The organism is Bradyrhizobium sp. Kon37, assembly GCF_055807535.1.
The window spans coordinates 1-108666 of sequence record NZ_JBVVOY010000007.1 but is presented as its reverse complement, the minus strand read 5'-3'; the positions used below and the strand labels follow the sequence as shown (position 1 = coordinate 108666).

Annotated in this window: 116 protein-coding genes and 1 riboswitch (1 of these 117 only partly in view); of the genes, 55 read left to right on the top strand and 61 right to left on the bottom strand. The window is 64.3% G+C overall.

The genetic code is table 11. The features are described from left to right. Both AC0L3J_RS16715 and grxD read right to left on the bottom strand, forming a co-directional pair. A protein-coding gene (locus AC0L3J_RS16715) for an O-acetyl-ADP-ribose deacetylase (RefSeq protein WP_473347731.1) crosses the window boundary here: on the bottom strand, positions 1-368 show its 5' portion. It extends 184 nt beyond the left edge of the window; only the first 368 of its 552 coding nucleotides appear in the window; its start codon is at positions 366-368; its stop codon lies off the left edge, out of view. Between the two features lie 3 nt (positions 369-371). Next, entirely contained in the window at positions 372-698 is a 327-nt protein-coding gene (gene grxD / locus AC0L3J_RS16710) for a Grx4 family monothiol glutaredoxin (protein WP_063995769.1), read from the bottom strand. A 241-nt stretch (positions 699-939) separates the two neighbouring features. On the opposite strand from grxD, the gene egtB reads away from it, so the two are divergent. Next, positions 940-2238: an ergothioneine biosynthesis protein EgtB gene (gene egtB / locus AC0L3J_RS16705; RefSeq protein WP_473347730.1), complete on the top strand. Its 1299-nt coding sequence runs from the start codon at positions 940-942 to the stop codon at positions 2236-2238. A gap of 52 nt (positions 2239-2290) precedes the next feature. Then, a complete protein-coding gene (egtD, locus tag AC0L3J_RS16700) occupies positions 2291-3262 on the top strand; it encodes an L-histidine N(alpha)-methyltransferase (RefSeq protein ID WP_473347729.1) in 972 nt (323 codons plus the stop codon). A gap of 25 nt (positions 3263-3287) precedes the next feature. On the opposite strand, the gene AC0L3J_RS16695 is transcribed toward egtD, so the two are convergent. Continuing rightward, complete coding sequence (locus tag AC0L3J_RS16695) at positions 3288-4481, bottom strand: low temperature requirement protein A (protein WP_473347851.1); 1194 nt, start codon at positions 4479-4481, stop codon at positions 3288-3290. 24 nt (positions 4482-4505) lie between these two features. Continuing rightward, the gene (locus AC0L3J_RS16690; protein ID WP_007602284.1) at positions 4506-4742 is read right to left on the bottom strand and encodes a BolA/IbaG family iron-sulfur metabolism protein; all 237 of its coding nucleotides are present in this window, start codon (positions 4740-4742) and stop codon (positions 4506-4508) included. Positions 4743-4953: 211 nt separating this feature from the next. Here AC0L3J_RS16690 and AC0L3J_RS16685 point away from each other — a divergent pair, with 211 nt between their 5' ends. Further along, positions 4954-5313, top strand: coding sequence for a DUF427 domain-containing protein (locus tag AC0L3J_RS16685; protein WP_473347728.1), 360 nt, complete (start codon positions 4954-4956; stop codon positions 5311-5313). Between the two features lie 123 nt (positions 5314-5436). Here the strand turns inward: AC0L3J_RS16685 and AC0L3J_RS16680 are convergent, their stop codons facing one another. Then, positions 5437-5610 carry a DUF1328 domain-containing protein gene (locus AC0L3J_RS16680; protein ID WP_007602280.1) on the bottom strand — a complete coding sequence of 58 codons (174 nt, stop codon included), beginning with the start codon at positions 5608-5610 and terminating at the stop codon, positions 5437-5439. Between the two features lie 190 nt (positions 5611-5800). On the opposite strand from AC0L3J_RS16680, the gene AC0L3J_RS16675 reads away from it, so the two are divergent. Then, positions 5801-6979, top strand: coding sequence for an acyltransferase family protein (locus AC0L3J_RS16675; protein WP_473347850.1), 1179 nt, complete (start codon positions 5801-5803; stop codon positions 6977-6979). 101 nt (positions 6980-7080) lie between these two features. On the opposite strand, the gene purL is transcribed toward AC0L3J_RS16675, so the two are convergent. Beyond that, positions 7081-9291: a phosphoribosylformylglycinamidine synthase subunit PurL gene (gene purL, locus AC0L3J_RS16670; protein WP_473347727.1), complete on the bottom strand. Its 2211-nt coding sequence runs from the start codon at positions 9289-9291 to the stop codon at positions 7081-7083. Between the two features lie 183 nt (positions 9292-9474). Here purL and AC0L3J_RS16665 point away from each other — a divergent pair, with 183 nt between their 5' ends. Together AC0L3J_RS16665 and AC0L3J_RS16660 are read left to right on the top strand one after the other, a co-directional pair. Next, a complete protein-coding gene (locus AC0L3J_RS16665; RefSeq protein ID WP_247339141.1) occupies positions 9475-9954 on the top strand; it encodes a PaaI family thioesterase in 480 nt (159 codons plus the stop codon). Between the two features lie 75 nt (positions 9955-10029). Then, positions 10030-10986, top strand: a complete 957-nt coding sequence (locus tag AC0L3J_RS16660) for a DMT family transporter (protein WP_473347726.1) — start codon at positions 10030-10032, stop codon at positions 10984-10986. 3 nt (positions 10987-10989) lie between these two features. Here AC0L3J_RS16660 and AC0L3J_RS16655 read toward each other — a convergent pair whose 3' ends face one another. After that, positions 10990-11961 (bottom strand): tripartite tricarboxylate transporter substrate binding protein BugD, encoded by a 972-nt coding sequence (locus tag AC0L3J_RS16655; protein ID WP_473347724.1) that lies wholly within the window; start codon positions 11959-11961, stop codon positions 10990-10992. Then, positions 11958-12659, bottom strand: coding sequence for a phosphoribosylformylglycinamidine synthase subunit PurQ (gene purQ / locus AC0L3J_RS16650; protein WP_473347723.1), 702 nt, complete (start codon positions 12657-12659; stop codon positions 11958-11960). Before purQ ends, AC0L3J_RS16655 begins: the two co-directional genes overlap by 4 nt. 163 nt (positions 12660-12822) lie before the next feature. Between purQ and AC0L3J_RS16645 the strand changes: the two genes are divergently transcribed. Further along, positions 12823-13839, top strand: coding sequence for a magnesium and cobalt transport protein CorA (locus AC0L3J_RS16645; protein ID WP_354208491.1), 1017 nt, complete (start codon positions 12823-12825; stop codon positions 13837-13839). A 10-nt stretch (positions 13840-13849) separates the two neighbouring features. On the opposite strand, the gene purS is transcribed toward AC0L3J_RS16645, so the two are convergent. After that, positions 13850-14092, bottom strand: a complete 243-nt coding sequence (purS, locus tag AC0L3J_RS16640; protein ID WP_007602264.1) for a phosphoribosylformylglycinamidine synthase subunit PurS — start codon at positions 14090-14092, stop codon at positions 13850-13852. Between the two features lie 12 nt (positions 14093-14104). Beyond that, a complete protein-coding gene (purC, locus tag AC0L3J_RS16635; protein WP_171944915.1) occupies positions 14105-14872 on the bottom strand; it encodes a phosphoribosylaminoimidazolesuccinocarboxamide synthase in 768 nt (255 codons plus the stop codon). A 309-nt stretch (positions 14873-15181) separates the two neighbouring features. Here purC and AC0L3J_RS16630 point away from each other — a divergent pair, with 309 nt between their 5' ends. After that, positions 15182-15505 carry a DUF1476 domain-containing protein gene (locus tag AC0L3J_RS16630; RefSeq protein ID WP_007602260.1) on the top strand — a complete coding sequence of 108 codons (324 nt, stop codon included), beginning with the start codon at positions 15182-15184 and terminating at the stop codon, positions 15503-15505. A gap of 54 nt (positions 15506-15559) precedes the next feature. Here the strand turns inward: AC0L3J_RS16630 and cynS are convergent, their stop codons facing one another. The 4 genes from cynS to AC0L3J_RS16610 all read right to left on the bottom strand — a co-directional run bounded on the left by cynS (position 15560) and on the right by AC0L3J_RS16610 (position 19376). Next, positions 15560-16042 carry a cyanase gene (gene cynS / locus AC0L3J_RS16625; protein WP_473347722.1) on the bottom strand — a complete coding sequence of 161 codons (483 nt, stop codon included), beginning with the start codon at positions 16040-16042 and terminating at the stop codon, positions 15560-15562. 16 nt (positions 16043-16058) lie between these two features. Next, positions 16059-16982 (bottom strand): ABC transporter ATP-binding protein, encoded by a 924-nt coding sequence (locus AC0L3J_RS16620; protein ID WP_473347721.1) that lies wholly within the window; start codon positions 16980-16982, stop codon positions 16059-16061. Between the two features lie 5 nt (positions 16983-16987). After that, a complete protein-coding gene (gene ntrB / locus AC0L3J_RS16615; RefSeq protein WP_473347720.1) occupies positions 16988-17830 on the bottom strand; it encodes a nitrate ABC transporter permease in 843 nt (280 codons plus the stop codon). Between the two features lie 166 nt (positions 17831-17996). Beyond that, on the bottom strand, positions 17997-19376 hold the full coding sequence (locus AC0L3J_RS16610; RefSeq protein ID WP_473347719.1) for a CmpA/NrtA family ABC transporter substrate-binding protein: 1380 nt from the start codon (positions 19374-19376) through the stop codon (positions 17997-17999). Between the two features lie 160 nt (positions 19377-19536). Here AC0L3J_RS16610 and AC0L3J_RS16605 point away from each other — a divergent pair, with 160 nt between their 5' ends. Further along, positions 19537-21465 (top strand): sigma-54 interaction domain-containing protein, encoded by a 1929-nt coding sequence (locus AC0L3J_RS16605; RefSeq protein WP_473347718.1) that lies wholly within the window; start codon positions 19537-19539, stop codon positions 21463-21465. Between the two features lie 6 nt (positions 21466-21471). On the opposite strand, the gene AC0L3J_RS16600 is transcribed toward AC0L3J_RS16605, so the two are convergent. From AC0L3J_RS16600 to AC0L3J_RS16590, 3 genes are read right to left on the bottom strand one after another with little or no spacing between them, the layout of a single operon-like run. Then, positions 21472-22350 carry a sulfurtransferase gene (locus tag AC0L3J_RS16600; RefSeq protein WP_473347717.1) on the bottom strand — a complete coding sequence of 293 codons (879 nt, stop codon included), beginning with the start codon at positions 22348-22350 and terminating at the stop codon, positions 21472-21474. Positions 22351-22396: 46 nt separating this feature from the next. Continuing rightward, the gene (locus tag AC0L3J_RS16595) at positions 22397-23509 is read right to left on the bottom strand and encodes an acyl-CoA dehydrogenase family protein (protein WP_473347716.1); all 1113 of its coding nucleotides are present in this window, start codon (positions 23507-23509) and stop codon (positions 22397-22399) included. 31 nt (positions 23510-23540) lie between these two features. After that, positions 23541-24086 (bottom strand): OsmC family protein, encoded by a 546-nt coding sequence (locus AC0L3J_RS16590; RefSeq protein WP_473347715.1) that lies wholly within the window; start codon positions 24084-24086, stop codon positions 23541-23543. Between the two features lie 245 nt (positions 24087-24331). Between AC0L3J_RS16590 and AC0L3J_RS16585 the strand changes: the two genes are divergently transcribed. Next, entirely contained in the window at positions 24332-24997 is a 666-nt protein-coding gene (locus AC0L3J_RS16585; RefSeq protein ID WP_473347714.1) for a TetR/AcrR family transcriptional regulator, read from the top strand. Positions 24998-25074: 77 nt separating this feature from the next. Here AC0L3J_RS16585 and AC0L3J_RS16580 read toward each other — a convergent pair whose 3' ends face one another. Next, entirely contained in the window at positions 25075-26634 is a 1560-nt protein-coding gene (locus tag AC0L3J_RS16580) for a bifunctional AfsR/SARP family transcriptional regulator/alpha/beta hydrolase (protein WP_473347713.1), read from the bottom strand. A 149-nt stretch (positions 26635-26783) separates the two neighbouring features. Between AC0L3J_RS16580 and mddA the strand changes: the two genes are divergently transcribed. Genes mddA through AC0L3J_RS16560 form a run of 4 tightly spaced genes read left to right on the top strand, consistent with a single transcriptional unit; the run spans position 26784 to position 29998 of the window. Further along, the gene (gene mddA, locus AC0L3J_RS16575; RefSeq protein WP_473347712.1) at positions 26784-27572 is read left to right on the top strand and encodes a methanethiol S-methyltransferase; all 789 of its coding nucleotides are present in this window, start codon (positions 26784-26786) and stop codon (positions 27570-27572) included. A gap of 23 nt (positions 27573-27595) precedes the next feature. Continuing rightward, a complete protein-coding gene (locus tag AC0L3J_RS16570; RefSeq protein WP_473347711.1) occupies positions 27596-28246 on the top strand; it encodes a helix-turn-helix transcriptional regulator in 651 nt (216 codons plus the stop codon). Beyond that, entirely contained in the window at positions 28243-29220 is a 978-nt protein-coding gene (locus AC0L3J_RS16565; RefSeq protein WP_473347710.1) for an NADPH:quinone oxidoreductase family protein, read from the top strand. The genes AC0L3J_RS16570 and AC0L3J_RS16565 overlap by 4 nt, the downstream gene beginning before the upstream one ends. Before the next feature lie 28 nt (positions 29221-29248). Continuing rightward, a complete protein-coding gene (locus tag AC0L3J_RS16560; protein ID WP_473347708.1) occupies positions 29249-29998 on the top strand; it encodes a hotdog family protein in 750 nt (249 codons plus the stop codon). 84 nt (positions 29999-30082) lie between these two features. On the opposite strand, the gene AC0L3J_RS16555 is transcribed toward AC0L3J_RS16560, so the two are convergent. Continuing rightward, on the bottom strand, positions 30083-31282 hold the full coding sequence (locus AC0L3J_RS16555; RefSeq protein ID WP_473347707.1) for a TrmJ/YjtD family RNA methyltransferase: 1200 nt from the start codon (positions 31280-31282) through the stop codon (positions 30083-30085). Between the two features lie 384 nt (positions 31283-31666). Between AC0L3J_RS16555 and AC0L3J_RS16550 the strand changes: the two genes are divergently transcribed. Then, positions 31667-32881 (top strand): NADP-dependent isocitrate dehydrogenase, encoded by a 1215-nt coding sequence (locus AC0L3J_RS16550; protein ID WP_018456365.1) that lies wholly within the window; start codon positions 31667-31669, stop codon positions 32879-32881. A gap of 96 nt (positions 32882-32977) precedes the next feature. Beyond that, positions 32978-33472 (top strand): DUF3455 domain-containing protein, encoded by a 495-nt coding sequence (locus tag AC0L3J_RS16545; RefSeq protein WP_473347706.1) that lies wholly within the window; start codon positions 32978-32980, stop codon positions 33470-33472. Positions 33473-33476: 4 nt separating this feature from the next. On the opposite strand, the gene AC0L3J_RS16540 is transcribed toward AC0L3J_RS16545, so the two are convergent. Continuing rightward, positions 33477-34703 (bottom strand): cyclic nucleotide-gated ion channel, encoded by a 1227-nt coding sequence (locus tag AC0L3J_RS16540; protein WP_473347705.1) that lies wholly within the window; start codon positions 34701-34703, stop codon positions 33477-33479. A gap of 4 nt (positions 34704-34707) precedes the next feature. Next, positions 34708-37401, bottom strand: coding sequence for an alanine--tRNA ligase (gene alaS, locus AC0L3J_RS16535; protein ID WP_473347704.1), 2694 nt, complete (start codon positions 37399-37401; stop codon positions 34708-34710). Between the two features lie 221 nt (positions 37402-37622). After that, positions 37623-37712, top strand: a riboswitch (glycine riboswitch). A gap of 143 nt (positions 37713-37855) precedes the next feature. Here alaS and gcvT point away from each other — a divergent pair. The 3 genes from gcvT (at position 37856) to gcvP (ending at position 42522) form a co-directional block, all read left to right on the top strand. Beyond that, positions 37856-39004 carry a glycine cleavage system aminomethyltransferase GcvT gene (gene gcvT / locus AC0L3J_RS16530; protein WP_473347703.1) on the top strand — a complete coding sequence of 383 codons (1149 nt, stop codon included), beginning with the start codon at positions 37856-37858 and terminating at the stop codon, positions 39002-39004. 11 nt (positions 39005-39015) lie between these two features. After that, positions 39016-39384: a glycine cleavage system protein GcvH gene (gcvH, locus tag AC0L3J_RS16525; protein WP_473347702.1), complete on the top strand. Its 369-nt coding sequence runs from the start codon at positions 39016-39018 to the stop codon at positions 39382-39384. A 273-nt stretch (positions 39385-39657) separates the two neighbouring features. Continuing rightward, positions 39658-42522: an aminomethyl-transferring glycine dehydrogenase gene (gcvP, locus tag AC0L3J_RS16520; protein WP_473347849.1), complete on the top strand. Its 2865-nt coding sequence runs from the start codon at positions 39658-39660 to the stop codon at positions 42520-42522. Positions 42523-42648: 126 nt separating this feature from the next. Here the strand turns inward: gcvP and AC0L3J_RS16515 are convergent, their stop codons facing one another. From AC0L3J_RS16515 to recA, 3 genes are all read right to left on the bottom strand, one after another. After that, entirely contained in the window at positions 42649-43623 is a 975-nt protein-coding gene (locus AC0L3J_RS16515) for a hypothetical protein (protein ID WP_473347701.1), read from the bottom strand. A gap of 115 nt (positions 43624-43738) precedes the next feature. Further along, entirely contained in the window at positions 43739-44701 is a 963-nt protein-coding gene (locus tag AC0L3J_RS16510) for a hypothetical protein (protein WP_473347700.1), read from the bottom strand. A 103-nt stretch (positions 44702-44804) separates the two neighbouring features. Continuing rightward, a complete protein-coding gene (gene recA / locus AC0L3J_RS16505; protein WP_007602214.1) occupies positions 44805-45893 on the bottom strand; it encodes a recombinase RecA in 1089 nt (362 codons plus the stop codon). Between the two features lie 277 nt (positions 45894-46170). Here recA and AC0L3J_RS16500 point away from each other — a divergent pair, with 277 nt between their 5' ends. Beyond that, positions 46171-46338: a hypothetical protein gene (locus AC0L3J_RS16500; RefSeq protein WP_456769188.1), complete on the top strand. Its 168-nt coding sequence runs from the start codon at positions 46171-46173 to the stop codon at positions 46336-46338. A 728-nt stretch (positions 46339-47066) separates the two neighbouring features. On the opposite strand, the gene AC0L3J_RS16495 is transcribed toward AC0L3J_RS16500, so the two are convergent. Beyond that, on the bottom strand, positions 47067-47324 hold the full coding sequence (locus AC0L3J_RS16495; RefSeq protein ID WP_473347699.1) for a DUF2798 domain-containing protein: 258 nt from the start codon (positions 47322-47324) through the stop codon (positions 47067-47069). A 260-nt stretch (positions 47325-47584) separates the two neighbouring features. On the opposite strand from AC0L3J_RS16495, the gene AC0L3J_RS16490 reads away from it, so the two are divergent. Then, positions 47585-47773, top strand: coding sequence for a hypothetical protein (locus tag AC0L3J_RS16490; protein WP_456769186.1), 189 nt, complete (start codon positions 47585-47587; stop codon positions 47771-47773). Between the two features lie 189 nt (positions 47774-47962). Then, positions 47963-48196 (top strand): DUF6894 family protein, encoded by a 234-nt coding sequence (locus tag AC0L3J_RS16485; RefSeq protein ID WP_473347698.1) that lies wholly within the window; start codon positions 47963-47965, stop codon positions 48194-48196. A gap of 8 nt (positions 48197-48204) precedes the next feature. Here AC0L3J_RS16485 and AC0L3J_RS16480 read toward each other — a convergent pair whose 3' ends face one another. Both AC0L3J_RS16480 and AC0L3J_RS16475 read right to left on the bottom strand, forming a co-directional pair. Further along, positions 48205-48459, bottom strand: coding sequence for a hypothetical protein (locus AC0L3J_RS16480; protein WP_473347696.1), 255 nt, complete (start codon positions 48457-48459; stop codon positions 48205-48207). 103 nt (positions 48460-48562) lie between these two features. Further along, positions 48563-48874 (bottom strand): hypothetical protein, encoded by a 312-nt coding sequence (locus AC0L3J_RS16475; protein ID WP_473347848.1) that lies wholly within the window; start codon positions 48872-48874, stop codon positions 48563-48565. A gap of 360 nt (positions 48875-49234) precedes the next feature. Between AC0L3J_RS16475 and AC0L3J_RS16470 the strand changes: the two genes are divergently transcribed. Beyond that, on the top strand, positions 49235-49699 hold the full coding sequence (locus tag AC0L3J_RS16470) for a PaaI family thioesterase (RefSeq protein ID WP_007612196.1): 465 nt from the start codon (positions 49235-49237) through the stop codon (positions 49697-49699). Between the two features lie 106 nt (positions 49700-49805). Here the strand turns inward: AC0L3J_RS16470 and AC0L3J_RS16465 are convergent, their stop codons facing one another. Then, positions 49806-50099: an HdeA/HdeB family chaperone gene (locus AC0L3J_RS16465; protein ID WP_007602202.1), complete on the bottom strand. Its 294-nt coding sequence runs from the start codon at positions 50097-50099 to the stop codon at positions 49806-49808. Between the two features lie 180 nt (positions 50100-50279). Here AC0L3J_RS16465 and AC0L3J_RS16460 point away from each other — a divergent pair, with 180 nt between their 5' ends. Then, complete coding sequence (locus tag AC0L3J_RS16460; protein ID WP_473347695.1) at positions 50280-50522, top strand: PilZ domain-containing protein; 243 nt, start codon at positions 50280-50282, stop codon at positions 50520-50522. A 46-nt stretch (positions 50523-50568) separates the two neighbouring features. Here the strand turns inward: AC0L3J_RS16460 and AC0L3J_RS16455 are convergent, their stop codons facing one another. Together AC0L3J_RS16455 and AC0L3J_RS16450 are read right to left on the bottom strand one after the other, a co-directional pair. Next, positions 50569-52584, bottom strand: coding sequence for a pyrroloquinoline quinone-dependent dehydrogenase (locus AC0L3J_RS16455; protein WP_473347694.1), 2016 nt, complete (start codon positions 52582-52584; stop codon positions 50569-50571). A 33-nt stretch (positions 52585-52617) separates the two neighbouring features. After that, positions 52618-52851: a hypothetical protein gene (locus tag AC0L3J_RS16450; RefSeq protein WP_007602200.1), complete on the bottom strand. Its 234-nt coding sequence runs from the start codon at positions 52849-52851 to the stop codon at positions 52618-52620. Positions 52852-53033: 182 nt separating this feature from the next. On the opposite strand from AC0L3J_RS16450, the gene AC0L3J_RS16445 reads away from it, so the two are divergent. Together AC0L3J_RS16445 and AC0L3J_RS16440 are read left to right on the top strand one after the other, a co-directional pair. Beyond that, on the top strand, positions 53034-53438 hold the full coding sequence (locus tag AC0L3J_RS16445; protein ID WP_473347693.1) for a hypothetical protein: 405 nt from the start codon (positions 53034-53036) through the stop codon (positions 53436-53438). Positions 53439-53547: 109 nt separating this feature from the next. Next, positions 53548-53877 carry a hypothetical protein gene (locus AC0L3J_RS16440; protein WP_018456387.1) on the top strand — a complete coding sequence of 110 codons (330 nt, stop codon included), beginning with the start codon at positions 53548-53550 and terminating at the stop codon, positions 53875-53877. A 57-nt stretch (positions 53878-53934) separates the two neighbouring features. Here the strand turns inward: AC0L3J_RS16440 and AC0L3J_RS16435 are convergent, their stop codons facing one another. Next, positions 53935-54402 (bottom strand): DUF6691 family protein, encoded by a 468-nt coding sequence (locus AC0L3J_RS16435; RefSeq protein ID WP_473347692.1) that lies wholly within the window; start codon positions 54400-54402, stop codon positions 53935-53937. Between the two features lie 5 nt (positions 54403-54407). Then, a complete protein-coding gene (locus AC0L3J_RS16430; RefSeq protein WP_473347691.1) occupies positions 54408-54836 on the bottom strand; it encodes a YeeE/YedE family protein in 429 nt (142 codons plus the stop codon). Positions 54837-55008: 172 nt separating this feature from the next. On the opposite strand from AC0L3J_RS16430, the gene AC0L3J_RS16425 reads away from it, so the two are divergent. Continuing rightward, on the top strand, positions 55009-56172 hold the full coding sequence (locus AC0L3J_RS16425) for a GNAT family N-acetyltransferase (protein ID WP_473347690.1): 1164 nt from the start codon (positions 55009-55011) through the stop codon (positions 56170-56172). Positions 56173-56180: 8 nt separating this feature from the next. On the opposite strand, the gene AC0L3J_RS16420 is transcribed toward AC0L3J_RS16425, so the two are convergent. Continuing rightward, positions 56181-56846, bottom strand: coding sequence for a DsbA family oxidoreductase (locus tag AC0L3J_RS16420; protein ID WP_473347688.1), 666 nt, complete (start codon positions 56844-56846; stop codon positions 56181-56183). 68 nt (positions 56847-56914) lie between these two features. Next, positions 56915-57736, bottom strand: a complete 822-nt coding sequence (locus AC0L3J_RS16415; RefSeq protein ID WP_473347687.1) for a helix-turn-helix domain-containing protein — start codon at positions 57734-57736, stop codon at positions 56915-56917. Between the two features lie 101 nt (positions 57737-57837). On the opposite strand from AC0L3J_RS16415, the gene AC0L3J_RS16410 reads away from it, so the two are divergent. Then, positions 57838-58068: a hypothetical protein gene (locus AC0L3J_RS16410; RefSeq protein ID WP_026233166.1), complete on the top strand. Its 231-nt coding sequence runs from the start codon at positions 57838-57840 to the stop codon at positions 58066-58068. Between the two features lie 38 nt (positions 58069-58106). Next, positions 58107-58505 carry a hypothetical protein gene (locus AC0L3J_RS16405; protein ID WP_473347686.1) on the top strand — a complete coding sequence of 133 codons (399 nt, stop codon included), beginning with the start codon at positions 58107-58109 and terminating at the stop codon, positions 58503-58505. A gap of 44 nt (positions 58506-58549) precedes the next feature. Here AC0L3J_RS16405 and AC0L3J_RS16400 read toward each other — a convergent pair whose 3' ends face one another. Next, entirely contained in the window at positions 58550-59110 is a 561-nt protein-coding gene (locus tag AC0L3J_RS16400; protein ID WP_473347685.1) for an SET domain-containing protein, read from the bottom strand. Between the two features lie 165 nt (positions 59111-59275). Between AC0L3J_RS16400 and AC0L3J_RS16395 the strand changes: the two genes are divergently transcribed. Further along, positions 59276-59896, top strand: a complete 621-nt coding sequence (locus tag AC0L3J_RS16395) for a hypothetical protein (protein ID WP_473347684.1) — start codon at positions 59276-59278, stop codon at positions 59894-59896. Between the two features lie 18 nt (positions 59897-59914). On the opposite strand, the gene AC0L3J_RS16390 is transcribed toward AC0L3J_RS16395, so the two are convergent. Beyond that, entirely contained in the window at positions 59915-60640 is a 726-nt protein-coding gene (locus AC0L3J_RS16390) for a TetR/AcrR family transcriptional regulator (RefSeq protein WP_473347847.1), read from the bottom strand. Between the two features lie 105 nt (positions 60641-60745). Here AC0L3J_RS16390 and AC0L3J_RS16385 point away from each other — a divergent pair, with 105 nt between their 5' ends. The 6 genes from AC0L3J_RS16385 to AC0L3J_RS16360 all read left to right on the top strand — a co-directional run bounded on the left by AC0L3J_RS16385 (position 60746) and on the right by AC0L3J_RS16360 (position 65011). Beyond that, positions 60746-62143 carry a carotenoid oxygenase family protein gene (locus AC0L3J_RS16385; protein ID WP_473347683.1) on the top strand — a complete coding sequence of 466 codons (1398 nt, stop codon included), beginning with the start codon at positions 60746-60748 and terminating at the stop codon, positions 62141-62143. Between the two features lie 38 nt (positions 62144-62181). Continuing rightward, positions 62182-62451 (top strand): hypothetical protein, encoded by a 270-nt coding sequence (locus AC0L3J_RS16380; protein ID WP_473347681.1) that lies wholly within the window; start codon positions 62182-62184, stop codon positions 62449-62451. 78 nt (positions 62452-62529) lie between these two features. After that, positions 62530-63105, top strand: a complete 576-nt coding sequence (locus AC0L3J_RS16375) for a hypothetical protein (RefSeq protein ID WP_473347680.1) — start codon at positions 62530-62532, stop codon at positions 63103-63105. Positions 63106-63117: 12 nt separating this feature from the next. After that, positions 63118-63672 carry an inner membrane-spanning protein YciB gene (locus AC0L3J_RS16370; RefSeq protein WP_456769170.1) on the top strand — a complete coding sequence of 185 codons (555 nt, stop codon included), beginning with the start codon at positions 63118-63120 and terminating at the stop codon, positions 63670-63672. 107 nt (positions 63673-63779) lie between these two features. Continuing rightward, positions 63780-64076, top strand: a complete 297-nt coding sequence (locus tag AC0L3J_RS16365) for a hypothetical protein (protein WP_473347679.1) — start codon at positions 63780-63782, stop codon at positions 64074-64076. Positions 64077-64090: 14 nt separating this feature from the next. After that, positions 64091-65011 carry an SH3 domain-containing protein gene (locus AC0L3J_RS16360; RefSeq protein ID WP_473347678.1) on the top strand — a complete coding sequence of 307 codons (921 nt, stop codon included), beginning with the start codon at positions 64091-64093 and terminating at the stop codon, positions 65009-65011. Between the two features lie 133 nt (positions 65012-65144). Here AC0L3J_RS16360 and AC0L3J_RS16355 read toward each other — a convergent pair whose 3' ends face one another. Then, on the bottom strand, positions 65145-66800 hold the full coding sequence (locus AC0L3J_RS16355; protein ID WP_027518905.1) for a fumarate hydratase: 1656 nt from the start codon (positions 66798-66800) through the stop codon (positions 65145-65147). Positions 66801-67046: 246 nt separating this feature from the next. Here AC0L3J_RS16355 and AC0L3J_RS16350 point away from each other — a divergent pair, with 246 nt between their 5' ends. The 3 genes from AC0L3J_RS16350 to AC0L3J_RS16340 all read left to right on the top strand — a co-directional run bounded on the left by AC0L3J_RS16350 (position 67047) and on the right by AC0L3J_RS16340 (position 68784). Next, the gene (locus AC0L3J_RS16350) at positions 67047-67520 is read left to right on the top strand and encodes a hypothetical protein (protein WP_473259223.1); all 474 of its coding nucleotides are present in this window, start codon (positions 67047-67049) and stop codon (positions 67518-67520) included. A 299-nt stretch (positions 67521-67819) separates the two neighbouring features. Then, on the top strand, positions 67820-67993 hold the full coding sequence (locus AC0L3J_RS16345) for a hypothetical protein (RefSeq protein ID WP_473347677.1): 174 nt from the start codon (positions 67820-67822) through the stop codon (positions 67991-67993). A gap of 116 nt (positions 67994-68109) precedes the next feature. Beyond that, positions 68110-68784 (top strand): methyltransferase family protein, encoded by a 675-nt coding sequence (locus AC0L3J_RS16340; protein ID WP_473347676.1) that lies wholly within the window; start codon positions 68110-68112, stop codon positions 68782-68784. A 40-nt stretch (positions 68785-68824) separates the two neighbouring features. On the opposite strand, the gene AC0L3J_RS16335 is transcribed toward AC0L3J_RS16340, so the two are convergent. Further along, positions 68825-69532 (bottom strand): glutathione S-transferase, encoded by a 708-nt coding sequence (locus AC0L3J_RS16335; protein ID WP_473347675.1) that lies wholly within the window; start codon positions 69530-69532, stop codon positions 68825-68827. Positions 69533-69610: 78 nt separating this feature from the next. Further along, complete coding sequence (locus tag AC0L3J_RS16330; protein WP_473347673.1) at positions 69611-70291, bottom strand: lectin; 681 nt, start codon at positions 70289-70291, stop codon at positions 69611-69613. A gap of 364 nt (positions 70292-70655) precedes the next feature. On the opposite strand from AC0L3J_RS16330, the gene AC0L3J_RS16325 reads away from it, so the two are divergent. The 4 genes from AC0L3J_RS16325 (at position 70656) to AC0L3J_RS16310 (ending at position 74182) form a co-directional block, all read left to right on the top strand. Continuing rightward, the gene (locus AC0L3J_RS16325) at positions 70656-71669 is read left to right on the top strand and encodes an NrtA/SsuA/CpmA family ABC transporter substrate-binding protein (RefSeq protein ID WP_473347672.1); all 1014 of its coding nucleotides are present in this window, start codon (positions 70656-70658) and stop codon (positions 71667-71669) included. Between the two features lie 14 nt (positions 71670-71683). Continuing rightward, positions 71684-72508, top strand: a complete 825-nt coding sequence (locus tag AC0L3J_RS16320; RefSeq protein ID WP_473347846.1) for an ABC transporter permease — start codon at positions 71684-71686, stop codon at positions 72506-72508. 20 nt (positions 72509-72528) lie between these two features. Continuing rightward, positions 72529-73368 carry an ABC transporter ATP-binding protein gene (locus AC0L3J_RS16315; protein ID WP_473347845.1) on the top strand — a complete coding sequence of 280 codons (840 nt, stop codon included), beginning with the start codon at positions 72529-72531 and terminating at the stop codon, positions 73366-73368. An 88-nt stretch (positions 73369-73456) separates the two neighbouring features. Beyond that, complete coding sequence (locus tag AC0L3J_RS16310) at positions 73457-74182, top strand: Crp/Fnr family transcriptional regulator (protein WP_473347671.1); 726 nt, start codon at positions 73457-73459, stop codon at positions 74180-74182. A gap of 10 nt (positions 74183-74192) precedes the next feature. Here AC0L3J_RS16310 and atzF read toward each other — a convergent pair whose 3' ends face one another. The 9 genes from atzF to flgB all read right to left on the bottom strand — a co-directional run bounded on the left by atzF (position 74193) and on the right by flgB (position 83263). Then, positions 74193-75689, bottom strand: a complete 1497-nt coding sequence (gene atzF / locus AC0L3J_RS16305; protein ID WP_473347670.1) for an allophanate hydrolase — start codon at positions 75687-75689, stop codon at positions 74193-74195. 60 nt (positions 75690-75749) lie between these two features. Then, the gene (locus tag AC0L3J_RS16300) at positions 75750-76754 is read right to left on the bottom strand and encodes a Tim44 domain-containing protein (RefSeq protein WP_456769158.1); all 1005 of its coding nucleotides are present in this window, start codon (positions 76752-76754) and stop codon (positions 75750-75752) included. A 282-nt stretch (positions 76755-77036) separates the two neighbouring features. After that, entirely contained in the window at positions 77037-79619 is a 2583-nt protein-coding gene (gene cckA, locus AC0L3J_RS16295) for a cell cycle histidine kinase CckA (RefSeq protein ID WP_473347669.1), read from the bottom strand. Positions 79620-79773: 154 nt separating this feature from the next. Then, a complete protein-coding gene (flhB, locus tag AC0L3J_RS16290; protein WP_027518912.1) occupies positions 79774-80853 on the bottom strand; it encodes a flagellar biosynthesis protein FlhB in 1080 nt (359 codons plus the stop codon). A gap of 11 nt (positions 80854-80864) precedes the next feature. Continuing rightward, positions 80865-81635: a flagellar biosynthetic protein FliR gene (fliR, locus tag AC0L3J_RS16285; protein WP_456769155.1), complete on the bottom strand. Its 771-nt coding sequence runs from the start codon at positions 81633-81635 to the stop codon at positions 80865-80867. Positions 81636-81652: 17 nt separating this feature from the next. Further along, positions 81653-81916, bottom strand: coding sequence for a flagellar biosynthesis protein FliQ (gene fliQ / locus AC0L3J_RS16280; RefSeq protein ID WP_007612284.1), 264 nt, complete (start codon positions 81914-81916; stop codon positions 81653-81655). 173 nt (positions 81917-82089) lie between these two features. Beyond that, the gene (gene fliE / locus AC0L3J_RS16275) at positions 82090-82398 is read right to left on the bottom strand and encodes a flagellar hook-basal body complex protein FliE (RefSeq protein ID WP_473347668.1); all 309 of its coding nucleotides are present in this window, start codon (positions 82396-82398) and stop codon (positions 82090-82092) included. A gap of 16 nt (positions 82399-82414) precedes the next feature. Beyond that, positions 82415-82840 (bottom strand): flagellar basal body rod protein FlgC, encoded by a 426-nt coding sequence (flgC, locus tag AC0L3J_RS16270; protein ID WP_027567607.1) that lies wholly within the window; start codon positions 82838-82840, stop codon positions 82415-82417. Between the two features lie 18 nt (positions 82841-82858). Continuing rightward, a complete protein-coding gene (gene flgB, locus AC0L3J_RS16265) occupies positions 82859-83263 on the bottom strand; it encodes a flagellar basal body rod protein FlgB (RefSeq protein WP_247361815.1) in 405 nt (134 codons plus the stop codon). 350 nt (positions 83264-83613) lie between these two features. Here flgB and AC0L3J_RS16260 point away from each other — a divergent pair, with 350 nt between their 5' ends. The 3 genes from AC0L3J_RS16260 to AC0L3J_RS16250 all read left to right on the top strand — a co-directional run bounded on the left by AC0L3J_RS16260 (position 83614) and on the right by AC0L3J_RS16250 (position 86737). Further along, positions 83614-84585 (top strand): flagellar biosynthetic protein FliO, encoded by a 972-nt coding sequence (locus tag AC0L3J_RS16260; protein ID WP_473347667.1) that lies wholly within the window; start codon positions 83614-83616, stop codon positions 84583-84585. Beyond that, the gene (gene fliP, locus AC0L3J_RS16255; protein WP_027567605.1) at positions 84582-85343 is read left to right on the top strand and encodes a flagellar type III secretion system pore protein FliP; all 762 of its coding nucleotides are present in this window, start codon (positions 84582-84584) and stop codon (positions 85341-85343) included. Before AC0L3J_RS16260 ends, fliP begins: the two co-directional genes overlap by 4 nt. Before the next feature lie 188 nt (positions 85344-85531). Next, the gene (locus tag AC0L3J_RS16250) at positions 85532-86737 is read left to right on the top strand and encodes a multidrug effflux MFS transporter (RefSeq protein WP_473347666.1); all 1206 of its coding nucleotides are present in this window, start codon (positions 85532-85534) and stop codon (positions 86735-86737) included. Positions 86738-86902: 165 nt separating this feature from the next. On the opposite strand, the gene AC0L3J_RS16245 is transcribed toward AC0L3J_RS16250, so the two are convergent. The 5 genes from AC0L3J_RS16245 to fliL all read right to left on the bottom strand — a co-directional run bounded on the left by AC0L3J_RS16245 (position 86903) and on the right by fliL (position 93721). Continuing rightward, on the bottom strand, positions 86903-90685 hold the full coding sequence (locus AC0L3J_RS16245) for a tetratricopeptide repeat protein (protein ID WP_473347665.1): 3783 nt from the start codon (positions 90683-90685) through the stop codon (positions 86903-86905). A 102-nt stretch (positions 90686-90787) separates the two neighbouring features. Beyond that, a complete protein-coding gene (locus AC0L3J_RS16240; RefSeq protein WP_247362564.1) occupies positions 90788-91546 on the bottom strand; it encodes a MotE family protein in 759 nt (252 codons plus the stop codon). Positions 91547-91555: 9 nt separating this feature from the next. Beyond that, a complete protein-coding gene (locus AC0L3J_RS16235) occupies positions 91556-92002 on the bottom strand; it encodes a DUF6468 domain-containing protein (protein WP_473347664.1) in 447 nt (148 codons plus the stop codon). Beyond that, complete coding sequence (gene fliM, locus AC0L3J_RS16230) at positions 91999-93201, bottom strand: flagellar motor switch protein FliM (RefSeq protein WP_027567600.1); 1203 nt, start codon at positions 93199-93201, stop codon at positions 91999-92001. Before fliM ends, AC0L3J_RS16235 begins: the two co-directional genes overlap by 4 nt. A gap of 19 nt (positions 93202-93220) precedes the next feature. Beyond that, entirely contained in the window at positions 93221-93721 is a 501-nt protein-coding gene (fliL, locus tag AC0L3J_RS16225; protein ID WP_247287339.1) for a flagellar basal body-associated protein FliL, read from the bottom strand. 379 nt (positions 93722-94100) lie between these two features. On the opposite strand from fliL, the gene flgF reads away from it, so the two are divergent. The 4 genes from flgF to flgH are packed head-to-tail and all read left to right on the top strand — an operon-like array spanning position 94101 to position 97588. Continuing rightward, positions 94101-94862 (top strand): flagellar basal-body rod protein FlgF, encoded by a 762-nt coding sequence (gene flgF, locus AC0L3J_RS16220; RefSeq protein WP_456769149.1) that lies wholly within the window; start codon positions 94101-94103, stop codon positions 94860-94862. Between the two features lie 16 nt (positions 94863-94878). Next, entirely contained in the window at positions 94879-95667 is a 789-nt protein-coding gene (gene flgG / locus AC0L3J_RS16215) for a flagellar basal-body rod protein FlgG (protein ID WP_007602131.1), read from the top strand. 10 nt (positions 95668-95677) lie between these two features. Next, entirely contained in the window at positions 95678-96817 is a 1140-nt protein-coding gene (flgA, locus tag AC0L3J_RS16210; protein ID WP_473347663.1) for a flagellar basal body P-ring formation chaperone FlgA, read from the top strand. A 3-nt stretch (positions 96818-96820) separates the two neighbouring features. Further along, a complete protein-coding gene (gene flgH / locus AC0L3J_RS16205) occupies positions 96821-97588 on the top strand; it encodes a flagellar basal body L-ring protein FlgH (protein WP_027567596.1) in 768 nt (255 codons plus the stop codon). Between the two features lie 255 nt (positions 97589-97843). Here the strand turns inward: flgH and AC0L3J_RS16200 are convergent, their stop codons facing one another. The 3 genes from AC0L3J_RS16200 to AC0L3J_RS16190 all read right to left on the bottom strand — a co-directional run bounded on the left by AC0L3J_RS16200 (position 97844) and on the right by AC0L3J_RS16190 (position 100335). Next, positions 97844-98623, bottom strand: a complete 780-nt coding sequence (locus tag AC0L3J_RS16200; protein ID WP_473347662.1) for a 2-keto-4-pentenoate hydratase — start codon at positions 98621-98623, stop codon at positions 97844-97846. A gap of 518 nt (positions 98624-99141) precedes the next feature. Next, complete coding sequence (gene dksA / locus AC0L3J_RS16195; RefSeq protein WP_008554760.1) at positions 99142-99507, bottom strand: RNA polymerase-binding protein DksA; 366 nt, start codon at positions 99505-99507, stop codon at positions 99142-99144. 216 nt (positions 99508-99723) lie between these two features. Further along, entirely contained in the window at positions 99724-100335 is a 612-nt protein-coding gene (locus tag AC0L3J_RS16190) for an NAD(P)-dependent oxidoreductase (protein ID WP_473347661.1), read from the bottom strand. Positions 100336-100484: 149 nt separating this feature from the next. On the opposite strand from AC0L3J_RS16190, the gene AC0L3J_RS16185 reads away from it, so the two are divergent. Continuing rightward, positions 100485-100856: a winged helix-turn-helix transcriptional regulator gene (locus AC0L3J_RS16185; RefSeq protein ID WP_275169997.1), complete on the top strand. Its 372-nt coding sequence runs from the start codon at positions 100485-100487 to the stop codon at positions 100854-100856. Between the two features lie 4 nt (positions 100857-100860). Here the strand turns inward: AC0L3J_RS16185 and AC0L3J_RS16180 are convergent, their stop codons facing one another. Beyond that, positions 100861-101274: a flagellar assembly protein FliX gene (locus AC0L3J_RS16180; protein ID WP_473347660.1), complete on the bottom strand. Its 414-nt coding sequence runs from the start codon at positions 101272-101274 to the stop codon at positions 100861-100863. A 270-nt stretch (positions 101275-101544) separates the two neighbouring features. Between AC0L3J_RS16180 and AC0L3J_RS16175 the strand changes: the two genes are divergently transcribed. From AC0L3J_RS16175 to AC0L3J_RS16160, 4 genes are all read left to right on the top strand, one after another. Beyond that, positions 101545-102669, top strand: coding sequence for a flagellar basal body P-ring protein FlgI (locus AC0L3J_RS16175; RefSeq protein WP_007602120.1), 1125 nt, complete (start codon positions 101545-101547; stop codon positions 102667-102669). Continuing rightward, positions 102669-103034, top strand: a complete 366-nt coding sequence (gene flgJ, locus AC0L3J_RS16170; RefSeq protein ID WP_063995718.1) for a flagellar assembly peptidoglycan hydrolase FlgJ — start codon at positions 102669-102671, stop codon at positions 103032-103034. The genes AC0L3J_RS16175 and flgJ overlap by 1 nt, the downstream gene beginning before the upstream one ends. An 11-nt stretch (positions 103035-103045) precedes the next feature. After that, positions 103046-103543, top strand: a complete 498-nt coding sequence (locus AC0L3J_RS16165; RefSeq protein WP_027518929.1) for a hypothetical protein — start codon at positions 103046-103048, stop codon at positions 103541-103543. A gap of 159 nt (positions 103544-103702) precedes the next feature. Continuing rightward, positions 103703-104062 carry a hypothetical protein gene (locus AC0L3J_RS16160; protein WP_247406883.1) on the top strand — a complete coding sequence of 120 codons (360 nt, stop codon included), beginning with the start codon at positions 103703-103705 and terminating at the stop codon, positions 104060-104062. A 3-nt stretch (positions 104063-104065) separates the two neighbouring features. On the opposite strand, the gene AC0L3J_RS16155 is transcribed toward AC0L3J_RS16160, so the two are convergent. The 4 genes from AC0L3J_RS16155 to AC0L3J_RS16140 form a co-directional block, all read right to left on the bottom strand. Next, positions 104066-104209: a hypothetical protein gene (locus tag AC0L3J_RS16155; protein WP_473347659.1), complete on the bottom strand. Its 144-nt coding sequence runs from the start codon at positions 104207-104209 to the stop codon at positions 104066-104068. Further along, positions 104206-104574: a flagellar biosynthesis regulator FlaF gene (flaF, locus tag AC0L3J_RS16150; protein ID WP_007612319.1), complete on the bottom strand. Its 369-nt coding sequence runs from the start codon at positions 104572-104574 to the stop codon at positions 104206-104208. Before flaF ends, AC0L3J_RS16155 begins: the two co-directional genes overlap by 4 nt. 290 nt (positions 104575-104864) lie before the next feature. Beyond that, entirely contained in the window at positions 104865-107153 is a 2289-nt protein-coding gene (locus AC0L3J_RS16145) for a DUF1522 domain-containing protein (RefSeq protein WP_473347658.1), read from the bottom strand. Between the two features lie 215 nt (positions 107154-107368). Beyond that, positions 107369-108666, bottom strand: a 1298-nt coding sequence (locus AC0L3J_RS16140; protein ID WP_473347657.1) for a DUF1522 domain-containing protein, incomplete at its 5' end; no start/stop codon positions are given.

Sequence of the window (108666 nt, the reverse complement as noted above, 5' to 3'; positions counted from 1 at the left end):
GAGAATGCCACGGAGGTCAGCTGATTGGCCCCGCAGAGCTCAAGCGCACGGCGGTAGCAGGAGCCCAGCGCCTCTGCCTCACCGCGAGTACCGCCGTGCCAGACCGGGCCGACTGCATGGATCACATGACGCGCAGGGAGAAGGTAGCCTTTCGTGATCTTGGCATCGCCGGTCGCGCATCCTCCGAGCTTCCGGCACTCGGCTAGAAGCTCGGGCCCGGCCGCCCGATGGATCGCGCCATCGACGCCGCCCCCACCCAGGAGCGACGTGTTGGCCGCGTTGACGATGGCGTCAACGCTCAGCGTGGTGATGTCAACAACGACGACCTTGAGCTCCGCGCCGCCGATCCGGCGCGTCAGCTGGGTCACGTATCAGGCCGCGACAGCGACGCCCTTTTCGGAGAAGAGCTGCTGCAATTCACCGGCCTGGAACATCTCGCGGACAATGTCGCAGCCGCCGACGAACTCGCCCTTGACATAGAGCTGCGGGATGGTCGGCCAGTTCGAAAAGTCCTTGATGCCGTTGCGCAGTTCGGCGGATTCGAGAACGTTGAGGCCCTTATAGCCGACGCCGATGTGGTCGAGAATCTGGACGACCTGGCCGGAGAACCCGCACTGCGGAAATTGCGGTGTGCCCTTCATGAACAGAACCACGTCGTTCGACTTCACTTCGTTGGCGATGAATTCCTCGATGCTCATATCCGTGTCCTTCTGGGGCGGAGCCCACTCCAATCGCTTCGGGCTGGCTCAGCCGATTTAACCCGATCCTTGCCTATATATGTAGCCCAAACCGTTGTGCATCCAAAGTAAAATGGCGGCGAGCGGCCGCTGGGCGGACCACTCTCGGCACCGCCGGGCCATTGCATGATGGCACGAATATCATCGCCGGGGAGGACTTTCATACCGTCACGGAGCCCCTATCTAGGACGAACCCGGCGTTTTGGAACCCGACAACGCCAACAACGTTCTCTTGTCCTGTCTGGAGAAAAACGTGACGAAACCAGCCTCCGCTACGGCCAGTCCGCCGCTTTCGTCACCGTCGGTCGACCCGAGCAACCTCGCCCGGCGGCTTGAGGATGCCTTTCTCACCGTCCGCAACGAGACCGAGCGCCGTGCCGCGCCGCTGTCGCCGGAGGACCAGCAGATCCAGTCCATGCCGGATGCGAGCCCGACGAAATGGCACCGCGCGCACACCACCTGGTTCTGGGAGCAGTTCGTGCTCGGCGAGCACTGTGCGGACTACCGGCCCTTTCACCCTGACTTCGCCTTCCTGTTCAATTCCTATTACGTGAGCGCGGGCCCGCGCCATTCCCGCAACCACCGCGGTGATATCACCCGTCCGAGCGCCGATCAGGTCAGCGCCTATCGAAAGCATGTCGACGCTGCCGTCGTGAAATTCTTCCGCGACGCCGGTGAGGACAAGCTGCGCGCGATCGCGCCGCTGGTCGAGGTCGGCCTCAACCACGAGCAGCAGCATCAGGAATTGATGTTCACCGACATCCTGCACGCCTTCGCGCAGAACCCGATCCCGCCGGCCTATGATCCGGACTGGCACTTCCCGGCGGCAACGCCGGCCAGCGAGGATTGGCTGACGCTGAACGAAGGCATCCACACCGTCGGTCATGTCGATGACAGTTTTCATTTCGACAACGAGAAGCCGGCGCATCGCGCCCTCGTCGGCCCGGTCAAGCTCGCACGCAATCTCGTCACCAATGGCGAATGGCTCGCCTTCATGCGCGATGGTGGCTACCGGACCGCAACGCTGTGGCTGATGGACGGTTTTGCGGCCGTGAACAACGAGGGCTGGGACGCCCCCGGCCATTGGCGCGAGATCGACGGCCAGTGGCATGTGATGACGCTGGCCGGCCTCAAGCCGGTCGATCCCGACGCGCCCGTCTGCCACGTCAGCTATTACGAGGCTGACGCCTTTGCGCGCTGGGCCGGAAAACATCTGCCCACCGAGATGGAATGGGAGGTCGCGGCCCGCGCGGGCCAGCTCAACGATGCGTTCGGCATCGTCTGGCAGTGGACGCGATCGTCCTACTCGCCCTACCCCGGCTATCGCGCCATCGAAGGCGCGCTCGGCGAATACAACGGCAAGTTCATGGTCAACCAGCTGGTGCTGCGCGGCTCTTCGCTTGCAACCCCGGAGGGGCACAGCCGTATCACCTATCGTAACTTCTTTTATCCGCACCACCGCTGGCAATTCACGGGACTGCGGCTCGCCGACTACGAGTAAAATTCTCATCCGACGACAAATGCGCGCCGGACAGCGCGTTCAGGAGAGTATCATGAATGTGCACGCCAGCGCTTTGGCCGAAGCCCATCTTCCCGACGAACAGACCACCGCCTTTGCCCGCGAGGCCATCGAGGACCTCTCGCAGCAGCCTAAAAAGCTGTCGCCGAAATATTTCTACGATGCGGCCGGATCTGAACTGTTCGAGGCGATCACGCGGCTGCCGGAATATTATCCGACACGCACGGAGCTTGCGATCCTGAAGGAGCGCGGCAGCGAGATCGCAAAGATCATTCCGGAGCACGCGGCCCTCGTGGAATTCGGCGCCGGCGCCACCACAAAGGTTCGCCTGCTGCTCAACCACTGCAAGTTCGCGGCCTATGTGCCCGTCGACATCTCCGGCGACTTCCTGACGGCGCAGGCAAACGGCCTGAAGCGGGATTTTCCGTCACTCGGCATCTACCCGGTGGCGGCCGACTTCACCACGCCGTTCGAGCTGCCCAAGGCGGTGGCGGCCATGCCCAAGGTCGGGTTCTTCCCGGGCTCGACCATCGGCAATTTCGAGCCGCATGAAGCGCAGGCCTTCCTGAAGAGCGCGCGCGCCATCCTGGGCCGGGGCGCGCAGATGATCATTGGCGCCGACCTTGAGAAGGAGGAGCGCCTGCTCCACGACGCCTATAACGATGCCGCCGGCGTCACCGCGCGCTTCAACCTCAATGTGCTGGTGCGGATCAACCGCGAGCTCGGCGGCAACTTCGACCTCTCCGCCTTCACCCACCGCGCGATCTACAATCGCGAGCGGCACCGCATCGAGATGCACCTGATCAGCAAGAAGAGCCAGACCGTGCGCCTGCTCGGCACCAGCTTCTCGTTCCGCGCGGGCGAAAGCATCCACACCGAGAACAGCTACAAATACAGCATCGATCGGTTCGCGGCGCTGGCGCAAGGCGCGGGCTGGAAAGTGCGCGAGAGCTGGACGGATGCGGCGAAGATGTTCTCGGTGCATGCGCTGGAGGCGGCAGAGTAAGCGCTCCGGCGCCAATGGCGCCGGCTCAATGCTCCTCGGCTTCTTCCGGCGTCGATCCCAGCGAGACCGACTCCCACACCGCAACGACGATCATGATCACCGTCGCGGCGACCGACAGCCATAGCGGGGACAGTTCGGCGGCGAACCACGACAGCGCCAGAAGCAGAATGATGCCGATCCCGTGCGAGAGCTGGAGAAAGCCGCGGATCGCATGCTTGAACAGGATGGTGCCGACCAGGAACAGCAAGGGACCGCCGATCGTGCTCACGATGATCCTGATATCGGAATGCCCGACCGGATGCTTCAGCACCAGCTCGTCGGAGACCGCGGTCAGGATGATTCCGGCGACGATCGGCATGTGCAGATAGGTGTAGGCGAGCCGCGCCAACCGGCCGGATTCGGCGGATTTCGAGATGCGCTCGGCGCCGGCCTCGGCACCCCTGTGGAAATAGACCCACCACATCGCGATGCTGCCGACCAGCGCGGAGACAAAGGCCAAAATGTTGTCCGCGGTCCAGTCCAGCTCGGCAAAGGTGGCGCCGTTGACGACGACGGCCTCGCCGAGCGCGATGATGACGAAGAGCGAGCAGCGCTCGGCCATGTGTCCGCCCTCGACGGCCCAGGCCTCGACCGACGAGAAGCCAAGCTTCGGGACCCAGAAGCGAACCGCCGGCGAGATGTATTCGATCGTCAGTGCCACGATCCAGAACCACAGCCGCGCCTCGTCATGGGCGAGGCCGCCGAGGATCCAGAAGATCGCGGACACCGAGAGCCACGTCAGGATCCGGATCGCATTGTGCCGGACCGCAGTTCGATGCCGCGGCGTTGCAAACATCCAGAAGGCGGTGCGCCCGACCTGCATCGTTGCGTAGGCGATCGCGAACCACAGGCCCCGTCCCTCGAAGGCGGTCGGGATCGTCGTCGACAGCACGAGGCCGCCCAGCATCATCAGGAAGATCAGGATCCGAACCGGCGTCAGTTCCGGATCGAGCCAGTTGGTAACCCAGGCGGTGTAGACCCACACCCACCATACCGCGAGAAACAGCACTGCGACGTGCACCGCACCGAGCGGCGTGAAATGGTGCAGCAGTGTGTGCGAGACCTGCGTGATCGCGAAGACGAAGACCAGGTCGAAGAACAGCTCAGCATTGGTGACGCGGCTGTGCTGGTTCGGCAGGATGACGCGAAACATCGCGCCGCGAGGATTGTCCGCAGCCATCGTCATGCCCCCGTCACGATCGGATCAGGCGCCCGGCACCCCGGTTTGCAGCGCCAGCGCATGCAGCACGCCGCCCATCTGGCCGCGCAGGGACTGATAGACGATCTGGTGCTGCTGGACGCGGGACTTGCCGCGGAAGGTCTCCGAGATCACGGTCGCGGCATAGTGATCGCCGTCCCCGGCGAGGTCACGGATGGTCACCTCGGCATCGGGGATCGCCGCCTTGATCATCGCCTCGATATCGTGGGCGTCCATAGGCATTCGGGTCGTGCTCCTGTATCGGCTGCAATCAGTCTTGTCGTCGAATCGCTGCCGGGGTCCGGATCTGCAAAGCCAAACTTGCCGGCGGGGCCAAACTTAGCGTGAACGGCCTTCTACGTCACGCCTTCCGGCACTATATCGGTGATCCGATCTGGATAAAGCCACGACAAAGTGCCGCGCGCGGCAGAGTGATCGAAAAAGGCGTGAAATCATGAAGCTTCCAGGGCCCGACCACCCCATCACCATCACCCCAAATCCCCGGCGCATCCGCGTCACGGCCGGCGACATCGTGATCGCCGAGAGCACCAAGGCGCTGACGCTGAAAGAGGCGAAATATCCGGCGGTTCAATATGTGCCGCGGCAGGACGCCAACATGGCGCTGCTGGAGCGCACCGACCGCGTCACCCATTGCCCCTACAAGGGCGATGCGAGCTATTACAGCGTCAAGGCCGACGGCAAGACGCTGGATAACGCGATCTGGACCTATGAGGCGCCCTTCCCCGCGATGACCGAGATTTCGGGCCATCTCGCCTTCTATCCGGACAAGGTGAAGATCGAGGAAGTGGGGTAGCTGCTGAGAGTTCGTCATGCCCGGGCTTGTCCCGGGCATCCACGTTCTTGGTTATGCGGGGCGAGGCGTGGATGGCCGGGACAAGCCCGGCCATGACGGCAGCGATGGCTGACGCGAGCCCCGCTACGCCCTGAATATCGTGAGCCCCAGGATCAGCAACACCAGGAAGATCGCGACGAACACGTAGAACAGGAAGCGGGCGATGTCGGCGGAGGCGGCCGAGATGCCAGTGAAGCCGAGCACGCCGGCCACGATCGAGACAAGTAAGAAGATCAGCGCCCATTTCAGGATCGTCATCGCCAGCTCCGAAATTGTACCGCCTGTCGCGGCCCTCAAGCCCTTTTGGCGAACGCTAACTTCGTCGCAGGGAACTGGTTCCTAGCGGCAGCGGGACCTGCGGGCGTCCCAAACGACCCTTGCTGAATCCGGTTCCCGGCGGCAAAGTCCGGCCGGGACGGAAAGCGCGACCGGGGCGGCCACGATGACGATGTCACATTCAGCGACGATCGGAGCAGAGGCGCATGCGGCGCCGAAGGCAAGGGCGCGCAATCTGTCGCTCGATCGCGCCCGCACCTTCCTCACGCTGGTGGTGCTGCTGCACCACGCCGTCATTCCCTACACCTATTTCGGGCACACCGATCCGACGTCCTGGGGCGGTTTCGACGTGGTCGTGCTGGCCACCGACAGCTTCTTCATGGCGATGTTCTTCTTCCTGTCAGGACTGTTCACCTGGCCCGGCATCGCGCGCAAGGCGCCGTCAGTTTTTCTCCGCGACCGCCTGTTGCGGCTCGGGTTGCCGTTCGCGATCGCGGCGTTCACCGTCATCCCGCTCGCCTATTACGCGATCGCGCTGCGGCACGATCCCGGGCTGAGCTTCACGGCGTTCTGGTGGAAGACGATCACGGTTGGCCCGTGGCCGAGCGGCCCGATCTGGTTCGTGTGGGTGCTGCTGGCGTTCGACCTGACCGCGAGCCTGCTCTACCGGGTCTCCGCGCATCTGGTCGATCCGGGCAACCGCGTGTCGCTGCGCGGATTCGACCAGCCGGCCGCATTCTGGCTGCTGCTCGTCGCCGTCACGACAATCGCCTACGTGCCGGCGCTGCTCTATTTCGGCGGCAGCAAATGGTTCGAGCTCGGGCCGTTCTCCGTGCAGGCGAGCCGCATCCTGCTCTACTTCGCGTATTTCTTCATCGGCGTCAGTGTTGGAGCTGCGAATTTCGATCGCGGTATCCTCAGCGCCGGCGGTCAGTTGCCGAAACAGCGCTGGCTGTGGGTGATCGCCACGCTGATCCCCTACTGCCTGATGTGGGGCATGATCTACATCAAGCGCGAAGTTCTGGGCAATCCAGACCCGCAGCCGCACTGGTACCAGGCCATCTACGGCACGTTCTTTGTGCTGTTCTCAGGCTCGATCCTGCTCGCGATCCTCGCGTTCTTCCTGCACCAGAAGTCGCCGGGACCGAACCTGCTCGACCGCATGCAGGCGGACGCCTACGGCATCTTCCTGGTGCACTACCCGATCGCGTTGTGGATCCAGTACGCGCTATTCGATTACAGCTGGCCTGCGATCGTGAAGGCCACGATCGGCTTCGTGCTCACGGTGATCCTGAGCTGGGGATTGACGGCGGGCTTGCGGAAGATTCCGGGGGCCTCGCACTTGTTGTGAGGCACGACGCTCGTAGCCCGGATGAGCGCAGCGACATCCGGGAAACCTCTCGACAAAGACCCGGATGTCGCTGCGCTCATCCGGGCTACGGGTTCAGCCCCTTACGCCGCCTTGCCGCCCATATACTCCGGCAGCCAGCGCTCGAACGAGGTCCGCAGCGCCTCGATCGTTACAGGCGCCTCGCCCGCGATCGCGACGGCGTCGCCGCCGGTGGTGCCGATCCGCACGCAGGGCACCTCGCAGCCGCGCATCTTGGCGAGCACGCGGCCGGCCTCGGTTTCAGGCACGGTGACGAGATAGCGCGCCTGGTCCTCGCCGAACCAATAGGCCTGCGGCACCAGCGCGGTCGGCGCCGCGAGCAGCTTTGCGCCGATGCCGCTCGCCATCGCCATCTCGGCGAGCGCGATCAGAAGGCCGCCGTCGGAGAGATCGTGCACGGCGGTCGCGGTGCCCGCATGGATCATGCCGCGCACGCAGTCGCCGTTGCGCTTCTCGGCCGCGAGATCGACCGGCGGCGGCGCGCCCTCCTCGCGACCGCAGATGTCGCGCAGGTAAACGGACTGGCCGAGCCAGCCATGGGTCTCGCCGATCAGGAGGATCGCCTCGCCTTCGGCCTTGAAGGCGAGTGACGCCGATTTGGTGAAGTCGTCGAGCAGGCCGACGCCGCCGATCGAGGGCGTCGGCAGGATCGCGCGGCCGTTGGTCTCGTTGTAGAGCGAGACATTGCCTGAGACGACCGGGAAGTCGAGCGTGCGGCAGGCTTCCGAGATGCCCTTCAGGCAGCCGACGAACTGGCCCATGATCTCGGGGCGTTCAGGATTGCCGAAATTGAGATTGTCGGTGATCGCGAGCGGCTTGCCGCCGACGGCGGTGATGTTGCGCCAGGCTTCCGCCACGGCCTGCATGCCGCCTTGATAGGGATCGGCCTCGCAATAGCGCGGCGTCACGTCGACCGTCAGCGCCAGGCCCTTCGGGCCGTCCTGCACGCGCACCACGGCGGCATCGCCACCCGGACGCTGCATGGTGTTGCCGAGAATGACGTGGTCGTACTGCTCCCAGACCCAGCGCTTGCTGCACATATCGGGCGTGCCGATCAGCTTTTCGAGCGCGGCACCGAGCCCCATCGGAGCCGCCACTTCGCGCGCATGCACGACCGGCAGCGCGGCCGAGGGGACATGCGGGCGATCATAGAGCGGCGCCTCGTCGCCGAGCTCCTTGATCGGCAAATCGGCCATGACATCACCGCCATGCTTGACCACGAAGCGCTTGCTCGGCGTGGTGTAGCCGACCACCGCGAAATCGAGGCCCCATTTCTTGAAGATCGCCTCGGCCTCTTTCTCCTTCTCGGGCTTGAGCACCATGAGCATGCGCTCCTGGCTCTCCGAGAGCATCATCTCGTAGGCGCTCATGCCGATCTCGCGCGTCGGCACCGCATCGAGATCGAGATCAACGCCGAGGTCGCCCTTGGCGCCCATCTCGACCGCCGAACACGTCAGCCCCGCAGCGCCCATATCCTGGATCGCGATGACGCAGCCCTTCTCCATGATCTCGAGACAGGCCTCTAACAGCAGCTTCTCGGCGAAGGGATCGCCGACCTGCACGGTCGGACGCTTCTCTTCGGACTTGTCGTCGAACTCGGCCGAGGCCATCGAGGCGCCGTGGATGCCGTCGCGGCCGGTCTTGGAGCCGAGATAGACGATCGGCATGTTCACGCCGGAGGCGGCCGCATAGAAGATCTTGTCGGTATCGGCGAGGCCGACCGCCATCGCGTTGACGAGGATGTTGCCATCATAGCGGGTGTGGAAGCGGACCTGGCCGCCGACCGTCGGCACGCCGAAGGAATTGCCATAGCCCCCGACGCCGGCGACGACGCCGGAGACGAGATGCCGGGTCCTGGCATGCTCCGGTGCGCCAAAACTCAGCGCGTTGAGGCAGGCGATCGGACGCGCGCCCATGGTGAAGACGTCGCGCAAGATGCCGCCGACGCCGGTGGTGGCGCCCTGGTACGGCTCGATGTAGCTCGGGTGGTTATGGCTCTCCATCTTGAAGACCACGGCCTGGCCGTCGCCAATGTCGATCACGCCGGCGTTCTCGCCAGGACCCTGGATCACCCAGGGCGCCTTGGTCGGCAGCCCCTTCAGATGGAGGCGCGAGGATTTGTACGAGCAGTGCTCGTTCCACATCGCCGAGAAGATGCCGAGCTCGGTGAAGGTCGGCTCCCGCCCGATCAGCTTCAGGATGCGCTCATACTCGTCGGGCTTGAGCCCGTGGGCGGCAATCAGCTCGGGGGTGATCTTGGGTTCGTTCTTCATGGATTCGAGGCTTTCGACGGCGGTGGGCCGTTCTTAGGAACATCAGACGGCTTGGAAAAGCCCTTTGTGGCGCATTTTCCCGCTGTCCCACGTTTTGCGGCCGGGGGCTGCGGGAACAGGAATTGCACAGCGCGGACAGATCGGATTTAAGGGCAAACGACCCGCAATTGAAGGCCCATTTCCTTGCACGAATTGACCAAAGCGCCCCCGCCTCGCCGCCCCGACCTCCACATCGCCACCGATGGGGAATTCCAGGGCTGGCGAACCTGGATTCGCGACAGTTTTGAGAGCCATATCGGCCCGTTCTGGCACAAGATCGAGGACGACGGCAGCGTCCGCTCGGCGTTCCGGGTCGAGAAAAAGCACCTCAACGGCTCCGGAAACGTCCATGGCGGCTGCTTCATGGCGTTTTCCGACTACTGCCTGTTCGCGATCGCCACCCACGAACTGGATGGGCCGGCGGTGACCACCAATTTCGCCTGCGACTTTCTCGACGCGGCACGCGAAGGCGAGCTGATCGAATGCGTCGGCGAGGTCTCCCGCGCCGGCGGCTCGCTGATCTTCCTGCGCGGCAAGCTGACATCGGGCGGGCGGCCGCTGTTCACCTTCTCCGGCACGATCAAGCGGGTGAAGCGGAAGCCGGCACCGCAGCCAAACGCATAGCTCGCCGCCTTCCCTTTTGGCGCCCCCTCGCCCAGACTTGTGTCGAGCGCTGTCGCGCCGGGGAGCAATATCAAGGTGCCGCAGAGCACACCGCCGACGGCTCGCGCCACGGCCTCGCAATTGCCGTCCATGACTGCCACAAGCGTGCGGAGCTGGCGCGACTATGCGGTGCTGGTCGCGCTCGCCTGCTGCTGGAGTTCAACCTATCCGCTGGCCAAGCTCGCGCTGGATACAATCCCGCCCGTGACCTTCATCTCGGCTCGCTCGCTGATCGCGGCTGCCTTCCTGTTCGCGATCCTGTGGATGCGCGGCGTCAGAATCCCGACCGATGCGAAGGCCTGGAAGCTGTTCGCGACCCAGCAATTGATCAACTCGACCTTTCCGTTCCTGATCATCACCTGGTCTCAGCAATATGTGCCGGCGTCGAACACGGTGGTGCTGGCCTCCACCACGCCGATCTTCGCCTTCCTGATCACCTCGTTGATCACGCGCCACGAGCCGGCAACGCTGCTGAAGCTGTTGGGCGCGCTCCTCGGCCTTGCCGGCACCATCGTCATCGTGGGCCTGGATGCGTTGCGCGGCTTCGGGAGCGAGATCGTGGCGGAGATCGCCATCCTGCTCGCCACCATCTCCTTTGCCTGTGCCACGATCTTCGGCCTGCGGCTGTCCGAATACGACCCGATGGTGGTGGCGGCCGGTTCGCTGCTGTTCGGCGGCCTCGTGCTGCTGCCGCCTTCGCTGATCATCGACCAGCCCTGGACGCTGCACCCGACGCCGACGGCGATCATAGCCACCATCGTCATGGGCATCGTCTCCAGCGCCTTAGGGCTAATGCTGTTCTACATGTGCCTGGGACGGCTCGGCACGCTGACGACGAACGCGCAAGGCTATTTGCGCATCCCGATCGGCGTCGGCCTCTCCGTGCTGCTGCTCGGCGAGAGCGTGCCGTCGAACCTGGCGCTGGGCCTGGTGCTGGTCATGGCGGGCGTCGCCGCGATGACGGTGCCGACGGAGCGGCTGAAACGACGCTAGCTACTACTTGGCGTCGTCCGCCAGCATCTTGCGATACTTCTCGACGTCGCGCGTCACGAGCTTCTGCAGCACCTCGGGCGTGTGCTCGTCGGCATCGGGTGCCACGGTCGAGAGATCGGCGAACCGTTTCTTCACCGCGTCGGTTTCGACCGCCGTGCGTGCAGCGGCATTCAGCTTGGCGATGACCGCCGACGGGGTGCCTTTCGGCGCGAACAGGCCGTTCCAGCCCTGCGCTTCGAATTCAGGCAGGCCGGCTTCGGCCGACGTCGGCAGGTCGGGCACTGTGGCGAGCCGGACGGTCGAGCCGACCACGAGCCCGCGCGCCAGCTTCTCGTTGATCGACTGCGAAACGGAGGCTGCCGCATCGCAGACGCCGTCGATCTGGCCGCCGATCGCATCGGTGAGCGCGGGCGCGGCGCCGCGATAGCCGACCAGCGTCGCGTCGATCCCGGCAGCTGTGACGAAGCTCTTGCAGATCAGGTAATTCGAGGAGCCGACGCCGGCATGGCCGAGATTGATCTTGCCGGGGTTCGCCTTGGCGTAGGCGATGAACTCCTTCAGATCCTTCGCCGGAAAATCCTTGCGCACGGCGATGATGCCGAACGTTTTCGCCACCATGGCGATCGGCACGAAGGAGTCCGGCGTGAACGGCAGTTTGGGATAAATCGTATAGGTCGCAGCGTTGGTGCCGGCATTGCCGATCGCAATGGTGTAGCCGTCGGGCTCGGCGCGGGAGGCGCGCGCCAGCGCGGTCGAGCCGCCGGCGCCGGCCACGTTCTCGATCACGATGGTCTGGCCGAGCGCGATGCCCATCTGCTCGGCAACGGTGCGCGCGATCACGTCCGACGTGCCGCCGGCCGCGAACGGCACGATCATGGTGACGGGACGCTTGGGGAAATCTTGCGCGAACGCGGCCGTCGCGAACGCAACGACGGCGACAGCGACAGGCAGCCGCTTCAGCACGAACGCAATCACGCGGCTTTTTCCAGATGCGCGGTGAGGCCGGCGAACAGGCCGCGACCGTCGGTGCAGCCCATGATGTCTTCGACGTGATTTTCCGGATGCGGCATCATGCCGAGCACGTTGCCCTTGTCGTTAACGATGCCGGCGATGGATTGCGCGGCGCCATTGATGTTGCTGACATCGTCGATCGCGCCGTCGGCCGAGCAATAGCGGTACAGCACGCGACCGTCGCCTTCGAGCCGCTTGATGGTCTCTGCGTCCGCCGCATAATTGCCCTCGCCATGCGCGATGGGCACGCGGATCACCTGCCCGGCATTGTAGCCGCGGGTGAACGGCGTGTCGGAGCGCTCGACGCGGAGATGCACGTCGTGGCAGATGAATTTCAGCCGCGCATTGCGCATCAGGACGCCGGGCAAGAGCCCGGATTCACAGAGGATCTGAAAGCCGTTGCAGACGCCGAGCACGAGGCCGCCCTTGTCTGCATAGTCGCGCACCGCGTCCATCACCGGCGCCCGCGCCGCAATCGCGCCGCAGCGCAGATAATCGCCGTAGGAGAACCCGCCGGGCACCACCACGAGATCGGTCCCCGCAGGTAGTGACGTCTCGGCATGCCAGACCATCGCGGGCTCGTTACCCGAGATCAGCCTCAAGGCACGCGCCATGTCGCGCTCGCGATTGATTCCGGGAAAGACGAGGATGGCGGCTTTCATGGCAGAGTTCCGAACGACGATTGAATGGGGTTGGCACGGCTGCCAAATCGGCAGCAGACATAACCATTTGACGGGGATTTTACCAGTGCTAGCCTCGGCAGCGAGCGTTGTGCACAGGCCATAGCCCGCCATTCGGCCGATCGATTCGCCCGGGATTAAAGCCATGAATGTCCCGTCGCTGCCCACATTCCCCTCCGAGCCGGTGTCCACCGAGGGCGTCATCGCTGCCGGTGCCTATGTCGATGGCCGGCGCGTCGCCAATATCGCCATCAGCGAGGCTTCGAGCTGGCGGGCGAAACCCGGCCACGTGGTCTGGATCGGGCTGCACGAGCCCGACATGGCGCTGCTCAGCGCGGTGCAGAAGCAGTTCGACCTGCACGAGCTCGCCATCGAGGACGCCAACCACGCCCATCAGCGACCGAAGATCGAGCAATATGGCGAGGCCCTGTTCATCGTGGCGCGGACCGCGCAACTGATCGAGGGCCGGATCGCCTTCGGCGAGACGCACATCTTCGTCGGCGAAGGCTATCTGGTCTCGGTGCGCCACGGCGCGTCGACGTCCTACACGCCGGTGCGCGAACGCTGCGAAAGCTGCCCGCGCGCGCTCGCGCGCGGCGAGGACTACATCCTCTACGCCATCCTCGATTTCATCGTCGACAACTACTCGCCCGTGCTCGAGAGCATTCACGAAGAGGTCGAGAGCATCGAGGACGACGTGCTCTCCAAGGCAATCAGCAAGGCGCAGATCGAGCGGCTCTACATGCTGCGCCGCGACCTCTTGCGGCTCAGGACTGCAATCGGGCCGCTGGTGGAGGTCTGCCGGCGGCTTGAGCATGACGAGCTGGCGATGGTGCGCGCGACGATGCAGCCGCTGTTCCGCGACGTCACTGACCACGTCAGGAATATCCAGGAGCGGATCGATTCGATGCGCGAGGTGCTGGCCTTCGCCTTCGAAGCGAGCCTGCTGGTCGGCCAGGCCCAGGAGACGGCGGTCTCCAAGAAACTCGCCTCCTGGCTCGCGATCATCGCGATCCCGACCGCGCTTGCCGGCATCTACGGCATGAACTTCAAGCACATGCCGGAGCTGGACTGGGAGTACGGCTATTACACGCTGCTCGGCGTGATGCTGACGGCGTGCGGCGCGCTGTACTGGCGTTTTCGTCGGGTTGGATGGCTGTGAGCCATCCTGTTCACCCGATCAGCTCAACCCGATAATTCTCGATCACGGTATTCGCCAGCAGCTTGTCGGCGGCGTCCTTCAACGCCGCCTCTGCCTTGGCCTTGTCCGCGCCGGCGAGCTCGATGTCGAACACCTTGCCTTGGCGAACGCTGGCGACGCCGTCGACGCCGAGCGACTTCAACGCACCCTCGATCGCCTTGCCCTGCGGATCGAGGATGCCCGTTTTCAACGTCACGGTAACACGTGCCTTCACGTCAGATCCCTCTTAGCTCTTCACCAGCACCGGGCCGGAACCGGCCGGACGCTCGTTCTCCATGAGAATGCCGAGACGCTTGGCGACTTCGGTATAGGCCTCGAGCAGCCCACCGAGATCCCTGCGGAAACGGTCCTTGTCGAGCTTCTCGTTCGACTTGATGTCCCACAGACGGCAGCTATCCGGCGAGATCTCGTCGGCGACGATGATCCGCATCATGTCGTTCTCGAACAGTCGGCCGCACTCCATCTTGAAGTCGACGAGGCGGATGCCGATGCCGAGGAAGAGACCGGTGAGGAAGTCGTTGACACGGATGGCAAGCGCCATGATGTCGTCGATCTCCTGCGGTGTCGCCCACCCGAAAGCGGTGATGTGCTCTTCCGACACCATGGGGTCGTTGAGCTGGTCGTTCTTGTAATAGAACTCGATGATCGAGCGGGGCAGCTGCGTACCCTCCTCGATGCCGAGGCGCTGCGACAGCGAGCCGGCGGCAACGTTCCGCACCACCACTTCCAGCGGCACGATCTCGACTTCGCGAATCAATTGCTCGCGCATGTTGAGGCGGCGGATGAAATGGGTCGGCACCCCGATGTCGTTGAGGTGCTGAAACAGGTACTCCGAGATCCGGTTGTTGAGGACACCCTTGCCCTCGATCACCTGATGCTTTTTCGCATTGAACGCGGTGGCGTCATCCTTGAAGTGCTGGATCAGGGTACCGGGCTCCGGGCCTTCGTAAAGAACCTTTGCCTTGCCTTCATAAATGCGACGCCGACGGCTCATGGGGATGTACCGTGTTTTGTTGAAATCCATGTATTTGGTGTGCTCCGGTTGACGAGACTACGACCCACAGCGGAGCTGCCGTGAACGGCCCGGAACCCCTGGAAACAGAACGGGAACCCAGCCTTAGGCAACCTATCCGATTGGCCGTCCCAGCACAATCGATCCGGCCGTCCGGCATCAAACTTATACCGTCTTGCCTGCGGCTTAACGGCTCGTTGTTTTGCCGATTCGTGCCCCCTATCTAGGCATGCACCGGGGCTCTCGCAACGAGGGCCAGCCGGGTCCAGTCAGCAGGGAATTGGAAAAGGCATGAGCACGTTGGACAAGCGCGAGGAAGGCTTCGAGAAGAAGTTCGCCCTCGACGAGGAGCAGAAATTCAAGGCGGAAGCCCGCCGCAACCGGCTGCTCGGTCTGTGGGCGGCCGAAAAGCTCGGCATCACCGGCGATGCCGCCACGGCCTATGCCAAGGAGGTGGTCGCGGCCGATTTCGAGGAAGCCGGCGACGCCGACGTCCTGCGCAAGGTCATGGCCGATTTCGCCGCCAAGAACGTCGCCATCACCGAACAGGCGATTCGCGCCAAGATGAACGAGCTGATCGCGGTGGCGGCGGCTGAGGTGAAGGCCGGGAAATAAGGCGAAGCGTCATTCCGGGGCACGTCCAAGACGCGCCCCCGGAATGCCAACCAGCTATCCCTCTTTGAACCCATATTCCGGCACGTTGCCGCTGGCGCCGTAATATTTGTACGGCAGGAATTTGCCGCTCATGGTGATCTTGACGCGGTCGCCCTTCGGATTGGGCAGGCGCTCCATCACCATGTCGAAATCGATCGCCGACATGATGCCGTCGCCGTACTCCTCCTCGATCAGCGCCTTCCAGGCCGGACCGTTGACCATGACCAGCTCGTAGAACCGATAGATCAAGGGATCGGTCGGCGGCATCGGCATGCCGCGCATCGGCGTCTCGTTCAGCATCGTGGTCTCGGCCTTCGTCAGGCCGAACAGTTCAGCGGCGTTTGCGGCCTGCGGCTTGGTCAATTTCATCTGGCCGAGGATCGCGCCTGTTATCAGCACCTCGGAATAGCCGCCGATCTGCTCGCAGATATATTTCCAGCTCCAGCCCTTCTCGCGCCTGATGTCGAGCAGCTTCTCGGTGAGGTCTTCGCGTTTCATGTCAGGGTCTCCTTTTTCAAGCAGTCAGCCCGGGACTGGTCCCAGGTATCCAGGTCTGTCGTTGCTCGTCGCCACCGGACGCGACGGTCAGTCCGGGCTTGCCGATACGCACCACCGGCACATTGCGCGGATCGTGACCGGGCGTCTCGGCCGTGAAAGTCTTGCTGCGCGTTACCAGGAAATCGACGATGTGGTTGCGCAACGCGTAGTACAGCGGGTGGCGGTGCAAATCGGTGCGGCCGCGGTCCCTCGGCAGCGGGTTCTCGACGACCTCGGCCAGCACGGCGCCGGGACCGTTGGTCATCAGGAAGATCTTGTCGGCAAGGTAGATCGCCTCGTCGACGTCATGAGTGATCATGAACGCGGTCTGCCCGGTCTCCAGACAGATGCGCCGCACCTCGTCCTGCAGCGTGCCGCGCGTCAGCGCATCGAGTGCCGAGAACGGCTCGTCCATCAGCATCATCTTTGGCGTGATCGACAGTGCACGCGCGATGCCGACGCGCTGCTTCATGCCGCCGGAAAGCTCGGAAGGTCGCTTGTGCTCCGAACCCGTCAGGCCGACGAGGTCGATAAATTTCTGCGCATGCGCCTTCACCTTGGCGCGATTCCAGCTCCGCCATTTCGAGCTCACGGCGTAGGCAACGTTGCCGAGCACGGTGCGCCAGGGCAGCAGCGCATGGCTCTGGAAGATCACGGCGCGGTCGAGGCTCGTCCCTGAAATGGCTTGCCCATCGACGATCACCGCGCCGTCGCTCGGCGCATCGAGGCCGGCAAGGATGTTGAGCACCGTGGTCTTGCCGCAGCCGGAATGGCCGATCACGCAGCAGAACTCGCCGCGCGCCATCGACAGCCAGAGATTCTCGAAGACCGCCGTTGTCGCTCCGCCAGCGCCGGGATAGCGCTTTGCGATGGCTTCGATGGAGATGAATTTTTCGGTCACAGCCCCTACTCCGGAAACGTGACCATGCGCGTGAAACGCGCGAGGACCTGGTCGAGCAGCATGCCGACAACCCCGATCAGCAGGATCGCGATGATCACGTTGGTGATCGAGAGATTGTTCCACTCGTTCCAGACGAAGTAGCCGATGCCGGTGCCGCCGACGAGCATTTCGGCGGCGACGATCACGAGCCAGGCGATGCCGATCGAGATGCGCATGCCGGTCAGGATCGTCGGCGCCGCCGCCGGCAGGATCACGGTGAAGGCGCGCCTGATGGTTCCGACCTCGAGCGTTCGCGCGACGTTGATCCATTCCTTCCGTACGCTCGCGACCCCGAACACGGTGTTGAGCAGCATCGGCCAGATCGAGCAGATGAAGATGACGAAGATCGCGGAGATCGAGGAATCCTTGATGGTGTAGAGCGCGAGCGGCATCCACGCCAGCGGCGAGATCGGCTTCAGCACCTGGATGAAGGGATCGAGCGCCTGGCTTAGCAGCGGCGACATGCCGATCAGGAAGCCGAGCGGGATGGCGACCAGCACGGCGAGCAGATAGCCGGTGCCGACGCGCGCGATCGAGTAGCCGAGCTGGATGCCGAGCCCCTTGTCGTTAGGTCCGTTGTCGTAGAACGGCCTCCTCACATGCTCCCAGAGCTTTGCGCCGACGTCGAGCGGCCCGGGCATTGCGGATTTGCCCTGCGTCGCGGTCAGGCCCATCAGCTTGGCGTATTCCGGGCTCATCGTGGCCACCGGTGCCGTCGAGCGCACGGCGAGATGCCAGACGCCGAGGAACGCGACGAGCAAGACGATCGAGACCAGACCGGCGCGGAGACGGAGGGAGGCGGTGGTCATCTCCCTCTCCCCGTTCTTACGGGGAGAGGATCGGGGTGAGGGGCATGCTTCCGCATATTCGGTGAGAGACGAACTCGCGGAGAGTCCCCCTCACCCGGATTGCATCTAACGATGCAATCCGACCTCTCCCCGCAAGCGGGGCGAGGTGAAAAGAGAGCACGGCCGCTCACGACGCCTTCCTGATCTTGAAGCCCGCCAGATAATCCTCCGGCTTGGCCGGATCGAAAGTCTTGCCCATCACCGCGAACGATTTGTAGCTGCCGGCTGGCGGCGCCAGGCCCATTTCGGTCATCAGCTTCCTGGTGTCGGTGGCGAGATACACCTGCTCGGCGACCGCCTTGTAGTCGACGTCGCCCTTGATCTGGCCCCAGCGCTTCATCTGCGTCAGCATCCACACCGCAAAGGACTGCCAGGGGAACGGGTCGAAATCGACGCGCTTTTCATCCGTCTTCACGCCGCCGAGGCCGTCGGCATAGGTGCCGGTCAGGACCTGTTCCAGCACCGTGACCGGCGCGTTGATGTAGTTCGCCGGCGCGATCGCCTCGGCGATCTGCTTGCGATTCTCCGCCTTCGACGCATAGGCGGTGGCATCGACGATCGCGCGCGTCAGCGCGGCAAAGCTGTTGGGCGCCGTGGTGATGAACTCGCGGCTGGCGGCGAAGCTGCAGCAGGGATGGCCGTCCCAGATTTCCTTGGACAAGAGATGCATGAAGCCGACGCCGTCATAGATCGCACGCTGGCAGATATTGTCGGGCGCGAGGAAGCCGTCGATGTTATCGGCGCGCAGGTTTGCCACCATTTCCGGCGGCGGCACCGAACGCAGCTGCACGTCGGTGTCGGGGTCGATGCCGTGTTCGGCGAGATAGTAGCGCAGCAGATAATTGTGCATGGAATAGTCGAACGGAATGGCGAATTTCATGCCCTTCCAGTCCTTCGGGTCGCGCTTGTCCTTGTGCTTGCTCGCCAGCACGATGCCCTGCCCGTTGATGTTCTCGATCGCGGGCACGGCGAACGGAATGGCGTTGGCACCCAAGCCAAGCGAAATCGCGAGCGGCATCGGCGCCAGCATGTGCGCGGCGTCGTATTCCTTGTTGATGGTCTTGTCGCGGATCACGGCCCAGCCGGCGGTCTTGACCACGTCGACGTTGAGGCCGTGCTTGGCATAGAAGCCCAGCGGCGCGGCCATGATGATCGGCGTGGCACAGGTGATCGGGATGAAGCCGACCTTGAGGTCCTTCTTTTCCGGCGTGCCGGCCTGCGCAAAGACTTCGGTGGCGGTCTGAAGCGGGAAGAACTGCGACAGCGCGGCCAGCGCGGTGGAGGCACCGACCGACTTCAGGAATGCGCGCCGCGCAACGTCCTGCGGAAACATCGCGCGCATCACGGCAGAGGCGACCACGCCCTCGTAGCGCTTCTCTTCGCTCTCGACGGGATCACAGCGCAACGCGGTGGCCTGCTCGTGCTCAGCCGCGGATTGATGCTGACCACAGGCACAGCCGGCTCGCAGGTTGCGATCGGGATCAAACGGATTGTCGAAAATGGACATCGGACCTCCTGCGCGTCATTTGCGAGGAGAATGACGCAAGGAGCATGCCACCACCTTCAGGCCGGCCAGTGCCTTGATGACGCAGCACTTTCGCTCGCACTTGGTCATTACGAAAATTCGTGATAAACGACATTTCGTAGTTTAATAACGAGATTTCGTAATGGCAACGACGCCAATACTCGCCCACGACGATGTGGCCCCGACCATCGATCCACGCGTTGCGGCCTTCGAATCCTCGGTCGAGGCGACGCTGCTGGTCGACCCCTTCGGCGACCAGATCGTCGATGCCAATCCCGCCGCCTGCGCCCTGCTCGGCTACGACCGCGCTCTGCTCCGCCAGACCAGGCCGAGCACGCTGCATGCCGGCGAGATTCCGGCGCTGACCGTGTTCACCCAGGCCGTGCTGCACAAGGGCGCCTACTGGACCACCGCGCTCAAACCACGCCATGCCACCGGGCAAAATCTCCGGCTCGAATATGCAGGAAGCGTGCTGCCCCATGACGGCCGCACGCTGGTCCAGCTCACCCTGACCGATCTCGAAGCGCGCCGCCGCCGCAATGTCGATGCCGCCGCCGAAGACCACATGCGCAGCGGCATTTCGACCTGGCAGCGGGTCGAGCGCGTGTTCCAGGACATCGAGCGCGAGAACCAGCTGATCCTGCGCGCCGCCGGCGAAGGCATTTACGGCGTCAACGCGGAAGGAAAGACCACCTTCGTGAACCCCGCCGCCGAGCGGATGCTGGGCTGGACTGCCGAGGAGCTGGTCGGCAAGGAAATCCATCCCATCATGCACCACACCCACCATGACGGGCGGCACTATCACAACCATGACTGCCCGATCTACGCTGCGTTCCGCGACGGCGCCGTGCACCAGGTCGACGGTGAGGTGTTCTGGCGCAAGGACGGCTCGCCGGCCTGGGTCGAATACACCTCCACGCCGATTCGCGACCGCGGCGTGGTGGTCGGTGCCGTCGTGGTGTTTCGCGACGTCAGCCAGCGGCGCGAGGCCGACGAGAAGCTGCACGCCGCGCTGGCCGAGGTCGATCGCCTGCGCGAACGTCTCGAGCTCGAAAACGCCTACCTGCAGGAAGAAATCCGCATCGAGACCAATCCGCGCGGCATCATCGGTGGCAGCGAGGCGATCCAGACGACGCTGCGCCAGGTCAAGCTGGTGGCGCCGACCAGCGCGGCGGTGATGATCACTGGCGAGTCCGGCACCGGCAAGGAGCTGATCGCGCGCGCCATCCACGAGGATTCCACCCGCAGCGACCGGCCGCTGATCCGGGTCAACTGCGCCGCGATCCCGCGCGAACTGTTCGAGAGCGAGTTCTTCGGCCACGTCCGCGGCGCCTTCACCGGCGCGACGCGCGACCGCATCGGCCGGTTCGAGCTCGCCGATGGCGGCACGCTGTTCCTCGACGAAGTCGGCGAGATCCCGCTCGAATTGCAAGGCAAGCTGCTGCGCGTATTGCAGGAGGGCAATTTCGAGCGCGTCGGCCAGGAGCGCACCCGCGCGGTCGACGTCCGCGTCATCGCCGCCACCAACCGCGACCTCAAGCAGGAGGTGCAGCGCGGTCGTTTTCGCGAGGACCTCTATTTCCGCCTCAACGTGTTTCCGATCGAGACGGTGCCCCTGCGCGAACGGCGCGAGGACATTGCGCTGCTCGCGCAGCATTTCCTCACGCGCGAGAGCAAGGCGCTGAAATCGAATCTGCGCTTGTCGGAGGGCGACGCGCGTCGGCTGACGCGCTATGACTGGCCGGGCAATGTCCGCGAACTACAGAACGTGATCGAGCGCGCCGCGATCCTGTCGCAGAACGGCCGTTTGCGGATCGATCTGCCCGATCCCTCCGGCACGCAGGCCCCAGCCGGCGCCGCGCGGCAGAAGGCTGACGCACGGCCCGCTGTGATGACGTCATCCGAAATGCGCGACCACGAGCGCGCCAACATCCTGGCCGCGCTCGAGGGCTGCGCCGGAAAAGTGTTCGGCCCCGGTGGCGCGGCCGAGATGCTGGATATCAAGCCGACCACGCTGGCCTCGCGGATCAAGGCGCTGGGAATCGCGCCCCGTCCGCGGGCCCTCGGTTAGCGGCGATCACGCCGCCTTGGTCGTCACCTCCGATGCGATCGGCAATCCCTGCTCGATTGGCAGCGACGGATCGCGCGACCATTCGTTCCAGGACCCGAAATACATCCGCACGTCCTTCACGCCGGCGTTCTTGAGCGCCAGGAAGGTATTCGAGGCGCGCGCGCCCTTGAAGCAATAGAGATAGACCGGCGTGGACGGCGAGATGCCGACAGTGGCGCATTCCGCCAAAATCTCGTCCTTGGACTTGAAGCGCGGGCCTTCGGCGGTCGGCTTCATCATGCGATACCATTCCAGCCACACCGCACCGGGGATGCGACCCTTGCGCGGGCAGAAATCCTTGCCATAGGGCGACGAGCTGTCGCCGATCCATTCGTCGACGTCGCGCACGTCGAGAATGGCGACGCCCGGCTTGCCGACGGCCGCCAGCATGGTCTTGGCGTCGATCAGGATATCGCCCGCTTCGGGCACGATTCCGAACGACGCCTTCGCCGGCGCCGGCACATCCTTCGTCACGGGAAGACCTGCGGCCGCCCAGGCATCAATGCCGCCATGCAGCACCTTGATCTTGGGATAGCCGAGCATGGTGAGCAGGTAGTAGCCGCGGCAGGATTGGCCGAAGCCAGAATTCATCGACTGCTCGTAGATCACAGCCGTCTCCTTGCCGGACAGGCCCGCGCCGCCGAACGCGTCGGCGAACTTGGTCTTCAGCTCGCTCATGCCCTCCGGCGTCGAGGTCGCAAGAAACGTGAATATCTCATGCACGTTCACGGCGTTGGGAAGGTGCCCGGCGCCGTAGGCGTCGGGGTTGCGGGTGTCGATCACGACACAGGGCTCGGTTTTCAAGAGATCGGCAAGTTCGCTGGCAGAGATCAGAACGTCCGTCATTGGCAGCCTCTCCGTTGAGGTTCGATGGTGGGTGGGCTCGTAAAACTCAGGAATCGGCGAGCATCTTGCGCAGCTGCTTGGTGGCAGGCGTGACGATCGCGACGAAATAGGCCTCGCGCAGGCGGCGCTGCGCGCGGTGGGACTTGAGGTAGCCGCGCGCGCCACAATGCAGCATCGCCGCATGCGCCGCCGCGACGCTGGCTTCGCCGGCGCGAAGCCTGAGCGCGATCACCTTGCGCCAGTAGGTCTCCTCTTCGTTGTAGGGATCGCGCGCCAGCGCCATGGTCTCGGCCTCGAGTTCGGCGGCGAGATCGCGAAAGTGCACCGGCTGTTGCGGCAAATAGCGGTTGATGTGGCCGAGGGGATTATCGACCTCGTCCATGATGTTGATGCAGTCCTTAATGAGCCCGAGCGCCATGCCGGCCTGCAGCAGGATGAATCCGGCGCGGATCTTCTTCACGAAGGGGCCGGCGGGATCGGCCAGGATCAGCTCGTCCGGCACGAAGGCGTCGCGAAACTGCACGCCATAGGTCCCGGTGCCGTCCATGGCGAGGAACGGCTTGCATGGCGTCAGCGTGATCGCGGGGTCCGAGCAGTCGGCCAGGAACATGACAGTGCCCGGCTCGTCCTCGCGCTCGAAGATGGTGCCGAAATAATGGTCGGGGCCGAGATTGGACACCCAGGGCAGCGCGCCGCGCACGATGTAGCCGCCTTCGACCTTGCGCCCCTTCAACTTGAGCTTCTCGATGCCGAAAAAGCTCTTCATCGGATTGGAGAGCCCGGTGCCGCCGAGCACGCGGCCGGTCGAGAACGCATCGCCGAAGCGCTTTGCCAGCTTCATGTTGGTCGAGTTGGCGGCGTACCAGACCAGCGTGTTCTGGCACCACGCCATGAAGGCGGTGCTGCCGCAGACCTCGCCGATCGCCGACATCGCCTGAATGGCACAGCGCAAATCGGCAGGCCCTTCGTGCGGCACGTGACTGCCCCATGCGCCGACCTCGCCGAATTGGCGCAGCACCTCGGCCGGATAGATGGTGCCGGCATCGATGCCGGCGGCGAGCGGCGCGAGCTGCTCCCGCGCGATCCGCGCCACCTCGCCTGCAATGGACGGTGCGGGCTGATCCAAAACTTCGGCCCGTGATAAAGCCAGTGAACCCATGATCGTCTCCCGCACCTTGTCCTGTTGCCGTCTACGAGATGCCGACCTCGAGATTCACCGGGCGGGTGAAGGTGTTGGCGACCGGCGACCATTGCTTCACATGGACGACCAGCGCATTGATCTCCTCCGGCGAGATCCCCTCACATTCCATGTCGACCTTGACGCGCACGTCGGTGAAACCAACCGGCTTGTCCGAGACGTCGCCGGTGCCCCAGACCGCGGTGATGTTGAGGTCGCCCTCGAGCTCGAGCTCAAGCTTGTTGACGATCCAGCCGCGATGTACGGCGTTGGCGTGCAGGCCGACGGCGAGGCAGGAGCCGAGCGCGGCGAGCGAGGCTTCGGACGGATTGGGCGCGGTATCGTCGCCCAGAAGCCCCGGCGGCTCGTCGACGATGTAGGGCTGCAGATTGCGGATGTAGTTGGCGTGGCGGAATTTGCCTTCCGCGACCGTCTTGCACTTCAAGGTCTTGATGACCTTCGGATTGGCCTTGCCGTTGGCGATCAGTTGCTCGAGGCCATTCTTGTCGATGGGCGCGAGGCAACCCGTCAGCACTGTCTTTTGAACGACGGCAGTCATCATCTTCTCCCTGGCAGAAGTGGAAATCGGCAGGATACCGAACGGTCTGTTTCCTTGCATGGAGCGTGCCAGAGCCGGCCAAAATCAAAAGGCGAAACATTGGAGCCGCTTAGCGAACACTGCCTGCGGATTGATCAGCCGCCGTTTGCTCAAAGGCGATGCAGACGAGCTTTCCCGTGCGAATCTTTTCAGCGCGGACAGATGCGGCTTGCTGATGCGGCGCGGCTGCGGGTAAGTTTGGACTCATGGCCAAGCTCTCACCGAACAAGACGTCAAAGAAGAAGTCTCATTCGCCGCATGCCGGTGCGGGTGACGACGAGTCCGCGCGCGGACGCCTGCTCAATGCCGCGACGCATCTGTTCTGCAAGAACGGGATCAACGCCACCGGCATCGACGCGATCATCGCGGAAGCCGGCACCGCGAAGACCACGCTCTATAAATTGTTCGGCTCCAAGACCAATCTCGTCAACGCGGTGCTGGAGAGCGAAGGCAAGCAGTGGCGCGAATGGTTCATCGGCGCCATGGAAGAAGGCGGCGGCGACGCGCAAGCCAAACTCACGCGCATCTTCCCGGCCCTGAAGAGCTGGTTCGCCGAAGAGCGCTTCTACGGCTGCCCCTTCATCAACGCGGTCGGCGAGCACGACAAGGACGCCAAGCAGTTCCGCAACATCGCGCTGAAGCACAAGAAGATCGTGCTCGGCCACATCGAGAAGCTCGCCGGCGAGCTTGGATCGAACGAGCCCCTCGTGCTCGCGCATCAGCTCGGGCTGTTGATCGACGGCGCGATCGTCGCGGCGATGGTGTCGCGCGATCCGGGCGTGGCCGATACGGCGGCGCTGACGGCAGGCCCCCTGCTCAGCCAGTCGAAGGCGAAGAAGAAGCGCGCGGCGGATCAGTTAGAGGCGGTGTGATCGCTCCCCTCCCGTAGCCCGCATGAGCGCAGCGACATGCGGGACGACCGACCCGGATGTCGCTTCGCTCATCCGGGCTACAGCACTCGCAGCCGCTCCCTCGGTAACGCAGCAATGAAGCGCCGGATCGCCTCCAGCACCGGTCCCTGATCACCCGCAAAGAACCAGTGATCGTTGCCATCGAGCTCGACGAATTGCGCACCTTTGATCCGGCTCGCCACATCGCGGCCGGCCGCGATCCGTACGGCCTTGTCGTCACGACGATGCAGCACCAATGTCGGCATGGCAATCTGCGGCAAAAGCTGCCGCACGTCGGCGTCGCGAAACGCCTCGAGCACCGCCGAGATGCCGCCGGGACTGGAAGCCGCGCGCAATAGCCCCGCCCACCAGGCGCGTGCCTGGGGATCGCTCGCAAGGCTGGGCGCGAACGTCTCAATCTCCACCGGACCTCCCCATTGCGCAATGAGGCGCTTGCTCCAGGCGTCGTACTGGCTGGCGCGCAAGGCGTGCGGATAATCCTGCGACCAGCAGCCCTTGGCCAAGGCACCGAACAGGATGAGTCCGGCCACGAGACGCGGTTCATCGACCGCAAATTTGATGCAGGCCGGCCCGCACTCGGATGCGCCGAACAGCACGACGCGGCGCGAGCCGGTCGCGCGGAGCACCGTGCCGATATCCTCCGCGGTGCCGTCGATATCAGGCGCCGATCCGACCCGGTCGGACAACCCGATGCCGCGACGATCGAACACGATCAGGCGCCCAAGCTTCATCAGTGAGGCCAGAAACGCCCGGCTCGCCGGGTGCTCCCAGGCGCGTTCCACATGCGACACGAAGCCGGGCATGACGAGGATATCGAGCGGACCGCTGCCATAGGTCTGATACGCCAGATGCACACCGGCGCCCTTGACGTAGCGCGTCGCTGGAACGGCGTATGCCGCCGCAGGACTCATCAACGACTCGGTCTCGGCCTCGGGCGCAACGCCAAGCTCGTCCTTGAGCCGCTGCGTCAGCGCCGCGTGGTGCCGCTCTGCCGCACTGCGGTCACCCGCCAGCAGCAGGCTGCGGATCAGATGCCGGCCGTAGACCTCGCTCAAAGGATCGAGCTCGACCAGACGGGTCGCATGCGTGGCCGCGGCAAAGTAGTCGCCGGCGGCGGTCTTGTCCTGCACCAGGCGCTCCAGCGCGTGCATCAGCCGTCCGCGCAGCGCCTCGCGGCGAAAGAACGCCCAGTCGTCGAATTCCGGACAATCCTCCGGCGAGAAGCCTGCCAGGAAATCTCCCCGATAGAGCTGGCAGGCTTCGTCAAAGTCACCGCGATCGCAGGCGCTCTCGAACAGATGTGCATCGACCTGCAACGCGACTGCCGGAGACCATCGCAGACTGGTCCGGTCGGTCTCGAACACCTGCTGACCGAGTGTCAGCTCGATGCGGTGAAGCAGGCGCCGCAATCGCGCAAGCCCGGTCTCGCGGTCAGTTTCAGGCCACAGCAGCGTGGCCACAATTTCGCGGGCCACGGCGCCCTTGGCCTCCGCGAGATAGACCAGCAGCGCGAGGCCCTTGCGCAAGGCCAACTTGATCGGGCGGCCGTCGGCGTGGACCTCCGGGAACCCAAACGTCCCCAGCGAGAAAACCGTCATGAAAGTCCTCCCTCCCTTCGCGGCGCCCCCCGGGGGACGCACAGGGGACGGTCCAGCAATAGCAGTCGGGGCAGATCGAGCCTGCTCGCGGGCGAGCAATTCAGGCTCCTCCATGCGGCACGGCTGCATCAGGCACAATAGGAAAAAACATGATCTCGCGCCTCCTGATCCTGCTCTACGCCATCGTGAGCTACGTGATCTTCACGGTCTCGTTTCTCTATGCGCTCGGTTTCGTCGGCAATTATGTCGTGCCCAAGTCGATAGATATGCCGATCGACGTCGGCAACCCGATGGACCTAAGCGTGGCCGTCGTCGTCAACCTGCTGCTGATGAGCCTGTTTGCGATCCAGCACAGCGTGATGGCGCGGCCGGCTCTCAAGCGATGGTCGGCCAAATTCCTTCCCCTCGCCTGCCAGCGCAGCACTTATGTGCTGCTCTCCAGCCTGATCCTGCTGCTGCTGTTCTGGCAGTGGCGTCCGATCCCGGCACCGATCTGGCAGACCACCGGCATTGCGGCCTGGTTGCTGATCGGCGTGCATTGGCTTGGCTGGCTCATCGCGTTCGCCTCGACCCACATGATCGATCATTTCGATCTGTTCGGGCTCCGCCAGGCCTTCGTCGCGTTCCGCGGGAGCGAGATACCAGGTCAATCGTTCAGAACACCGCTGCTCTACAAGATCGTGCGCCATCCCATCATGCTCGGCTTTCTGCTCGCGTTCTGGGCCACGCCCGAGATGACCGTTGGCCACCTTCTGTTTGCGCTCGCAAACACCGCCTACATCCTGGCCGCGCTTCAGTTCGAGGAGCGCGACCTGATCGCCGAATTCGGCGCGACCTACCAGGACTATCGCCGGCGCGTTCCCATGCTGCTGCCGCGTCTTTTCGGTCGTCGGACGGAAGATCGCCAGCCGCCTCGGCCTGCTGGAGCATCGCAATGAATGCAATATCAGCTATTCCCCGGATGTCGGCGGAGGCCGCCACGTTTGCCGATACGCTGGATGGGCTTGACGTCGGTCTTTGTCTCGTTGACGCGGAGGCGCGTCTCATTCACGCGAATACTGCCGGGCGGGACATGATCGAAGCGCGCGACATCCTGTTTGAGATCCGCGGGCATCTCGCGGCTTGCGATCCGACGGTCAACCGGACCCTGCAGCATTTTTTCGCAGCCGCCGGGCAGGAAAACGCGTTCCTCGGCGCCGACGGGATCGCGGTGCCGATGATCGGGCGGGATGGGAAGCGTCACGTCGCCCATGCTCTGCCGTTGACTTCCGGCGCACGCCGACGTGGGGGTGTCGCCTACAGCGCCGTCGCAGCGCTGTCCGTCCGCAGGGCGGCGCTGATGCTACCGTCTCGTTCCGAAGTGATCGGCAGGGCATTCAAACTGACGCCGACCGAGTTGCGTGTGATGCTCGCGATCGTCGAACTCGGCGGCGTCCCCGAAGTGGCGGCGGCACTCGGCGTCGCCAATACGACAATCAAGACGCATGTCCGGCGCCTGTTTGAAAAAACAGGCGCCGCGCGACAGGCCGATTTCGTCAAACTCGTCGCGGGATATGCGACGCCGTTAAGAGAACCTGCCAAATATGGACAATCCGCTGGAGTGACGCGATGAGAGCAGTTCTATGCAGCACGTTCACCGGACCCGGCGATTTGCGCCTCAGTGAAATCGACGAGCCGAAACCCTCCGGCGACGAGATCCTGATCGACGTTTATGCGGCCTCGGTCAGTTTCATGGACCAGTTGGTGGTCTCGGGGCTCTACCAGATGCGGCCGCCGACGCCCTTCGTGCCCGGCACGGAAGCATCCGGTGTGGTCGTCGCGGTCGGCGACGAGGTCACAGCATTCGCGCCCGGCGACCGCGTGGCGTGCAGCGCCTGGACCGGCGGCTACGCCGAACGGATGATAGCGAAGGACTCAAAGTGCGTGCTTCTGCCGGAAGGTGTCGCGTTCGAGGCCGCGGCGACGGTCCTGCACAATTACGGCACGGCCTATTATGCGCTGGTCGAGCGGGCCCGGGTGCAGCGCGGCGAAACGCTGTTCGTCACCGGCGCTGCCGGCGGAGTTGGCCTTGCCGCCGTCGATCTCGGCCGCCATTTGGGCCTGCGCGTCGTCGCCGGTATCGGCTCCGATGACAAGGCCGCCCTGGTGCGGAGTTATGGCGCCAGCGAAATCGTCAACTATCGCAGCGAGGATCTGCGCGACCGGATCAGGGCGATCACCGGCGGCGAAGGCATCGATATCGGCTTCGACAATCTCGGCGGCGCGATATTCCAGCAGATGGCCCGGTCGATGAAATGGGGCGGACGGCTGATGCCGATCGGCTTCACCAGCGGCGAAATTCCACAGCTCCCGATGAACCTCCCGCTGCTGAAAAATTATTCCATCCTCGGTGTCTTCGTCGGCGCCTGGGCGGAGAAATTCTCAGCTGATGCCGCGCGCATGAACGCCACGCTGATGCAATTGCTGGCCGGCGGAAAAATCCGCCCGCACATCGATCGCGTCCTCCCTTTGGAGGAGGCCGGCGAAGCCATGCGTGCCGTGGCCAGCCGAACGGTTCAGGGGCGAATTGTCCTCAAGGTCAGGTAAGATGAACCGGGAAGAGAGAACAAGACCGATGACACAGATCACCATCGACAAACGCTTTTGCGGTCCTCCGAACTCCGGCAACGGCGGCTATGTCTGCGGCCGGCTGGCCCGCCACATTCCCGGCGCCGCGGAGATAACGCTGCGCGCACCACCGCCGCTTGACACGCCGCTCGATGCGGTCGCAATCGACGACGGCACATGGGAGCTTCGCGACGGCGACAAGATCGTCGCGACCGGGCGGCCGGCAAGCGTCGAGCTTGCGCGCGTGGAAACAGCCAGCTTCGAGGAGGCCTGCGCCGCCGAATTGTTGACGCCGGTCAAGCCGCACGAGCATCCGCTGCCGACATGTTTCGTCTGCGGTCCCGCAAGGGCCAAGGGAGATGGCTTGCGCATTTTTGCCGGCTCGCTCCGTGGTCACAACGCCGTTCTCGCAGCAAGCTGGACACCGGATAAGAATCTCGCCGCCGACGACGGCCTGGTCGCACCCGAATTCCTCTGGTCCGCGCTCGATTGCCCCACCGGCTTTGCCTGCAATTGCGATCAGCAGACCGGCAGCTTCGACAAGGCACCGTTGCTGCTGGGGCGGATGTCGGCGCGGATCGAAGCCCGCCCGCGCCCCGGCGACCGCTGCATCATCACCGCCCGGCCCACGGGCCGCGACGGCCGTAAACGCACAGCCGAGGCTGCGGTACATGATGAGGACGGGAGGCTGCTGGCGGTCGCCCGAACGACTTGGATTGCGGTCGACCGCGACGTACAGCTCGGGCGCACTTCGTAGGGTGGATTAGCGAAGCGTAATCCACCACTTTGGCCACGGCACGAGAAGAGGTGGATTACGCTTCGCTAATCCACCCTACGAGACCTACACGCCCTGCGCGATCATTCCCTGCAGCCGCTCCAGCTCCGCCTCGATATCGCGCTCGACGTCCGCAGCCCGCATCTCGATCACCCGATAATCGCGCGCCTCTAGCCACGTCCGCCGCGACGCCCGATCCGCGACGATCGCCTCGTTCTCACCCGCGTTCACCAGCTCGATCGCGATCCGGTGCGGGAACGAGACGAAGTCCGGGATGTGGCGACCGACCGGAGTCTGGCGCTTGAACCCGCCTGCGAAGCGGCGATCACGTGTGAGCGCCTGCCAAAGCAGCCGCTCGGCGTCGGTCGGGTTGCGGCGGAGCAGGCGGGCGAGGCCACGCACCGTGGAGCCGCTGTCGGGCACCCCGCCACCCTGCCCGTGCTCGGCCAAAAGCGCGCGCAGCCGCGTTGCCTGCTCGCCGTCCAGCACGCCGCCCTTGGCCGGGCCCTTGCGCCCTTCCGCGATCGCCATCACCACCCCATGGAGGGTGTGCATGTCCTGCTTGGTCGGCTCCATCCGGGTGAAGATGTTGCGCAGGTTCACCAGCATGGTGTCGCGCTTCTCGGCCGGGCGCAGAAATTCGACCCGGTCGAGCTCGCGGATCAAATTGTCGAAGAACGCCTGCATCTGGTGCTGCGAGGCGCGCTCGGAGCGCTCCGGCATCGCGTGCGGCAGCTCGCCGGAGGTCGCCCGCTTGAACCATTCGTAGCCGACCAGCAGCACCGCCTGGGCAAGGTTGAGCGAGGCAAAGCCTGGATTGACCGGGAAGGTGATGATGCGGTTGGCGAGCCCGACCTCCTCGTTGGTCAGCCCCCAGCGCTCGCGGCCGAACAGGATACCGGCCTTGCCGCCCGCCGCGACGTGCCCAGAAATCTCGCTAGCTGCGGCCTCCGGCCCCACCACCGGCTTGGCCTGGTCGTGGGGGCGCGCGGTGGTGGCGAACAGCAGGTCGAGGTCAGCGACGGCCTCACCGACCGTGTCGAACAATTCGACCTTGTCCAGAATATAGTCGGCCCCGGCCGCGGCGCGCTGGGCGGCGATGTTGGGCCAGCCGTCGCGAGGATTGACGATGCGCAATCGGCTCAGCGCAAAATTGCCCATGGCGCGCGCGGCCATGCCGATGTTTTCGCCAAGCTGCGGCTCGACCAGGATGACGATGGGACCGTCGAGGGAAAGGCCCGCCTTGCTTTTGTCAGTCCCGGACATCTCGCTTCGCTTTCACACTGGTTCTCAAGGTCTTGGGTTCTCAAGGTCTTGGACAGGCGCTCTGATGAATTGATTCAAGGCCGGTCCTGACCTGGTCTCGACCCGGTCTTGACCTGCTCTCGCGCCGGCTGACCGTCCGCCTGTCGTTTGCCTGTCCTGACGGAATTCTCAAGGGAAATAATGGGTTGGATTCGACTTTTGAATCTCACCTGAAACCTCAGCCCCGTCCCCGCGGCAGGGCTGCTCCCGCCCCCCATCTGCGGAGGCTGGATGAGCTAAAAGTGCATAATCCCTTGGCTTTCGCCCGCTGCTATCAGGTGCTAAGAGGCGGCGGATATTCCCGTGGCGCGCCACAAGCGCCGTTCCCAAGAGGCTTCCCCGATCATGGCAAAAATCAAGGTGTCCAACCCCGTCGTCGAACTCGATGGCGACGAGATGACCCGGATCATCTGGCAGTACATCAAGGACAAGCTGATCAACCCGTTCCTGGATGTCGAGCTGCAGTATTTCGACCTGGGAATGGAGTACCGCGACCACACCAACGATCAGGTCACCATCGACGCCGCCGAGGCCATCAAGAAGGTCGGCGTCGGCGTCAAGTGCGCCACCATCACTCCGGACGAAGCGCGGGTGAAGGAGTTCAACCTCAAGCAGATGTGGAAGTCGCCGAACGGCACCATCCGCAACATCCTCGGCGGCGTGATCTTCCGCGAGCCGATCATCTGCAAGAACGTGCCGCGCCTGGTTCCCGGCTGGACCAAGCCGATCATCATCGGCCGCCACGCCTATGGCGACCAGTACCGCGCCACCGACATCAAGTTCCCGGGCAAGGGCACGCTGACGATGAAGTTCGTCGGCGAGGACGGCACCGTCATCGAGAAGGAAGTGTTCAAGACCCCGGGCGCCGGCGTCGCGATGCAGATGTACAATCTCGACGATTCCATCATCGACTTCGCCCGCGCTTCGCTCAACTACGGCCTGCTGCGCAACTACCCGGTCTATCTCTCGACCAAGAACACGATCATGAAGGTCTATGACGGCCGCTTCAAGGACATCTTCCAGGACATCTACGAGCGCGAGTTCAAGAAGGAATTCGACGCCAAGGGCCTGACCTACGAGCACCGCCTGATCGACGACATGGTCGCCTCGGCGCTGAAATGGTCCGGCGGCTATGTCTGGGCCTGCAAGAACTACGACGGCGACGTGCAGTCCGACACGGTGGCACAGGGCTACGGCTCGCTCGGCCTGATGACCTCGGTTCTCCTCACCCCCGACGGCAAGACGGTGGAAGCCGAAGCCGCCCACGGCACGGTGACCCGCCACTATCGCGAGCACCAGAAGGGCAAGGAGACCTCGACCAACTCGATCGCGTCGATCTTCGCCTGGACCCGCGGCCTGTCGCACCGCGCCAAGCTCGACAACAATGCCGAGCTCGCCAAGTTCGCCAACACCCTGGAGAAGGTCTGCGTCGACACCGTCGAGGAAGGCTACATGACCAAGGACCTCGCGCTCCTGGTCGGCGCCGACCAGCGCTGGCTCTCGACCACCGGCTTCCTCGACAAGGTCGCCGAGAACCTCGGGAAGGCGCTGGCGGCGTAAGCCGACCGCAATTTCGCCGGACTGGGCCGGACATCATCACGGGCCGCGCCGCAAGCGCGGCCCGTTCTCTTTGGGACCTTTCGCGGAGATGCGACCATGTTCATCAAGCTTGCCGTCCCCTGCCTGTTGCTGCTCGCTGGACCGGCTGCGGCCGCCGACCCGCTTCCCGACGCCATCGCCGCGCCCGGCGAGAGCATCGTGCTCAGCGTCCACGCCGAGGGCGCGCAGGTCTATGAGTGCAAGGCCGGGACCGACGGCAAGCTCGCCTGGGCTTTTCGCGAGCCGATCGCGACGCTGCTGTCCGAGGGCAAGACCATTGGCCGTCACTATGCCGGGCCGAACTGGGAGCATGTCGACGGCAGCGCCGTGGCCGCCAAGGTCGCCGGCAACGCGCCGGGCGCGACCGCGGCCGATATTCCCTGGCTGAAACTGGAAGTGACGACTCGCCGCGGCACCGGCGTCCTCACGCCCGTCACCACGGTTCAGCGCATCAACACCCATGGCGGCAAGCTCGAGGGTTCTTGCGACAGGGCCGGCGATTTCAAGAGCGCGCCCTATTCGGCCGAGTATGTTTTCCTGAAGAAGGGCTGATCCCTCAGCGGTCGGTGCCTTCGCGCTCCGCCTGCGCCAGCTCCGCCACCGCAAGATCGCCGCTGCCCTCCAGCCGCGCCTTCGCGGTCTTGTGGACGTGCGCGGCGAGCGTCGGCATGCGTTCGATCAGGGCGTGAAAGTCCTGGGCGTCGAGCACGAGCAGCCGGGTCTTGCGTGTCGCCGTCACCGTGCCGCTGCGTTTTGTCTTATGCAGCAGCGCGATCTCCCCGAAGAAGGTGCCATCCGCGAGCCGCACCTGCTGGTTCGGCAGCGCGATCTCGACCTCGCCGGCGGTGATGAAATACATCGACGAAGCCGCATCGCCCCGCCGCACCAGGATCTCGCCCTGCTCGATCGTGCGAGCCCGCAGCAGCCGCATGATGTCGGCGATCTCGGATGCGCTCAGATGCGAGAACAGCGGCACCCGCGCCAGCATGCCCCAGGTGACCACGAAGTCGCGCCGCTTCACCTCTTCCGCAAAGGCCGTCGAGATGATCGCGACCGGCAGCGCGATCATGGCAAATCCGCTGATGATCGTGAAGACGGAGATGAACTTTCCGAGCGCCGTCACCGGCACGACGTCGCCGTAGCCGACGGTGCCGAGCGTCACGATCGCCCACCACATCGCCTGCGGGATGGTGCCGAGCTTGTCCGGCTGCACGTCGCGCTCGATGGCATAGAGCAGCGAGGCAAACGTCAGAACCGCGCCGATCAGGATGACGATGCAGCCGATCAGCGCCCGCCGCTCGGCATGGACGGCGGCGAGCAGCGAGCGCATCGCCGGCGAGTAGCGCACCAGCTTGAAGAACGGCAGCACGCCGAGCGCCGCCAGCGTCGCGTGCCGGCCCGTGGCCAGCACGACCGCGGCAGGCAGGAACGCGAGCAGATCGATGATGCCGAGTGCGGAGAAGACATAGCCGAGCCGGTCGGACAGCGCGGACGCCGTGCGCTGGGTATGGCCCGCCACGGTCCACAGCCGCGCGGCATATTCCAGCGCGAACACGATCACGGACAGGATGGAGATGCCTGCGAACATCGCGCCGAATTGCGCGTCGAGCTCCGGCACCGAGGCAAGGATCATGGCGGCGACGTCGAGCACGATGACGCCGATGATCAGCTGGATGAAGCGCGACCCGACCGAGTAGGCCAGCGGATCGTGCTCCAGCAATTCGTAGAGGCGATCCCTCAGATTGGGATCGCGAAGCCCACGTCCTCGCGGAACGGGGCGCACCTGCTTACGCGCCGGCCGATTTTTGTTCAGTCATGGCTTTTTCGATCGCCGTGAGCGCCGCGGCCGCATTGGCACCATCGGGGCCGCCGGCCTGCGCCATGTCGGGCCGCCCGCCGCCGCCCTTGCCGCCGAGCGCCTCGGAGGCGACCTTCACCAGATTGACCGCATTGAAGCGCGAGGTGAGGTCAGCGGTGACGCCGACCACGACGCCGGCCTTGCCGTCCTCGGTGACGCCGACGATGGCGACCACGCCGGAGCCGATCTGCTTCTTGCCGTCGTCGGCGAGGCTCTTGAGATCCTTCATCTCGATGCCCTCGACCGCGCGCGCCATCAGCTTGACGTCGCCAACCTCGCGCACGCCGGAGGCCGCGCCGTTGCTCGAAGCTGCGCCGCCGCCCATCGCCAGCTTCTTGCGGGCGTCGGAGAGTTCGCGCTCGAGCTTCTTGCGGTCCTCCATCAGCGCGGCAATGCGCGCCGGGACGTCGTCGATCGAGGTGCGCAGCTCGTGGGCCGCGGTCTTCGCCAGCGCCATGGTATCGTTGGCGTGTTTTCGCGCGTAGTTGCCGGTCAGCGCCTCGATGCGGCGCACGCCGGAGGCGACCGCGCTCTCGCCGGTCAGCGTGATCAGCCCGATGTCGCCGGTGCGCTTGACATGCGTGCCGCCGCACAGCTCGACCGACCAGCCGAGCGTGTTGGCGCCGCGCTCGCGCGCGGTCCGGCCCATCGAGACGACGCGAACCTCGTCGCCATATTTTTCGCCGAACAGCGCACGCGCCCCGGCCTCGCGAGCCTCGTCCACGCCCATGACGCGGGTCGAGACTTCGTCGTTCTCCAGCACCACGTCGTTGGCGATGTCCTCGACGCGCGCGAGCTCTTCGGCCGTGATCGGCTTCGGATGCACGAAGTCGAAACGCAAACGATCCGGCGCAACCATCGAGCCGCGCTGGGCGATGTGGTCGCCGAGCACCTGGCGCAGCGCCTCGTGGATGAGATGCGTGGCCGAGTGATGCGCGCGGATCGAAAAGCGCCTGCCGTGATCCACTTCGAGCTGCAGCGCGGTGCCGAGCTTCAGCTCGCCGCTCTCGACCGTGCCGACGTGAACGAAGAAATCGCCGAGCTTCTTCTGGGTGTCGGTGACGCGGAATTTGATGCCGCCCTCGCCCGTCAATAGTCCGGTGTCGCCGACCTGGCCGCCGGACTCCGCGTAGAACGGCGTCTGGTTCAGCACAATCGCGCCGGTGTCGCCGGCCTTGAGGCCGGTGGCTTCCTTGCCGTCCTTGACCAACGCGGTCACCACGCCTTCGGCGCTCTCGGTCTCGTAACCCAGGAATTCGGTTGCCCCCAGCTTCTCACGTAGCGGGAACCAGATCGCCTCGGAAGCAGCTTCGCCAGACCCCTTCCAGGATTCGCGCGCCTTGGCCTTCTGACGCTCCATCGCATCGGTGAAGGAGGCCTGGTCGACGCTGATGCCGCGCGACTTCAGCGCGTCCTGCGTCAAATCGAGCGGGAAGCCGTAGGTGTCGTACAGCGTGAAGGCGACGTCGCCGTCGAACATGTCGCCCTTCTTCAAGGACGCGCTCTTCTCGTCGAGAATGGCGAGGCCGCGCGTCAGCGTCTTGCGGAAGCGGGTCTCTTCCAGCCGCAGCGTTTCCTCGATCAAATTTTCCGCGCGCATCAAATCCGGATAGGCCTGGCCCATCTCGCGCACCAGCGCCCAGACCAGCCGATGCATCAGCGGCTCTTGCGCACCGAGCAGCTGCGCATGGCGCATTGCGCGGCGCATGATCCGGCGCAGCACATAGCCGCGGCCCTCGTTCGAGGGCAGCACGCCGTCGGCGACCAGGAAGGCGGACGAACGCAGATGGTCGGCGATGACGCGGAACGAGGCCACGGTCTTTTCGTCCGGTCCGCTTCCCAGAGCGGACGCCGTCGCATCGATCAAATGACGGAACAGGTCGGTCTCGAACACGCTGTCGACGCCCTGCATGATGCAGGCCATGCGCTCCAGTCCCATGCCGGTGTCGATCGAGGGACGCGGCAGCGCCACGCGCTCCTCCTTCGTCACCTGCTCGTACTGCATGAACACCAGGTTCCAGAATTCGAGGAAGCGATCGCCGTCCTCCTCCGGGGAGCCCGGAGGCCCGCCCCAGATGTGCTCGCCGCGATCGATGAAGATCTCCGAGCAGGGGCCGCAAGGGCCGGTGTCGCCCATCGCCCAGAAATTGTCCGAGGTCGGAATGCGGATGATGCGATCATCCGAGAAGCCCGCGATCTTCTTCCAGAGGTCCGCCGCCTCGTCGTCGGTGTGGTAGACGGTGACGAGCAGCTTGTCCTTCTTGAGCCCGTATTCCTTGGTGATCAGCTTCCACGCCAGCTCGATCGCGCGCTCCTTGAAATAGTCGCCGAAGGAGAAGTTGCCGAGCATCTCGAAGAAGGTGAGATGGCGCGCGGTGTAGCCGACATTGTCGAGGTCGTTGTGCTTGCCGCCGGCCCGCACGCATTTCTGCGACGTGGTGGCGCGCTGATAGGGCCGCTTCTCGACGCCGGTGAAGACGTTCTTGAACTGCACCATGCCGGCATTGGTAAACATCAACGTCGGGTCGTTGCGTGGCACCAATGGCGAGGACGACACGATCTCGTGGCCGTTCTCGGCAAAGAAGTTCAGAAAGGTCGACCTGATCTCGTTGACGCCGCTCATGTTCATCCAATCGGGTGTGCTTGCACCCGCCTTCCAGCCATCCAAACCGCAAGTTTGGGCTGATATCTGCGGGTCAAAGCGCTTTTAGACAAGGCCAGCTTCGCTGTCCAGAAACTGTGCAGACGGATCAAGGCGTTGCCGCAGTCGCGTAATCCGTTGGAAAGCCGCCGATGCCGCGTTGACAGGCTTGGCCGGCCTGTGGTCTTTACCCACTGTATCGTACGGCCACGTCGGGAGAGACCGGCACTGGTAGCCGGCGCCGAAGGAGCAACCGCCCCGGAAACTCTCAGGCAAAAGGACCGCGTGGCTTTGACAGCATCTGGAAAGAGGCGCCGACGGGTTTAGGTCCGGACAGCGTCCGCCGACGGGATAATACTCTCAGGCACAGCGACAGATGGGGCTTCGACTGGTGTCCACGGGAAATCGTTCCCGGGGAACCGCCGAGGGCCCCCCGATGCTTGCGCGTGACGACAAAGACTCCCTGAAACGCACCCCCCTTTACGACCTGCATGTCTCGCTCGGCGGCAAGATGGTGCCGTTCGCCGGCTATGACATGCCGGTGCAATATCCGGCCGGAGTCCTGAAGGAGCACCTTCATACCCGAAACGCAGCCGGCCTGTTCGACGTCTCCCACATGGGCCAGATCGCGCTCCGGCCGAAATCCGGCAAGGTCGAGGACGCCGCCCGCGCGCTGGAACGGCTGGTGCCGCAGGATATTTTGGCGATTGCGCCGGGCCGGCAGCGCTACGCCCAGTTCACCAATGGCGAGGGCGGGATTCTGGACGATCTGATGGTCGCCAATTTCGGCGATCACCTCTTCCTGGTCGTCAACGCCGCCTGCAAGGCCGAGGACGAGGCGCATCTGCGCGCGAATCTGTCCGACACCTGCATCATCGAGCAGCTCTCCGACCGCGCGCTGATCGCGCTGCAAGGGCCGAAGGCGGAATCCGCGCTGGCGAAATTATGTGCAGAGGTATCAGCCATGAAGTTCATGGATTCCGGCCCGCACAAGGTCGCCGGCCTCGACTGCTTCGTCTCGCGCTCCGGCTATACCGGCGAGGACGGCTTCGAGATTTCGGTTCCTGCAGGCGATGCCGAACGGCTCGCCAGGGCCCTGCTGGACAATCCCGACGTGATGCCGATCGGGCTCGGCGCCCGTGACAGCCTGCGGCTCGAAGGCGGGCTTTGTCTTTACGGCCACGACATCGATACCGCGACCACGCCGGTCGAGGCCGCACTGGAATGGTCGGTGCAGAAGAGCCGCCGCACAGGCGGCGCGCGTGCCGGCGGCTTCCCCGGTGCGGACAAGATTCTGGCCCATTTCGACCACGGCGCATCCCGCCGCCGCGTCGGCCTGCGCACCGAGGGCCGCGCGCCAGTGCGCGAGGGCGCGCTGCTGTTTGCGGACGCGACCTCCGGCGAGCCGATCGGAAAGGTCACCTCGGGCGGTTTCGGCCCGAGCCTGAATGCGCCGGTCGCGATGGGCTATGTGCCGACAGCATCGAGCGCGCTCGACACGAAACTCTTCGCCGAGGTGCGCGGCCAACGCCTGGCCGTGCAAATCGCCGCCATGCCCTTCGTGAAAAACACCTACAAACGCTGAGGACCGAGAAAATGACCACGACGCTGTACACCTCCGACCACGAATGGCTCGCGATCGACGGCGATGTCGCCACCGTCGGGATCACCGACTACGCGCAATCGCAGCTCGGCGACGTCGTGTTCGTCGAATTGCCCAAGCTCGGCCGCACGCTGAAGAAGGCGGAAGCCGCCGCCGTCGTGGAATCGGTCAAGGCCGCATCGGACGTCTACGCGCCTGTTACGGGCGAAGTGCTCGAGACCAACCCCGAGCTCGCGAGCGAGCCGGCGCTGGTAAACTCGGACGCGCAAGGCAAGGCCTGGTTCTTCAAGATCAAGATGGCCGACAAGAGCGAGCTCGGCGGCCTCATGGATGAAGCGGCGTACAAGGCCCACACGGCGTGAGATGATGCAGACCCAACCGATCGTCATGCCCCGCGAAGGCTCAGGACTATCGCATGAGAGTGTACGCGATGTTCCCACAACGTCATGGCCGGGCTTGTCCCGGCCATCCACGGCCTTCGCGCGGCACCAAGAACGTGGATGCCCGGGACAAGCCCGGGCATGACGAGTTTGTGGCACGGACGTGCAGAAGCAATGTGATCTGATCCCCTTATGCGATTGCCCCTGCGCCTGCGGGCATGACGGCGACAAGAACATCTAAAGCGAGGACCCATGATGACCGCGCACCGCAAATCCAATGGCGACACTACCAGCTTCGTTCGCCGCCACATCGGCCCCTCCACGCGCGACGTCACCGCGATGCTCGAGGCCGTCGGCGCAAATAGCGTCGATACGCTGATGGCGCAGACGCTACCCGCTTCGATCCGGCAGACGACTCCACTCGATCTCGGCAAGCCGTTGAGCGAGACCGAGGCCATCGCGCATATGGCCGAACTCGCCGCCCAGAACCAAGTCTTCACCTCGTTGATCGGCCAGGGCTATTCCGGCACGATCTTGCCGGCGGTGATCCAGCGCAACATCTTGGAGAGCCCGGCCTGGTACACGGCGTACACGCCCTACCAGCCCGAGATCAGCCAGGGCCGGCTCGAGGCGCTGCTCAACTTCCAGACCATGATCTGCGATCTCACCGGGCTCGACGTCGCCAACGCCTCGCTGCTCGACGAGGCAACCGCGGCGGCGGAAGCGATGGCGCTCGCGGAGCGGCACTCGAAAGTCGAAGCAAAGGCCTTCTTCGTCGACAAGGACGTGCATCCGCAGACGCTCGCCGTGATGCGCACCCGTGCGGAGCCGTTGGGCTGGACCCTGGTCGTCGGCGATCCCCTCACCGATCTCGACAAGACCGACGTGCTTGGTGCGCTACTGCAATATCCGGGCAGTTCAGGCGCTGTGCGCGACCTCAGGCCCGCGATCGCCAGCCTGAAGGACAAGGGCGCGCTTGCGATCATCGCCGCCGATCTGCTGGCGCTGACACTGCTCGCCTCGCCCGGCGAGCTCGGCGCCGACATCGCGATTGGCTCTGCCCAGCGCTTCGGCGTGCCGATGGGCTATGGCGGACCGCACGCGGCCTACATGGCGGTGCGCGATGCGCTCAAGCGCTCGCTGCCCGGCCGCATCGTCGGCCTCTCCGTGGATTCGCGCGGAATGCCGGCCTATCGCCTCGCGCTGCAGACCCGCGAGCAGCACATCCGTCGCGAGAAGGCGACCTCCAACATCTGCACCGCGCAGGTGCTGCTCGCCGTGATCGCCTCGATGTATGCGGTCTATCACGGCCCCGAAGGCCTTTCGCAGATCGCACGCAACGTGCATCGCCGCGCAGCCGTGCTCGCCGCGGGCCTGCGCAAGCTCGGCTTTGCTCTACAATCCGACAGCTTCTTCGACACGCTCAGCGTGGTTACAGGCGCGAAGCGTGCCGAGATCGTCGCGCGCGCAACCGCAGAGAAGATCAATCTCGGCGTTGGCGACGACAGCTTGCGCATCGCGCTCGACGAGACCACCACGCCCGCGACGGTGGAAGCGGTCTGGCGCGCTTTCGGCGGCCAGCTTGCTTATTCCGAGATCGACGCGACCACACGCGAGGCGCTGCCGGAGGCGCTCAAGCGCGCGACCTCCTTCCTCACTCATCCCGTGTTCCACGCCCATCGCTCGGAGACCGAGATGCTGCGCTACATGCGCAAGCTCAGCGACCGCGACCTCGCGCTCGACCGCGCGATGATCCCGCTCGGCTCGTGCACCATGAAGCTGAACGCGACCACCGAGATGATGCCGCTGACCTGGCCGGAATTCGGCTCGTTGCATCCCTTCGCCCCGCGCGAGCAGGCCCGCGGCTATCACGCGCTGTTCGCGCGCCTGGAGAAGTGGCTGTGCGACATCACCGGTTATGACGCGATCTCGTTGCAGCCGAATTCGGGCGCGCAAGGCGAATATGCCGGGCTTTTGGCCATCCGCGGCTATCACGCGGCGCGTGGCGAGACCCACCGCAAGATCTGCCTGATCCCCTCCTCCGCCCACGGCACCAACCCGGCTTCGGCCGCGATGGTCGGCATGGACGTGGTGGTGGTCGCCTGCGAGAAGAACGGCGACGTCGACGTCAACGATCTCCGCGCCAAGGCAAAGAAGCATTCGAACGACCTCGCCGCCGTCATGATCACCTATCCTTCGACCCATGGCGTGTTCGAGGAGCATATCCGCGAGATCTGCGACATCGTGCATGGCCATGGCGGCCAGGTCTATCTCGACGGCGCCAACCTCAACGCGCAGGTCGGCCTGAGCAGGCCCGGCGATTACGGCGCCGATGTCAGCCATCTCAACCTGCACAAGACCTTCTGCATCCCGCATGGCGGCGGCGGCCCGGGCATGGGCCCGATCGGCGTCAAGGCGCATCTCAAGCCGTTCCTCCCCGGTCATCCCGCGACGGATGGGAAAGCGCAAGTCGGCCCGGTCTCGGCCGCGCCGTTCGGCTCGGCCTCGATCCTGACCATCTCCTACATCTACATCCTGATGATGGGCGGCGAAGGTCTCAAGCGCGCCACCGAGATCGCGATCCTCAACGCCAACTACGTCGCAGCAAGGCTCGATGTGCACTTCCCGGTTCTCTATAAGAACGAGAAGGGCCGTGTCGCGCATGAGTGCATCGTCGATCCCCGCGCGCTGAAGACGACCTCAGGCGTCACCGTCGACGACATCGCAAAGCGCCTGATCGATTACGGCTTCCACGCGCCGACCATGAGCTTCCCGGTGCCGGGCACGCTGATGATCGAGCCGACCGAATCGGAATCCAAGGCGGAGCTCGATCGCTTCTGCGATGCCATGATCGCGATCCGGAAGGAAATCGCCGAGGTCGAGGCCGGCCGGTTCAAGATCGAGGCGTCGCCGCTGCGCCACGCCCCGCACACCGTGCACGACATCGCGGACGACGATTGGAAGCGCGCCTACACCCGCGCCGAGGGCTGCTTCCCCGCAGGCACCTCGCGCACCGACAAGTACTGGAGCCCGGTCGGGCGCGTCGACAACGTCTATGGCGACCGCAATCTGGTGTGCTCGTGCCCGCCCGTGAGCGATTACGCGGAGGCGGCGGAGTAACACGATGCGTAGGATGGGTAGAGCGTAGCGAAACCCATCACTGCATTCCGTTCTAAGGATGGAAAGTGCGATGGGTTTCGCTTCGCTCTACCCATCCTACAGCCTACGGCAGACGATTTTATTTATCTAAGGCCCAACCAGCAATCGGCTTTCGCGATCCCATCGCCAAAGCCGTTCGTTGGTCAGCTCCGTGCCACCCCACCAGCGATAGATCCGGTTGTGGCGCCACATGTCGTCTTCGCGGGCAAAAATTGAACGCCCGAGTTCGGTCAGCGTGACCTTCCACTCGCTCCTGCCGAAGTAGCGATCCTCATTGTCGAACGCCGGATCGCCCAAGAGGACCGCCGGCGCCGAATGTGCCCCCAATTCGAGCAAAGCATCGCGCGCGTCGTTTTCGTCGAACACATCGCGCATCCACCACGCTTCGGTGACACGCCTCGGGTCCGTGTGCCCGTCGTTCACAAAGTCCAGAATATCCATTTCGCTGGCCCCCAGGCCCGTGACGCTGTCCGGAAGCTCTTCAAGCAACGCAATGAGCGCCGGTCGAAGTCTCGGCAGCATCGTCAGATCCGTCATCAGAAGATCGAAACAGGGCTTTGGCGTTTCAGCCCGATAGGCCTGCCAGGCGAGGCTGGCCGTCACCAAATGGTTGTCGGTCACCTTGAAGGCCGGCAGCTTCCATTTTGCGACAGACTCTGGAGCATAGTTGGCGACCTCGTCATCCGTATGCACCAGGCTGAGCTTCGTCGTGATCTCCTTGTAAGGGCGAAGCAGGTCGAGCAGCCAGACGAGTACGAGCTGATCGTTTGCTCGAGGATCAACCCACAATTCGATCGAGTCAAACTTCGTGCAGAGTTCGAAGAAACCGATATCGCGCGTGCCGAAACCTTCCAGCCAGTCTCGACAAACGTCGTCGAGCCAATGATCGCCTGGATTGCAGTGCTTTGCCGACCGCCGCTCCAGCCCCATTAAAAGCTGCTCTGCGGAAGGCAATTTCCTCCAGACGAAGCACGTGTAGAAGCCGAGCGCGATATTCGCCAGTTTGGACTGGCGAAGCGTGTCTGCCGCAAGATGGTTCGTGGTCAAAATCAGATGTGACACGATCAGCTCTCAAAGGAGTCCGGCGCGCTGTGTGGCGCCGGCAACGGTCAAATCTGTCGTCGAAACAAGGTGTGTCATGCCAATGACTTCACGATGGCGTCGTCAAAACAGACCCTTAACGCCACAGCCGATCATTGGTCAGATGCGTGCCACCCCACCAGCGGTCGATCGGATTGTGGCGACTGAAATCCTCCTGGTGAGCCAGAACAGCCTCCCCGAACTCGGTCAGTGACAGTCGGCTGCGGAGATATGCGGCATGCCGATCCCTGTGATTCTCGCGGTCGATCGTGCGCAGTTCGTCGTCCAATCCGGCCACTGCGGGCTTGGGGCCAAGCGCGAGCCCGTCGAGCAACCGACCCAACTCAGTCTCTCCAAACACGAACGTGCGCCGATGCGAGCGCAGGTGAAACAACGCACCCGTGTTCGCAAACCCTCTGGCAAGCATCTCCAAGAACCGCATCTCGGTCGCACCGAGTCCGGTCGCAGGCGACGGCAGTTCTGCCAAAAGATCGAGCAAGGCCGGGCGCAGCATCAGCAATGCACTGAGATCCTGGTGAAGGAGATCGACGCACGCCTCAGGGCTCATCGCACGGTAGGCCGACCACGCCAACCGGGCAGTCTCGAACTCCTGGGCCCTAACAGGCACGACATGGATGTGCGGCTCGGACGCAGCGAGATCCTCACCGTGTGCTGTCGTCAGCTCGGATGAGACAAGTCGAAGTCGAAGTTTTGGCACCAGTGAGGAGCAGGAGCTGAGGTGGTCCAGCAGGCAGACGAGCTGCAATTGATCCCGGGGAGCTGGGTCGAACCAAAGTTCAACCACGTCATATTGCTCGCAGAAGTCCGCAAGGGACAAGTCTTTGCGATCCTTGATGCTCTTGGGCCAGCGGATGCCCCAATCAGACCAATGATCACCAGGCCCGAGATTCGCCGAACGCGGCGCGAAATAGGCTGCGAGCTTCTCGGGCGAGGGCAGCGGTCCCCACTCAAAGTGAAACGAGGATGAGATGACAAGCTCCGCCAGCCCGGACCGTGCGAGCTGGCCTCCGGACGAACTGGTCAAGATCAGACGCTTCATCGCACCACCCGGTGCCCCCACGCAAAACGAAACAGGCGCCGAAGACGTCGGCAACTCAACGTCCTCAGCGCCCGCTCCTCGCGAAAAACTCTACTGTTGAAGCTTACTCGTCGCCCGGCTCTTCGCCGTCGGCGTCACGCTCGGGGCTGCCGGCGAGAATCTGCTCGGCGATCAGGCCGGAGTTCTGGCGGATCGAGGTCTCGATCTTGGCGGTGATGTCCGGGTTGGCCTTCAGGAATGCTTTCGAATTCTCGCGGCCCTGGCCAAGACGCTGGCTGTCATAGGAGAACCAGGCGCCGGATTTCTCGACGATGCCGGCCTTGACGCCGAGATCGAGGATCTCGCCCATCTTGGAGACGCCCTCGCCGTACATGATGTCGAACTCGACCTGCTTGAAGGGCGGCGCCAGCTTGTTCTTGACGACCTTGACGCGCGTGGTGTTGCCGACCACTTCGTCGCGCTCCTTGATCGCGCCGATGCGGCGGATATCGAGGCGGACGGAGGCATAGAATTTCAGCGCGTTGCCGCCGGTGGTGGTTTCCGGCGAGCCGTACATCACACCGATCTTCATGCGGATCTGGTTGATGAAGATCACCATGGTATTGGACTTGTTGATGGACGCCGTCAGCTTGCGCAGCGCCTGGCTCATCAGACGAGCCTGCAGACCCGGCAGCGCATCGCCCATCTCGCCCTCGAGCTCGGCCTTCGGCACCAGCGCCGCGACCGAATCGATCACCAGCACGTCGACCGCGCCGGAGCGCACCAGCGTGTCGCAGATTTCCAGCGCCTGCTCGCCGGTGTCCGGCTGCGAGATCAGGAGCTCGTCGATGTTCACGCCCAGCTTGCGCGCATAGACCGGGTCGAGCGCGTGCTCGGCGTCGATGAAGGCGCAGATGCCACCCTTCTTCTGCCCTTCCGCCACCGTGTGCAGCGCCAGCGTGGTCTTACCCGAGGATTCCGGCCCGTAGATCTCCACGACGCGCCCCTTCGGCAGGCCGCCGATCCCGAGCGCGATATCGAGCCCGAGCGAGCCCGAGGAGACCGCCTCGACGTCCATCGAACGGTCGTTCTTGCCGAGCTTCATCACCGAGCCCTTGCCGAACTGCCGCTCGATCTGGGAGAGCGCGGCGGCCAGAGCTTTACTCTTGTCCATGGAAGATCCTTCGACGATACGCAGGGCAGTGGTGGACATTGGGTCGTGCTCCTTATGGCGAGGATTCGCTAGAGGGACAAACGGCTGGCGGGGCGGCGCGGCGATAAAATCAATGTACCCTATTTGTTCTAGGTTCGCAATATGTTCTTTTGGGGATTTGCGCGTTAAATGACGCGCATCAAAGACGGATGCCCTGCGCGCCGTCAGAATTCCGTAATCCTGCGGCACCGAACCTTTTCGCGGTCTGCGGCCTTCTCTGGGATGGGACTCTTGCATGGGAGTCTTGGACGGGACCGCAACTCTGGGGACCTCAGTCATGACGAACAACACGCATCACGATACGAGCCGGCGCAATCCACTGCTGGAGGCGGCGCAGGAGGAGATGCGCAAGTTCGAGCGCAAGGAAAACGAGTTCCGCAAGAAGGACCGCGAAGAGCGTGCCGCCGAGCTCCGTTTGCCGCTGGACGCGATCAAGGTTCACTAAAGCGGCCACGACGAGGGCTTAGGAGCTGACCGAGCAGGCCTACCGACTCGGCAGGCGGCGGTGTTTGGCGCCGGGACCGCGCTGGCGACGGTGCCCGAGCGACCGCCATTGATCTCACGGAGATCGGCACGGGAATAGGGATTCGCAGGGGCCTTGGAGGTGAAATCCGAGGCGATAAGGTATCTAAATACTACCACTAACTCATTGATTGAACGACGGAATTTTCCGGCAGGCTACTGTGCATGGGGTTGTTTTCGTGTTTTTGAAAGGCGCGCATGGGCCTTTCCACCCCGGAGCCGTCCCGGCACTCAACATCACCTACAGCAGAACCAGCAACCCGATGCCGATCACCAGCACTACGAAGCCAGCCGCCGTCGCGGCGGCGAATGACCGCTCTACGTTGTCCATGATGCCACCCCGTTGCCGGTGCGCCACGTTTCCCCCATGGCAGCACCGTCGCTGCGGAATCTCGCCTGCGGTTGTGTCCTGAGTTGTGCGAACGGATGTCGAAATTGGGACCGGTGCGGGGCCAGTCTGCGGCCCCCGAGCTCCGGCTTTCGCTGCCGCCGTCGCGGGCCTTGTCAGGCTGTCGTAAGCTGAGCCGGCTAGGGTCGCCTGGCTATGGTGTTGCAGCCCAGCACCTCAGCCTCCAATAACCTTCTCCCCGCTTGGTTCTTCCAAGCGGGGTTTTTTCATGCTGATTTCCTTGCCGATTTCTTTGTCGATTTTCATGCCGGCCGGCCGGTTTGCGAGCCGCCCTCCTCCTGCGTCAGCCGCAGCGAGAAGGCGCGGATCGCCGGCGCCGCGAGCAGCACGATCGGCAGCATCGCCGCCCATGCGATCAGCCACGACACCATCCAGTGCGCGAGGAAGTCCAGCGCGTTCCCTGCGGGAAAGCTGGCGATGCCCGCGGCGACCAGCGAGGTCAGTCCGGACTGGATGATTCCGAACACGAAATGAGAATAGCGGCGGGGAATGCCCAGCATGACGCGCCCATGTTGCTGACCGTCATCGGACCAAGCAAGGCACATGCCGCCGCGTTCCGGAAGGCGCCCTTACCATCCCAGGAACTCTGTTCATGGCCGGAGAACCACGGAGAGGTCTCGCGCCGCCGCCGGGGCGGTAGCGCGTGCGTTTGCGGGATAGCCGTGCGCTATCCGGGGCTTACCGACAGATTTAGCTTTCCCAGGAATATTATGCCGCCCAGCATGTTCTCAGTGATGGAAGTGAATCGTGGGAGAAGGCCATGAATCACAGGGGCGTCGAGTTCACCGTCGCCAAGACGGCACTTCCCGGCATCTGGCAGTGGCAGTTCCGGATCGGCGAGCAGATCAAGACCGGCCGGACCGAGACCAAGATCGATCTGTTGGCGATCCGGCGGGTACAGCTGCGCATCGATCGCGAGCTGAAGGCGATCGGGCGCGACACGGCCTGAGCGGCCGGACCGAGATCGGCGGCGGCTGGCGCGCCCCGGCGCGCCGCAGCCGTCATGGCCTACAGGACGCAGCGGCGCCCATGGGACTATTCCGTAGCCGACCGGAATTGATCTGCCGACGGTTTGGGATTGGACTGCCCGCGATTATGGCCGTGGGGACGGAGCCATCAGGCGCGATCGGTGCGAACCATGCCGCTCTACTTCTTTCGAATCCGGAACGGCAGCTATTCCGGCTGTGCCGACCAGGCGTCGGAATTTGCAAATCGCGATCTGGCCTGGAAGGAGATGACCAGCGTCTGCGCCGACATGGCCGCCGGCATCGCCCGCAAGCTCCAGGAAAATTCCGAATGGAATATGGAGCTGCTGGACGAGGCCAAGGAGCCCGTGTTCCGGATCCGCATCACATCGGAAACCTTCGAATAGGGCCGGCCCTAATCCGCGCTGGGCAGCCGCCGCATCGTGAATTCAATGTCGCCGCCGGGCAGCTCGCGCCAGGTCTCGACCGCGCTCATATAGCCGGCCTTGGGGTAGCGGGCGAAGAAAGCCTGCGCCCTCTCCCGTGCCGCCGCGCGTGGCAGCGTGAAGGTCTCGCGCAGATAACCGTCGCCGGCCCTCGCGCCGGCCTTGCCGCCCATCTTGCGCCGGCGCGCCATCCGCTCGGCGAGATCTCGCGGACGATCGGCCATGTCCCGCCTCCGTTACGCAATACGCTCTCGCGCAATGTAGGAAGCAGGCCGGCCGAAGTGGAGTCCCGGCCGTAGGCGCCGCCGCCTCCGATCGGGCAGAAGGTCAATTGGCAGTCGTGCCGGACTTCTTCTTCGGCGCACCGGTCGCGGCCGACGCCTTTGGCGCCGCCGACGGCTTCGGCGGGTCGGAGCGCATGCCGCCCCAGGGATCGTTGGAGGCCTTGGAATCCGGAATCTTCTTCAGCGTTTCCTTGTAGGCCTTGTCACGCTCGGCTTCCGCGGCCTTCTCCTCAGGGGTCTTGCCCGGACCTTCCTGCAGCAAATTGAGATTGGGCATTTGCGCAGAGGCCGGTCCCGCCAGCACGGTCGGTCCCGCCAGAACAGCCAGCACCGCGGCCGTACGGAAAAGCTTCATCATCGACTCCTTGATCATCCATGGCGGCGCGGGTCGCCCGCGCCTTGTCACCCCTGTCACAACCGCAGGGGCCGCTCGGCCCGCTAGAGCCGGTCCGATTTGCACGATTTCGGCGCGTGGAGCCAGTCGTCCCAGATCGGGCCGCACTTGGTGCACCCGTTCAGCAACAGGCCGAGCCCGGCCAGACAAAACACGAGAACATACCGACGCAACATCACCCACCCATACCCACTCCGTGGCATCATACCGGGCGAAGTCAGGCATTTTCAAGCCGACGGGACCCCCGGCAGTCCGGGTGACTTTGCCGCGCCGGTCCGCTCGGAATGCCGAACATCCGGCAACACGGAGGAAACGACAGCAATGCCATCGCAGCCAGAAGCCGAGTTCGGCATCACTGAAGCCAGACGCATCCTCGGCGAGGTCTTTGCGCCCTGGGTCCAGGATCTCAACCTGTCGGTCGAGCGCATCGAGCACCTGCCGCCGCCGGACGTGCCGGACTGGCAGCCGGCAGCGCTCCTGCGCATGCCGTTCTCGGAGCGCCTGTGCCGCAACGGCGGCGTGGTCTGCGGCCAGGCACTGATGGCGCTCGCCGATACCGCCATGGTGATTGCGAACCTCGCCGCCAACCGCGGCTATCGTCCGATGACGACGGTCGACCAGACCACGCATTTCATGCGCGCAGTCTCCTCGTCGGACGTGCTGGCCGACGCCCGCGTGGTGCGACTCGGGCGCACCATGAGCTTTGGCCGGGTCACGCTGCTCTCGGCCACCGACAACAAGCCGGTGGCGATGGTGTCGAGCGCGTTCGCGATGCTGCCGGGGTGAGCATCAAAGAAGAAAGCCGCGTGAGCGCAAAGCGCACCGCGGCTCTCGATAGCGTCATGTCGAGACAGGAAGCGCGATCGCGCTTCGCGCCGTCACGCGGGAGAGGTTACTTGCCGAGCACTTCGTCAGCCGCCGTGACGATGCTGACGTTCGGATTTTTTCCGCAATAGCTGCCGAACTGCTTGGCGTTCTCGACGAACACGTCAGTGTCGATGATCGCGTTCTCTTCATCGCCCTTGTACCAGCCATCCATCCAGGTCAGCACCATCTTGATGGTGTCGTCGCCGCTCTCCAGGAACTGCTTGCAGCTCATGGTCGCGAGATCGAGCTTGGTGGCGTGGGCGGGCATGGACGACAGCGAGAGCGCTGCAGCGAACAGAAGCGAAAACGTGGTCTTCATCAATATCTCCATCGGCGCGTAGCGCCACAAAGGAACGGCTTGGGGGAAAATCCGCGGAGTGACTTCCGCTTCGACGTCGTAAACGAAATCTGAAGCGCTGTGCAAGTAGCGCCAGTATTGAATTTAGTTCAACGTAATTTCTATGCACTACTTCACAAATATCATTATGGATTAACGCGGATGATCGAGAAGCGTGCAGCGCAGCGTTACCGTGTTTTCAAGGGTGGAACGATCACCTTTGAAAATTGCGGCATCACGTGCACGGTGCGAAACATGTCGGCGAACGGCGCCGCAATCGACCTCGATGCCCTCGTCACAGTGCCGCAATCGTTCACGCTCGCGATCACGCGCGACAATTTCGTGCGCAAATGCCGCCCCGTCTGGCGCAGCGAGAGGCGCATCGGCGTCGCTTTCGAACAGTAGTGCGCATGATGTGAACGATCGTTCGCATCGCGCGCGCGATGCTGCGTCATGTTCGCGCGATACGACGTCGGCGACGCCAGCGCAGGCTTACAACCACGAGCGCGACAATCGCGAGCGCGATCGCCGATGATGCTGCAAAAAATCGTCCACCGGGACGATCGATGGTACGCGACCATAACGACGGCCCCTCGCCCGGCCGCGCCAGGCGAAACGCAACGACGCTGTCGCCAATCGAGGTGCCTGCCTCGGAGTGGCCGCCGGCGCCGATGGCAACATACTGCTCGCCCTTCCAGAGATAGGTCATCGGATTGGCGACTCCGGGCACCGGCAGCCGGCCTTGCCACAGCTCCCTTCCGCTTCGCGCATCGAAGGCGCGCAAATAGGCGTCCATCGCGCCGGTGAAAACGAGCCCGCCTGCCGTGACCGCGAGCCCGTTGACGAGCGGCGCACCCCATGGCAGCGGCACGCCGAGCGGGGCGAGATCCTCGGTGGTGCCCACCGTCGAACGCCAGAGGATCTTGCCGGCCTTCAGATCGACCGCGACCATCTCGCCCCAGGGCGGCTTGTTGCAAAGAAGCCCGAGCGGCGACATTGCCACCGCACGTGACATCGCAAACGGCGCACCATTCTGCTGGCCGAAATCATGACCGGGCGGAGGCTCGAATCCGGCCGCCTCCGCCCGCGGAATCAGCTTGATGAGATGAACGGCCCGGCTGGTGTTGGCATAAAGGATCTGGTTGACGGGATCGAAGGCCGCACTACCCCAGTTGACGCCGCCGCCGGTGAAGGGAAACTCCAGCGTGCCTTGCGTTGAGGGTGGCGTGTACAGGCCCTCGTTGCGCGCCTCTGCGAACTGCTTCTCGCAAGCTGAGCGGCGCAGGCCCGGAACGAGCGAGAGCGCATCCTCAGCCGAGATTTTTTGCGACATCAGCGGTGGCACATGCGTCGGGAATGGCTGCGTGGGCGACAGCCGTTCACCTTCCGCGGCCCCCTGCGGAACGCTGCGCTCCTCGACCGGCCACACCGGCTTGCCGGTGTCGCGATCGAGCACGAAGACAAAGCCCTGCTTGGTCGGCTGGATCACGACATCGCGCTGACCTTCGCCGGTGTCGATGCGCGTGAGCGTTGGCTGCGCCGGCAGATCGTAATCCCAGACGTCGTGATGCACGGTCTGGAATGCCCATACGAGCGCGCCGGTCTCGATGCGCAACGCGACCACCGAATTGGCATGCTCGTTATCGCCAGGCCGCATGCCGCCCCAGAAATCCGGCGACGGCGAGGACGTCGGCAGGAATACCAGTCCGCGCGCCGCGTCGACCGACATCGGCGCCCAGACATTGGCGTGACCGGCTTCGATGCCATCGCGCTTGAGCGGCTCGAAGGTCCAGCGTGGCTGACCGCTGCGCGCGTCGAACGCGCGCACGATTCCGCTCGGTGCGTCGACGCGGCGGTTGTCGCCGATCGCGGAGCCGACCACGATCACACCCCGGCCGACTGCCGGCGGCGAGGTGATCTGGAATTCGCCGGGCCATTCCAGCTTCATGCCTATATCGGGCCTGACCTCACCGCCCTTGCCGAAGTCGGCACAGGGGATTCCCGTCTTCGCATCGAGCGCGATCAGGCGGACATCGTTGGTGCCCATGAAGATGCGCGATCGACATGAGGCATCTACAGGCGCCTCGTCGTCGAGCCAGTAGGTGACGCCGCGGCAGACGTAGCGGTTGGCGGGACGCTGGTTGATCGCGATCTTCGGATCGTAGCGCCATTTCTGCGCGCCCGTGCCAGGATCGAGCGCGATCACCTCGTTGAAAGGCGAGCAGAAGATCAGACTGTCCTCGACGAACAGCGGCGTCGCCTGGAATTTGGTTCGCCGCATCACCCCGGGCGGCCGCGCCGCGAGATCGCCCGTGTGGAATTCGAAGGCCCGAACCAGGTTGCCGACATTGTCGGGCGTGATCTCTCGCAATGGCGAGAAGCGCGAGCCGCCGGGATCGCCACCCCAGCTCTCCCAGGCGATGCCTGGCCGCGACGAAAACAAGAGGAGCGTGACGAGAGCGGCCAAATAGCATGAGCGGGTCGCCAGCGCCCGCCTCACCTATTTCGGCTTCTTGGCAGGTTCAGGCGGACGCGCCCCGCTCCACGGATCGTACTTCTCCTTGGACTCGGGAATGCGCTCGAGTGCGGCCTTGTAGGCCTTCTCGTCGACCTTAGGCTTGTTGTCCGCCTTCTGGCCGCCCTCGTTAGGCTGACGCCTGCCGCCGCCCATCTGCGCCTGCGCGGAGGCAACCGCCAGCGCCAGCACCGCGGCCGCTATGACCAAAATCCTCATGGGCGCAATCCCCCTCGTCTGGGGCACAAACTAGCCGGCAATTATGGAATAGCCAATGCTGCGGGCCCCAGGGCCTGAGGAAATCTTGGCTTCGGGAAATGCTGGCTTCAGCAAATCTTGATCGGCCGGGTCTTCGTCGGATCGCATTCGTGCCTATTTTGGCCCGCAGGGGACCTTCACGGATGTTGCGGATCATTGTTCATGCCGTGCTGCTGGCCAGCGCGCTCGCGCTCGGGGCCTGCGGCTTTGCCGACAGCCGCGCACCGGTGCCCGAGTTCATGCGCATGAAGGAGGCCGAGCAGCCGCCGCCCGAAGCGCCCCCCGACGTCAAACGCGTCGTGCGCGAGCAGATCGAATTCGTCTTCCTCAGCACGTCCTATCCGCGTGAGGTGCATGTCGCCACGCCCCATCGTGAGGTGCGGGGACCAGGCTGGACAGCTTGCGTCCGCGCCCAGCTCACCTCGGCGACCGGATCGCCGCTCGGCCCACAGACCTACATCGTGACCATATCAGGCGGAAAGGTGGTCGATCGCCGCCGCGCCGAAGCGGACGACATCTGCGGATCGGAAAGCTACGAGCCGATCTAGGAACAAATCACGCCGACAAGCGATCCGGTTCCGGGAAAAACCTGTAGTTCTGCCGGAACGATCGCCGCCTCCCCTTCTTGTTACCGCCGAGGGCAGTTTCGAGGAGGACATGATGAGGACATTCACGATTGCGTTGCTGGCTGGCGTCGGAGCTTTGGCAGCGGTGAGCGGCGCGAAGGCCGCCGACGTCTATACGACCAGCGAATACACCAGCCCCGATCTCGTCCAGCAAGTGCGGCTGGTCTGCGACGATTCCGGCAATTGCTATCGGACCCGCGGCGGTTCGCGCGTGATCGTGCGCGACTCCTACGCGACCATGCCGCGCGACCGTTACTACGAGCGCCGCACTTATCGTGACTGGGACGATGGTCCGCGCGGCGGCGTCGGCATCCGTGCGCCCGGCGTCAGTGTTGGCGTCGGTGTCGGCGATCGCTGGTAGTCGATGAAACCATGACAGGCAGGACCGGACGAGACAACTCGCCCGGTCCTGTCCATGTCAGGTTTCGAGCGGATCTGCCGGCGTGACGACACGCGTTGCCGACGGAAGCTGCGCGATGAAGCGGGCGAGCACCATGCCAGCACACATCGCGGCGACGAAGATGAATGAGGAGGCCGAACCAAATCCGAGCGCGGTCAACGCCGGGCCTGGACAAAAGCCCACAAGGCCCCAGCCGATACCGAAGATGGCGGGACCGGCGATAATTCTCGGATCGATGTCTTTTCGCACTGGGACATAGAAGCGATCGGCGAGGACAGGCCGCGCGAGTTTGAAGACGCGGCTGAAGCCGACGAAGGTCACCGCGACCGCGCCGGCCATCACGAAAGCGAGGCTTGCATCCCACGTTCCCGCCGGGATGCCGCCGACGTCCAGGAAATTCAGGACCTTTGCCGGGTTCGACATGCCTGAGACGATAAGGCCAAGCCCAAAGACCACACCGATCCCGAATTGAATGAGGACTGCCATCGCGGTCAGCTCCAGTGCCGCATCACGAAGACGGTTGCCATTCCCGCCGCCATGAACGTCATGGTCGCGACCAGCGATCGCACCGACAGCCGCGACAAGCCACAGACGCCGTGGCCGGAGGTGCAACCGCTACCCCACACCGAGCCGAAGCCGGTGAGCAGTCCCGCGACCATCAGAAGTGGCGTTCCGGCGGCGATCGTTTGCGCCGGCAGGCTTCCGGTGACAAGGCGCACCAGAACGGGCGCGACGATAAGGCCCGCGACGAAGGCGAGCCGGCCGGCCAATTCCCGATCCTCGTAAGGCGGAAACAGTCGCGCCGCGATACCGCTCACCCCGGCGATCCGCCCCGTCGTCCACATCAGCAGCACGGCAGACAAACCGATCAACGCGCCGCCAAGGAGCGACGCAATCGGCGTAAAGGGTGTGGCGACCATGATGATCCTCCAAGTCGAGAGCAATTCTGGCGTATCCATTGAGGGGCATCCGGCGGGTCGCGGCCGGATGCTCAACGAGACGTTAATATTACCATTCGAATTGAAGCGGCGTCCCAACTGTATTTTCCAATCTTTGCGCTAAGCATGGCCTCCTGAACGGGGACGACGGGACGTGGTCGACATCGCGCACCAGGCTGCGATCAATCCGGCATCGGCAAAGCCTGCCGCGGCGGCGCGCGCGCGCGTCCCGCTTACGGCGATCGAACCCGGCCAGTGGCGCGCACTCGCGCAGCGCGCGATCGAGCCGAACGGATATTACCTGCCGGGCTGGGAGCTCGCTGTCAGTGCAACCGCGCGCGGCCGCACCGATGCCTCGGCGCTTCCCGCATACGATGGATCGCGGCTGATCGGGCTGATGCCGGTGATCTCGCTCTGGCGGGCATGGAAGATCCCCCTGCCCGCGCTGGTGAGCGCGCATCCCTACGGCACGCTGTGCAGCCCGCTGATCGACCGCGATGCTCCGATCGACGCAGCGACGCGCCTGTTGCAACAGGCGCGCGCGACCGGAGCGCATGCGCTCGTGCTGAACGATGTCGCGCTCGATGGGGCGGCAATGACTGCCCTCAACCAGGTTCTGAATCGCGACGGCCTGAAGCCGCGCCTCCTCAACTCCTACATCCGCGCCAGCCTCGACGCGACCCAGGACGGTGAGACGCTGCTTCGCGACGCGCTCGGCACCAAAAAGCTCAAGGAGCTGCGCCGCCAACGGCATCGCCTCGAAGATCACGGCGCCGTCGTGTTCGACGTCGCGCGCAGCCCCGACGAGATCAGGCCGGCGCTCGAGACATTTTTGCAGCTCGAAGCCAGTGGCTGGAAGGGCGAGCGCGGAACCGCGCTGGTCCAGCATGTCGGCGATGCAACTTTCGTCCGCCGCGGCGCTCCCGCGCTGGCAGAAACGGCGCAATGCGAGATCATCACCCTTCGCGCCGGCGCCACGCCGGTGGCCGCCGGCATCGTGCTGCGCCATCAGGATCGCGCTTTCTTCTTCAAGCTCGGTATCGACGAGCGCTTTGCCAGATATTCGCCGGGCGTGCAGCTCACGCTCGAGCTCACCCGCCGCCTTTGCGCCGATCCGGCCATCGCCAGCGCGGATTCCACGGCGAGCGCCGATCACCCCATGATCAACCCGATCTGGCGCGGGCGCTTCGCCGTCGGCGACGTGCTGATACCGTTGCGGCGGAACGACCCCATCGTGGCGCTCGTTCACGGAGCGCTCGCGGCGCACGGCATCGCCTACGCGGCGGCGCGCCGCGCAGTTCGCCTGCTTCGAAAATAGAATAACTCCTACTCCGCCGCCTGGGTGTTGATCTCCGCCGAGACCTCGCGGATGGCGCGCGCGAGCATGTTGGGATCCTGCGCGCCGGAGACGGCGTATTTTTGCGCGAACACGTAGGTCGGCACGCCGGAGATGCCCTTCTCGGCGGCTTCCTGCGCGTCCGCCGATACGCGCGCGACGTCCTCGTCGGTCACAAGGCGTTTGCGCACGTCGTCGGCATCGAGGCCAACATCGGCAGCCGCCTGCACCAGCACGTTCAAATCGGTGAGGTCGCCGCCGTCGCGGAAGTAGAGCTCCATCAGGCGCTGCTTCATCTCGGGCGCCTTACCGATCGCCTCGGCCCAGAGGATCAGGCGGTGGCAGTCGGTGGTGTTGGGTTGACGCGCGACAAGCTCGGGCCGATAGACGAGCCCCTCTTCGCCCGCGGCCGCAACGACGCGTCCCGCAATGCCCTTATAGGCCTCGACCGAGCCGAACTTCTTGGTGAGATACTCCTCCCGGCTAATGCCCTCGGACGGCACCCAGGGATTGAGGAAGAAGGGACGGAAATTGAGTTTGACCGGAACATCGGGCACCAGCGCCAGCGCGCTCTCGATCCGGTGCTTGCCGATATAGCACCAGGGGCATACCACGTCGGAGACGACGTCAATCTGGAGCGGCTTTAGGGTGCTCATGAGCGCCTCCTTCGGGCGTTGCGGGTTTGTGGCCAAAGATAAGCCGAACCCATGCCGAGGCAAGGCCGCTAACTCATGGCTGCTGCCATTTGTCGGAGCCGCTCGGCAGTGCGCTCGTCGGCCGGGAAGAAGGTTTCCAGAGCCAGCTCCGACAGCGTGATGTCGACGGGCGTACCAAACACCATGGTGGTGGAGAAGAAACTGAGTATCTCCCCGTCATGTCGCAGCTTGAAGGGGATCGCGACATTGTCGCTCGACAGCGGCGCCGCGCGTGCCGGGATCGGATAGCTCTTCAGGTCGTTGTACAGCTTGATCAGCTCGGGATCGGCGGTCGCCTCGCATTGCCTGTGCAGCCGCTCCAAAAGATGCCCGCACCATTCCGCGAGATTGACCGTGCGCGGCGCCAGCGCCTCCGGATGGAAGGCGAGCCGCAGCACGTTGAAGGGCTGGCCGAGCAGTCGCTGCGGAATGCCGGCGAGCAGCGGCGCCAGCATGCGATTGGCCGAGACCAGATTCCAGTGCCGGTCATAGGCGAGCGCCGGATTGGGCTCGTGCGCCCTAAGGACGAGGTCGATCGCCTGGCGAGCTGATTTCAAGGCGGGATCCTCCAGCGGGCGCTGCGGAAAGGCGGGGGCATAGCCGGCGGCGACCAGCAGCACGTTGCGTTCGCGCAAGGGCACGTCGAGCCGCTCGGCGAGTCTGAGCACCATGTCGCGCGAGGGTGCGGCACGGCCGGTCTCGACGAAGCTCAAATGCCGCGCCGAGATTTCGGCCTCGCCGGCAAGATCGAGCTGGCTCATGCGGCGGCGCTGCCGCCATTCGCGCAAATGGTCGCCGATATGAATCGGTTGGCTGCGTTCGGCCTGCGCCGTGGATGCATGTGCGTTCATGGTCGAGAACCTACCACGCAGATTTCGGCCCTTCCATTACGTCGGAGGTAATCGAATTGGTCCTCGGGCCGGCGCATCCTGGGTCGCAACAGGAGACGACCATGATCGCACTGCTGCTCTACCGGACCGTCACAGACCAGCTAGTTCCCTGGGCCATGGCGCTCGCAACCCGGATGCTGGCGCGCAGCCTCAACATGCCCGAGCCGCTGGTGCATTCGACCGGCGACTACGTCGTCGCGCAGGTCACGGCCTTCGAGCACAGCGTCGGCAGGAGCCTCTGCCCGTTCCGCCTCGCCCGCCTGCTTCGGGCCTGGTGGCGCGGATTGCACTGAGTTTCACCTCGAGCCCACCCCAACCATGGAGACCCACGATGATCGACGCATCCACCTTCCTTCGCAGCGCGCTTCTTGCCGACGCGATCTTCAGCGGCGTCGCCGCTCTCGGCTTCACGTTCGGCGCCAGCGCGTTCGCCTCGCTGTTCAACCTGCCCGAAGCGCTGCTGCGCGAGACCGGCCTGTTCCTGATCGCCTACACGGCGCTCGTCGGCTGGCTCGCCTCACGCGCCTCCGTGGCAAAGCCGCTCGTGCTGCTGGTCGTCGTCGGCAACGCGGCCTGGACGGTCGGCAGCATTGCGCTGCTGCTCTCGGGCGCGGTGTCGCCGAACTTTGCCGGCGAGCTCATGGTCGTGGCACAGGCGATCGCGACCGGCGTGTTTGCCGAACTGCAATATGTGGGATTGCGCAGGAGCGGGAGTGTGCTGGCTGCCTGAGGCTGAACAGAGCACAACCACGGAGCCGGCTGCGCAAGTGCAAACTAGGCCCGCGCGCGGCCGTTCGCCTTGCCAACAGCGACGCCGTTGAGCTTCTTCTTTTTGGCGGCCTTCGCCCCCGCCTTCTGCGCTTTGCGCTCCGTGCGCGCCTTCACCTTGGCGCGCTCGGCCCGCGCCTCGGCGCGCAGCTTCTTGCGCTTCTTCTCGCAAGATTCGCACTTGCAGCCGATCGGCTTCAGGTAGGCTTTGAAATAATCGGTGCCGTAGTCGTAATTGATCTCGTCGCCCGGCTCGATGTTCTTGATGGCGCGGATGAAGACCTTGCGCTCGCGCGGCCGGACGTCGGATTCGGCGTTGGGCCGGCACGAATGGTTGATGTAGCGCGCGAGGTTCTTGCGCACCGAGCCGTCGATGGTCCAGCGGCCGTTGAGCTCGAACAAATATTTGTTCTCGATGTCGTCGTGCGCGGGAATCCGGGAGTCCAGGATCGGTCCGTAATAACGGATGATCCGGGTGCCCTTCTTGATCGGCTTGGTGGCGAAGAGGCCGAGCCCGGTTTTCGAGCGGCCGACGCGATAAGGTTTGTTGGACGAGGTGGCTGGCATGATCACGAAAAACGAGGACGCGAACGAGGCTGAAAGAGCCCAAGCGAAGCCGCTCTTCTAGAACGATTCCGCGCCGCTGTCAGGTGTCTGTCGACCCTGTTTGAACCTTGCCCACAATCAAGACGTCTGACGGTACGGAGTTCCCGCTCGACCAAAGGCGTCGTCATGTTCCGCATCACCACCGCAACCTTGGCCATATTGCTCCTGGCCATGTTGCTGATGTGCAGCGGTCTCGGCCGCGCCGACGCCCAATCCGTGGGCAGCCAATATAGCTCGACGGCCCCGAAGGCTTGCCGCCAGATCGGCAAGCCCAGCGAGCTCGACGGCAGCACCACGCGGGTCTGCAAGGGCAAGGATGGCCTCGTGGTCCTGATCGCCGAGGACGATCTTCGCGAGGTCGTCTCCGTCGGCCGCAATCGTAGGGCCGCGGCCGAGGAACCGGCGGCAAAAGTCTGGTTCGCTCCGTTCAACTCGTCCGAGACCACCGTCGAATGGCGCACCGCCGGGGCTAAGCCGTTTGCGATGATCCAGCGCTGGCACATCGCCGATGGCACCGATCCCGACAAGCAGGGGCGACCGAACACCAAGGCCATGCTCATCGTGACCCGGCTGCCACCCGGCCCGGTCTGCCACGTCGCCTATGTCGACGCGATCGCCAACCCGAACGCCAATGAGCTGGCGCGCAAGGCGGCAGACGAGTTCGCCCGCAGCTTTACCTGCGGCAAGGACGAGGTGAAGATCATCGGCGCACGCGGCCGCGCGGTCGAACTCGCGACGATGCGGTAGGTGCTCGCTGGCAATCAATCAGGGACCCGGCAACTTCCCCGTCACCGGCGACATCAGCATCGCCTCGAGCAGGCGTTCGGGAGTCGTGCCCTCGGGCAGGCGCCCCAGAATATCCTCCAGCCGCCCATCGAGCAGCAGCATGGTAAAACCGTGCACCATCGACCAGGCACGCGCGATCGCGGCGCCCTGATTGAGCGTCAGCGCGTCGCCGCTGATCTGCTCCTGCCGCATCATGCCGACGGCATTGGCGAGCCCGGCGAAGGACGCCTCGGCGGCCTCGTGCAGCGACGGCCTGGAATAGTCGAGGCGCTCGGTGCGGAACATGATGCCGTACATGCCGGGATGAGCCTGGGCATAGGCGACATAGGCTTTCGGCCGCGCCAGCGCCCGCTCGAGCGGGGTGGTGGCGGTGTCGGAGGACGACGCCATCGCCGCATTGAACTGGCGGAAGCCGACCGCCGCGAGCTCACTGAGAAGCCCGGTGAGGTCGCCGAAATGATGGGTGGGCGCCGCATGCGAAACGCCCGCCTCGCGGGCCACCGCGCGCAATGTCAGGCCGGCGAGCCCGTCCCGCTCCAGCACCCGTTCGGCGGCTTCGAGCAGCGCCTCGCGCAGCGCGCCGTGGTGATAGGGCGCCTCGGACTTGACGCTCGCCGGGCGTCGCGCGGGACGCGCCGGCGCGCTCGCCTTCTTTGGGGTGCGCGTACCGCGCGCGGTTTCTGTCCTGATCTCGCTCTTGCCCATCGGCCAGCTATAGGACGCCATATTGACAGTGTAAAGATTTCACTTGACCAAGCCCCCTCACACGGCTATTTCATCTTTACGATGTAAAGATGAGGAGAGATGCCCGTGCAGCAGGACGCCGTTGCCGAACGCCGCCACAACCTCGGTCCGATCCCGTTCGAAGCCGACGCGCCCTTCCTGAAAATCATCGGTGAATTGCCGCGCGAGCTGAACGGCACGCTCTATCGCAACGGCCCCAATCCGCAGTTCGAGTCGCCCGGCGCGCACTGGTTCGTCGGCGACGGCATGCTGCACGCCTTTCACCTTGAGAACGGGCGCGCCAGCTATCGCAACCGCTGGATTCGTACGCCGAAATGGCTGGCCGAGCACGATGCCGGCCGCGCGTTGTTCGGCGGCTTTGGCCGCAAGCTGCCGGATGCGCCGGCGAACCTGACCGATGGCGGCGTTGCGAATACCAACATCATCTTCCATGCCGGCAAGCTGCTTGCGCTAGAGGAAGCGCATCTGCCCACCGAGATCGAGCCCGGTACGCTGGCGACGCGCGGCTATCACAATTATCACGGCCGCGTCGCCGGCAGTTTTACCGCGCATCCCAAGATCGATCCCGTCACGGGCGAGCTGGTGTTCTTCGGCTACAACGCCGCGGGACCGCTGACGCCCACCCTCTCCTACGGCTCGATCGATGCGTCCGGCAAGGCGACGCGCTTCGAACGCTTCGAGGCGCCCTATGCCAGCATGGTGCACGACTTCATCGTCACCGAGAACCATGTGCTGTTTCCGATCCTGCCCATCACCGGCAGCATGGAGCGCGCGATGAGCGGGCGGCCTCCCTATGCCTGGGAACCGGACAAGGGCGCCTATGTCGGCGTGATCAAGCGCAAGGGCAGCGCGAAGGACATCGTCTGGTTTCGCGCTGAAGCCTGCTACGTCTTCCACGTCATGAATGCGTGGGAGGACGGCAATCAGATCATCGCCGACGTCATGCAGTTCGAGGAAGCACCACTATTTACGCATCCCGACGGCACGCCCACCAATCCCGAGAAATCGTTTGCGCGTCATTGCCGCTGGACCTTCGATCTCTCGGGAAATACAGACCGCTTCCAGCAGACCTATCTCGACGATCTCACCGGCGAATTCCCGCGCATCGACGACCGCCGCGCCGGATTGAGGAGCCGTCATGGCTGGTACGCCTGCGCCAATCCACGGCTGCCGATGTTCGGCGCGCTCTCCGGCGTCGTCCATGTCGACGGCAATGGCAAGCGCCTCGGCCATTATCTGCTGCCGGCCGGCGACACCATTTCCGAACCGGTCTTCGTCGAGCGGTCGAAAGATGCGGCGGAAGGCGATGGCTGGCTGCTGGCGGTGGTCTGGCGCGCGCGGGAGAACCGCAGCGACCTCGCCGTGTTCAACGCCGGAGATGTCGAGGCCGGCCCCGTCGCGCTGGTGCAGCTCGGCCATCGCGTGCCCGACGGTTTTCACGGCAATTGGGTCGGCGCGCGCTAGCTCCTCTCGACATCGCTGATGTCACCAAAAGGTCTCTCATGCATATGCCCTCGATCGCCGCGGACCGCCTCGCCGTCCTGATCTTGTTCCTGATCTGCGCCGGGATCACGCTCCAGATGATTCGGCCGCGGCGGAGCGGCCTAACCGTCTTCAACGGCGGTATCCTGCTCGCCTTCGTCCTCTCGACCGCTTGTGCGTTACCTGTGCTGTCGCACCTGCCCTGGGCCGGCTTTGTCGACGAAATGGCCGGCCAAGCCGTTGCAGCAATTCAATTTTTGGAAGTCGCCTACGTCATTTTGACACTGTAAAGATTTTGCTTGACCCCGGCTCGCACCTGACCTATTGATCTTTACATCGTAAAGATAAAGGCCTGACCGAGGCGGACCATGGCGATTTTCCTGATCCTCGCGCCCTACGGCGCCTTCACCTTCCTGATGCTGATGACCTCGGCCACGATCAGCGTGTTCGTGGCCTCGGCAATCTGTCTCGCTACCGTCGCGATCGATGTCGTGCGCGGCCGCTCGGTGAAGATCCTGGCCGTGGGCTCGGCGCTGCTATTCGCCGCAGTCGGCCTCCACCTCGCGCTGTTGGACCCGGCGCTCGGCACGCTCGGTGTCAAGCTGTCGGTCGACATCGGCATCTTCGTCATCTCGCTCGGCTCGATGCTGATCCGCCGTCCCTTCACGCTGCAATACGCGCTCGAAGCCGTGCCGGCCGAGACCGCGGCGATGCCCGGCTTTCTCTATGCCAACTACGTCATCACCGGTGCATGGACCGCGGCTGCGCTGCTGATGGCGGCCGCCAATCTCGTGCTGCTCTATGTCCCCGGCCTGCCGCTCTGGTCGAGCCTTGCGGTCGCCTTCGCCGCCCGCAACAGCGCGATCTATTTCACAAAATGGTATCCCGAATATCGCCAGATCAAGTACGGTACACCGCCCGACGCACTGTCCAACGCTCGCTGAACAGGATCGACGATGAAGGACGTATTCGCCCGCCTCGCCTCCGACTTCCTCTCCGCCATCGTCTTCCTGGTCATCTATCTCATCACCGACAACGTCGTGCTGGCAACGTCGTTGGCGATCGCCGGCGCGATCGCACAAGTGATCTACGCGCGGGTCAAGGGGCAGCAGCTGAGCTTCATGACCTATGCGAGTCTGGGACTCGTCATCGTGCTCGGCGCGGTCACGCTGCTCACACATGATCCCCGCTTCATGCTGGCAAAGCCGGCGATCGCGCATTTCGCGATCGGCGTCATCATGCTCAAGCGCGGCTGGATGCTGCGCTATATGCCGCCGATCGTCACCGAGACCGTCCCTGAATATGTAACTGCCGCGGGTTATGCCTGGGCCGTGTTGATGTTCGTGATCGGGGCGGGCACGATCGCAGTCGCCTCGACCGGCGATCTGAAGCTGTGGGCGTTCTACATCTCCGTCGTCGCGGGCGGTGCCAAGATCCTCGCCTTCGCCGTGCAATATGTCGTTCTGCGGCTCATCGTCACCAGCCGCCGGCGCGCCGCCGCCCGCGCCTGATTGCCGCTCACGCGACGTTGGTCAGCCGCCATGAGTTGCGCTATACGCTCGCCCCAGGACTGGCTGCGGATCGTCGCGGCCTGCCTGGATCTGTTCGGGAGACGGGAATGGCGGTAGACGGCAACTGGAATCTGACCATGACGACGCCGATGGGCGAGCGTCAGGCAACGCTTACGCTCCTGAGCTCCGGCGGCACGCTGACGGGCACGCAGGGCGCCGAAGGTCAAACTACCGAGATCTTCGACGGCACCGTCAGCGGCGATGCCGTCAACTGGAAGGTCTCGATCACCAATCCGATGCCGTTGACGCTCGAATTCATCGGAACCGTCTCCGGCGACAACATGAGCGGTGAGATGGGCATCGGCCCGATGGGCAGCTTCCCGTTCACCGGCACGCGCGCGTAAGCCGCGCGGCAACCGTGCGCGCGCTCGGTCTCATCGCGGCGACGATCCTGTGTGTCGCGACCCAAGCGGCGCGCGCGGACGATGCCGAACCGGCGTGGCGGGCAAGCGCGCTCGCCATGGTGCCGGCAGGCTATGTCGCCGGCACGGCCTATCGAACCGAAGTTTCGACGGGCTACCTCGCCGTCTATCCGGCCTCCTCGAACGACCCGAAGTCACTTGCAAGCGTGTTCGTCGCGCGCCAGGCTCTCGTGGTAGCGCTGACGCCGGATGCGACGCGCGCAGTCTCGGCCGAATTGAAGCCGCGTAGCGGGCCGGATCCTGACAACGACGACACCGAGTTCGCAAAGCTGCACGCCGATCTCGCCGCCAGGCGCTCAACGCTTCCCGACGGCACCGAGCCCTGTGATTTCGGCGCCTGGTCCGTCGACAAGGATCCTGACGGCCTCAACGTGCGTGCCGAACCATCGGTCAAGGCGCGTGTGCTCGGCACGCTTCCGCCGCCCTACCGGCTCAAGCTCGGCGGCAGCGAGAACACGCCCGATGGCGGCTGGCTCACCGAATTCCGCATCATCGGCTTCAAGAGCGGCTGGTTTCTGATCGAAGGCGCCAAGCCGCCGGGCAAGGACTACGAGGACGACAAGAAATATCCGCGCAGCGCGCCAAAGCCCTATGCCGGACGCGGCTGGGTCGCCTCCAACAAGGTCGGCGCGTCCTACGCCAATGGCGCGACACGCATGGGCGGCCTGTTCCAGGCGCCCTTCGTCGATGCGAAATGGATGCCGGCCCAGCGCGAGCTCGGCGGCCCGATCGACACCGACGGCGGACCGAAGCACATCTTTGCCTGCAGCGGCCTCTGGGGCCTCGTCGAGAGCCAGGACGGCGTTCGCGGCTGGTGGCGCGGACTGTGCTCCAACCAGGTCACGAATTGCAGCTGAGTGGTAAGTCTCGTGTCCCGGACGCGATGCAGCGCGAAGCGGTGCGTCGCAGAGCCGGAGACCCATGCCGCCACGTGGACCTCAGATCAGCAGCGCATCATTTCATGCTGCGCAGCGTCCGGGGAACGCGGCCTCAGCCGAGGTTCAACTCCTTGAAGAAGTCGTTGCCCTTGTCGTCGATGATGATGAACGCCGGGAAGTCGACGACCTCGATGCGCCAGATCGCTTCCATGCCGAGCTCGGGATATTCGAGCACCTCGACCTTCTTGATGCAGTGCTCGGCAAGATTCGCCGCGGCGCCGCCGATCGAGCCGAGATAGAAGCCGCCATATTTCTTGCAAGCCTCACGCACGGCCGGCGCGCGGTTGCCCTTGGCGACCATCACCATCGAGCCGCCGGCTGCCTGGAACTGATCGACAAAGGAATCCATGCGGCCAGCGGTGGTCGGGCCGAACGCACCGGAGGCATAGCCCTCCGGCGTCTTGGCGGGGCCGGCATAATAGACCGGATGGTTCTTGAAATAGTCCGGCAGCGGCTCGCCCTTGTCGAGCCGCTCGCGCAGCTTGGCATGCGCGGAATCGCGCGCGACGATCATGGTGCCGGTCATCGAGACCCGCGTCTTGGTCGGGTATTTCGAGAACGTCGCCAGGATATCCTTCATCGGCTGGTTGAGGTCGATCTTGACGACCTCGCCGCCGAGCGACTGCTCGACCTCAGGCAAATACTGCGCCGGGTTGTGCTCGAGCTCTTCGAGATAGACGCCGTCCTTGGTGATCTTGCCGAGCACCTGGCGATCGGCCGAGCATGACACGCCCAGCCCGATCGGCAGCGAGGCACCGTGACGCGGCATGCGGATCACGCGCACGTCGTGGCAGAAATATTTTCCGCCGAACTGCGCGCCGACGCCGAGCGACTGCGTCATCTTCAGGATTTCCTGCTCCATCTCGAGATCGCGAAACGCGTTGCCGTCGGGCGAGCCGTGGGTCGGCAGCGCGTCGAGATAGCGAGCCGACGCCAGCTTCACCGTCTTCATGCAGAGCTCGGCCGAAGTGCCGCCGATCACGATGGCGAGGTGATAAGGCGGGCACGCGGCGGTGCCCAGCGTCAAGACCTTCTCCTTCAGGAAGGCGAGCAGCCGGTCCTTGGTCAGCACCGAGGGCGTCGCCTGGAACAGGAAGCTCTTGTTGGCAGAGCCGCCGCCCTTCGCCATGAACATGAACTTATAGGCGTCATCACCTTCGGCATAGATCTCGCACTGCGCCGGCATGTTGTTGGCGGTGTTCTTCTCCTCGTACATCGACAAGGGCGCGACCTGCGAGTAGCGCAGATTGCGGCGCAGGTAAGCATCGCGCGCGCCTTCCGACAGTGCCGCCTCGTCGTCACCGTCGGTGATGACGTTGCAGCCCTTCTTGCCCATGATGATCGCGGTGCCGGTGTCCTGGCACATCGGCAGCACGCCGCCGGCGGCGATGTTGGCGTTCTTGAGAAAGTCCAGCGCGACGAACTTGTCGTTTGGGCTCGCCTCGCCGTCCTCCAGGATCGCGCGGAGCTGCTTCAGATGACCCGGCCGCAGATAGTGGTTGATGTCGCCAAAGGCGGCTTCCGACAGGGCCCGCAGCGCCTCGCGCGACACCACCAGCATGTCTTTCCCCAGCACCTTCTCGACCCGCACGCCCTCGGCTGTGATCTTCTTGTAGGGCGTCTCGTCCTTGCCCAGCGGAAACAGCGGCGTGTGCTTGTAGGGCGGAACGGGCTTTGCGGGGTCGGGGAAGGCGGTGGGAGCGTTCATGGTCTGGAATCTCGGGGTTTTGGAGCCCTCGCATGGGCCCCTTTCATAGAAGCGTTCTAAGCTTTTTTGCCGCAAAGGGAAGGCGCTCTGGTGCGGTCGGGGCATCCCGATTCGGCGCATGGCGAGCTATTTTCGGCGGCTGTCGGCGGACACCAGGCCCTCATGATGCCAGTGAAGACCCTGGGTGCACCCCTTGCGCTACGCGCGGGACGACGATTGAATGCGCCCGCTAAGGGGCTTTTCATCATGACATTGAACTTGCACGTCCGCGGCGCGATCCTGGTCGTCGCCGCCATCACCGGCCTTGTGACCCTCGCCTCTCCGGCCCGCGCGGACCGCTGCGATGACAGCGCCAAGGAGCTGGCGAACCAGGTCGATCGCCTCAAGGTGAATTTCCGCGCCGCCAACGTCGTCTACCTGACGCACCCCGCGGCCAAGGAATTGTCCGTGGCTTGCCGTGGCGACAAATATTCGATCGAGCTCTATGCCAAGGGCGATCGCAAACCGAAACCGGAGTTCTTTGCCTTGGTCGGATCGATGGCGGCGATCGTCTTTACCGTGACCAAGGACGATACGACGACGGGCGCGACACGCTGCCTGAAGCGAATGGGGCTCTTGCGCGGCGACAAGATCAGCATGCGTTACCGGCGTCTCAACATGGAATGCACCCGCACCAAGACGGATGCGTCCATCGCGATCACGCGCGGCAAGGACGAATAGGCCTACACCGCGCGGTCACCGCGGGCATAGTCCGACCGCGGAACGAAGCCGCCCGCCACACATTCCGTCATTGCGAGCGTAGCGAAGCAATCCAGACTGCCTCTGCGGAGAGACTCTGGATTGCTTCGCTACGCTCGCAATGACGAGGAGAGAGCCGACGTCTCCTCAAATCATGCAGTTGCGGAAGTGAACACAGCACATCCCACCGCACCAGATCCCTCGCATTTTAACGATTGGCTTGAAGGAAATTTCGCGTCTCGCGGCGCAGTGTCAATGTTTCCATGTGCGAGGATTTCTGGATGAGCGTTTCCACCGTTTCGCCGCCGCCGATCGCGATCGTGGTGCCGAGCTACGACACGACCAAGCAGCAGGACGATCAGGCCAAGACCAAGGACAACGATCCGACCTACAAGCCGCCGCCGCCTGCGCCGCTGCCGCCGGGTCAGGGTACGCGGATCGATCAGCTCGCCTGATCAACCGCGTCGAAGATGAAATGCCCGATCCGGTCGATCGGGCTTTTCGCGTGTCCGGCCGCAACTTCGCCGGATAGCCGGACCAATATCGTGCGCGGCTACCCTGAGACCTGCGCATGATCGCAAGACTGCTGTTGCAGAGCACGATCACCACCGCCGCCATGGGCGCGCTGCTGTTCGCGTCCGCGGGCACCCTGCATTGGCCGTCGGCCTGGGTGTTCCTCGCGACCTCCGCCCTGCTCGGCCCGCTCTGCGGCTGGTGGCTTTACCGGGTCGACCCGGCCCTGCTCGCCGAGCGCCTGCGGCCGGTCCTGCAAAAGGACCAGCCCGCTGCCGACAAGGTGTTCATGACCGTCTTCGTCGTCGCGATGCTGGTCTGGCTGGCGGCGATGGGGCTCGACCGGCGTACGCTGTCCTCCGACATGCCGATGGCGCTGCAGATGCTCGGCCTCGCCCTGTTCCTGCTTTCGACGCTGTTCATCCTCTGGGTCTTCCGCGAGAACTCGTTCGCGGCGCCGGTGGTGAAGCTGCAAGCCGAGCGCGCGCAGCGCGTGATCTCGACGGGGCCTTATGCCCATGTGCGCCATCCCATGTATAGCGGCATGATCCTGTTCTTCGCCGGTGTGCCGCTGCTTCTGGGCTCATGGTGGGGACTTCTGATGGTGCCGCTGTTCATCGCCTTGTTTGCGGCCCGCATTCGCATCGAGGAGCGCACGCTGCACGAGGGCCTGCCGGGCTATGCCGACTATGTGACGCGCGTGCGCTATCGGCTGCTGCCTGGCGTGTGGTGAGCGCGCGCGTCACTCTGCCGTGCACGTCCCGCCGGACCGGCTAACCATCCAATTCGCGGTAACGGCGGAAGATGCCCTGTTCGTTGAAGGCAATGCGGCGCCGGCTATCGAGATAAGCCTTGATGTTCGGCCGCGCCGCAACGCGGTCGTGCAGGCCGACGAGGCCCGGGATATCTGTCTCGAACGCCTTCATCCGCTTCGGGAAGGCGTAACGCAGCCCGTCGACGATCTGGAACAGCGAGAGATCGACATAGGTCAGCCTGCGGCCGGTGACATAGGCGCCGCCATTGTCCTGAAGGAGCTGTTCGAAATAGCCGAGATATTTCGGCACGCGCTCGCCCCAGAAGTCGGCGGTGCGCTTCTTCGCCGGCGGTTTCTGATCTTCGTAGTAGAGCGAGGGCCCGAGCGGGTGATGGGTGTCGTGAATCTCGACCACGAAATCGGTGATCGTCAGCTGGAGCTGATGCACCCAGAGTTGACCCGCTTCCGACTTCGGGGCGAGGGCGTGGCGGGCGCCGAGATAGAGCAGGATGTTCGCGGTCTGGCCGATGACGAGCTTGCCGGCTTTGAGGAACGGCGGCGCAAAGGGCGGCGTGCCCTTGTGCGCGTCCATCATCTTCATCATCGCAGCTGTGCCGCGTGGGCCACGCGCCACGTCGACGTATGCCGCGCCCGCCTCCTCCAGCGCCAGCCGCACATATTCACCGCGGCCCTGGATCTCGGGCCAATAATAGAGCTCGTATTTCATGGAAACTGTCCGTGATTGCGTGGTGGCGAGTGTAGCACGCAATCACGAACGCCATGACGGCGGAGCGAGTTCCGCGTCTCAATTCGACGCGAAGCAATACAGCAGCCCGTCGCCGCCGGTGCTCTTCAGATCGGCCTGCGAGCAGCCGCCGTCGGGACCGCGCGAGGGATGCGAGCTGTTCCACGATTTCGACGGCTCGTCATCGCGCAGGCCTTGACGGTCGGCGTGGCCGACGACCGCCGCGCCTTGCGTGCTCGACGTCCAGTTCTTGCAGGTTTTGTCGTCGCCCGCGGGAAATGCGCTGCCGTCGGCTTGCGAACCCGTGAGGATGTCGTGCCGGTTCGGCGTGTCGCCGCGGCCGTTGATGACCTCGCCCTTCTCGCTGAGCGCGGTCTGCTTGGTGAGGTTGTTGGCCGCTCCGTGCAGGTCGGCAACGTCCTTGGCGATTGCAGCGCCCTTGGCGTTCTGCCACGGTCCCTTGCCGATGCGGTCGCGCGCGTTGACGGCCGGCTTGCCGTCGGCGGCCTGGGTCGAAAGATAAGCGCGCCAGGTCTTACTGCCGGCGCCGCCGGCCTGGGCCAGCTTCTGGCACTGCGCATCGGCCCCCTCCAGGCCGCCGAGATCGGCGCCCTTGCCAGGACCGTTGGACGTCACGAAGAACGTCATGTCGGCCGACTGCGCCTGCGCCGATGGCGCCGCAAGCAAGGCCGCGGCGAGCGCGAGCCCTGAAATCGTCACGGATCTCTCAATGCGGATCATCCTGTCCTCCCTTTGTGTTGTCGTTGGCCGCCAGATTTCAACCCGACGCAGCCCCGCTTATTCCGATGCCGCGATGCGAGACCCCCAAAAGAAAAAGGCTCCGTGCAAGAAGCACGATGCCCTGGTTATTTCATGTCGCCTGCGATCAGTTGGTCAGCGGGATCGCCGACGATTCCCAGCCGCTTCCCGACCGCCATGTCGATTAATTGCTTCCCGGAACAATGGTGCCGGGCGAGCATACCAAATGGGCCGGTCCGCAAGTGATCGTCCAGGGGAGGACGCGGGGGGACTGTGGCGGGACCGTTCAGGGCGGTATCCGCGATCACATCGGGGCTGCGCAGGGCGCGGCGAAGGGGAGATCGTCATGCACCGGACCACCATCCGCCCAATCACGGCAATTGCCGGCCGTGCCATGCTTTGCTGCCTTGCCGTCGGTCTTGCCATCGGTCCGAACTGCGCCTCGGCCGCGGAATTGCTCAAGGCCCGGCTTGCGCAAAACCTCGGGCCGATCTCCGGCCTTGCGATCGTCGCCAAATCGAAGGGAATTTTCGAAAAGAACGGACTGGACATCACGGTCTCGAACTTCACGTCCGGCAAGCAGTGCCTGGACACCGTGATCGGGGGCGGCGCCGACATCGCGACGACGGCCGAGGCGCCGGTCACCGCTTCGGCGATGGCAAACCAGCCCATCGCCTTCGTCGCCGGCATGGAATATTCCGATCTCAAGACGCTGGTCGCGGCCAAGGCCGGCATCAAGACCAAGGAAGATCTTCGCGGCAAGCGAATAGCCTTCACTGCCGGCACCGGCAGCGAGGTTTACACGGCGACCTTGCTGAAGTCGGTGGGATTGACGCCCAAGGATGTCACCCTCGTCAATCTGCGGCCGCAGGAGATGCTGCCGGCACTTGCAGCCGGAAGCATCGACGCGTTCGACACCTGGGAGCCCCACGTCGCCAACGCGAAGAAGGCCCTGGGCGAAGCCGTTACTGAGGTCGATACAAAGGGCACCTACTCCGAGACGTTCAATATCGTCGTCATGAAGTCCTATCTGGACGCCAACCCCGTGCTGGTTGAGAAATTCATCGCCGCACTGATCGATGCCGAGATCTGGATGAAGGCACACCCGGATGAAGCGATCACGACAGTGGCGGACGCGGTTGGAATGAAGCGGGACGAACTCGCCCCCATCTGGGCCGACTATGTTTACCGGGTGCGTCTCGACGATCGGCTGATCGAGATTCTCAAGACCCATTCCGCATGGCGCCTCGAGAGCGGCAACCATCCTCCGGGAGCGGCGATGCCCGACTTCAGCAAGGTCGTCGTCACCGAGCCACTGAAAAAGGTCGATCCCGCACGCGTCTCCTTATCGTGGAAATAGGCACCCGCGTGGCCATGCCGGAAGCCACTTCAGCAGCAAGCGATATTGCCATCCGCACTGGCGGTCGCGCTCGGCGGCCGAATTCAGTTCGGCTTCGCCGCATCAATATTCTGGTCGGGGCGCTTTCGCTCCCCTTGTTCATTGGACTCTGGGAACTGATCTCCCGTTCCGGGACCGTCAACATGGTGCTGTTTCCACCGCCGACGGTGGTTGCTGCGGCCGTGCTTGAGTGGATACGAAGTGGACAGTTCTTTAGCGATCTGTTGGCCAGCCTCTTTCGCGTCACCACGGGATTCATCATAGGCGGCGCGCTCGGCATCCTGCTCGGTGTTCTCACCGGCCAATTCCCCGTTATCTCGAGCTTGCTGTCCCCGCTATTCCATATCTTGCGGCCGATTCCGCCGATTGCGTTCGTGCCGATCGTCATCCTCTGGTTCGGCCTGTCGGAGGCGGGAAAATTGTTCCTCGTCGTATGGGGCGTATTCTTCACGGTATGGCTTTCGACTCACATCGGCGTGCAGAAGGTCGACCGTGGCCTGATTCGGGCGGCGTTGATGCTCGGCACGCCCCGACGGCAGATGCTGCAGGAGATCGTGCTGCTGGGCGCGCTTCCCTACATTGTGGTCGGGTTGCGCACCGCCGTCAGCATCTCCTTCTACACGCTTGTCGCGGCTGAACTGGCCGGCGCTTTCGCCGGCATTGTCTACAGGATCGAGATTGCGCAGCAGAATTTGCAAACGGGCCAGGTCATGGGCGGGCTCGCAGCGCTCGGGTTGATGTCGTTCATCGCCGACCGGCTGTTTGCGGCTCTTGCCGAACGTATCGTCTGGTGGCGCTGATGTCGGGGTCTCGATCGAGCATGAAGCTGGCGCTGGCAAGTTCGCCTGCCTCCGACGAATCGGCGCGGAAACAACCGGCCATTCAAGTCTCGAACCTGAGCATCGTTTTTGACACCAAGCGCGGGCAGATCATCGCGGTCGATCGCGTTTCGTTTGACGTGGCGCCCGGCGAGTTCGTTTGCATCGCCGGTCCCTCCGGCTGCGGCAAGTCGACGGTGCTCAATACGATCGCCGGGCTGGAAGTGCCGTTCGAAGGCGAGATCCTGGTCGAGGGCGCGCCCGTCTACAGTCCTCGTCCCGATGTCGGCATGGTGTTCCAGCAGCCGCATCTCTTCCCCTGGAAGTCCGTCCGCAGCAACATCGCCCACGGCCCCAGGATGCTCGGGAAGTCCAGGACGGAAGCGTATGCCATCGCCGACGATCTGATCGCGATGGTTGGCCTCAAGCGTTTCGCCGACGCTTATCCGAACACGCTGTCCGGCGGCATGCAACAGCGCGTGGCGATCGCGCGAGCGCTGGCCAATCAGCCCCGTGTGCTGCTGATGGACGAGCCCTTCGGGGCGCTCGACGCGCAGACCCGCGCGGTGATGCAAGACAATCTGCTGGCGTTGCGCGACCGGATCAAGGCGACAATCGTATTCGTGACGCATGACATCGATGAAGCCATCGTGCTGGCCGACCGCGTTCTCATTATGAGCGCGGGACCCGGCCGCATCCTGCGCGAAGTCGCGGTCAAGCTGCCGCGCCCACGGTCGAGTTCTGTCATGGTCGAGCCAGCTTATCTGTCGCTCAAGAAGGATTGTCTCGACGTCATCCGCGCAGAAGGGTTGCGGGCGTTCAATCAGTCGGACGCGGACTGACGACGCGGAGCCCGCGGGTCTGAGGCGACGCAGCGGGCTGGCATGGTTCTTGAATAGTCGATGCCGGGTCTCACATGCGGAGCCGGCCATGCACAGGGCGAACAGCGCGATAGCGGCAGGTGTGATGCTCGCGGAGTCGGACGATCTCGTCAGACCGCTGCCCGGCTTGCTGGATGGTCTCAACCGGGCTGATTGCAATCGCTTGCGTGCGATCGGACGCGAAAAGATCCTGGATGCCGGCCAACTGGTTTGGTCTCAGGGCGACGCACAGGCCGGGATCTACCTGATCAGCGAGGGGCGCATACGCAGCTACTATGCTGCACCGTCGGGGCGCGAAGTCACGCTCGCCTATTGGTTTCCCGGCAACTTCGTCGGCGGGCCCGACATATTCGGGACGGGCCCGCACATGTGGACATCGGATGCGGCCGAGCGCAGCCGGTTGACGTTCATGCCCGGACCGGCACTGCGGCGGCTTGCGCTTGAATCGCCGGCAATCGCCGTCGCCTTGCTGGATGCCCTCGCATTCAAGGCGCGATGCTATTCGGCAATGGCCCAGATGCTTGGGACGCGCTCGGTCACCGAGCGGCTGCACAGCCTGCTGATCTTCCTGTCGCACGTCTACGGCGTGAAGCGCGACAACGAGGTCGTCGTCGGCATGCCCTTCACCCACGGTGATCTCGCCAATCTCATCGGATCCACCCGCCAATGGGTGACCGTGCAACTCGCGCGGCTCCAGGACGAAGGCGTGATCAGATACGAAAGATCCGTGATTTCGATTCTGGATGTTTCTACGCTCGGGCAGGCGATCGGATAATGTCCGCCCTTTAGCCGCCAGACTTCAACTCGAACGCCGATCCGTCTGCGCCGGCCTCGAACCGCCGCGCCAGTCCGATCAGCGCGCGATCGTGCCAGGCCGGCGCCAGCAGGGTCACGCCCATGGGCATGCCGTTCGGCAATTTCGCATTCGGAACGGCGACGCCGCAGAGATCGAGTAGATTGGCAAAGTACGAGTAGTAGCCCAGACGATTGTTGAGGGTGATCGGATCACGATTCATCTCCTCCAGTGTGAACGGCCGCGGTGCAGTCGGAACCACCAGGGCATCGATGCCGGCAAAGATTGCTTCGGCGTCGCGGCGTAGCCGGTGCAGCCGGTGAATGGCGCCAAACGTGTCGATCGCCGAATAGCCGGCGGCTGAGCCCAGCACGGTTCTCGTGACATCGAGCAAGGCGCCGGATTCGACGTCGATGAGCGAAGCGATGGCAGAGTGCCGCTCCGCGACCCAGGGACCGCTGAACATCAACTCCCCGGCCTGGCGCAATGGGGAGAAGTCCACCTCGATCGCCGTTCCTCCGATATGAGCAAGACGTTCGCAGGCGCTCTCGTAAAGTTTGCCGCATTCCGACATGCCGAAGCATTCGAGATCTGCTGGCGCAACGCGGCCGAACCGGAATGATGCCGCCGCCCCGTTGGTGGGGAAAACGGTTCTGGGCAGGCGGCTGTAGGGATCTTCGAAATCAAACCCTTCGATGATGTCGAGGATTGCTTCGCCGTCGCTGACGGTATTGCAGAATACGGACACGCAATCGATCGTCGGACAATTCGGCACCAGGCCACGCGATGATACCAGCCCAACGGTCGGCTTGATTCCGACAATGTTATTGAACCCGGCAGGTATGCGCCCCGAGCCGCCGGTATCGGTGCCGAGCGCAAAGGCGACGTGCCCGGCCGCCACGGCGACCGCGGACCCGGAACTGGAGCCGCCCGCAACATAGCGCGCATCGGCAACCGACGCGCAGGGGCCATGGGGCGAGCGCACGCCCGACAGGCCTGTGGCGAACTGATCGAGATTGGTCTTTCCGAGGCAAATTGCGCCGGCTGCGGTGAGGCGTTCGACGCTATGCGCAGAATGCCAGGGCGTGTAGCTGAAAGCCGGACATGCGGCAGTGGTCGGCATTCCCGCGACGTCGATATTGTCCTTCACACCAAATGGAATGCCGAGCAGCGGAAGATTTTCGCCCGTCCGCGCGCGCGCCACCAGCTGATGGCATTCTTCGAGTGCCTCCTGTCGTGGGCGAAGATAGATCCAGCAATTGCGGTCGCGCTCGGCCTCGATCCGGTCATACGCCGTTCCGATCGCCTCCAGCAGCAGGGACGAACTCCTGGCAATGCCTTCGTAGTTTGCCCTGAGGCGCGCGACACACTGGCTCACGGAATATCTCCTCATCCAACCGGCAGGCGCGAAATTGCGGCAGCTCTGCGCGGCCAACAAGCAATTAAGTGCTTCGCCAAATGGCCCGCTGAACCGAAACGTGCCGCTCAAACAAAAAGGGCGCCGTGCCGAAGCACGACGCCCTCGTTTGTCGCTATACGCGCGATCAGATCAGTTGGTCTGCTGGATCGCCGACAATTCCCAGGCGCCGCCAGGACGCCGGGCAAAGGTCCAGACTTCGGTGGCCTCGCCCGGCTGCTCGCTGCCGGCGACAATTGCGCCGGTGTTGCGGTCGAGCGTCTTGTCGGTGAGCGCGAAGCGCAGCGCCACAGTCGCGTAATCGGTCTCGCCTTCGCGCCAGGATTCCGCGAGATCGCCCTGCAACAGCTTCACGCCGCTGACCTTGTTGACGACGTTGCGGGCGCGGTTCTGGCCGAGGTCCTGCTCGAAATAGGAGACCATTTCCGGCGTAGCCAGCGTGTGCAGCTTGGCCACGTCCTCGTTGGACCAGGCGGACTGGACGTCGCCGAGCAGGCGCTCGAACGCTTCATAGTCGTCCGGCTTGATCTCGAGCGGTGCGTTGTTGGCGCCGAATCCGAAGCCACCGCCAAGACCGCCACCAAGACCACTACGATTGTTCGCCTGCGGTCCCGGACCCGCACCGGCGTCAGCGTTGGCATAGGCCGCCTGCGGGGTGTGGCGGCGCTGCCACCAGGACATCGCCAGCCGAACCACGAGCACCACGAGCACGATCTGGATGATCAGACCGATGATCGACGATAGGCCGCCGAGCCCGCCGAACAGGCCACCGCCGAACAGCATGCCGAGCAGACCTGCGCCGAGGAAGCCGGCCGCAAGGCCGCCCATGAAGCCGCCGGCCCGGCCGAACAGGCCGCCGCGCGCGGGTGCGGCGGCAGCCGAATTCATGCCTGCGCCCGGCTGGGTATAGGTCCGATTGAACTGCGAGGTCGAGCCCGGCGCGGTCGTGGTCGACGGCGGGGCCGAATAGGTGCGCGAACCGCGCGAACCCGAAGACATGCCGCCACCGACGCGCGCGTCGGCGGACGAGATCGCCAGCGCAGTCGGCAGCGCAAGCGCCAGCACGACGGCAATCGTCTTGAAGATGCTGCGGGAGCGTTGCGAGAAATTCATGTTGGTTTCCCAGATCCCCGGCATGGGGACGTGCCCCTAAGATGGGCAGCCTTCCGTAAAAAGGAAGCCACTATCGGAACTTATGGCTGCGGCCCTCAGTCGCGGGGATGTGGCAAAAGCCCATATTTGGCGGCAGCTTGGCCGGGTGAGCCAAGGAGCCGCGGTCGCGGGTTACCGGTGGCTGTTGAGAGCTTTTTTCCCGTCATTGCGAGCGAAGCGAAGCAATCCAGGCTGTTTCCGCGGAGGCAACTGGATTGCTTCGTCGCTTCGCTCCTCGCAATGACGGAGAACGTGGAGCCCGCGCCCTCACCCCGCCTTCGCCATCGTCTCCTTCACGGCCGCCACGAGCTGGCTGAGCGTGAACGGCTTGGGCAGGAAGTCGAACTGCTGGCCTTCGGGCAGGCTCTTCTCGAAGGCGTCTTCCGCGTAGCCGGAGACGAAGATGAACTTGATGTCGGGGTTCTTCTCGCGCATCGCCTTGAGCAGCGTCGGGCCGTCCATCTCCGGCATCACGACATCGGACACGACGAGATCGATTCCGCCGCTCTGCTCTTCCAGCACCTCCAGCGCCTCGACGCCATTCTCGGCCTCGACCACGGTGTAGCCGCGCGAGCGCAGACCGCGTGCGTTGAGCGCGCGCAGGCCCTCTTCGTCCTCGACCAGCAGGATGGTGCCCTGTCCGGTGAGATCGGTGCGGGGCTTGGCGTCCGCCGTGGACCCGGCTTCCTTCGCGGCACCATTGCCGGCGCCAACGACCGGCGCCGGCTGCTCGACCTGCACCTCCGGCTCGGCATGATGGCGCGGCAGGAAGATCTGGAACGAGGTGCCCTGCCCCGGCTCGGAGTCCACGTAAATGAAGCCACCGGTCTGCTTGACGATGCCGTAGACGGTGGAGAGCCCGAGACCGGTGCCCTTGCCGACTTCCTTGGTCGAGAAGAACGGCTCGAAGATCTTGTCGCGGATATCGGCGGGGATGCCGGTACCGGTGTCGGCGACCTCGATCCGCACGTAGTCCGCTGCCGGCATGCCCTTGTAGGCCAGCCTGGCCGCTTCCTCGGTGGTGACGTTGGCGGTCCGGATGATCAGCTTGCCGCCGTCGGGCATGGCATCGCGCGCGTTGACCGCGAGATTGACGATGACCTGCTCGAACTGGGAGACGTCGACCTTGACCGGCCAGAGATCGCGGCCGTGGATGGTCTCGTGCTTGACCTTCTCGCCGATCAGGCGGCGCAGCAGCATGGCGAGGTCGGAGAGCGCATCGCCGAGGTCGAGCACCTGCGGCCGCAGCGTCTGCCGCCGCGAGAACGCCAGCAACTGCCGCACCAGCGTGGCGGCCCGCGTCGCGTTCTGCTTGATCTGCATGATATCCTGGAACGACGGGTCGGTCGGCTTGTGCGCGTTCAGCAGGAAGTCGTTCGCCATCATGATGGCGGAGAGCACGTTGTTGAAGTCGTGGGCGATGCCGCCGGCGAGCTGGCCGACAGTCTCCATCTTCTGCGACTGGTTGATCTGGTTCTCCAGCGCGCGCCGCTCGGTGGTCTCGAGCATGTGCACGATGGCGGCTTCCGCGTCGTTCTCACCCCCGTCGACCGGCGTGACGAAGAACTGGCCCCAGCGCTCCTTGGTTCCTTCCAGCGCGACCTCGACCGGCGCGATGTCGGCCTGATTCTCGGCGGCCTGGTTGATGGCCGCGATCAGCAAATGACGGTCGCGCGAATTGACCGCGCGGAAGATCGACTTGCTGGCGCTGTCGAGCCCCAACGCCTGCCCGAGCTTGGCGTAGCGCGCATTGGCGCGCACGACGTTGCCGCCGCGGTCGACGGTGGCGATCGCCATCGGCGTATGGTCGAAGAAGCGCATGAAGCGCACTTCGGCGGCGCGGTCCGGATCGCTGCGCTCGTCGCGGGCGCGGCTGATCACCAGCGTGCGCGACGGGCCTGGCGCACCGTCGGCGCCGAAGGCGAGCTTGTGATAGAGCCGCACCGGCATGGTCTTGCCGGTACGCATGCGCAGGTCGATGTCAAAGACTTCCGTCTTGACCTCGCCCGGCACCGCCACAATCGCGGTCAGCAGCGAAGCGCCGTCGCCGGAGACGATGTCGGTGAGCTTCAGCCCGCCCGAGCCGATCTCGGCAAGGTCGTAGTCGAGCCAGTTCGCCAGCGTCGCGTTGACATAAGCGAGCTCGCCGGCTGGATTGACCGAGAAAAAACCGCAAGGCGCGTGATCGAGATATTCGATCGCGTGCTGGAGTTCCTGGAACACGTCCTCCTGGCGCTCGCGGTCGCGGGTGATGTCGGCGATCGACCACACCGCGTATCTCGTCTCGCGCTTGCCGGTGCCGAGGGGCCGCACCCGCATGCGCAGCCAGCGGCCCTGACTGCCGTCATTGCCGGAGATGCGCACCTCTTCCTGTTGCCGCTTGCCTTCGCGCGCGGCTTTCAACAAGCGGAACACCGCCTCGGAGACGTCGGGGTTGCCGATGAAGACGCGCTCCACGGGGCGCACGTCCTGCGGGCCGGCAGCGCCGGTCAGCGTCAGATAGGCCGCATTGGAATAGACCACATGGCCGCGCGGGTCGGTCACGGCGAGGCCATCGAAGGCGTGATCGGCGATGCGGCCCATCACGGGATCGTCGAGATTGCGATCGACGAAGCGGATGATGCCGGCGGCGAAGGCGAACAGGTTGAACAGGCCGACCATCGCCAGCACGGCGAGGATGCCGAGGATATAGGGCTGGGCCTGCGCGCGCCCGAGCGTCATCAAGCCGACGGCAACGGCGACGAGCCCGGCGGCCACCAGCAACACCAGGGCAATGCTGCCCGAGCGCGGCGACGGCTCTTGCGCCGCAACGGGCTCGCGTGTGAGGTCGTGGTCGGTCTCGGCAGTCATCTCAAGCTGGCACAGCCTGTCGGCAGAGAATCAACGCGCTACAGGGCGCGCAGGGTCCTCCCTGCCTGAATCGGACCCGCAGGCGCAAGAGCAGCAGGGGCGAAAGGTACGCTGATTCCCAGATTACGGCCATTTCCAGTACTTTTCAGGGGTTTTATTGCCGGCTGGCACCGAATCCGCTCTTCAGACGCATGACGTAGCCGATGACTTCGGCGACCGCATGGTAGTGCTCGGTCGGGATTTCCTCGTCGATCTCGACGGTGGCGTAGAGCGCGCGGGCGAGCGGCACGTTCTCGACGATCGGGATGTCGTGCTCGCGCGCGATCTCCCGGATCTTGAAAGCGAGGTTGTCGACGCCCTTGGCGACGCAGATCGGCGCCGACATGCCGCGCTCGTAGGACAGCGCGATCGAATAGTGGGTCGGGTTGGTGATGATCACGGAGGCCTTGGGAACCGCCGCCATCATGCGCTTCTTGGAGCGCTGCTGGCGCAGTTGCCTGAGCTTGCCCTTGATGTGCGGGTCGCCTTCGGACTGCTTGTACTCTTCCTTGATCTCCTGGAGCGACATCTTCTGCCGCTGGAACCAGCTGCGATACTGGAAGAAATAGTCGCCGATGGCGATGATGGCGAGCGCTGCGACCACCGCGGCGAGCAGATGAATGGTCAGGCTGGTGGAGGCGCCGAGCAGGGCGGCCGGATCGAGCCTGACCATCGCCTCCATGCGATGCCGCTCCGGCCACAGGATCACGGTCATGACCGCGCCGAGCACGATCAGCTTGCCGAGACCCTTGAGGAAGTTCGCCGCCGCTTGCTTGCCGAAGATGCGCTTGAGGCCCTCGGCAGGCGACAGCTTGCTGAACTTGGGCTTGAGGGATTCGGCCGACCAGACCAGGCGGTGCTGCAGCACGTTGCCGGCAATTGCCGCGAGTACCAGCATCAGCAGCGGCACGCCCACCGCCGCGAGCACCGCGACTTCGATCTGCTGCATCAGGGCGAGCAGAGCCCTGCCGTCGGTCTTGATCATCCAGGAATTGGCGAGCAGGTTGCGCATCGGCGCCAACAGCCCGCTGCCGACCGATCCCGAGAAGCTCGAGACCACGAGCGTGGCGCCCGCGATCATGAACCAGGTATTGATCTCCTGGCTCTTGGCGACGTCACCGCGTTCGAGCGCCTCTTCGAGACGTTTTTGCGTCGGGTCTTCTGTTTGACTCTCTGGATCGTTGTCTTCCGCCATCGATCACCCGGTCACTTGAGTGGCATCATCTGGTGCATGACACCGATGAAATAGTCGAGATAGGTGCCCATCATCGCCGTGAGCACCACGGCGAGCACCAGGAAGCCGGCGAAGATCGAGAGCGGCACGCCGACGAAATAGACCTGCATCTGCGGCATCAGCCGCGCCAGCACACCGAGCCCGATGTTGAAGACGAGGCCGAACACCAGGAACGGGCCGGAAAGTTGCAAGCCCAGGCGAAACGCGGCGGCAAAGGCGCGCGTCGCCAGCGCGGCGACATCGGCGCTCGACACGGTCTCGCCCGGCGCGAAGATCGTATAGCTGTCGTTCAGTGCCGCGATCACCAGATGATGACTGTCGGTGGCGAACAGCAGCGTGACCCCCAGTATCGTCAGGAAGTTGCCGACCAGCACGCCCTGCTGTCCCTGCGTCGGATCGACCGAGGTGACGAAGCCCAGCCCCATCTGCTGTGCGATCACGGAACCGGCAACCTGCAGCGCCGACAACGTCACCCGCGCGGTCGCTCCCAGCACGATGCCGATCACGATCTCATGCAGCATCAGGACCAGCAGCGGCGCGATCGAGCCCATGTCGACCTGATAGGCGTTACGATGCAGCGGCAGGATGATCAGCGTGAGCAGCAGCGCGATCGACAGTTTGATCCGTGTCGGAATATTGGTCTCGCCCAGGCCCGGCAACAGCATCACCATCGCGCCGACCCGGGCAAAGGCGAGCATGAAGGAGGCGGCAAGCGCCGGCAGCAGCGAGACGTCGATGCGCATGACGGGCGCATAGTACCTCAGCCGCCGATGATTCGCGACGATATCCGCAGCATGTGGGAATGCAGCGCGTCGGCCATGAACGGCAAGGCCAACAGCATTGTGGCAAAGATCGCCAGGATCTTTGGCACGTAGATCAGCGTCTGCTCCTGGATCTGCGTCAGCGCCTGGAACAGCGACACGACGACGCCGACCACGAGGCCGACCACCATCAGGGGCGACGACACGATCACGATGGTCCAGATCGCATCACGCGCGACGTCGAGGGTTTCCGGTCCGGTCATTTCGCAGTTCCTTTGTCTTATTCCTCGCCTCCCACCGCTCTTGTGAGCGATGCGAAGGCCTATCCCCAGTCATTGCGAGCGTAGCGAAGCAATCCAGACTGCCGCTTCGGAAAGACTCTGGATTTCTTCGCGGCGCTCGCATTGACGGTTGGGGCGGGCGCGAGCGCCAAAAATCAGATCGGCATCTTCATGATGTCTTCATAGGCCGCGATCACGCGGTCGCGGACCGAGACCAGCGTGGACACGGCGACGTCGGTGTCTGCGACCGCCGTCACTACGTCCATCACGTTGGCCTTGCCGGCGGCCATCGCCACCGTCTGCGCATCGGATTTGCGGCCGGAGTCCAGGACGCTGCCGACAGTGTCTTTCAGAAGCGAGGCGAAGGACTGCCCGCTCGGCTCGCTGCCCTTGCCGGCACCGCTGTTCTCCAGCACGCGGGCGAGGTTTGCATAGGCGTTGGCGGCAATTGTCGGTGTTGCCATGGTTCAAATGTCCTGTTCAGCTCTTGAGGATGTCGAGGGTGCGCTGGATCATCCGGCGCGTCGCGCTGATGATGTTGAGATTGGCCTCGTACGACCGCTGCGCGTCGCGCATGTCGGTCATCTCGACCACCGAGTTCACGTTGGGATATTTGACGTTGCCGGTCGCATCCGCCGCCGGATTGTTCGGCTCGTATTTGGTGCGGAAATTGGACTGGTCGGGCTTGATCCTGCCGAGGGTGACGACCTGCGCGTCGAGTGTACGGTCGAGCGCGGAGGAGAAGGTCGGCACCTTGCGCCGGTAGGGATCGCCGCCGGCGCTTTGTGAGGTCGAATCCGCGTTCGCGATGTTCTCGGAGATCACCCGCATGCGCCCGGCCTGCGCCCGCAGACCGGAGGTCGCGATCGCCATCGAACGGGCAAAGTCGCTGCTGTCATTCGCCATGATGCGCTTCCTCTAGCTCTAGCCCTTGCCGATCGCGGTCTTGAGCAGGTGCAGGCTCTTCGAATAGAGCGAGGTCGCCGCCGCATAATCCATCTGGTTGCTGGCGGCCTTCATCATCTCCTCTTCGAGATTGACGGCGTTGCCCGCGGGGCGGGTCTCAAAACCCGCATTCTTGTTCTGGTCGAATCCGGAGGCCGCGCCTGAGGGCGCCATGTGGGAACCGCTGGTCCGGGTAAGCGTCAACGGCCCCATCGAACCCGTGACGGCCCCGGCCTTGTCCAGTTTCGGCTCGACCAGGTCGCGCGGCCGGAATTTGGGCGTGTCGGAATTGGAGACGTTCTCGGACAGGACGCGTTGGCGCTCCTGGTGCCATTGCATCTTGGTGCGAAGCGCCGATAGCACCGGAAGATCGTTGATGGACATCGTTGCGGCTCCTTCCGCCTCGCAGGACCCACGGTCCGAAGCTAGGCAGAATTTGCCGCCTGTATGGTTAACAGCTGGTTAAGGAGGTCGCAGGCAGTTGTCCCCCGCCGGGACACCAATGCGCGTGCCCGTGATTCTACGCCTCCAAAAGCGGCATTAACCCAACCGCTTGGCGGCGCGTGCACAGGCCAAGAAGTCGTTTTGGATCGAGCGATTCATGGGTTATTAAGAGTTGGGGACGGCAAAACTTGCCGTGGGACGTTAAGAAATCGCAGTTTGGGGCAACGTAAGCCGGTGGTTGGCGCATCTGACCACGGGCCCGAGACAAGCGCCATTTGTCGGGGACAAGTATGCAAGGCAGCCCTATCACCTTCATCGTCGCGTTCATCGTCGTTCTGGCGTTGATCGGCGTCGCTGCATGGCTGGTTCGCCGATTCGCCACCAGCCGGCTCGGCGCCAACACCCAGCGCGGCCGGATGCCCCGGCTCGCCGTGATCGATGCCGCCGCGGTCGACGGCCGCCGCCGCCTGGTGCTGGTCCGGCGCGACAATGTCGAGCATCTGCTGATGATCGGCGGCCCCACCGACATCGTCGTCGAACCCAACATCGTACGCGCAGCGCCCGGCCGCGACCAGCTCCCGCAGCGTCCCAATGCCGCCGAGCCACCGCGTCTTGCGCCGATGCATGATACCAGCAGCTGGGCCGACGAAGCACCGCGGCCCGAGCTGCTCGATCATCCCGAGCCGCACATGCCCGAGCCGCCACCGCGGCCCACGCGCCCCTCCTTCGCCGACGAAGTGCGCCGGCCGGCTCCCGCGATGGCCGAACGCCGCAACGAGCCGCCATTGGGCGGCTTCACCTCCGAGCCGATCGCGCCGCGCCCCGAGCGCGAGCTGCGTCCCGAACCTGTTCCGCCGCGCGTTGCGCGCAACGAACCTCCTCTGATGCCGCGTCCGCCGCGCCAGAGCGAGCCGGTGAAGGCGCCTCCAGTGCGCGCCGAGCGCGTCGCCGCGCCACCTCCGCCCGTGCCGCAGGCTCCGCCCGTTCCGCCGCCGGCGCCCGCTCCGGCTGCGCCATCGAGCGCCGAGCAGAATCTCGCCGAGATGGCGCAGCGGCTCGAAGCTGCGCTGCGCCGCCCCGCCGGCGAGACGCTTGCTCCTCCGGTCGCCCCGGAGCCCCCGGCCGCTCCTCCGCGTGTGGCCCGCGGCGAGCCGTCGGCACCACCGGCCCCTCCCCCAAAGCCGGCTCCGGAAAAGACCAGCTTTGAAAATCTCGAAGACGAGATGGCCTCGTTGCTCGGCCGTCCGAAGCCGTCTTCGTGAGGCTGCCGGCCCTCCCGCGTAGAGTTTTTTTTCTTTCTGTCCTGATCGGCGCGGCTTCGCTCGCGATGCCGGCGCATGCGCAGGACATCAGCATCAATCTCGGCGGCGGAGGCGCTGGCGGTGGCGGGGTCACCGAGCGCGCGATCCAGCTGATCGCGCTGCTGACGGTGCTGTCGATCGCCCCGTCGATCCTGATCATGATGACCTCGTTCACGCGCATCGTGGTCGTGCTGTCGCTGCTGCGGACCGCGATGGGAACCGCGACCGCCCCGCCGAACTCGGTGATCATCGCGCTGGCGATGTTCCTCACCTTCTTCGTGATGGGACCGGTCCTGCAGAAATCCTACGACGAAGGCATCCGTCCGCTCGTGGCCAATCAGCTTGGCGTCGAGGACGCGCTTCAGCGCGCCTCCGTCCCCCTGCGCGGCTTCATGCAAAAGAACGTGCGCGAGAAGGACCTCAAGTTATTCCTGGATCTCTCCGGCGAGCCGCCGCCGGCAACCCCCGACGACCTCGGCTTACGCATCCTTGTCCCCGCCTTCATGATCTCGGAGCTGAAGCGCGCCTTCGAGATCGGTTTTCTGCTGTTCCTACCGTTCCTGATCATCGATCTCGTCGTCGCCTCCGTGCTGATGTCGATGGGCATGATGATGCTGCCGCCGGCAACCATCTCGCTGCCGTTCAAGCTGATCTTCTTCGTGCTCGTCGACGGCTGGTCGCTGGTGGCAGGGAGCCTGGTGCAGAGTTACGGGGGCTAGCGGGCCCGGGGACCGGCCACCGCCCCCATCCTCTGTGACCCAAGGCTTGTAGGCGTGCACTTGAGCTTACCAGCGCAAGGCGGACCGTGAGCGCGTTCGGCGGTTCGTGACATACCGGAATATGCTCAGGTTGCGCATTCAATGGATCGTTGATATGATGGTTATCATTCATTGATCCGAAGCGGCTTATGACCAGCAACGTCGAAGACCGTCCGCTCGCTCGAGACGTGCCGCTTGGTCTTCAGGTCGCCGTTCTTGCTGCGTTGTCTGCGAGTGGCACGTTGGCCACCAACATTCTGTTGCCTTCGCTACCGAGTATCGCCGTCGCGGTAGGCGTCTCCAGCGCTCAGGTAACGTCAGCTATCACCATATTCCTCGCCATGTTCGCGGTCGGACAACTTGTTGTCGGTCCGTTGTCGGATCGTTTCGGCCGGCGCGTACCCGTGATGATCGGATTTGCTGTATTTTTCGCAGGTAGCATATGGTGCGCGTTAGCCAATGATTTGGCGGCACTATTGATTGGTCGCGTTGTGCAGGCCGGTGGCGCATGTGCCACGTCTGTCCTTTCGCGAGCTATCGCAAGAGATCTTTTTCAGGGCGAAAAGCTAGCCCGCGTGCTCACCTTTGTTATGGTTGCGATGGCAGCAGCGCCCGGATTCTCGCCCCTGGTCGGCGGCGCGCTGGATCATTTTTTTGGCTGGCGTTCAGCATTTGTATTCGTCGGAATCTTCGCCGTCGTCGCCGCTACAGCATTTCTTGCGGCTTTCGGAGAAACGCACCACGGCCCACGCGCCGAGTTCGATTCCTCGACGATCGCCAAGAATTACTGGTCGCTATCGACTGACCGTCGTTTCGTGGTTCCTGCCGCAACTGTTAGCCTCATCTTAGGTGCGCTGTTTGCAATGTTTTCGGCGTTGCCGCGAGTCTTGATAGAAGGTCTCGACTTCACACCCATGCAACTCGGCCTGTTCTTCGCAGGCACTGTCATGATCGTCTTTAGCGCTGGCATTATCGCTACAAAAATCGTTCCGCACCTTGGTCTCGACCGATCGGTTTGCATCGGTCTCGCGCTGGCCTGTGTCGGTGGCGGCATGGTGTTGCTATTCGCGCTTTTCGACGGGCGCTTTTTGCCATTTCTTGTCGGCGCATGCGTATTCCTGCTAGGCATGGGCATGGTCAATCCGCTCTGCAGCGCGCAAGCTCTTTCGCCATTCGGCGATCGCGCCGGTGCTGCCTCGGCCCTATTGGGTTTCTGGCAGATGTTGGCCGCTGCGCTGGGCGTATCGCTTGCGGCGGTGATCGCAAGGAACCCTATGATCGGGCTTGGTCTTGTGCTTGTGCTTGCCTCGACCTTGGGCTCGGCAATTTATCAGGTGCGGGTAAAGCTCCATTAAGCCCGTTAACGTCGCTTGCTGGCCTTAGCTGCTTCGCTGTTTCTCCACGCGGGCTGATCAGGTTGATGAGTACGCGCTCCTGGGCGATCGTCTTCGGCCCCTGCCCGTCACTTCGAGGAGCTTGCTCACGGACACCTCTCGCGAGGCCCAGAAGGAGCAGCGATCCTACCGCGTCATCTTGATCTGCCGCACGACGGGAATCGTGGGCAGCGAGCCGGTGTGATCAGATTCGTCCTTGGCCTGCGGCGAGGCCGGCGCGCGGGCGGTGGCATCGGGGAAGCGCTGCTTCATCTCGCGCAGGAAGCCATCGAGCGTGTCGACGCTGGCAGCCAGCTTGGCGATATCGGCAAATTCGGCGCTGGAGGCGCCGGTCGGTTTGCTCGCGATGTCGAACGCGAGCCGATCGGCGCTCTCGCTCATCAGGGGCGCATATTTCTCGCGGAAGCGCGACATGCCGATCGAGTCGTCGGCGAGCGCATAACCGACGGCCGCGCGGATGATGTCGCTTTTCTCCACCGCGTTGAGCGGCTTGAAGTCGCGGAAACGCTCGCCGTAATAAAGCTCGATCTGCTCGGCCGATTCACGCCAGCGCCGCGCCGCCCAGAAGATGTCCGAGCGTAGCCGCAGCACCTCGCGTCCTGTAACGTTGGAGACGATGTCGAGCGCGAGATCGTGGCGGCCGACGTCGCTTTGCGCACGCGCCTCCAGCAGCAACCGTTGCTGCCTGAGTTCGCCCGAGAGGTCGCTGATACGGCTCGCGCGCAACGCCGTGATCGCCATGTCGGGTCTGCGGTTGGCGAGATAGATCATGGACAGGCGTGCGGCGACTTGTGCACGCGCCGCGCCTTCAAGGCGGTGGTCCACCTGGTATTGCAGGAGCTCGGCGGCCTGGTCGAGCAGATCGATCGAGGCGAGACGGTCGGAGAGGCGTCGGATCAGTTCGTCGCCGCGGCGGCCGATCGGCGTCAGCTCGCGGAACTCGTAGAACATCCCCAGCGCTTCGATCGGCGGCAGCTCGTCGCCCTTGGGCCCCAAGAAGATCTGCGTGAATAGGTCGGAGGCGAGGTCCTGCGCCTGGCGCGAGGCTTCCGCGTTCGGCTGCAGCTTTGTCGCGGTACGCGCCGCGGTGAGCGCGTCCCGGTAGCGCCCGTTCTCGGCAAACATCTGCGACAGCATCTGGAGCGTCTTGACCTCGATCGAGTCGCCGCGCCAGGTCATCGAGAGCGTTTCGAGCTCGCGCAGCGCGTCTTCCTTGCCGATCTCGTCGCGCTTCTGCCGCAGCGCGACCTCAAGCTGCTTGGCCTCTGCCGCAGCCGGCCGGTCCGACGAGCCGACCGCGAACTTGTAGTCATCGAGCGCGTCCTTGTCGTGGCCGAGCGCCTCGGCGAGCCGGCCGCGCAGCACGGCAAAGCCGGGCGCGGCGTCGGGCGAGACGCCGACCACCTCGAGCTCGCTGCGGCGCTTGGAGGCGCCGGCATAGTCCTTCACCTCGAGCGAAGCGCGCATCGCCTCCATCGTCACGATGCGCTGGATGTCGAGCGGCAGCGAGGCGATGGCGAACTCGACGTTCTTGAACTTCTCGCGCGCATCCGCCCATTTGCCCTGGCGCGCATAGGCGAGCGCTTTCCAGAGCTGTGAATCGTGGCTGTTGCCGATCACGGGGTTGGCGAGGTCCTTCAGGCCCTGCGCCGGCCGGCCGATCAGGATGCTCGCGATCGCATGCATGATCAGCGCACCGCTCTCCTCCTTGTTGAGAGGATCGGCCAGCATCAATTCGGTGACGGCCTTGGCCTCATGATACATCGCGCGCGACATGTAGAATTGCGCGAGGTCGAGCCGCGGCAGCGAACGCATCGCCGGTTCGACGTTGGAGATCGCCGTGATCAGCTCGTTCTGGCGCGCTATGAAATTTTCCGACTGGCCCTTGCGCCAGCCTTCGGGGCTGAAGACCGGCCGCACCGCGGTCGGCGCGCGCTCGGCCGAGATGTCGACCGGCGACAGGGTCAGCCCACCCTTCTTGCCGAGGATGACCTTGTCGGCCCCGACTTCGACGCCGACCTCGTCGGAATTCGGCCGGATCGCGATGCCATGCGCGGATTCCAGCAGCGCGAGATCGACGAGGTCCTGCCGCTTGATGAAACCGCGCACCGGCCGCTGTGCGGTGATGACATAGAGCGTGTCGCCGGCATCGGGATCGGTGAGCTTGTGCAGGAGCCCCGGATTGGCGAAGGGGATCGCGATGTTGGCAAGCGCCGGGTCGGTGATGTTGCGCGAGATCATCAGCGGCAGCGGCGTCGCCTGGATCTTGTCGGCGAGGGTCAAGAGCCAGTTGGTCTGCTTGCCGACCTCCTCGCTCGTCAGCGAATAGACCAGCGGCCGGGTGAGACGGATGCGCACCGCCTGTCCCTTCTCGAGCGGGACGCGGCCGACTTCCCCGATCATCGCACCGCCCCTGGTGCGGATCGCCTCGACGTCGATCGGCTTCGCCGTATCGAACACCAGCCAGACGGTATCGCCACGGCGGAACGCCGCCGCAGGCGTTGCGACCTGAAGCGGGAAGGTCACGCGCAGGCCGTCGCTGTCGCGGCGCACATCGACACTGGCACCACTCGGCTGCGGAGCTGCGGGCGCCTCTGCTGGAGCAGCCTTGACGGCCTCCCTGGCCGGCTCCTTGACGGGTTCCTTGACGGGTTCCTTGACGGGTTCCTTGGCAGCTTCCTTCACGACCTCTTGAGGCGCGTCGGCCATGACCGGCTTGGCGGGCGCGACCGCAGTTTCTGCAACTGGCGCGACAGTCTTTGCAACTTCTTTGACCGCTTCCTTGGGCGCTTGCGCAGCGTGCGCGGCTTCGGACGCAGGAGCCGGCAGCGATTTCGGCGCTTCAGCGGGCGGCATGGCGAAGGGTACTTCCGGCTTCACCTCGGGCTTGACGTCGATCCTGGCTTCGCGCGCGATCGTCTCGGATGTCGGCGGCGCGATCTCGCGATGCGCGTCCTTCGGCTTCTCGACCACCGGCTTTTCGGGCGTAGGCGCCGGTCCATGAGCGGCGGGCTTGGCCTGCGCGATCGCCGCCTCGGCCGAATTGGCCATCTTGCCCTTGTCCGGCTGGAAGGAGATGTCGACGACGTAGTTCTTCTCGTCGCGGAAGGAATGCACGTCGGAATCGCCGATCAGCGCGATCTCGACGCTGGTCTGGTCGATGTCGGCCTTCTGCCTGATCGACGCGACGTTCGGCGGCGCTGCGACGACCGCGTCCGCCAGATCGAAATTGAGGTTGGCGTTGAAGGCGAGCGTGAGCTTTTGCTCGTTGAGCACGGAGGACACACCGACGCCGTCGGGCATCTCGAACACGAAGCGGACGAAGGTCGGCTGCACCGAGGCGCGCACGCGGATCTGCGGACGCTTCTTGCTCTCCGCCGCGGCGCGCTGGGCGCGCAGCGCGCGTTCGGCGACGCGCGCACGCTCGGCGAGTTCCTTGACCACGTCCATCGGCAGGCTCGGCGGTGGCCCCTTCCAACCTTCCGGCAAGAGGTCGATGAAGGTTCGTTCGCCGGCATTCATGGTGTTGACGGTGACGCGCCGCGCCAGCGACAGCCGGATGGCGCCGCCGTCGGGATCGCGGCGGGCGGAGTTGACGTAGTCGGGCGCGCCTTCCGGGACGCGGTCGACGGGCACGTCGACCGCCCGGTCGAAGCGGATGACGAGAATGGAGCCGGCCGTCGTCACCTCGGAGGGGACGTCCTCCCCGAGCTTGATCACGAGACGGGCAAAGCCGCCGCTCGCCGAGAAAGTCGCCTCGCCCCGGACAGCATCGGCCGCCCCGGCAGGCGCCGTGAAGCCGATCAGCAGGCCGGCTGCCAGCAGCGGCGCCGCGCGGACATGACGCGACAGCCTCCGCGCCAGGGCGCGGGCTCGCGACACAAATCCAGCGGCAGCCTCTCGCGCCATTGGCGGCATTACTTCCGGTTCGACGGTCCACGCCGGCATTGGTGCCGGCCCCTGCCCCAGACTGTAGATTTTGGCAATTAAGGACTTCTTAAGTATGAGCCCTCAATTCGGCTTTTGCGTCGGCTTGCCGTCGATCTTGGGCAGCTCGCCGGCCGAGGCGGACTGATCGCCGCCGCCATTGGCTCGCCGGGCCATCTCGACCGTCAGCCGCTCGGCGGCCTCGGGGGACATCAGTCCCATGATGTCCGACATTTTTCGCGGCGCGATCTGCGAGGCGATCTCGATCAGCACGCCCATCTCGAGCCGGTCAAAGACTCGCGCGGCGTCCTTGGGCTTCATGCCCTCATACATGGTCACGAGGCCCTTCATGCGCTGGGCTTCGGCGGCCTTCTGCTCGGCCTGCGTCGCGGAGATACGGGTTTCTACCGCCTTCATCTCCTCGACCTTGTTTTCGATGCGCTTCTCGGCGGATTTCAACAGGCTCTCGCGGATGTCGATCTCGCGCTGGCGGGCCTCGATCTCCTGGCGGCGCGACTGCAGGCGTTCCAGGATCGCGCGCTCCGAGGCGGAGATCTGCGGCTGGGCTTCCTCCTTGACCGCCGCGCCTTCGGACTTGGTGTCGGGTGCGGCCGGCTTCGGCGCCTCCTTCGGCGCGCCATGGGTCGAGCCGGTGATATCGGGATCTTCGCGGCTGGCCGGGAAGTTCAGATTCTCCTGCGCCCAGGACTTCTTGGTCGGGCTCGGCTTGTAGTCGAAGACATAGCCGCCATTGATCACAAGACCCGTGACCTTCAGCGTGGCGAGGCCAGCGACGGCAACCAGCACGATCGGAATGACGCGGATGTTGCGAAAAGACTTCATACCCTGACTTTATGCGGCAAGACCGTTGGATCGTCGGCGTTGGGAGAAGGCTTCGGCCGCAGCCGCCACCGCCTTCGCCGACGAGGGCTTGGCTGCGGGCGCGGCGACCATTTCCGGGTTAGTGACGGGGCGCGCGGCGATCGCGATCTTGGACAGCCGCCGCACCACGTTGTCGGCTTCGCCGAGCTGCTTGTAGAGCTGCTCGGACATCTGGGTCGCCGACGCGAGCTGGCTGCCGAGGTTCTCGTTGACGTCTCGCACGGCGAGCTTCAGTCCGCCGATCGCGCGCTCGGCGATCTCGGTTGCGGTGATCAGCTCGCCGATGACCGCCTTCAGCGAATGCTCGTCCGCCTTCAGCCGCGTCAGTCGCTTGTTCAGCGTGACGCAGTAGACGATGGTCAGCATCAGCAGGATAGCCACCAGCGTCTCGATCGCCATTCCTAGGGAGTGGTTCATGGGGCCTCCATCATCTTGTTCTGCTCGTCGACCTTTTCGAACATCGCAAGTGTCGTACTTGGCTTGCGCAAGGGTTTCGTCACCCGTATCGCGACGCGGTCGCCGACCCGGCCCATGCGTCCTTCGGTGATGGTGACGTCGCCACAGCGAACGGTGACGTTGGCATCCGCGCGCATGTCCAGCGGCAGCGTGTCGCCGACCTTCAGCCGCATCAGCTGCTTGAGCGGAATGTCGGCTTCGTAGAGCACGGCGTCGACGGAGATCTCGGCCTGGACGATCTCGGTGGCGAAATGACCTTCCCAGATCTGGTCGCGGCCGAACTTTTCACCCATGAACATCTGGAGCAGGACGCCCCGGATCGGCTCGATGGTCGCGTAAGGCAGCAGGAGCTCGATGTTGCCGCCACGATCTTCCATGTCGATGCGCAGGCGCACTAGGATCGCGGCGTTGGCAGGACGGCTGATCGCGGCGAAACGCGGGTTGGTCTCGAGCCGGTCGATGGTGAAGGTCACCGGCGACAGCGGCCTGAACGCCTGTTCGGCATCGGCCATGACGACCTCGACCAGCCGCTTGACCAACTCTGTCTCGATCGTGGTGTAGGGCCGGCCCTCGATGCGCAGCTGGCTCGAGCCGCGGCGACCGCCGAGCAGCACGTCGATCATCGAGTAGATCAGGCTGGAATCGACCACGGCCATGCCGAAATTGTCCCACTCTTCGGCCTTGAAGACGGTGAGGACGGCGGGCAGCGGGATCGAGTTCATGTAGTCGCCGAAGCGCACCGACGTGATGCGGTCGAGCGAGACTTCGACGTTGTCGGAGGTGAAATTGCGCAAGGAGGTCGTCAGCAACCGCACCAGGCGGTCGAAGACGATTTCGAGCATCGGCAGACGCTCGTAGGAGACCATTGCCGAATCGATGATGGCGCGAATGCCGGAATGGTCGTCGAGCGTGACGTCGCCGACCGCGAAGCCGAGGAGGTTGTCGATCTCCTCCTGCGACAGCACCCGTTCGCCGGAATTCTTGCCGGCGCCAAGATCGCGGCTGCCATCCTCGACCATGGCGGCCCATTGCAGGGCCATGGTCTCCGATAGTTCGTTTTCGGCAGCAGCCTTCGCGGCCTCGGCGGGATCCTCGGAATCGAGCGAGGCCTCCCATTGGGCGGCAATTGCATCCTGGTCTGGTTGGTCGGTGCCTGCCATGATCCCTAGCCCGTCATGCTCACTGGATCACGACTTCCTTGAACAGCACCGCGCTGACCTGGACCGGCGCGACCGCGGCGTTGACGCGCTTGGTCAGCTCTTCCTTGAGGCGGAAGATGCCGGCGGAACCGTTGAGGTCGGAGGAGCGCAGCTCGCGCGCATAGGTCTGGAAGATGTCGGTGATGCGCGGCATCGTCGGCTTGATCGCCTCGACCTGCTTCTCTTCCTTCAGCTCCAGCACGATCTTGAGCTTCAGATATTGCACGCGCTCGCCCGGCGCGCCGGCGAGGTTGACCATGATATCGGGAACCTCGACGAAGGACGGCGGCTTCGGCGGAGGCGCCGCCTCGGCGTGATGCTCGTCGTCGCCGTGACGGAAAAAGAAGAACCAGGTCGCGGCGCCGCCGCCGAGAACGGCGAGCAGGCCTACCGCCATGATCATCAGCTTGAACTTGTTCTTGGGCGGAGCGGCTTGCGCGCCCTCAGCGGCTGCGCCGCCTTCCGCTTCATTCTCTGCCATGATCGCCGCGCTCGCTCATCTCTCAAAGGGGTCGAAAGAGCGAAGCTCCTGGCAGACAGTGACGCGATACAAATGCCCCAGCGCAGTGCTCCTCTTACGCCCAAACGCTACGGTAATAATGGTTAACGGAACCTTTCGATTGGGCCTTCGCTAGGAAAAATCTGCCGGGCAAACATGGCTAACAGACCCTTTCTGCCGCCTCCCCGCGTCCTCGAAAAATAGACAAGTTTTTGAAATTACAATCTTTTCCGGCTTGGCACGAGTTTCGCTGAGAAAGGATCGAGACCCAGGGTTTGGGAGAACCCGAGGTCTCGTTCACGGGATCGGCCAATGCGCTTGGGAGAGCGAGCTGGCGGATCTCACTCAGGGGAGATTTCCGATGCAGAACGCGCTTCTGATCGGCTTGTCACGACAGATGACGTTGGAACGGCAGATGGATGTCATCGCCAACAACGTCGCCAACGCCAACACCAACGGCTTCAAGGCCGACCATTCGTTGTTCGAGGAGTACCTCAACTCGAACGCGCGTGAGGACAATTTCGTCGGCTCCGACCGCCGGGTCTCCTATGTGCAGGACCGCGGCACCTTCCGCGACGTCGGCCAGGGGCCGATGGAGCCGACCAAGAATCCGCTCGACATGGCGATCAGCGGCAACGCCTATTTCGCCGTGCAGGCCAATGGCGCCGAGCGCTACACCCGCGACGGCAAATTCTCGCTCAACAGCACCGGCCAGCTCGTCACCTCCGACGGCAACCTCGTGCTGGGCACCAGCGGCCCGATCACCTTCCAGCCGACCGACCACGACATCAACGTCGCGCCGGACGGCACCGTCACGGTGCTCGAGGGCACGGCCAAGAACGACTCGATCCGCGGCAAGATCCGCATGGCCTCGTTCGACGATCCGGCCAAGCTGACCAAGCTCGGCGCCAACCTTTACAACATCGGCTCCGCGGTCCCGCAGACCGACACCAAGTCGACCGTGCAGCAAGGCTATGTCGAGAAGTCGAACGTGAACTCGGTCGGCGAGATGAGCCGCATGGTCGAGGTCATGCGCAGCTACACCGCCATGGCCACCCTGCTCCAGCAGCAGAGTGACATGCACAAATCGGCGATCGAGAAGCTCGCCGACGTTCCGGCCTGATTGAGGGAGAACTGACATGCAGGCGCTTCACACCGCAGCAACCGGAATGGCGGCACAGGAACTCAACGTTCAGGTGATCTCCAACAACATCGCGAACCTGCGCACCACCGGCTTCAAGAAGCAGACCGCGGCGTTCCAGGACCTGATCTACGAACACGTCCGCCGGGTCGGCGCCCAGTCGTCCGACCAGGGCACCATCCTGCCGGTCGGCGTCGACATCGGCGGCGGCGTCAAGACCGTCGGCACCCCGCGCAGCATGACCCAGGGCACGCTGTCGCAGACCGGCAACGACCTCGACATGGCCATCACGGGCGAAGGCTTCTTCAAGATCCTTATGCCCGACGGCAGCTACCAGTACACCCGTGACGGCACCTTCCAGATGGACAATCAGGGGCGCATCGTCACCGCGCAGGGCAACCCGGTGCAGCCGACGATCACGATCCCGAACAACGCCTCGGGCCTCACCATCAACGTGCAGGGCCAGGTCTCGGTGACGCTGCCGGGTTCGTCGACCTCGGCCGTCCAGGGCCAGATCGGCCTGACCCGATTCATCAACAAGGCCGGCCTCCAGCCGGTCGGCAACAATCAGTTTACCGAGACGCCCTCCTCCGGCCCGCCGCAGGACGGTACCGCGAGCTCCGAAGGTTTCGGCAACATCACCCAGAGCAGCCTCGAGCAGGCCAATGTCGACGTCGTCTCGGAAATGAGCGACCTGATCGCCGCCCAGCGCGCCTACGAGATGAACGCCAAGGTGATCAGCGCCGCCGACCAGATGATGCAGTCGACCACGGCGCTGTTCCGCTGAGGTGATGACGATGATCCGCACCGCCCTCGCCACCATCTCCGCTCTCCTCGTGCTGGCGCTGCCCGCACGGGCCGCCGACGATTTCATCGCGACGCCGACGCTGCGCGCGAGCATCACCGTGACCTCGGACGTGGTGCGGGTCGGCGATCTCATCGACAATGCCGGCTCGGCCGCGCTGATCCCGGTCTACCGCTCGCCCGATCTCGGCACCACCGGTGCGCTGCCGGTCGCGCAAGTGCTGGCGGTGTTGCGCGCAAAGCAGGTGATCGGCGTGATGACCGGCGACCTCAAGGAGGTCCAGGTCACCCGTCTCGCCCGCACGCTCGTGAACAAGGACCTCGAAACCGCGGTCGCCGCGGCGCTCGAGCGCCGCTTCGGACTTGGCGACGCCGCCAACATCACCGTCACGTTCGACCGCGGCATCGCCGACATGCGGTTGGATGCCTCCAACACCGGCGTGCTGCAGCCAGTCGCAACCCGCTACGACGCCCGCAGCGGCCGTTTCGACATCGCCTTCGAGATCAACAACGACAGCAATCCGGCGCCGACCAAGCTGCGTTTCACCGGCACCGCGATCGAGACGGTGGAAGTGGCCGTGCTGACGCGCGACATCGATCGTGTCGATCTCCTGAAGGCCTCCGACGTCGCCCTGGAGCGCCGACCAAAGGCCGAGGTCACGGGTGAGGCCGCCTCGCGCGATCGCACGCTCGGCATGCAGCTCCGCCGGCCGATGCGGGCGGGGACGCCGATCCGCGTCGCCGACATCGTCAAGCCCGACTTCGTGCAGCGCGACCAGAACGTCACCGTCATCTATCAGGTCCCCGGAATCTATCTCACCACGCGCGGCAAGGCGATCGAGAGCGGCGCCGAGGGCGACACCATCAGCGTGCTCAACCTGCAGACCAAGCGCACGCTGAGCGGCGTCGTCACCGGCCGCGGCCAGGTGACGGTCCAGGGCGCCAGCCAGGCCGCGCCGATGCCGGCCGCGGTCGAGCAGACCTCCTCGCTCAAGCGTGACGAGGCGCCCGCCCCCGTCGATACCGCAGCCCTCGTCCGGAACCTGGTCCAGACCCCGGCATCCCCGGCCCAGATCGCGCAAGCCCAGATCCCACAAGTTCGCGTCTCGCAAGCTCCAGCCAAGTCAGAGTAAGTCATGTCCAGGTTCAGTTCGGCTTTTCGTCCCCGTCGCATCGCGATCTCTGCCCTGCTGCTGGCGACTTGCGCGCTGGCGAGCGGCTGCTCCTCGATCGACCGTTTGTCGCAGATCGGCGAGCAGCCGAAATTGTCGGCGATCGACAATCCGACGACGCAGCCAGGCTACAAGCCGGTGCAGATGCCGATGCCGAAGCCGGAAGTCGCCTCCTACAATCCGAACTCGCTGTGGCGCAACGGCAGCCGCGCCTTCTTCAAGGACCAGCGCGCCCATCAGGTCGGCGATCTCCTGACGGTGGCCGTGAACATCACCGACAAGGCCAATATCGAAAACGACACCCAGCGCAGCCGCACCAACAAGGAGGATTCCGGGATCACCGACTTCATCGGCGCCAAGACATTGGGCGCCCAAGCGCAGAAGGTGTTGCCCGGCCGCATCCTCACCGCCGACTCGACCGCGTCCAGCGAGGGCAAAGGAAGCGTGGACCGCAAGGAAGCGTTGCAGACCAACGTCGCGGCCGTCGTCACCCAGGTCCTGCCCAACGGCAACCTCGTGGTCGAAGGCAAGCAGGAGATCCGCGTCAACTACGAAATCCGCGAGCTCATCGTCGCCGGCATCGTCCGTCCCGAAGACATCCAGAGCGACAACACCATCGATTCCACCAAGATCGCGCAGGCCCGCATCGCCTACGGCGGCCGCGGCCAGATCATGGACGTGCAGCAACCGCGCTACGGCCAGCAAGTCATGGACGTGCTGCTGCCCTTCTAGCCTTCTCCCGAGCTCCCACATCGTGTTCGCGAACCTAGGCGCGGACGACGATGTACAACGCGGCCCTCGCTAGCTCCCCTGGCGAGGGCCGCATGTATTTTGGCGATGGTGCCGCTGCGTACAGCCGGCCAGGTGCACGATCGTAGCGACGCCGCGGCCCCAACCTCCGTCATTGCGAGCGCAGCGAAACAATCCAGAGCCTCTCCGCGGAGGGACTCTGGATTGCTTCGCTTCGCACGCAATGGCGCGGAGAGATCACGTAAACTCCGCCTCCACGATCCCCAGCCCGTCCAGCTCCATCCGCACCTTGTCGCCGGCTTTCAGCCACAGCGTCTTCACCAGGCTCCCGGTGAGAACGAGCTGGCCCGCGTGCAGACCCTTGCCCTCGGCGGCGAGATGGTTGGCGAGCCAGGCGAGTGCGTTGTGGGGATGGCCGAGCACGTCGGCGCCAGTGCCGTGGCTGACCTCTTCGCCGTTGACGATGGCGCGGCCTTTGACCGCCTTCAGGTCCGGCACCGACGAGCGCGGCACGACCTCGCCCAGCACGCAGCCGGCTGCGAAGAAATCGTCGGCGATCAGCGTCGGCGCGCCCATTGTTTCCCACTTCACATAGCGGTCGTCGACGATTTCGATCGCGGGATGATAGGCCTCGACGGCTTCGCCGACCCATTCGGCCGTGAACGGCGCCTCGCCGGCGGCAAGATTGCGCTTCAGCCGCACCGCGATCTCGCATTCGACGCCGACGCGGACATAGTCGGCAGCCGCGAGCCGCACGCCGCTGTCGTGCACGCCCTTCTGGAACACGCCGCCGCCGCAAGGGTGTGGAATGCCGATGTAATCCTGCATCACCTGGCTGGTGCAGCCGATCTTGTAACCGACCAGCGGGCCGGCATGCGGCAGCAGCAGATCGTGCAGCGCCCGCTGGACCTGATAGCCCTCGGCTTCATCGGCCGGAGGAACTTCGAGCGCCGCGAGCGGCGCATGGTTGCGGCGCGCCAGCGCGATCGCCTTTGCGGCTGCGAGAATTGTGTCCATCGGCGCCCGCTCCTACACACCACAATCGAGGGCGGTACTTCAGCATCCCCGCCCGGGCGTGACAAGCGCGGGGCCGCGCGGCCGCACGTCATTGCCAGCCCGAGCTGGAATGAGCTGCGGACGCTGATCGGCCACATCACGGCAAGCCTCATCGGCTGCGCCGGCGTTTAAGGAAATATTGAGCTGGTCCGGGCTTTATGGGGATGCGCACCTTGCAGCGTCGCACCAGGCCTGATTGCAGCAATGCCTGAAGCTGCTGGACCAGTGCCTCAGCATTCGAGTCGATGTCCTTGATGCGACTCGCAAAACCTCCCGCACCTGAAGTGAAGGCTGTTTCTCATCCGAACTCACGTGAGCTCGGAGGAGTTGAGTCTAGCCCATTGATCGCGATTCACTTTTCGCGATTGCGCCCGCGCGCCGAACGCGCGGTTGCAAGCGACAGGCAAAATGCTGATCACGACGCGAAAAGGCGCGCCTTGCGTTCAAAAACAAAGAGCCGCATCGCTGCGGCTCGGACTCTATTCGTCGCGATAGACCTTCTCGCGTTTCTCGTGGCGCTCCTGCGCCTCCACCGAGAGCGTCGCGATGGGACGGGCCTCGAGCCGCTTCAACGAGATCGGCTCGCCGGTGTCCTCGCAATAGCCATAGGTGTTGTCCTCGATACGCTGGAGCGCGGCGTCGATCTTGGCGATCAACTTGCGCTGGCGGTCGCGGGCACGGAGTTCGATGGCGCGGTCGGTTTCGGACGATGCCCGATCGGCGAGATCGGGGTGGTTCACGTTCTCCTCCTGCAGCGCTTGCAGGGTGAGCTTGGACTCTTTGAGGATCTCATCCTTCCAGGCGAGGAGCTTCAAGCGGAAGTACTCCTTCTGCCTGTCGTTCATGAAAGGCTCTTTTTCGGTCGGTCGGTAGTTTTTCAACTTTTCCAAGGGCGGCCTATCTGTCTAAGCAACGACTCGTACGCGGAACGGGGTCCGCTGAGCGGGGCGTTATATAGCGGCCTCCTGTGACAGACAATCTTTCCCTGATCGCCCGACCGGCGCCCCCAAGCCCTTGCACAGGAAAGGTTTATCCTGAAGGGCCCGGGAGCGGCCGTAGACCTAGTAGCCGACCGTGAAACGTTGCCTCTCATGGGCCGGCCGCTCGATCTCGTCGGCGAGCGCGATGGCGTAATCCGCGAAGGTGATCCAGCTTTTGCCGTTCGCATCTGCGAGAAGCTGATCGCTGCCAAGCCGGAACTTGCCGGTGCGCTCCCCCTCGATGAACAGGGCCGACGGCGAGATGAAGGTCCAGTTCAGCTCCTTTTCCTGCCGCAGCAGGTCGAGAAAGGCCGAACCCGCCTCCGCCTCGGCCTTGTACTGAGCCGGAAAACCGGGAGTTGTCACCAGTTTGACGCCCGGAGCCACCTCCAGGCTGCCGGCTCCGCCGACGACGAAGTAACGACCGACCTTCGAGTCCTTGGCCGCGCCGATCAGCTTGAGCGCGTCGCTGGCCAGGAAGTGCACGGAACTCACGGCGACGTCGTGCCCGGCCCACAGCTTGGCAAGGCCTGGCTGGTCGAGCACGTCTCCCTTGGTGGGGGTGACGTTCGGCAGGGCCGCGATCTTCTCGGGGTTGCGGGCGATGGCCGTAACCGTGTGGCCGCGATGGGACAGTTCTTTGGTGATCTCCGACCCGGCCCGGCCCGAGGCGCCGGCAACTGCGATTTTCATGGAAGGCTCCTTTGCTTCTGTAGTAACCAATGGTGACTAGATATCGCAAAGAGCGCTGGTGTTAAGAGAGCACTTTGTGCTTACCTGATTACACAGGGGTAACCGGCGGCGGCCGGCAAATGAGCGGAATGGATCGTGAGGACCCGACGATGAAGCCAGACGTCTATGCAGCGAACTGCCCCACGCGACAGATCCTCGACCGCGTCGGTGACAAATGGGCGGTGCTGATCCTGCTGCTCCTGCGCGAGGAGCCGATGCGCTTCAATCAGTTGCGCCGGACGATCGAAGGCATTTCGCAGAAGATGTTGAGCCAGGTTCTCAAGTCGCTCGAGCGCGACGGATTGCTCAAGCGTCACGCCATCGCAACCGTGCCGGTGACCGTGGAATACTCGATCACGCAACTCGGCGTGACGCTCGCTGCAGCCGTCGATCCCCTGCGCGATTGGGCCGAGCAGAATCTGAAAGACGTGCTCGCCGCCCAGCGCCGCTACGACGCGCAGTTGAAGGATGAAGCGGCGTAAGGCGCTATGCCTGCCCGGCCTTGGCGAGCTCGACCTCGACGCGCAGCTCGATCTCGGACAGCACCGAATCCAGGCCGGGGTCGCCGGAGGACGATTTCAGGTTCGCCGCAGCGTCACGCAGCCGCATCACGGTCGAGGCGTCGAGCTTGCCAGAGAGAAGTCCCATCTTGAGATCGTCGAGCACGTCGAGCGCGGTCTTTCCGCGCACGACCGAGCGCTTGCGACGCTCGACGGGATCCTCCTCGATGCCTTGCAGCGCGAGCAGCCCGTCAATGTTGGCGGCCGCCTTCGGTGCGGCGGCGCCCCGCGTCTCCGGCGCCGACGAGGCGTCGGGCAACACGAAGGTGCCGGAGCTCGTCCGCCTGGCCTGGCTGGCCGGCGTTCCAAGCGTGGTGCCGTTCGGTCCGTAGATGCGCATCGGAAGCAATCCGGGTGATCGATGCGGCACATTCGCCGTTTTATGGTTAACGGCCCGTAAACAGCCCGGCAAAATCTGCCGACGGGCGGCAGTTTCGCTCCTCAGCGACAACACCGGCTGAGGTCGCTCGAAACAGATTTATTCAACCTATTCAGCGACCTACCCCCGCTGCCCCGAGTTGGCACAGCGCTCGCAAGGACAGCGTCGGACCAGCTCGTCATGGGAGTGTCGTGATGGTCCTTTGATTTGAGGAGCCTCGGGGAGCAGAGGATGCCAAGCGTTCGTTGGGTGAGACTTGTGGGGGTGGCCTGCGCCGCGCTGTCAGCGCTGGTGCTCTCGGTCAATTCTGCAAGCGCGACATCGCGCATCAAGGATCTCGCCAACATCGAAGGCGTGCGGCAGAACCAGCTCATCGGCTACGGCCTCGTCGTCGGCCTCAACGGCACCGGCGACACCCTCAACAACATCCCCTTCACCAAGCAGTCGCTGCAAGCGATGCTCGAGCGCATGGGCGTCAACATCCGGGGCGCCACCATCCGCACCGGCAACGTCGCCGCCGTGATGGTGACGGGCAATCTGCCGGCCTTCGCCACCCAGGGCACGCGCATGGACGTCACCGTCTCCGCGCTCGGCGACGCCAAGAATCTCCAGGGCGGCACCCTGCTCGTCACCCCACTCCTCGGCGCCGACGGCAACGTCTACTCGGTCGCACAGGGCTCGCTCGCGATCTCTGGGTTCCAAGCCGAGGGCGAGGCGGCGAAAATCGTGCGTGGCGTGCCGACCGTCGGACGCATTGTCAACGGTGCCATCATCGAGCGCGAGATCGAGTTCGCGCTCAATCGCCTGCCGAACGTCCGCCTTGCGCTGCGCAATGCCGACTTCACCACGGCCAAGCGGATCGCCGCCGCGATCAACGACTATCTCGGCGTCAAGACCGCCGAGCCGATCGACCCATCGACCGTGCAGCTTGCGATCCCGCCGGAGTTCAAGGGCAACGTCGTCGCCTTTCTCACCGAGATCGAGCAGCTCCAGGTCGATCCGGATCTCGCCGCCAAGATCATCATCGACGAACGCAGCGGCATCATCGTGATGGGCCGCGACGTCCGCGTCGCCACCGTTGCGGTCGCACAGGGCAACCTCACCGTCACGATCTCCGAGAGCCCGCAGGTCAGCCAGCCCAACCCGCTGTCCCGGGGCCGGACCGTGGTCGCGCCGCGCAGCAGCGTCAGCGTCACCGAGGACGGCAAGAAGTTCGCCGTCGTCAAGGACGGCGTCTCGCTTCAGCAGCTCGTCGACGGCCTCAACGGTCTCGGCATCGGCCCGCGCGATCTCATCAGCATCCTGCAGGCGATCAAGGCCGCCGGTGCGATCGAAGCCGACATCGAGGTGATGTGATGCAGACCGGCATGGTCAACACCGCACGGGTCGCCAGCTCCGCCTTCTCGGTGGAGAGCCGCAACGGCCGGCCGGACTTCGATCTCGCGGCGGCACTGCAAAAGGTCTCGCCGAAGCAGCAGGCCAAGGCGCAGAAGATCGCCACCGACTTCGAGGCGATGTTCCTCAACAGCATGTTCTCGCAGATGACCTCGGGCCTGAAGGGCGAAGGCCCGTTCGGCGACACGCCTGGCACCGGCGTATGGCGCTCGATGCTGACCGAGCAATATTCCAAGAATTTCGCCAACGCCGGCGGCGTCGGCATCGCCACCGACGTCTATCGCACCCTGATCATGCAGCAGGCAAAAACGATCCGCACGGCATAAGGTCAAACGAGATGAACCACTTCAACGCCTCGCGTCAGCCGGTGCAAGCGCAGCGCCCGAACACCGCACCCGGCAGCGCCGAGGCGCGCAAGATCGCCGAGCAGTTGATGGATGCGATGAGTGCGTTGCTCGGCCTGATCGAGCGCGAGACCGAGCTGGTACGTGCCGGCCAGGTCCGCGAGGCGATGACCCTCGAGAGCAAGAAGCAGGAGCTGTCGCGAAACTATGTCGGCGCCGTCACCCAGTTGAAGGCGAACCAGGCCCAGCTCGCCAAATCCGCGCCCGAGCTGCTCTCGACGCTGCATCGGCACCATGATGCATTCCGCGCGATGCTCCAGGTCAATCTCACCGTGCTCGCAACCGCTCACGCCGTCTCGGAGAGCGTCGTGCGCGGCGTCAACGCCGAGATCCAGAAGCGCAACGTGCCGAACACCTACACGGCCGCGGGACGCCGCGCCACGCCGGGCCCACGCCACATCACGCCGCTCGCGGTCAGCCGCTCGCTCTGAGCGCGCGCAATAACAAACGACAATTTTACGAAAAGCCGCGCGGCAACATCGGCGCGCGGTTAGGCACGTTTCCTTACCGGGTGTTCAATCCTGGTGTTCCATGGTTGCGTATTGAGAGGGGTTGGGATTTGACTCACGTGAGGCAACCAGGAGGCTGCCATGAGTACAGATTTCAGCATCAGGCCGGTGGGGATACCGGTCGCCGTGCAAATCGTAACGACGTCCAATGCGGCGGCGAACGAGGCCGTGCAAACCGATCTGCCCGTGAGCCAGACAGTGGCCGCTGGCGAGGCGAGCGCGCCTGCACGCAATGATTTGCGAAGCAACGAGAACGTCTCACGCCAGGTCGTGTTCGACCAGGCGGCGGCGTCCTTCGTCTTCCAGGTCGTCAACGACAGGACCGACGCGGTGGTCAACCAGTTCCCCGACGAAGCAATGCTGCGCCGGCGGGCCTATTTCCATGCGCAGGATTTGAAATCCGAGCCCTCGCGTCCGGCCAGCACGGACCGCAGCGCCTGATAATCAGGCGTCGAGCCTCGCAACGGCAACATCGAGATCGCTCGAACCGGTCGCGGGACCGGTGACGACGTTCGTGATCTGCGTCTTGCCGTTATCCGTCAGCATGAATTTGGTGTTGCCGAAGCGGAACGAGCCGTGCTCGATCACGGACGGCCGGACAGACCAGCGGCGATATTGCGGTTGATCTCGATCAGCGGACGGAAATGATCGAACTGCGGGCTCATCTGCAGCGCGGCGGTCTGGCTCAGCACGAACACGCTGATGTTGGCGATCTTCTGCCGGACGTCGATCGGCTGCGGATTGTTCTCGCGCATGGCCTCGCTCAGGAAAATCGTCCAGAGCTTGCGATTGAACATCAGGGCCTGCGTGGTCTGCTCGCTGAACGGCTCGGCGCTGTTGATCGCATCCTGAAGCTTGTTCGCGGCCTTGAGCAGGGTCTGCGCTTCGATGTCGCGAGGAGATGCGGTGGTCGTTGCAACACGCGCGTAGGCCGAGGCAGCGGAATTCGACATCAATCACACCCTGGAGGTTACCTAGCGCGTTGAACGCGCTTAAGGAATTCTTTCCTGACCCTAGGCAGCACCGCTTAAGATTTGCTTACATGTGTGCTTGGAAGCACTCCGGATTATTACGGGCCTCGGAGTTCCTCGTCATCGTGAAGCTAGACGCGCATGTGCACGCTGTAAACACGTCACGCGTGGTGCGCGTCGATCTCAGCTAATCCTGCCTTAGCGATCTCCGTAAAATGAACGGCGGAGCGTTAGCCCCGCCGCGAAATCGATGAGTGATTTGCGCCGCGAAATTAGCGGAGCAGCTGCAACACGCTCTGTTGCGACTGGTTGGCCAGCGACAGCGCGGACACCGCGATCGACTGGCGGGTCGACAGCGCCTGGCTGTTCGCCGCTTCCTCGTTGGTGTCGGCCAGCGTCAGGTTGGCCGAGCCGGTCTGCAGAACGTTGATCAGGTTCTTGGAGAAGTCCTGACGCACCTGCACGATCGACAGATTCGAACCGAGCGAAGACCCCTCGGAGCGCAACGTGCTCGAGGCGGCATTCAGGCTGGCCAGCACCTTGTTGGTGGCACCGTTGTCGATGAAGTCCGTGCCCGGAACGAGATTGCTGAGACCGAGGCCGGCCGCGTTGAACACCACGCCGTTGATGCCGAGCGTCGAGCTGCCGTTCTCGTTGAAGACCAGCTTCAGCGTGTCGCCGTTGAGCAGGTTGACGCCATTGAAGGACGAGTCCTGCGAGGTCGTGTCGATCTGCGCCAGGATGTTGTTGAACTGGCTGACCAGACCGGAGCGCGCGGTCTGCGCGACGGGATCCTGAATCGGGGGCTGCGCGGTGGTAAAGGCCAGCACGCCGGTGAGCGTACCGCCGACCGTACCGCCGGCGGTACTCGAGCCGAGGGTCGAGGATGCGTACTCGTTGACGGTGGTGACCGTCAGCACGCCGTTGGCGTCGATCGTCGCCGTCAGGTGGTTGGCCTGAAGCTGCACATTGAGCTGGTCGAGCGTCTTGACGGTGCCATTGGTGCCGTCGCCGAAGGTGACGCTGACCGGCGTGCCGCCGTTGAAGGAGGTGAAGGTCAGCGTCTTGCCGGCGACGCCACCAACACCGGAGTTGCGCGCCGCGGCGAATGCGGTCGCCGTTCCCGTATTGCCGCTGAGACCGAACGCGTTGAGCGCATTGCCGGTGCCGGTGATCGACAGGTCGGCGTTGATGCCGGTGGAGAGCGCAAGCTGGCCGCTGCTATTGACCGACGAGGGGATCTGGCCCGCGGTGGTCGACAGCGTCGCCGAGCCGTTGAAGATGCTGGCGGTCTTGACGCCGGTGGCAAGGTCGATCGAGTTGAGCAGATCGGAGAGCGTTGCGCTCTGGAGGTAGACGGTCGAATTGCCGTTGCCGTCGGTGACGATGTTGCCGTTGACGCCGCCGGAGGTCACGCTCAACGCCGACTGGGGCGACTGGGCGTTCTTGAAAGTGATGGTGTGGCCGTCGATGTTCAGCGTCGAGCCGTCCTGAACGAGCGAACCGAGCGAGCCCGCGGTGGTCGATCGGTCCGCGGTCACGCTCGCATTGCCCGCGCCAGTCGCCGCGGTCAGACCGAGCTTGTTGAGGAAGTCGGCCTTGCCGGTCACGCTCAGATCGGCGCCGGTCGAGCTCTTCAGCGTGACTTGGCCGCCCGTGACGGACGATGCCACCTGCAGCGTACCGATCGGACCGCTCGAGCCGCTGACCGTAATGGTTGCCGCGCCTGCACTGATTGCCGCGGTCTTGACGCCGCTGGCGAGGTCGATCGCGCTGAGGACGTCGTTGATAGTTGCGCCGGGCGCAGCCGGCGTTCCCTCGTAGACGATCGAATTGCCGTTACCGTCGGTGGCGATGTGCCCGCTGGGGTTGAGGCCCCAGCCGGTCGGCTGCGTCGTCGGGGCAATACCGGTGCGGAAGGTGATGGTCTTGCCGTTGACCGTGATGGTGTCGCCATCCGCGGGCGGCGCGCCGAAGGTGGTGGATGTCGTGGTGCCGACCAGCGTGGTGGTACCGGAGAGTGCAGTCGTACCGTCGGCCGCGGTCGCGGCGAACCCGACATTCGTGCCCGCGTTCGAGCCCAGCGAGGCGCCGAGCGCGGCGGTTCCCGTGACCGGGGTCACGCCACCGGCTGCGCCGGTATAGAGCACGTTGCTCTTGGCGGTCGCGCTCGCATAAGAGGTCGTGCCGCGCAGGTCGGCGGGCGTCGCACCGGGAATCGTGGTGGAGACGTTCGATTTCGTAGAATAGCCGACCGTGGTCTGGAGCGCCTGGTTGGCGATCGACTTGGCGCTGTCGATCAGCTTCTGCAGCGAGGTGATGCCGGTGTTCGCGGCCTGGAGCACCTGCACACCGTTGTTGATGCCATCCAGCAGGTTGCCGATGTCGCTCGCCCGGTTGTCCAACCCCTGGGCCGTGAAGAAGTTGGTGGGATTGTCGAGCGCTGTGTTGACCTTCTTACCGGTCGACAGCCGCTCCTGCGTCGTGGCCAGCAAGTCGGCCGTCGACTGCAGCGACAACAGGTTCTGGCGAACGGACGCCGAGAGAACGATGTTGGACATTGGCGAGTCTTCCTCTTGAACCGGGTACGAATCGGCCGCGCGGTCTTGAAAGCGGGCTTTTGTCCAGTCTTAGAGGCTGTCCTTTAAAGTATGGTTAACGCCGGTTTAAGGGATAGGGTTAATGCGCGGTGAACGTCCCTGCCCGCCTCCGGACGCAAAAAAGCGGCGGGGCAAATGACCCCGCCGCTCTTATTTTATTTAGCGATACCAGATGCTTAGCGGAGCAGCTGGAGCACGCTCTGCTGCGAAGTGTTGGCCAGCGACAGCGCGGAGACCGCGATCGACTGGCGGGTCGACAGCGCCTGGCTGTTGGCCGCCTCGACGTTGGTATCGGACAGCGTCAGGTTGGACGAACCGGTCTGCAGCACGTTGATCAGGTTCTTGTTGAAGTCCTGACGCACCTGCACCACCGAGAGGTTCGAACCGAGCGCCGAGGCTTCCGAGCGCAGCGTGCTCGACGCGGCGTTCAGGTTGGTCAGCACGCGGTTGGACGCGGCGTTGTCGATGAAGTCGACACCGACGGTCAAGGCAGCGAGGCCCAGACCCTTGGAGTTGTAGGTCACGCCGGTGATGTTGAGGCTCGACTTGCCGGTCTCGTCGAACACCAGCTTGAGCTGATCACCGTTCAGCAAATTGACGCCATTGAACGAGGAGTCCTGCGAGGTCGTGTCGATCTGGTTCAGGATGTTGTTGTACTGAGACACCAGGTTCGCACGGGCCGTCTGTGCAACCGCATCCTGGATGGGGTTGGATGCCGTCGAGAACGTCAGTGCAGACGTGAGCGTACCGCCGATCGCGCCGCCGGCGGTCGTCGAACCGAGCGTCGAGGACGCATAGTCGTTGGATGCGGTGATGGTCAGCAAGCCGTTCGCATCGATCGTTGCGGACAGGTTGTTGGCCAAAAGTTGCGTATTGAGCTGGTCGAGCGTCTTGACCGTGCCGTTGGTACCGTCGCCGAAGGTGACGTTGACCGCCGTGCCGCCGTTGAAGGCGGAGAAGGTCAAAGTCTTGCCGCTGAGGCCGCCGACGCCCGAGGTGCGCGCCGCGGTGAACGCCGTCGCATTGCCGGTGTTACCACCGAGGCCGAGAACGTTGAGCACGTTGCCGGTGCCGGTGATCGACAGATCGGCATTGACGCCGGTCGAGAGCTTGAGCTGACCGGAGGTATTGATCGTCGAATTCGACTGGCCGGTGGCGGTCGTAAGCGTTGCAACGCCGCTGGCGTTGATCGAGACCGTCTGCACGCCGGTGGCAAGGTCGATCGCCTTCAGCACGTCGGCAACCGTGCCGGACTGCAGATAGACCGTCGAGTTACCGTTGCCGTCGGTGAGGACGTTGCCGCTGACGCCGAAGCCGCTCGGGATCGCCGGAGCGTTGCTCGAACCCGGCACCGGCGCGTTCTTGAAGGTGATGACGTGGCCGTCGACGTTCAGCGACGAGCCGTCCGCGATCGATGCCGACAGCGAAGCCGAGCTGGTCGTGCGGGTCGCGGTCACCGTGGCATTGCCGCCAC

Excerpts from the sequence above, each read along its gene's own strand:
- grxD (WP_063995769.1), bottom strand. The coding sequence starts at position 698 with ATGAGCATCGAGGAATTCATCGCCAACGAAGTGAAGTCGAACGACGTG.
- egtD (WP_473347729.1), top strand. The coding sequence starts at position 2,291 with ATGAATGTGCACGCCAGCGCTTTGGCCGAAGCCCATCTTCCCGACGAA.
- AC0L3J_RS16695 (WP_473347851.1), bottom strand. The coding sequence starts at position 4,481 with ATGGCTGCGGACAATCCTCGCGGCGCGATGTTTCGCGTCATCCTGCCG.
- AC0L3J_RS16690 (WP_007602284.1), bottom strand. The coding sequence starts at position 4,742 with ATGCCTATGGACGCCCACGATATCGAGGCGATGATCAAGGCGGCGATC.
- AC0L3J_RS16685 (WP_473347728.1), top strand. The coding sequence starts at position 4,954 with ATGAAGCTTCCAGGGCCCGACCACCCCATCACCATCACCCCAAATCCC.
- AC0L3J_RS16680 (WP_007602280.1), bottom strand. The coding sequence starts at position 5,610 with ATGACGATCCTGAAATGGGCGCTGATCTTCTTACTTGTCTCGATCGTG.
- AC0L3J_RS16675 (WP_473347850.1), top strand. The coding sequence starts at position 5,801 with ATGTCACATTCAGCGACGATCGGAGCAGAGGCGCATGCGGCGCCGAAG.
- purL (WP_473347727.1), bottom strand. The coding sequence starts at position 9,291 with ATGAAGAACGAACCCAAGATCACCCCCGAGCTGATTGCCGCCCACGGG.
- purQ (WP_473347723.1), bottom strand. The coding sequence starts at position 12,659 with ATGAAAGCCGCCATCCTCGTCTTTCCCGGAATCAATCGCGAGCGCGAC.
- AC0L3J_RS16645 (WP_354208491.1), top strand. The coding sequence starts at position 12,823 with ATGAATGTCCCGTCGCTGCCCACATTCCCCTCCGAGCCGGTGTCCACC.
- purC (WP_171944915.1), bottom strand. The coding sequence starts at position 14,872 with ATGAGCCGTCGGCGTCGCATTTATGAAGGCAAGGCAAAGGTTCTTTAC.
- AC0L3J_RS16630 (WP_007602260.1), top strand. The coding sequence starts at position 15,182 with ATGAGCACGTTGGACAAGCGCGAGGAAGGCTTCGAGAAGAAGTTCGCC.
- cynS (WP_473347722.1), bottom strand. The coding sequence starts at position 16,042 with ATGAAACGCGAAGACCTCACCGAGAAGCTGCTCGACATCAGGCGCGAG.
- ntrB (WP_473347720.1), bottom strand. The coding sequence starts at position 17,830 with ATGACCACCGCCTCCCTCCGTCTCCGCGCCGGTCTGGTCTCGATCGTC.
- AC0L3J_RS16610 (WP_473347719.1), bottom strand. The coding sequence starts at position 19,376 with ATGTCCATTTTCGACAATCCGTTTGATCCCGATCGCAACCTGCGAGCC.
- AC0L3J_RS16605 (WP_473347718.1), top strand. The coding sequence starts at position 19,537 with ATGGCAACGACGCCAATACTCGCCCACGACGATGTGGCCCCGACCATC.
- AC0L3J_RS16600 (WP_473347717.1), bottom strand. The coding sequence starts at position 22,350 with ATGACGGACGTTCTGATCTCTGCCAGCGAACTTGCCGATCTCTTGAAA.
- AC0L3J_RS16595 (WP_473347716.1), bottom strand. The coding sequence starts at position 23,509 with ATGGGTTCACTGGCTTTATCACGGGCCGAAGTTTTGGATCAGCCCGCA.
- AC0L3J_RS16590 (WP_473347715.1), bottom strand. The coding sequence starts at position 24,086 with ATGACTGCCGTCGTTCAAAAGACAGTGCTGACGGGTTGCCTCGCGCCC.
- AC0L3J_RS16585 (WP_473347714.1), top strand. The coding sequence starts at position 24,332 with ATGGCCAAGCTCTCACCGAACAAGACGTCAAAGAAGAAGTCTCATTCG.
- AC0L3J_RS16580 (WP_473347713.1), bottom strand. The coding sequence starts at position 26,634 with ATGACGGTTTTCTCGCTGGGGACGTTTGGGTTCCCGGAGGTCCACGCC.
- mddA (WP_473347712.1), top strand. The coding sequence starts at position 26,784 with ATGATCTCGCGCCTCCTGATCCTGCTCTACGCCATCGTGAGCTACGTG.
- AC0L3J_RS16570 (WP_473347711.1), top strand. The coding sequence starts at position 27,596 with ATGTCGGCGGAGGCCGCCACGTTTGCCGATACGCTGGATGGGCTTGAC.
- AC0L3J_RS16565 (WP_473347710.1), top strand. The coding sequence starts at position 28,243 with ATGAGAGCAGTTCTATGCAGCACGTTCACCGGACCCGGCGATTTGCGC.
- AC0L3J_RS16560 (WP_473347708.1), top strand. The coding sequence starts at position 29,249 with ATGACACAGATCACCATCGACAAACGCTTTTGCGGTCCTCCGAACTCC.
- AC0L3J_RS16555 (WP_473347707.1), bottom strand. The coding sequence starts at position 31,282 with ATGTCCGGGACTGACAAAAGCAAGGCGGGCCTTTCCCTCGACGGTCCC.
- AC0L3J_RS16550 (WP_018456365.1), top strand. The coding sequence starts at position 31,667 with ATGGCAAAAATCAAGGTGTCCAACCCCGTCGTCGAACTCGATGGCGAC.
- AC0L3J_RS16545 (WP_473347706.1), top strand. The coding sequence starts at position 32,978 with ATGTTCATCAAGCTTGCCGTCCCCTGCCTGTTGCTGCTCGCTGGACCG.
- alaS (WP_473347704.1), bottom strand. The coding sequence starts at position 37,401 with ATGAGCGGCGTCAACGAGATCAGGTCGACCTTTCTGAACTTCTTTGCC.
- gcvT (WP_473347703.1), top strand. The coding sequence starts at position 37,856 with ATGCTTGCGCGTGACGACAAAGACTCCCTGAAACGCACCCCCCTTTAC.
- gcvH (WP_473347702.1), top strand. The coding sequence starts at position 39,016 with ATGACCACGACGCTGTACACCTCCGACCACGAATGGCTCGCGATCGAC.
- gcvP (WP_473347849.1), top strand. The coding sequence starts at position 39,658 with ATGACCGCGCACCGCAAATCCAATGGCGACACTACCAGCTTCGTTCGC.
- AC0L3J_RS16510 (WP_473347700.1), bottom strand. The coding sequence starts at position 44,701 with ATGAAGCGTCTGATCTTGACCAGTTCGTCCGGAGGCCAGCTCGCACGG.
- recA (WP_007602214.1), bottom strand. The coding sequence starts at position 45,893 with ATGTCCACCACTGCCCTGCGTATCGTCGAAGGATCTTCCATGGACAAG.
- AC0L3J_RS16500 (WP_456769188.1), top strand. The coding sequence starts at position 46,171 with ATGACGAACAACACGCATCACGATACGAGCCGGCGCAATCCACTGCTG.
- AC0L3J_RS16495 (WP_473347699.1), bottom strand. The coding sequence starts at position 47,324 with ATGCTGGGCATTCCCCGCCGCTATTCTCATTTCGTGTTCGGAATCATC.
- AC0L3J_RS16490 (WP_456769186.1), top strand. The coding sequence starts at position 47,585 with ATGAATCACAGGGGCGTCGAGTTCACCGTCGCCAAGACGGCACTTCCC.
- AC0L3J_RS16485 (WP_473347698.1), top strand. The coding sequence starts at position 47,963 with ATGCCGCTCTACTTCTTTCGAATCCGGAACGGCAGCTATTCCGGCTGT.
- AC0L3J_RS16480 (WP_473347696.1), bottom strand. The coding sequence starts at position 48,459 with ATGGCCGATCGTCCGCGAGATCTCGCCGAGCGGATGGCGCGCCGGCGC.
- AC0L3J_RS16475 (WP_473347848.1), bottom strand. The coding sequence starts at position 48,874 with ATGAAGCTTTTCCGTACGGCCGCGGTGCTGGCTGTTCTGGCGGGACCG.
- AC0L3J_RS16470 (WP_007612196.1), top strand. The coding sequence starts at position 49,235 with ATGCCATCGCAGCCAGAAGCCGAGTTCGGCATCACTGAAGCCAGACGC.
- AC0L3J_RS16465 (WP_007602202.1), bottom strand. The coding sequence starts at position 50,099 with ATGAAGACCACGTTTTCGCTTCTGTTCGCTGCAGCGCTCTCGCTGTCG.
- AC0L3J_RS16460 (WP_473347695.1), top strand. The coding sequence starts at position 50,280 with ATGATCGAGAAGCGTGCAGCGCAGCGTTACCGTGTTTTCAAGGGTGGA.
- AC0L3J_RS16450 (WP_007602200.1), bottom strand. The coding sequence starts at position 52,851 with ATGAGGATTTTGGTCATAGCGGCCGCGGTGCTGGCGCTGGCGGTTGCC.
- AC0L3J_RS16445 (WP_473347693.1), top strand. The coding sequence starts at position 53,034 with ATGTTGCGGATCATTGTTCATGCCGTGCTGCTGGCCAGCGCGCTCGCG.
- AC0L3J_RS16440 (WP_018456387.1), top strand. The coding sequence starts at position 53,548 with ATGATGAGGACATTCACGATTGCGTTGCTGGCTGGCGTCGGAGCTTTG.
- AC0L3J_RS16435 (WP_473347692.1), bottom strand. The coding sequence starts at position 54,402 with ATGGCAGTCCTCATTCAATTCGGGATCGGTGTGGTCTTTGGGCTTGGC.
- AC0L3J_RS16430 (WP_473347691.1), bottom strand. The coding sequence starts at position 54,836 with ATGGTCGCCACACCCTTTACGCCGATTGCGTCGCTCCTTGGCGGCGCG.
- AC0L3J_RS16420 (WP_473347688.1), bottom strand. The coding sequence starts at position 56,846 with ATGAGCACCCTAAAGCCGCTCCAGATTGACGTCGTCTCCGACGTGGTA.
- AC0L3J_RS16415 (WP_473347687.1), bottom strand. The coding sequence starts at position 57,736 with ATGAACGCACATGCATCCACGGCGCAGGCCGAACGCAGCCAACCGATT.
- AC0L3J_RS16410 (WP_026233166.1), top strand. The coding sequence starts at position 57,838 with ATGATCGCACTGCTGCTCTACCGGACCGTCACAGACCAGCTAGTTCCC.
- AC0L3J_RS16405 (WP_473347686.1), top strand. The coding sequence starts at position 58,107 with ATGATCGACGCATCCACCTTCCTTCGCAGCGCGCTTCTTGCCGACGCG.
- AC0L3J_RS16400 (WP_473347685.1), bottom strand. The coding sequence starts at position 59,110 with ATGCCAGCCACCTCGTCCAACAAACCTTATCGCGTCGGCCGCTCGAAA.
- AC0L3J_RS16395 (WP_473347684.1), top strand. The coding sequence starts at position 59,276 with ATGTTCCGCATCACCACCGCAACCTTGGCCATATTGCTCCTGGCCATG.
- AC0L3J_RS16390 (WP_473347847.1), bottom strand. The coding sequence starts at position 60,640 with ATGGGCAAGAGCGAGATCAGGACAGAAACCGCGCGCGGTACGCGCACC.
- AC0L3J_RS16380 (WP_473347681.1), top strand. The coding sequence starts at position 62,182 with ATGCATATGCCCTCGATCGCCGCGGACCGCCTCGCCGTCCTGATCTTG.
- AC0L3J_RS16375 (WP_473347680.1), top strand. The coding sequence starts at position 62,530 with ATGGCGATTTTCCTGATCCTCGCGCCCTACGGCGCCTTCACCTTCCTG.
- AC0L3J_RS16370 (WP_456769170.1), top strand. The coding sequence starts at position 63,118 with ATGAAGGACGTATTCGCCCGCCTCGCCTCCGACTTCCTCTCCGCCATC.
- AC0L3J_RS16365 (WP_473347679.1), top strand. The coding sequence starts at position 63,780 with ATGGCGGTAGACGGCAACTGGAATCTGACCATGACGACGCCGATGGGC.
- AC0L3J_RS16355 (WP_027518905.1), bottom strand. The coding sequence starts at position 66,800 with ATGAACGCTCCCACCGCCTTCCCCGACCCCGCAAAGCCCGTTCCGCCC.
- AC0L3J_RS16350 (WP_473259223.1), top strand. The coding sequence starts at position 67,047 with ATGACATTGAACTTGCACGTCCGCGGCGCGATCCTGGTCGTCGCCGCC.
- AC0L3J_RS16345 (WP_473347677.1), top strand. The coding sequence starts at position 67,820 with ATGAGCGTTTCCACCGTTTCGCCGCCGCCGATCGCGATCGTGGTGCCG.
- AC0L3J_RS16340 (WP_473347676.1), top strand. The coding sequence starts at position 68,110 with ATGATCGCAAGACTGCTGTTGCAGAGCACGATCACCACCGCCGCCATG.
- AC0L3J_RS16335 (WP_473347675.1), bottom strand. The coding sequence starts at position 69,532 with ATGAAATACGAGCTCTATTATTGGCCCGAGATCCAGGGCCGCGGTGAA.
- AC0L3J_RS16330 (WP_473347673.1), bottom strand. The coding sequence starts at position 70,291 with ATGATCCGCATTGAGAGATCCGTGACGATTTCAGGGCTCGCGCTCGCC.
- AC0L3J_RS16325 (WP_473347672.1), top strand. The coding sequence starts at position 70,656 with ATGCACCGGACCACCATCCGCCCAATCACGGCAATTGCCGGCCGTGCC.
- AC0L3J_RS16320 (WP_473347846.1), top strand. The coding sequence starts at position 71,684 with ATGCCGGAAGCCACTTCAGCAGCAAGCGATATTGCCATCCGCACTGGC.
- AC0L3J_RS16315 (WP_473347845.1), top strand. The coding sequence starts at position 72,529 with ATGAAGCTGGCGCTGGCAAGTTCGCCTGCCTCCGACGAATCGGCGCGG.
- AC0L3J_RS16310 (WP_473347671.1), top strand. The coding sequence starts at position 73,457 with ATGCACAGGGCGAACAGCGCGATAGCGGCAGGTGTGATGCTCGCGGAG.
- AC0L3J_RS16300 (WP_456769158.1), bottom strand. The coding sequence starts at position 76,754 with ATGCCGGGGATCTGGGAAACCAACATGAATTTCTCGCAACGCTCCCGC.
- cckA (WP_473347669.1), bottom strand. The coding sequence starts at position 79,619 with ATGACTGCCGAGACCGACCACGACCTCACACGCGAGCCCGTTGCGGCG.
- flhB (WP_027518912.1), bottom strand. The coding sequence starts at position 80,853 with ATGGCGGAAGACAACGATCCAGAGAGTCAAACAGAAGACCCGACGCAA.
- fliR (WP_456769155.1), bottom strand. The coding sequence starts at position 81,635 with ATGCGCATCGACGTCTCGCTGCTGCCGGCGCTTGCCGCCTCCTTCATG.
- fliQ (WP_007612284.1), bottom strand. The coding sequence starts at position 81,916 with ATGACCGGACCGGAAACCCTCGACGTCGCGCGTGATGCGATCTGGACC.
- fliE (WP_473347668.1), bottom strand. The coding sequence starts at position 82,398 with ATGGCAACACCGACAATTGCCGCCAACGCCTATGCAAACCTCGCCCGC.
- flgC (WP_027567607.1), bottom strand. The coding sequence starts at position 82,840 with ATGGCGAATGACAGCAGCGACTTTGCCCGTTCGATGGCGATCGCGACC.
- flgB (WP_247361815.1), bottom strand. The coding sequence starts at position 83,263 with ATGTCCATCAACGATCTTCCGGTGCTATCGGCGCTTCGCACCAAGATG.
- AC0L3J_RS16260 (WP_473347667.1), top strand. The coding sequence starts at position 83,614 with ATGCAAGGCAGCCCTATCACCTTCATCGTCGCGTTCATCGTCGTTCTG.
- AC0L3J_RS16250 (WP_473347666.1), top strand. The coding sequence starts at position 85,532 with ATGACCAGCAACGTCGAAGACCGTCCGCTCGCTCGAGACGTGCCGCTT.
- AC0L3J_RS16245 (WP_473347665.1), bottom strand. The coding sequence starts at position 90,685 with ATGGCGCGAGAGGCTGCCGCTGGATTTGTGTCGCGAGCCCGCGCCCTG.
- AC0L3J_RS16240 (WP_247362564.1), bottom strand. The coding sequence starts at position 91,546 with ATGAAGTCTTTTCGCAACATCCGCGTCATTCCGATCGTGCTGGTTGCC.
- AC0L3J_RS16235 (WP_473347664.1), bottom strand. The coding sequence starts at position 92,002 with ATGAACCACTCCCTAGGAATGGCGATCGAGACGCTGGTGGCTATCCTG.
- fliM (WP_027567600.1), bottom strand. The coding sequence starts at position 93,201 with ATGGCAGGCACCGACCAACCAGACCAGGATGCAATTGCCGCCCAATGG.
- fliL (WP_247287339.1), bottom strand. The coding sequence starts at position 93,721 with ATGGCAGAGAATGAAGCGGAAGGCGGCGCAGCCGCTGAGGGCGCGCAA.
- flgF (WP_456769149.1), top strand. The coding sequence starts at position 94,101 with ATGCAGAACGCGCTTCTGATCGGCTTGTCACGACAGATGACGTTGGAA.
- flgG (WP_007602131.1), top strand. The coding sequence starts at position 94,879 with ATGCAGGCGCTTCACACCGCAGCAACCGGAATGGCGGCACAGGAACTC.
- flgA (WP_473347663.1), top strand. The coding sequence starts at position 95,678 with ATGATCCGCACCGCCCTCGCCACCATCTCCGCTCTCCTCGTGCTGGCG.
- flgH (WP_027567596.1), top strand. The coding sequence starts at position 96,821 with ATGTCCAGGTTCAGTTCGGCTTTTCGTCCCCGTCGCATCGCGATCTCT.
- AC0L3J_RS16200 (WP_473347662.1), bottom strand. The coding sequence starts at position 98,623 with ATGGACACAATTCTCGCAGCCGCAAAGGCGATCGCGCTGGCGCGCCGC.
- dksA (WP_008554760.1), bottom strand. The coding sequence starts at position 99,507 with ATGAACGACAGGCAGAAGGAGTACTTCCGCTTGAAGCTCCTCGCCTGG.
- AC0L3J_RS16190 (WP_473347661.1), bottom strand. The coding sequence starts at position 100,335 with ATGAAAATCGCAGTTGCCGGCGCCTCGGGCCGGGCCGGGTCGGAGATC.
- AC0L3J_RS16185 (WP_275169997.1), top strand. The coding sequence starts at position 100,485 with ATGAAGCCAGACGTCTATGCAGCGAACTGCCCCACGCGACAGATCCTC.
- AC0L3J_RS16180 (WP_473347660.1), bottom strand. The coding sequence starts at position 101,274 with ATGCGCATCTACGGACCGAACGGCACCACGCTTGGAACGCCGGCCAGC.
- AC0L3J_RS16175 (WP_007602120.1), top strand. The coding sequence starts at position 101,545 with ATGCCAAGCGTTCGTTGGGTGAGACTTGTGGGGGTGGCCTGCGCCGCG.
- flgJ (WP_063995718.1), top strand. The coding sequence starts at position 102,669 with ATGCAGACCGGCATGGTCAACACCGCACGGGTCGCCAGCTCCGCCTTC.
- AC0L3J_RS16165 (WP_027518929.1), top strand. The coding sequence starts at position 103,046 with ATGAACCACTTCAACGCCTCGCGTCAGCCGGTGCAAGCGCAGCGCCCG.
- AC0L3J_RS16160 (WP_247406883.1), top strand. The coding sequence starts at position 103,703 with ATGAGTACAGATTTCAGCATCAGGCCGGTGGGGATACCGGTCGCCGTG.
- flaF (WP_007612319.1), bottom strand. The coding sequence starts at position 104,574 with ATGTCGAATTCCGCTGCCTCGGCCTACGCGCGTGTTGCAACGACCACC.
- AC0L3J_RS16145 (WP_473347658.1), bottom strand. The coding sequence starts at position 107,153 with ATGTCCAACATCGTTCTCTCGGCGTCCGTTCGCCAGAACCTGTTGTCG.